We start from the raw sequence: 111,676 nt of genomic DNA on the forward strand, positions 1-111,676 counted from the left end.
GGCCCGGCATCACGATGTCCATCAGCACGGCGTCGGGCAGTTCCTGGCGGGCCAGGGCCACGCCGTCCGCGCCGTTTTCGGCTTTCAGGACCTGGTGGCCATGCTTTTCCAGCATGCCGGTCAGTTTGTACATTTCGGTCGGCGAATCGTCGACGATCAGAACACGTGCCATGGTTTTCCCCACTACATTGGTTGGCGCCGGCCCTTGTGAGGCGGCGTCAGTGTGCTTGTTCTACTGCGGCGAAGGCAGGCACGTAGGCCTTGATCGCGCCCAGCAGTTCTTCCTTGCTGAAAGGCTTGGTCAAAAACTGATCGACACCCACGATGCGCCCCTTGGCCTTGTCGAACAGGCCGTCCTTGGAGGACAGCATGATCACCGGGATCGACTTGAACGCCGGGTTGTTCTTCACCAGCGCGCAGGTCTGGTAGCCATCCAGGCGCGGCATCATGATGTCGACAAAAATAATGTGCGGGTGATGATCAACAATCCGGGCCAGGGCATCGAAACCGTCGATGGCCGTGATGACGTCGCACCCTGCGTTCTTCAACAGTGTTTCAGCGGTGCGACGGATCGTTTTCGAATCGTCGATCACCATCACTCTCAAGGCGTTGGAATGCTGTTCCATATCTGCTCTACCATCGCCACAGCGAATCGGTTTTCGGTGTGTACTGCCTGATGTCTCACAGGATGGGCGCCGCAAGCCTTGGAATCCAAGGGCTGCTGCACCGTGGCAGTCTTTTTAGCACAGTCTTGGGGTGCAATCTATCGAGCGGCCTGCCCGGTGGTTTTTCCTTGACCCACAACAGCCGCAGCGCCACTCTGACGCCACTTTTATGCGCCCTAATTTGCTAGAGGAAATCCCCCATGAGCGTTCGCGTCGGCATTGTCATGGACCCTATCGCCAGCATTTCCTATAAAAAGGACAGTTCGCTGGCCATGCTCCTGGCCGCCCAGGCCCGCGGCTGGACCCTGTTCTACATGGAGCAGCGCGACCTTTACCAGGGCGACGGCGAGGCCCGCGCACGCATGCGCCCGCTGCAGGTGTTCGCCAACCCGGAGAAGTGGTTCGAGCTGGCCGACGAAATCGACAGCCCGCTGAGCGATCTGGACGTGATCCTGATGCGCAAGGACCCGCCGTTCGACATGGAGTTCGTCTACTCCACCTACCTGCTGGAGCAGGCCGAACGTGCCGGCGTGTTGATCGTCAACAAGCCGCAGAGCCTGCGCGACTGCAATGAAAAGCTGTTTGCCACCCTGTTCCCGCAGTGCACGCCGCCGACCGTGGTCAGCCGCCGCGCCGACGTGCTGCGTGAATTCGCCGCCAAGCACGGTGATGTAATCCTCAAGCCGCTGGACGGCATGGGCGGCACCTCGATTTTCCGTCACCGCGCCGGTGACCCGAACCTGTCGGTGATCCTGGAAACCCTGACCGCGCTGGGCACCCAGCAGATCATGGGCCAGGCGTACCTGCCGGCGATCAAGGACGGCGACAAGCGCATCCTGATGATCGACGGCGAGCCCGTGGATTACTGCCTGGCCCGCATCCCGGCAGCCGGTGAAACCCGCGGCAACCTGGCGGCCGGTGGCCGTGGCGAAGCACGCCCGCTGTCGGACAAGGACCGTTGGATCGCCTCCCAGGTCGGCCCGACCCTGCGCGAAAAAGGCTTGCTGTTTGTAGGCCTGGACGTGATTGGTGAAAACCTCACCGAAATCAACGTGACCAGCCCGACCTGCATCCGCGAGATCGACAACGCCTTTGGTACCAACATCGGCGAAATGTTGATGGCCGCCATCGAGCGCAAGCTACAAGCCAAGTGACATAGAACAGCCGGACACGCACCAACATTGCGCTATCATGCCCCACCTGTGAAACGCGCGATGTTGGTTTTTTTGTCATGACACTCCCGTCCGACCTGCCCCCCGAACTCTCCCACAGCGGCGTGCGCCCGGCTGATCGGCTCGGATTTACCCTGTTCCTGGCCGCATTGATTCACCTGGCCCTGATCCTCGGCGTGGGGTTCACCATGGTCGAGCCCAAGCAGATCACCAAGACCCTGGAAATCACCCTCGCCACGTTCAAAAGCGAGAAAAAGCCGGAAAAAGCTGACTTTCTCGCCCAGGAGAACCAGCAAGGCAGTGGCACCCTCGACAAGAAGGCCGTGCCCAAGACCACCGAAGTGGCGCCGTTCCAGGACAACAAGGTCAATAAAGTCACCCCGCCTCCGGCCCCCAAGCCCGAGGTCAAGCAGGCCGCACCCAAGGCCGCCGTGACCACCGTCGCGCCCAAGCCGCAAAAAGCCCCGACCCAGCGCGAAAAAACCAAGACCGAACCGACACCTGAGCCAGTAAAACCGGCGCCAACCTTCGACAGCTCGCAGCTTTCCGACCAGATCTCCAGCCTGGAAGCCGAACTGGCCAACGAACAGCAGCTGTACGCCAAGCGCCCGCGTATCTACCGATTGAACGCCGCCTCGACCATGCGCGACAAAGGCGCCTGGTATAAGGACGAATGGCGCAAGAAGGTCGAGCGCATCGGCAACCTCAACTACCCGGATGAGGCACGTCGCCAGCAGATTTACGGCAATTTGCGCTTGCTGGTGTCGATCAACCGCGACGGCACGCTCTATGAAGTGCAGGTGCTGGAATCGTCCGGCCAACCGCTGCTGGACCAGGCCGCCCAGCGCATCGTGCGCCTGGCCGCGCCCTTTGCCCCATTTACCGGGGACCTGAACGACGTCGACCGCCTGGAAATCATCCGCACCTGGAAGTTCGCCAAGGGCGACCGCCTGTCCAGCAACTGACGCAGATCCCCTGTAGGAGCCGGCTTGCCGGCGATGCGGCCCTCAGGTCTTGCGATGCCCATGCGGACGCTATCGCCGGCAAGCCGGCGCCTACAGGGTTCGCGTTTGACATGAAAGGTGGGCATGCCATGCATCCCCGGCTTGTCAGTTCGCCCCTCCACCGCCACACTAGCGGACATGAAAAATGTCAGCCCGACCTACCTCAAGCACCAATTCCTGATCGCCATGCCCCACATGGCTGACCCGAACTTTGCGCAGACCTTGACCTACATCGTCGAGCACACGGCCAATGGTGCCATGGGGCTGGTGATCAACCGCCCGCAAGAGCTGAACCTGGCGGATATCCTTGAGCAACTGCGCCCGGAAATCGATCCGCCAGCCCGTTGCCAACATGTACCCATCTACATCGGCGGGCCGGTGCAGACCGATCGCGGTTTCGTGCTGCACCCCACCGGGCCGAAGTTCCAGGCCACGGTCGACCTTGAAGGGGTTTCGCTGTCCACGTCCCAGGACGTGCTGTTTGCCATCGCCGACGGCATAGGCCCCGAGCAGAGCGTGATCACCCTGGGTTACGCCGGTTGGGAAGCTGGCCAGCTGGAGGCCGAACTGGCCAGCAATGCCTGGCTGACCTGCCCGTTCGATGCCGAAATCCTGTTCAACACCCCCAGCGAACTGCGCCTGGAAGCAGCGGCGGCCAAGCTGCGTGTCAACCTCAGCCTGCTGACCAGCCAGGCAGGGCACGCCTGATGGCTTTGCGTCTGATTCTGGGGTTTGACTACGGCACCAAACAGATCGGCGTGGCGGTCGGCCAGGTTATTACCGGCCAGGCCCGCGAGCTGTGCACCTTGAAAGCCCAGAACGGCGTGCCGGACTGGAACCAGGTTGAAGCCCTCATTAAAGAGTGGAAGCCCGACGCCGTGGTGGTCGGCCTGCCCTTGAACATGGATGGCACGCCCAGCGACATGTGCCTGCGCGCCGAGAAATTCGCCCGCCGCCTCAACGGCCGCTACAACCTGCCCTTCTATACCCACGACGAACGCCTGACCACCTTTGAAGCCAAGGGTGAGCGCCGTGACCGTGGCGGGCAAAAGGGCAGCTACCGCGACAACCCCGTGGACGCCATCGCCGCCGCCTTGTTGTTGCAGGGCTGGCTGGATGAAAACACCGCTTTATTTGAATCCTGACTGACGCGGCTTGCCGCGTCTTTTTACGTTTGAGCCCGGACCCTGCCTGCGGCAAGGTCCTGAAGGAGCCTGCATGAGCCTGCCGAACCCCGCCGAACTGATCAGCCAGATGGCCACAAGCCTCACGGCCCATCTGCAACACCGCAACATCAGCGAGCCGCGCTTCATCGGCATTCGCACCGGCGGTGTGTGGGTGGCCCAGGCGCTGCTGGAAGCGCTGGGCAGCGATTCGCCATTGGGCACCCTCGATGTGTCCTTCTACCGCGACGACTTCAGCCAGAACGGCCTGCACCCGCAAGTGCGCCCTTCTGCCCTGCCGTTCGAAATCGAAGGCCAGCACCTGGTGCTGATCGACGACGTACTGATGAGCGGCCGCACCATCCGTGCCGCCATGAACGAACTGTTCGACTACGGCCGCCCGGCCAGCGTGACCCTGGTGTGCCTGCTCGACCTCGACGCTGGCGAACTGCCGATCAGCCCGGATGTGGTCGGCGCTACACTGTCGCTGGAAGCCCACCAGCGGGTAAAATTGTCCGGTCCTACGCCGCTCGAACTCGAACTGCAAGACCTCGCCCTTTAAACCGCCTTGTAAAGAGTCCCCGCGATGACGCCTCTAGATGCCAAGCGCCCGCTGCAGCTCAATGCTCAGGGCCAGTTGCAACACTTCTTGTCCCTCGACGGTTTGCCCCGCGAACTGCTCACCGAAATCCTCGACACCGCCGACTCGTTCCTTGAAGTCGGTGGCCGGGCGGTGAAGAAGGTCCCGCTGCTGCGCGGCAAGACCATCTGCAACGTGTTCTTCGAGAACTCGACCCGCACCCGTACCACCTTTGAACTGGCCGCCCAGCGGTTGTCGGCCGACGTGATCACGCTGAACGTGTCCACCTCGTCGGCGAGCAAGGGCGAGACCCTGCTCGACACCCTGCGCAACCTGGAAGCCATGGCCGCCGACATGTTCGTGGTACGCCACGGCGACTCCGGCGCCGCGCACTTCATCGCCGAGCATGTATGCCCGCAGGTGGCGATCATCAACGGCGGCGATGGCCGCCATGCCCACCCGACCCAGGGCATGCTCGACATGCTCACCATCCGTCGGCACAAGGGCAGCTTTGAAAACCTCTCGGTGGCTATCGTCGGCGACATCCTGCACTCGCGGGTGGCACGTTCGAACATGCTGGCCCTGAAGGCCCTGGGTTGCCCGGATATCCGCGTGATCGCACCCAAAACCCTGCTGCCGATCGGCATCGAGCAATACGGCGTGAAGGTCTACACCGACATGGCCGAAGGCCTCAAGGATGTGGACGTGGTGATCATGCTGCGCCTGCAGCGCGAGCGCATGGCCGGTGGCCTGCTGCCGAGCGAAGGCGAGTTCTACCGCCTGTTCGGCCTGACCACTGCGCGCCTGGCCGGCGCCAAGCCGGATGCCATCGTGATGCACCCGGGCCCGATCAACCGTGGGGTAGAGATTGAGTCGGCAGTGGCCGACGGCCCACAGTCGGTGATCCTCAACCAAGTCACCTACGGCATCGCCGTGCGCATGGCCGTGCTGTCCATGGCCATGAGCGGGCAAACCGCGCAACGTCAATTCGAGCAGGAGAACGCCCAGTGAAGCTCAGCATTCTCGGCGCCCGAGTCATCGATCCGGCCAGCGGCCTGGATCACGTTACCGATCTGCACCTGGAAGCCGGCAAGATCATCGCCATCGGCGCGACGCCTGCGGGTTTCAGCGCAGTTGAAAGCATCGACGCCAAAGGCCTGGTGGCTGCACCTGGCCTGGTGGACTTGAACGTCGCCCTGCGCGAGCCGGGCTACAGCCGCAAAGGCAACATCACCAGCGAAACCCGCGCCGCTGCGGCCGGTGGCGTGACCAGCCTGTGCTGCCCGCCGCATACCAAGCCGATCCTCGACACCTCGGCCGTGACCGAGCTGATCCTCGACCGCGCCCGTGAAGCCGGCAATTGCAAGGTGTTCCCTATCGGCGCCCTGAGCAAAGGCCTGGAAGGCGAACAGCTCGCCGAGCTGATCGCACTGCGCGACGCCGGTTGCGTGGCCTTCGGCAATGGCCTGGAAAGCTTTCGCAGCACCCGCACGCTGTTGCGCGCCCTGGAATACGCGGCCACCTTCGACCTGACGGTGATCTTCCACTCCCAGGACCGCGACCTGGCCGAAGGCGGCCTGGCCCATGAAGGCGCTGTGGCCAGCTTCCTCGGCCTGCCGGGCATTCCGGAAACCGCCGAGACCGTGGCCCTGGCCCGCGACCTGCTGCTGGTGGAACAAAGCGGCGTACGCGCGCACTTCAGCCAGTTGACCAGCGCACGCGGTGTCGCCCTGATCGCCCAGGCCCAGGCCCGTGGCCTGCCGGTAACGGCGGACGTGGCGCTGTACCAGCTGATCCTGACGGACGAGGCGCTGATCGATTTCTCCAGCCTGTACCACGTGCAGCCGCCGCTGCGCACCCTGGCCGACCGCGAAGGTTTGCGCGCGGCGGTCAAATCCGGTGTGGTTTCGGCGATTTCCAGCCATCACCAACCCCACGAGCGGGATGCCAAGCTGGCGCCGTTTGGTGCGACCGAGCCGGGCATCAGCAGTGTCGAACTGTTGCTGCCGCTGGCAATGACGCTGGTGGAGGATGGTTTGCTGGATTTGCCGACCCTGTTGGCCCGCCTGAGCGCAGGCCCGGCCCAGGCACTGCGCCTGCCAGCGGGCAAATTGGCCGTGGGTTCGGCGGCCGACCTGGTGCTGTTTGATCCGGCCAGCTCAACGGTTGCCGGGGAGCAGTGGTTGTCCAAGGGTGAAAACTGCCCGTTCATCGGCCATAGCTTGCCGGCGACGGTGCGTTACACGCTGGTAGACGGACGCATCAGCTACCAGGCCTAAAGCGGGCATGGTAAAAATGTGGGAGCGGGCTTGCTCGCGAATGCGGTGGTTCAGTCAGTAAATTCGGTGACTGACACTCCGCATTCGCGAGCAAGCCCGCTCCCACATTTGGATCTCCACAAATCTTATCGCCCGGCGTTGCGCTCGGCATTGCGGACCGAAATCTGCGTATTCAGCGTCCAGAAGTCGTACAGCACCCCCACCAGGAACAAACCGCCGGTCAGCAGGTAGATCAGACCGGTAATCCATTTGCCCTGGTACATGCGGTGCACGCCGAACACGCCAAGAAACGCCAACAGAATCCAGGCCACGTTGTATTCGATCGGTCCGGCGGTAAAACGCAGGTCCGCTTCACGGTCCATGGCCGGGATAAGGAACAGGTCAATCAGCCAACCGATGCCCAACAGGCCGAAGGTGAAAAACCAGATCGTGCCGGTGACCGGTTTGCCGTAATAGAAGCGATGTGCACCGGTAAAACCGAAAATCCACAGCAGGTAGCCAATCACCTTGCTGTGGGTGTCTGGCTGGGAATAATCCTGTCGATAGGTGTTCATGAAGGACCTCTTTTGCCTCGATAGATAAATTTTTTCATTTTCTTTGTGACTTTTTTACGGGCGCCCGACGTACGGCAAATGGTATCTTCCCTCCCCTGAAAGCCTTATGCCACCTGACTTGTGTAGGACAATTGCGGCGATTCGTCGCGTATTTCCTGATTTTGACGTCAAGGTTCAGTCGACAAACGGCCTGAGAACGACACAAAAAGCTGTTATAAAGTTGCGCGCAAACCTAAAAGAGCCACGCCTAATGCGACCATTTTTCAAGACATGGCTAACCATCTGCCTATTAATGCCACTGGCCGCCCACGCCACCAATCGTGAGCAACGACTTCCGAACGTTAATGGTTTCACCCCTAAAGTCCACAGCACACCGAGCACCGCCAAGTCGGTAAAGCTGACCGTCAACCGCCCGACTCAAGTGAGCAAGGTTCACGGTAAAGCTGTTCACACCGCACTGGCTGCCAGCAACACCAAGCAAAGCAGCAACGTCCTCAGCCGCGCCGTCAACGTGCTCGGTACTCCTTATCGTTGGGGCGGCAGCAGCCCAAGTAAAGGGTTCGACTGCAGTGGTTTGGTGAAATATGCGTTTAACGACGTAAAAGCCGTGGATTTGCCGCGCACTTCCAACGCCATGGCCGCCGGCCACGGGCTGAAGGTTGATCGCAAGGACCTGAAACCCGGTGACCTGTTGTTCTTCAAATTGAAGAGCCGCCAGGTCAACCACGTTGCCATCTACCTGGGCAATGATCGTTTCATCCACGCACCGCGTCGCGGCAAGGCCGTCAGCATCGACACGCTGAAAAAGCCGTTCTGGGACAAGAACTACGTGATTGCCAAGCGGGTGTTGCCTAAAGAGCAGAACAACCTGCGCGTCGTTCAGCGCTGATTACTGGCTGAACGCGTTACAAAATGTGGGAGCGGGCTTGCTGTGGCGAGGGAGCTTGCTCCCTCGCCACAAAACCTGCTCCTACATTGATCTAACCGCTTGCTAGATATCTGCAGGCACCCTCGCCTTCTCCCGCGCGTGCTCGCGACTGATCACCCCCTCGCTCACCAGCGCCTTCAAGCTCATATCCAAGGTCTTCATCCCCAACGCCCCGCCTGTCTGGATCGCCGAGACCATCTGCGCCACCTTGTCCTCACGGATCAAATTCCGGATTGCCGGCGTGCCCAGCATGATTTCATGGGCCGCCACCCGCCCGCCGCCGATCTTCTTCACCAGCACCTGAGACACCACCGCCTGCAGCGACTCGGACAGCATCGAGCGCACCATGGCCTTTTCACCGGCCGGGAACACGTCGACCAGCCTGTCCACGGTCTTCGCCGCCGACGTGGTATGCAGGGTGCCAAACACCAAGTGCCCAGTCTCGGCCGCCGTCAGCGCCAGGCGGATGGTTTCCAAGTCACGCAACTCGCCCACCAGGATCACGTCCGGATCTTCGCGCAACGCCGAGCGCAAGGCCGCCGAGAAGCTGTGGGTATCCCGGTGCACCTGGCGCTGGTTGATCAGTGCTGTTTTCGGCCGGTGGATAAATTCGATGGGGTCTTCGAGGGTGAGGATGTGCTGGCGCCGATGCCCATTGAGGTAATCGATCATCGCCGCCAGCGTCGTGGACTTGCCGGACCCGGTGGGCCCTGTGACCAACACCAGCCCACGCGGCAACTGGGCGATACGCTGGAACACCTCGCCCAGCCCGAGACTCTCCAGGCTCTGGACCTCGGCGGGAATCGTACGGAATACGGCCCCCATGCCACGGTCCTGCTGGAACACATTCACGCGGAACCGCCCCACGCCCGGCAGCGCGAAGGCAAAATCCGTTTCAAGAGATGTTTCGAAATCCTTTTGCTGATAATTGTTCAGCAACGGGCTCAATAAGTCCGCCACCTGCGGAGGTGAAAGCACCGGCCCGTCCAAAGGCCACACCTCCCCATCCACACGCAGCATGGGCGCCAGGCCAGCCGACAAATGCAGGTCGGAGGCGCCTCGGCGCACGCTAGCCGTCAGCAATTCAGTGATATCCATAGGGCTTTCCATTTCCAGTAGAATGCCGCGGACTCCATATCCACGGGCGCATCTTGAATGTCGACGATAGCAGACAACATTGGCCAGGTTAGCCAGCGCATCCGCGCCGCAGCCGACGCCGTGCAACGTGACGCAAGCAGCATCCACCTGCTGGCCGTGAGCAAGACCAAACCCGCGCAAGCCGTGCGTGAAGCCTATGCCGCCGGGATGCGCGACTTTGGCGAGAACTACCTGCAGGAAGCCTTGGGCAAACAGGCCGAATTAACCGACCTGCCCTTGAGTTGGCACTTCATCGGCCCCATTCAATCGAACAAGACGCGCGCTATCGCCGAGAACTTCGCTTGGGTGCATTCCGTGGACCGCCTCAAAATCGCACAACGCCTGTCCGAACAACGCCCGGCCGACCTGCCGCCGCTGAACATCTGCATCCAGGTCAACGTCAGTGGCGAAGCCAGCAAGTCCGGCTGTACGCCCGCCGACCTGCCGGCCCTGGCCGAGGCAATCAGCGCACTGCCGCGCTTGCAGCTGCGGGGCTTGATGGCAATCCCTGAGCCGACTGAAGACCGTGCCGCGCAAGATGCAGCCTTCGCCACGGTGCGTGAGCTGCAAGCCCGTCTGAACCTGCCGCTGGACACACTTTCCATGGGCATGAGCCACGACCTTGAGTCGGCCATTGCCCAAGGTGCCACCTGGGTGCGGATCGGTACCGCCCTGTTTGGCGCCCGCGACTACGGCCAGCCTTGAAATGGCTGACTTCCCTCTGAGTAAGGACCTGTCATGAGTAACACGCGTATTGCCTTTATCGGCGCCGGTAACATGGCGGCCAGCCTGATCGGTGGCCTGCGGGCCAAGGGCTTGCAAGCCCAGCAGATCCGCGCCAGCGACCCGGGCGCCGAGACCCGCGCCCGCGTCAGCGCCGAGCACGGCATTGAAACCTTTGCCGACAACGCCGAGGCCATCCAGGGCGTCGACGTGATCGTATTGGCAGTCAAGCCACAAGCCATGAAGGCCGTGTGCGAAAGCCTGCGCCCGAACTTGCAACCGCACCAGTTGGTGGTCTCGATTGCCGCCGGCATCACGTGCGCCAGCATGACCAATTGGCTTGGCGCACAGCCCATCGTGCGTTGCATGCCCAACACGCCTTCGTTGTTGCGCCAGGGTGTGAGCGGCCTGTACGCCACCTCCGAAGTCAGCGCCGAACAGCGCGGCCAGGCCCAGGAACTGCTGTCTGCCGTGGGCATCGCCCTGTGGCTGGAACAGGAGCAGCAGTTGGACGCGGTCACCGCCGTATCCGGCAGCGGCCCGGCGTATTTCTTCCTGCTGATCGAAGCCATGACCGCCGCCGGCGTGAAACTGGGCCTGCCGCAGGAAATCGCCAAGCAACTGGCCGAACAAACGGCCCTTGGCGCCGCGAAGATGGCGGTGACCAGCGACGTGGACGCCGCCGAACTGCGCCGCCGCGTGACCTCCCCAGGCGGTACCACGCAGGCTGCCATCGAATCGTTCCAGGCCGGGGGCTTTGAAGCCCTGGTGGAAAAAGCACTGGGTGCCGCAGCACATCGTTCAGCCGAAATGGCCGAGCAGCTGGGCAAATAGTCGTCCCCTACAAGGAATCAAACATGCTTGGAATCAATGACGCTGCCGTTTTCATCATCCAGACCCTGGGCAGCCTGTACCTGCTGATCGTGCTGATGCGCTTTATCCTGCAACTGGTGCGGGCGAACTTCTACAACCCGCTGTGCCAGTTCGTGGTGAAGGCTACCCAGCCGCTGCTCAAGCCACTGCGCCGGGTGGTCCCGAGCATGTTTGGCCTGGACATGTCATCGCTGGTGCTGGCGCTGCTGCTGCAGATCCTGCTGTTTGCAGTGATCCTGCTGCTCAATGGCTACCAGGCCAACACCGTGCTGCTGTTGCCGTGGGGCCTGATTGGCATTTTCTCGCTGTTTTTGAAGATCATCTTCTGGTCGATGATCATCAGCGTGATCCTCTCGTGGGTCGCTCCCGGCAGCCGCAGCCCGGGCGCCGAGCTGGTGTATCAGATCACCGAGCCGGTGCTGGCGCCGTTCCGTCGCTTGATCCCCAACCTGGGCGGCCTGGATATCTCGCCGATCTTCGCGTTTATCGCGATCCAGCTGCTGCAAAGCTGGGTGATCCCGCGCCTGGCCTATTACGCGTTCATGCCTAAGGAATTGTTCGGCCTGATCTGATATGCCTCCTGTGCAAGCTGGCTTGTGTGGGAGCTGGCTTGCCTGCGATAGCATCACCGCGGTGTCACTGACACACCGAGGTGCCTGCATCGCGGGCAAGCCCGACTCCCACACAGGCCAACTGCCATATTTTGTATCTGCGCCTTTGCTTGCCGCTGGCCCCCCCGCTCTTTAGACTTACGCCTCATTTAAACGAGAGCAGGGTCGATGCCAGCTGCCTTCCCCCCCGATTCTGTTGGACTGGTCGTGCCCCAAGTGGCGCACTTCGGCGAACCGCTGGCCCTGGCCTGCGGCCGGTCGCTGCCAGCCTACGACCTGATCTACGAAACCTACGGCCAATTGAACGCCACGGCGAGCAATGCCGTGCTGATCTGCCACGCCTTGTCCGGCCATCATCACGCCGCCGGTTTCCACTCGGCCGACGAGCGCAAGCCCGGCTGGTGGGACAGCTGCATCGGCCCCGGCAAACCCATCGACACCAACAAGTTCTTTGTGGTCAGCCTGAACAACCTCGGCGGCTGCAACGGTTCCACCGGCCCGAGCAGCCTCAACCCGGAAACCGGCAAGCCATTCGGTGCGGACTTCCCGGTGCTCACCGTGGAAGACTGGGTACACAGCCAGGCACGCCTGGCCGACCTGCTGGGCATCAGCCAGTGGGCCGCCGTGATCGGTGGCAGCCTGGGCGGCATGCAGGCCCTGCAATGGACCATCACCTACCCGGATCGCGTACGCCACTGCCTGGCCATCGCCTCGGCCCCCAAATTGTCGGCGCAGAACATCGCCTTCAACGAAGTGGCGCGCCAGGCCATCCTCACCGACCCCGAGTTCCACGGCGGTTCGTTCCAGGAAGCCGGCGTGATCCCCAAGCGCGGCCTGATGCTGGCGCGGATGGTCGGGCATATCACCTACCTGTCCGATGACTCCATGGGCGAGAAATTCGGCCGGGGCCTCAAGAGCGAAAAGCTCAACTACGACTTCCACAGCGTCGAGTTCCAGGTAGAAAGCTACCTGCGATATCAGGGCGAGGAGTTCTCCGGACGTTTCGACGCCAACACCTACCTGTTGATGACCAAGGCCCTGGACTACTTCGACCCTGCGGCCAATCACGACGATGACCTGGCGAAAACCTTCGAGGGCGCCAAGGCCAAGTTCTGCGTGATGTCGTTCACCACCGACTGGCGCTTCTCGCCGGCGCGCTCCCGCGAGCTGGTGGATGCCTTGATGGCGGCGCGCAAAGACGTCTGCTACCTGGAGATCGACGCGCCGCAGGGCCACGACGCCTTCCTGATTCCGATCCCGCGCTACCTGCAGGCGTTCGGCAATTACATGAACCGGATTACTGTGTGAGAACGCCATGAGAGCCGACCTGGAAATCATCCAAGACTGGATCCCCGCCGGCAGCCGCGTGCTCGACCTGGGCTGCGGCGATGGCGAACTGCTGAGCTGGCTGCGCGACAACAAGCAAGTCACCGGCTACGGCCTGGAAAACGACCCGGACAACATCGCCCAATGCGTGGCCAAGGGTATCAACGTGATCGAGCAGGACCTGGACAAGGGCCTGGGCAACTTTGCCAGCAACAGCTTCGACATCGTGGTGATGACACAGGCCCTGCAGGCGGTGCACTACCCAGACCGCATCCTCGACGAAATGCTGCGCGTAGGCCGCCAGTGCATCATCACCTTCCCCAACTTCGGCCACTGGCGCTGCCGTTGGTACCTGGCCACCAAGGGCCGCATGCCCGTGTCGGACTTCCTGCCGTACACGTGGTACAACACGCCGAACATCCACTTCTGCACCTTCGAAGACTTCGAAGCCTTGTGTGGCGAGCGTGAAGCCAAGGTGATCAACCGCCTTGCCGTCGATCAACAGCACCGCCATGGCTGGGCGAGTAAGCTGTGGCCTAATCTGTTGGGAGAAATCGGCATTTACCGGGTCAGCAGCCCTGGCCTGACCGACCACAAGATTGCCGTCTAATCATTTTCAAGAGGGACGCTCATGAGTCGTTTGGCTGTTTTTCTATTGACCGCACTGCTTGGCGCCAACGCCATGGCCGCCGACGTTATCGACCCTAACCGCACGAAGGAATTCGGCGATATCACCGTGCGCTACAACACCTTCACCTCCAGCTTCCTGCAGCCGGAAACCGCCCAGGCCGTTGGCGTGGTGCGCAGCAAGAACAAGGGCCTGATCAACGTGTCCGTGTTCAAGGGCGTGACCCCGGTGGTGGCGCAAGTGACCGGCACCATCAAGGACTCGCTTGGCAAAAGCGAAGTGCTGACCTTCAAGCAGATCACCGAAAAAGGCGTGACCAACTACCTCGCGCCCTACTCGGTGCCGCAGCAGGAATTCAAGACTTTCACCATCAATGTTGAAACCGGCGGCAAAGCCCACGGTTTCAGTTTTGTTCAAGAACTCTTCCCGGCCGAATGATGAAACTCACCCAACTCGTACTGGCCAGCCATAACGCCGGCAAACTCAAAGAACTGCAAGCCATGCTCGGCGACTCCGTGCAACTGCGCTCGATTGGCGAGTTCAGCCAGGTGGAGCCGGAAGAGACTGGCCTGTCGTTCGTCGAAAACGCCATCCTCAAGGCACGCAATGCTGCACGCATTTCCGGCCTGCCGGCGCTGGCGGATGACTCGGGCCTGGCGGTGGACTTCCTCGGCGGCGCACCGGGCATCTATTCGGCGCGTTATGCCGATGGCAAAGGCGATGCAGCCAACAACGCCAAGCTGCTGGACGCCCTCAAGGACGTGCCGGACGCCGAGCGCGGCGCGCAGTTCGTCTGCGTGCTGGCCCTGGTGCGCCACGCCGACGACCCGTTGCCGATCCTGTGTGAAGGACTGTGGCACGGGCGCATCCTGCATGCGGCCAGCGGTGAACACGGTTTTGGCTATGACCCGCTGTTCTGGGTGCCAGAGCGCAATGCCTCCAGCGCCGAACTGAGCCCGGCCGACAAGAACCAGATCAGCCACCGTGCTCGCGCAATGGATTTGCTGCGCCAACGCCTGAGCCTGAAATGACCCAGAACACCTCTGCGCAGCCGCTGATCCACGGCGGCGCGCAAACTCCACGGGCGGCCCTGCCCCTGCTGCCGCCCTTGGCGCTGTATATCCACATCCCGTGGTGCGTGCGCAAATGCCCTTATTGCGACTTCAACTCCCACACCGCCAGCAAGGTGCTGCCGGAAGAAGCGTATGTGGACGCGTTGCTGGCCGATCTCGACCAGGACCTGCACGCGGTGTATGGCCGCGAGCTGAGTTCGATCTTCTTTGGTGGCGGCACCCCGAGCCTGTTCAGCGCTGCGGCGCTGGGCCGTTTGCTCAAGGGCGTGGAAGCACGCATCCCGTTTGCCAGCGATATCGAGATCACCCTGGAAGCCAACCCCGGCACCTTCGAGCAAGAGAAGTTCGTGGCGTACCGCAAGCTGGGGATCAATCGGCTGTCCATTGGCATCCAGAGTTTCCAGCAGCAGAAGCTTGAAGCCCTGGGACGCATCCACAACGGCGACGAAGCCGTGCGTGCTGCCGGCATGGCGCGCCAGGCCGGGTTCGATAACTTCAACCTGGACTTGATGCATGGCTTGCCCGATCAGTCCCTGGACGACGCCCTGAGCGACCTGCGCCAAGCGATTGCGCTCAAGCCGACACATCTGTCGTGGTATCAACTGACCCTGGAACCCAACACGGTGTTCTGGAACCAGCCACCGGCGCTGCCGGAAGACGACACCTTATGGGATATCCAGGAAGCGGGTCAGGCGTTGCTGGCTGAGCACGGCTACGCGCAATACGAAGTGTCAGCCTATGCCCAACCGGGCCGTCCGGCGCGGCACAACCTGAACTACTGGAGTTTTGGCGACTTCATCGGCATCGGCGCGGGCGCCCATGGCAAGCTCAGCCACCCAGACGGGCGCATCGTGCGCACCTGGAAGACACGCGCACCAAAGGACTACCTCAACCCGGCCAAAAGCTTTCAGGCCGGCGCGAAAGAGCTGACAAACGAGGAGCTGCCGTTCGAGTTCCTGATGAATGCCTTGCGCCTCACCGACGGCGTCGACGCCAAGCTATACACCGAGCGCACCGGGCTCGACCTGGCGAGCCTGGATGAAGGCCGTCGCGAGGCCGAACAAAGTGGCTTGATGCAGGTCGAACCGTCACGCCTGGCGGCGACCGACCGCGGGCAACTCTTTCTCAATGACCTGCTGCAGAAGTTTTTGAGCTGACGCTCTTAAGGAAATCACATGGATTTGGTACTCGACCTGCTCGCCACCGTATCCCGCTGGAGCCGTAGCAATCTGTCGGAAATCTCCCTGGCCCTGGTGGGCTGCTTGCTGGTGCTGTTTGGCGCCGACATCAAGGGCTGGGTGGAAGCCCGCCTGGGCAGCGTTGCCGGTGCGTTGCGCGTGCCGCTGATGGCGTTGCTGTGCATGATCGGCAGCGGCGCCGCGTTGATCTACGCCACGCCGTGGATTGTGCGGGGCTTGAGCCAGTTCAATAACTACAGCCTGGCGCCGGTGCTGGTGGTCGTATTGGTACTAATTGGCGTAGTTGCAGACCGCCGCTGATCCAAAACCAACACACCCCCTGTAGGAGTCCGGCTTGCCGGCGATGGGGCCCTCAAGGTGTACCGTGATGAATCGCCTGCCATCGCCGGCAAGCCGGGCTCCTACAAGTTCAGAGTGCGGGGCAGGTCGGCGCTGATTTCATCCAGACAAAGCCAAGGACATCTCATGAGCAAAACGCTTCTGGACGACACCAGTAAATTTCTTAGCTATGTACTGCGTCACGAGCCTCAGGCAATTGGTCTTTCCTTGGACTCAGAGGGCTGGGCAAGCGTTGCCGAACTGATCGAGACCGCTGCCAGCAACGGGCGCAGCCTTACCCGGGAATTGCTTGAGCAGGTGGTGTCCGGCAACGACAAAAAACGCTTTGCGTTCTCTGAGGACAACGGACGAATCCGGGCCGTGCAAGGCCACTCCAACAAGAACGTCCAGCTGCAACTCGACGAAAAACAACCGCCCGCGGTGCTTTTCCATGGCACCGCGACCCGCTTCATGGAGTCAATCAGCCAGCAGGGCCTGATTCCAGGCTCGCGTCATCACGTACACCTCAGTGAACAACTTGAGACGGCCAGAGAAGTCGGGCAACGCTATGGGAAAGTGGCGATTCTGCAGATAGACACCCCGAAGATGCTCGCCGAGGGCTACAGGTTTTTTCAGGCTGAGAATGGGGTTTGGCTGACAGAGCGGGTGCCTGCGCGGTTCCTCAAAGTGCTTTGACTAGACAGACATCGTAGGAGCTGGCTTGCCGGCGATGGCGGTGTGTCAGGCAGTTCATTGGCCGCCTATAGACCGCTATCGCTGGCAAGCCAGCTCCTACAAGGGTGCGTTATGGGCTGGCCGATTTTTGAATTTCAGCGACACATGTCGCTGACCAGCGTTAGACGAAGCAGCCCTATTTGGACGCCTGCCCTCCAAACGCTTTCTCGTAATACTCTTTAAGCGTCATCGGGTCTTTGCAGCCCAACGCCAGCGCTTGGTTCAGATAGGTCAGGTTGAGGCTGTCGGGCATGCCTTTTTCGTTCATTCGAGTTGCAGCCAATATGTAGTAGGCGTCGGCTCGGTACTGGTCATAGGTCAGCATTCGCGCACTGGCCTGCGCCTGCTGGTTGGCTACGGTCCACTCCTCCTTGATCTCAGCCAGACGATCTTTCTCGAAACAGAGCGAGCGTTGTGTGTACAAAGGGTAGTAGCCCTGAAATCCATCAGCGCGCAGGAGCATCTGCTTAAGATCCTCCAGATACTTCACATGGCCTGGGTCAAGAAAATTAAGGCGCATGTAAGTCTGGTCGCATTGGTAGTAATAACCTACCGCGGCTGCCAACAGGCCTTGATCCATTGCCCTGTGCATCGGCTCGCAGACCTGTTTGCGCTCGGCGTCCGACATCCCGAACCGACTTTGCATATTGGCCAGCATGTAAGTCGCTACCGTATGCCCACCGTCGGAAGCCATCTTCAGGTCGCTTTGCAACGCAGCTATCTTATCCTTACCTTCTTTGGCCAACTCAGCCGAGACCTTGGGATCCAGTTTGCCACTGGCTTCCAGAGGCAGGTTTTCCTCAATCAACACGCGCAGTTGTTCCGCTTTCTTTTGAGCACGCTCAAAGTAGTCGTCCGGAGAAATCACTGGAAGGGAGGCGGTCGTGGTGGCGAATACTGCCGCAGACAGCAGACTCAGCAGCAACAAGCAGGGGAACGTAAATTTCAAACCCTTGTATTCCTTTACAAGTAGAAACGAAAACGGCGGTGAAGCAAACCTGCTTCACCGCCGCTGATGCGTAGCCGTTTAAGCCAGCTTCTCGAACTTCAAATCCCACACACCATGCCCGAGTCGCTCACCACGACGTTCGAACTTGGTGATCGGGCGCTCCGCCGGGCGCGGCACGCATTTGCCGTCTTCGGCGATGTTGCGATAGCCAGGGGCGACGTTCATCACTTCCAACATGTATTCGGCATACGGTTCCCAGTCGGTGGCCATGTGCAGGATGCCGCCCACTTTCAGCTTGCTGCGCACCAGTTCCGCGAAGGAGGCCTGGACGATGCGGCGCTTGTGGTGACGGGCCTTGTGCCATGGGTCTGGGAAGAACAGCATCAGGCGGTCGAGGCTGTTGTCGGCGATGCAGCGGTTGAGCACTTCGATCGCGTCGCAGTCATACACCCGCAGGTTGGTCAGGCCTTGGGTCAGCACGCCATTGAGCAGCGCGCCGACACCCGGGCGGTGAACTTCCACACCGATGAAATCCTGTTCCGGCGAGGCGGCGGCCATTTCCAGCAGGGAGTGGCCCATGCCAAAGCCGATTTCCAGGGAACGCGGCGCCGAACGGCCGAACACCTGGTCGTAGTCCACCGGCGCATCCGCCAATGGCAGCACGAACAGCGGCGTACCTTGCTCCAGGCCCTTTTGCTGGCCTTCGGTCATGCGACCGGCGCGCATCACAAAACTCTTGATGCGGCGGTGCTTGGACTCGTCGCCTTCTTCCACGGTGTTCGGCGTTTCGTTTGATTCAGTCATCAATGGCTCTTACTTGATCAGACCATCCAGCGGCGAAGAGGCGCTGGCGTAGAGTTTTTTCGGCATGCGACCGGCGAGGTACGCCAGGCGGCCTGCGACGATTGCGTGTTGCATGGCTTGGGCCATCATGACCGGTTGCTGGGCATGGGCGATGGCCGAGTTCATCAGCACCGCGTCGCAGCCCAGCTCCATGGCGATGGTCGCGTCGGAGGCCGTGCCTACGCCCGCGTCTACCAGCACCGGGATCTTGGCTTCTTCGAGGATGATCTGCAGGTTGTACGGGTTGCAGATACCCAGGCCGGAACCGATCAGGCCGGCCAGCGGCATCACCGCGATACAGCCGATTTCCGCCAATTGGCGGGCGATGATCGGGTCATCGCTGGTGTAGACCATCACGTCGAAGCCTTCCTTGACCAAGGTTTCGGCGGCCTTGAGGGTTTCGATCACGTTGGGGAACAGGGTTTTCTGGTCGGCCAGCACTTCCAGCTTCACCAGGTTGTGGCCGTCGAGCAGCTCACGGGCCAGGCGGCAGGTACGCACGGCTTCGATGGCGTCATAGCAGCCGGCAGTGTTCGGCAGGAAGGTGTAGCGATCTGGCGACAGCACTTCGAGCAGGTTCGGCTCGCCTTCGATCTGGCCCAGGTTGGTGCGGCGCACGGCGAAGGTGACGATCTCGGCGCCGGAGGCCTCGATGGCCAGGCGGGTTTCTTCCATGTCGCGGTACTTGCCGGTGCCGACCAGCAAACGGGACTGGTAGGTACGACCGGCCAGGACGAAGGGCTTGTCGCTACGAACGATGCTCATGGGAAATCCTCGAAATGGGGTGAGGTTCTGCAGAATTCAGAAAGCTGCGCGACTAACCGCCGCCGATGGCGTGGACCACTTCGACCTGATCACCGTCGGTGAGCGCGGTCTCGGCGTGCTGGCTACGCGGGACGATATCCAGGTTGAGTTCCACTGCGACGCGACGCCCGGTCAGGTCCAGACGGGTCAGCAGGGCCGCAACGGTTTCACCGTCGGGCAGTTCAAAGGATTCGCCGTTCAACTGAATGCGCATGCCACGGGCCGCCATCGTTTTTAGGGGCCCGCATTCTAGCCCGATTGGGGTTGCTGGCCCAAGTCCCTTGGTCAGGCCGCTTGCAGGCGCCACGCCGCCAAGCCGAGGAAGAACCAGCCCAGCAGGAACGCCAAGCCACCAAACGGCGTGATGATCCCCAGCTTGCTGAAACCTGTCAGCGTCAGCACATACAGGCTACCGGAGAACAGCAGGATGCCGACGGTAAACGAGATACCCGCCCAGCTGACCAATCGGCCAGGAATATGCGCCGCCAGCAACGCCACACCGAACAATGCCAAGGTGTGTATCAGTTGATAGGTCACGCCGGTATGGAAGATCGCCAGGTACTCGGCGCTCAGGCGGTTTTTCAGGCCGTGGGCGGCGAAGGCGCCAAGGGCGACACCGGTGAAGCCGAAAAAGGCAGCCAACATCAGAAAGCCACGCAACATGAGGAACTCCAGTCAGACGCAAAGGGCCGGGTCTGTATAATGGCCCGCTCAACGGGTTCGGCCAAGCCATCTCTATGCTGCGTCTCCTCTTCAAACGTTTTCTCAAAGTCGTGAAATGGTTTGCCATCGGCAGTGTGCTGCTGGTGCTGCTGTTCCGTGTCGTCCCGCCGCCCGGCACTGCGCTGATGGTGGAGCGCAAGGTGGAGTCCTGGGTCGACGGCGAGCCGATTGACCTGCAGCGCACCTGGGTGCCGTGGGACGAGATCTCCGACGACCTCAAAGTGGCGGTGATGGCCGGTGAAGACCAGCGCTTCCCGCAGCACTGGGGTTTCGACTTTGGCGCGATCCAGGCGGCGATCCTGCACAACGAGCGCGGTGGCTCGATCCGTGGCGCCAGTACCTTGAGCCAGCAAGTGTCGAAAAACCTGTTCCTGTGGGCCGGTCGCAGTTATCTGCGCAAGGGCCTGGAGGCGTGGTTTACCGGGCTGATCGAGGTGTTGTGGCCCAAGCAGCGGATTCTTGAGGTGTACCTCAACAGCGTGGAATGGGATGAAGGGGTGTTTGGCGCAGAAGCGGCCGCCCGGCATCACTTTGGGGTGAGTGCCAAGGCGCTTTCGCGGCAGCAGGCCAGTTATCTGGCGGCGGTGTTGCCTAATCCGAGGGTGTGGAGTGCCAGCCATCCGACGGCGTATGTGGCAAGGCGGGCGGCGTGGATTCGGCAGCAGATGAGCCAGTTGGGTGGGGACGGCTATTTGGTCGAGCTGAACAATTCCCGAAAAGCGCCCTGGTCTGACTGACACACTGCCCCCCCTGTGGGAGCTGGCTTGCCTGCGATAGCGGTGTATCACCTTGCCCATAAGTTGGCTGACAGGGCCCCGTCGCAGGCAAGCCAGCTCCCACAGAGACCGCGTAGATTCTGAAGACAAACAAAAATGCCCCGATCTTTCGATCAGGGCATTTTTTTGTTTTATCGCTGCGTGTTAGGCGGCGATCGACAATTTAAGCTTGTTCATCGCGCTCTTCTCAAGCTGACGAATCCGCTCGGCCGACACGTTGTACTTCTGCGCCAGGTCGTGCAGCGTGGCTTTGTCTTCTGCCAGCCAACGCTGGTAGAGGATGTCACGGCTGCGGTCGTCCAGCACTTCCAGCGCTTCGTGCAGGTTGTGGTTGGAGTTGTCGCTCCAGTCCGCATCCTCCAGCTGACGCGCCGGGTCGTACCGGTGGTCTTCCAGATAGTTGGCCGGCGATTGGAAGGCGCTGTCGTCGTCTGCTTCAGCAGCAGGGTCGAAGGCCATGTCATGGCCGGTCAGGCGACTTTCCATCTCGCGCACTTCACGCGGTTCCACACCGAGGCTTTCGGCCACGCGGTGGACTTCCTCGTTGTTCAGCCACGCCAGGCGCTTCTTCTGGCTGCGCAGGTTGAAGAACAGCTTGCGCTGGGCCTTGGTGGTCGCGACTTTCACAATGCGCCAGTTGCGCAGGATGAACTCGTGGATTTCCGCCTTGATCCAGTGCACGGCGAACGACACCAGGCGCACACCCATTTCAGGGTTGAAGCGTTTCACAGCCTTCATCAGGCCGACGTTGCCTTCCTGGATCAGGTCAGCCTGGGCCAGGCCGTAGCCGCTGTAGCTACGGGCGATATGTACGACAAAACGCAGGTGGGCGAGCACCATCTGCCGAGCCGCCCCCAAATCCTGCTCATAGTAGAGACTCTCGGCCAGTTCACGCTCCTGCTCGGGCGTCAGCAATGGAATGCTGTTGACCGTGTGCACATAGGCTTCCAGGTTCGCACCCGGGACCAAGGCATAAGCAGGTTGCAAAGAAGTGGTCATACGAAAAAACCTCCGACTCACATAACTCGTGCAGTGAAGCACTGCGAAAATTGACCGGGAACCGTAGGACAAGTTCCCTAAACCACCAATACGGTCAATACAAACGAAACCACATTAATCTGACATTAACTACTTCGGTGCCAACTCACGTAAGTGACGGGCGACCGCAATCCAAGCACCGATATACCCCAACAAGACCGCGCCAAGCAAGAGACTCAGACCATCGGCTACCGGCACGCCCGCCAGGGCGAAATCACTGCCGTACAAGCCAGCCAGCCCGATCACCGCGTCGTTCAGCCAGTCAAGGCCAAACGCCAGCACTCCCCAGGACAAAATCCCGGCACCAAAGCCATAAAGCGCGCCCATGTACAGAAAAGGACGACGCACATAGCTGTCTGTGCCGCCGACCAGTTTAATCACTTCTATCTCGGTGCGACGGTTTTCAATATGAAGACGAATGGTATTACCTATCACCAAAAGTAATGCAGACACCAACAACACCGTCAGGCCGAACACAAAGCGGTCGCCCAGCTTGAGAATCGCCGCCAGGCGCTCCACCCAGACTAGATCAAGCTGCGCCTGCTGTACCTTGGGCATCTCTGCGAGTTTTTGTCGCAGGGCTTCCAGCGCGGGCTTATCCACTTCATTTGGCGTGACCAGCACCACGCCCGGCAGCGGGTTCTGCGGCAGCTCTTTCAGCGCTTCGCCCAGGCCGGACTGTTGCTGGAACTCTTCCAGGGCCTGGTCGCGGCTGATGTACTCGGCGTCTGCCACACCCGACAGATTTTTGATGTCGTCGCGCAGGGCCTCGCCCTCTTTGGCGCTGGCATCGATATTCAGGTACAGGGAAATCTGCGCGGCGCGCTGCCAGGAACCGCCCAGGCGCTCCACATTATTAAGCAGCAACGACAAACCCATTGGCAGGCTCAAGGCCACAGCCATCACCAGGCAGGTAAAGAAGCTGCCGATCGGTTGCTTGCCCAGACGACGCAGGCTGTCCAGCAGGCTGGCGCGATGGCTTTCGATCCAGGCGCGCAGCAGCGTGCCGAAGTCCGGGCCGTCGTCATCGTCGTGTTTTTTCTTTTTCTGCGGTTGCGGGTCGGCGGCTTTGGGCGCCACGCGCTCGGAAACCTTGGGGCTACGGGTCGCACTCATACGCCAGCCTCCCCGTCACCGATCAAGCGGCCGCGTTGCAGGGTCAGCATGCGATGGCGCATGCGGGCGATCAGCGCCAGGTCGTGGCTGGCGATCAGCACGCTGGTGCCCAGGCGGTTGATGTCTTCGAACACGCCCATGATCTCGGCCGCCAGGCGCGGGTCGAGGTTACCGGTGGGTTCGTCCGCCAGCAGCAGGGCTGGGCGATGAACGATAGCACGGGCGATGCCGACGCGTTGTTGCTGGCCGGTGGACAGGTCGCCCGGGTAGAGATCGGTCTTGTCCGACAGCGCCACACGCTCCAGGGCCGAATCCACGCGCTTGACGATCTCGGCCTTGGACAGCCCGAGAATCTGCAGCGGCAGCGCCACGTTATTGAACACGGTGCGATCGAACAGCAATTGGTGGTTCTGGAACACCACGCCGATCTGGCGGCGCAGGAACGGAATCTGCGCATTGCTGATGGTGGCCAGGTCCTGACCAGCTAGCAGCAGCTTGCCGGTGGTCGGGCGCTCCATGGCCAGCAGCAGGCGCAGCAATGTACTTTTGCCGGCACCGGAGTGGCCGGTTACAAACAGAAACTCGCCGCGACGCACTCGAAAGCTCAGCTCATGCAAGCCCACATGCCCGTTGGCATAGCGTTTACCGACCTGTTCGAATCGAATCATGAACGCTCCCGCTCGGCAAAGAGTGCCTGTACAAAGGGTTCGGCTTCAAAGGTGCGCAGGTCGTCGATGCCTTCACCGACGCCGATATAACGAATCGGTAACCCGAACTGTTTGGCCAGGGCGAAAATCACGCCGCCCTTGGCCGTGCCGTCGAGCTTAGTCAATGCCAGGCCGGTCAGTTGCACCGTCTGGTTGAATTGCTTGGCCTGGCTGATGGCGTTCTGGCCAGTGCCGGCGTCAAGTACCAGCAACACTTCGTGGGGAGCGTCTGCGTCGAGCTTGCCGATCACGCGGCGCACCTTCTTCAACTCTTCCATCAAATTGTCTTTGGTGTGCAGGCGGCCTGCGGTGTCGGCGATCAGCACATCGATGTTACGGGCCTTGGCGGCCTGCACGGCATCGAAGATCACCGAAGCAGAATCGGCGCCAGTGTGCTGGGCAATCACCGGGATCTTGTTGCGGTCACCCCAGACTTGCAGCTGCTCTACGGCGGCGGCACGGAAGGTGTCACCGGCCGCCAGCATGACTTTCTTGCCCTCGGACTGCAGCTTCTTGGCCAGCTTGCCGATCGTGGTGGTCTTGCCCGCACCGTTCACGCCCACGACGAGGATCACGAACGGCTTGTTCGGCTTGATCACCAGCGGTGCTTCCACGGGCTTGAGCATCGCGGCCAGCTCGGCCTGCAAGGACTTGTAGAGGGCGTCGGCGTCGGTCAACTGCTTGCGCGCGACCTTCTGGGTCAGGCTCTGGATGATCACGGCGGTGGCTTCGACACCCACGTCGGCGGTGAGCAGGCGGGTCTCGATGTCTTCGAGCAGCTCGTCATCAATGACTTTCTTGCCCAGGAACAGGCTGGCCATGCCTTCGCCGATGCTGGCGCTGGTCTTGCTCAGGCCTTGCTTGAGGCGGGCAAAGAAGCCGGTTTTGCTGGTTTCGGGCGCTGCAACGACAGGTTCCGGTTCGACGACGGCTGGCGCAGCCGCTTCGACGACGACGGCAACCGGCTCGACCACCGCGGGAATCGGCGGCGTGATGTGTTCGGCCTGCACGTCTACTACCAGGGCCACCGGTTCTTCAGCGACCGGCAGTTCCAGCCACGGCTTGGGCTCTGGCTCTGGTTCTGGCTCCGGTGCAGCTTCAACCACGGGCTGCAACACCGGTTCAGCCATCGGCAGTACCACTGGCGCCGGGGTTTCTACGGCCGGTTGGGCTTCTACGATTGGCTCAGGGGTAGGTTCAGGCTGAACCTGCGGCTGTTCGTCGACGGTTTCCTGCGGCTTTTTGCGCAGCCATCCGAACAGGCCTTTTTTCTCGCCAGCCGCAGCTGGGGTCTTCTTGTCGTCGTTGGAACCAAACATGGAGACGGCTATCTCAAGGTAGCGACGCGCCAGCAGGCGCGTCGGTAAATAAAATTCGATGCGTAACAGACTGTTTTTTAGCCAGCTCGTTCATGCGCAACATTTTGTAAGGCCTAAATAGAGCCTTAACGGGACAGCCGCAGTGGCCGTCACTCAGTCGGATCAGTATCCTAGCACCTCCTCGCCCGCCGACGCTAAGACCAAGCGGGCAGCCCAACAGGTTTAAAAACGAATGAATGCTCTAGCCCGCCATGCCGCAGGCCTGCTGTTCAGCACAGTTTGTCTGCCTCTCTCAGCCTTGGCTGCCGACCCACAACCCACCCACGAATTCACCCTGGATAACGGCCTCAAGGTGGTCGTGCGCGAAGACCATCGCGCGCCGGTGGTGGTTTCCCAGGTCTGGTACAAAGTCGGTTCGAGCTACGAAACTCCGGGCCAGACCGGTTTGTCCCACGCCCTGGAGCACATGATGTTCAAGGGCAGCGCCAAGATCGGCCCTGGCGAAGCCTCGCTGATCCTGCGCGACCTGGGCGCCGAAGAAAACGCCTTTACCAGCGACGACTACACCGCCTACTACCAGGTACTGGCCCGTGACCGCCTGGGTGTCGCCTTCGAACTGGAAGCCGACCGCATGGCCAGCCTGCGCCTGCCGGCCGACGAGTTCAGCCGCGAGATCGAGGTGATCAAGGAAGAACGCCGCCTGCGCACCGACGACAACCCCATGTCCAAGGCTTACGAGCGCTTCAAGGCCATGGCGTACCCGGCCAGTGGCTATCACACGCCGACCATCGGTTGGATGGCTGACCTGGAACGCATGAAGGTCGAAGAACTGCGCCACTGGTACCAATCCTGGTACGTGCCGAACAATGCCACCCTGGTGGTCGTGGGCGATGTCACCCCGGATGAGGTCAAGAAACTGGCCCAGCGCTACTTCGGCCCGATCCCCAAGCGCGACGTGCCACCGGCCAAGGTCCCGCTGGAGCTGGCTGAACCCGGCGAGCGCCTGCTGACCATGCACGTGCAGACCCAACTGCCGAGCGTCATCCTCGGCTTTAATGTGCCCGGACTGGCCACCGCCGAGGACAAACGTTCGGTGCAAGCCTTGCGCCTGCTCTCGGCCCTGTTGGATGGCGGCTACAGCGCACGCATTTCGGAACAACTGGAGCGTGGTGAAGAGCTGGTCTCGGCCGCGTCCACCAGCTACGACGCCTACACCCGTGGCGACAGTCTGTTCACCTTGACCGCCACGCCGAACCAGCAGAAGAACAAGACCATCGCCCAAGCCGAAGCCGGCCTGTGGCGCCTGCTGGATGAATTGAAAGCCAAACCGCCGACCACCGAAGAACTGGAGCGCATCCGCGCCCAGGTCATTGCCGGCGTGGTTTACCAGCGCGATTCCATCACCAGCCAGGCCACGGCCATCGGCTCCCTTGAAACCGTCGGCCTGTCCTGGAAACTCATGGACACCGAACTGGCTGACCTGCAAAGCGTGACCCCGGAAGACATCCAGAAAGCTGCGCGCACCTATTTCACCCGCGAACGCCTCAGCGTCGCCCATGTCCTGCCTGAGGAGACCGCTCATGAGTGATCGCAAAAGCAGCCGCTTGATCTTCCCCGGCCTGATCGTGGTCACCCTGATCGCGGCGAGCGCCGTGTATTTCCTGCGCCCGAGCGAATCCGTGGCCAGCCCGGCGCTGGAAAAAGCCCAATCGGCCAACAAACTGCAATCCCTGGCAGAGCTGGACGGCAAGGCGCCGACCAACCGCAAGCTCGACGTGCAGACCTGGACCACCGCCGAGGGCGCCAAGGTGCTGTTCGTCGAGGCCCACGAACTGCCGATGTTCGACATGCGCATCCTGTTCGCGGCCGGCAGCAGCCAGGACGGCAACGTCCCGGGCCTGGCGCTGATGACCAACGCCATGCTCAACGAAGGTGTGCCGGGCAAGGATGTGAGCCAGATCGCCAGTGGCTTTGAGGGCCTGGGTGCCGATTTTGGCAATGGCGCCTACCGCGACATGGCACTGGTGTCCCTGCGCAGCCTGAGCGACAGCGACAAGCGCGAGGCCGCGCTGGCGCTGTTTGACCAGGTGATCGGCAAACCGACGTTCCCGGCCGACTCCCTGGCGCGGATCAAGAACCAGATCCTGGCGGGTTTCGAGTACCAGAAACAGAACCCTGGCAAGCTGGCGAGCCTGGAGCTGTTCAAGCGCCTGTATGGCGACCACCCTTACGCTCACCCGAGCGAAGGCACGCCCCAGAGCGTTCCCGCCATTAGCCTGGCGCAGTTGCAGGCGTTCCACGCCAAGGCCTATGCCGCCGGCAACGCCGTGATCGCCGTGGTTGGCGACCTCACCCGCGCCGAAGCCGAAGCCATGACCGCCAAGGTCTCCGCCTCGCTGCCCAAAGGCCCGGCCCTGGCGAAGATTGCCCAGCCTGCCGAGCCCAAGGCCGGCCTGAGCCATATCGAGTTCCCGTCCAAGCAGACTCACCTGCTGTTCGCCCAACTGGGCATCGACCGCGCCGACCCGGATTACGCCGCGTTGTCCCTGGGCAACCAGATCCTCGGTGGCGGCGGCTTCGGCACCCGCTTGATGAGCGAAGTGCGCGAAAAACGCGGCCTGACCTACGGCGTGTACTCCGGCTTCTCGCCGATGCAGGTACGCGGCCCGTTCATGATCCAGCTGCAGACCCGCGCCGAAATGAGCGGCGGCACCCTGCGCCTGGTGGAGGACGTGCTGGCCGACTACCTCAAGAACGGCCCGACCCAGAAGGAACTGGACGACGCCAAACGCGAGCTGGCAGGTAGCTTCCCGCTGTCCACCGCCAGCAATGCCGACATCGTCGGGCAGTTGGGCGCCATGGGTTTCTATAACCTGCCGCTGAGCTATCTTGAGGATTTCATGAAACAATCCCAGGCCCTGACCGTAGAGCAGGTCAAGGCTGCAATGAATAAACACTTGAGCGCCGACAAGATGGTCATCGTGACCGCCGGCCCGACGATTGAGCAAAAGCCACTACCGCCCCCCACTGATAAACCCGCCGAGCAGCCGCTCGGGGTTCCGGAGCATTAATGGCCAGTTCATCTCGCCCGAAAAAACCCGTCCACAACGTGCATAACGGTGTGGGTCAGCTGCGCATCATCGGCGGCGAATGGCGCAGCCGCAAGCTGAGCTTCCCCGACGTGGTGGGCCTGCGCCCCACGCCGGACCGCGTGCGCGAAACCCTGTTCAACTGGCTCGCGCCGTACATTGCGGGCGCCAAAGTGCTGGACCCGTTCGCGGGCAGCGGCGCGCTGTTCCTGGAGGCGCTGTCCCGTGGCGCCGCCCTGGGCCAGGCGCTGGATGCCAGCAACGTGGCGGTTTCCAGCCTCAAGGAACACCTGGGCACCCTGCGCTGCACCACCGGCCAGGTACAAACTGCCGACGCCCTGCGCTACCTGGAAACCCAGCCGGCCAGCGAGTTCGACGTGGTGTTCCTCGACCCGCCGTTCAACCAGAACCTGCTGCCGACCGTGTGCGCGCTGCTGGAAGAACGCCAATGGCTGGCGCCGGATTCGTGGATCTACACTGAAAGCGAGGCGGCGCCTTCGACCCTGGGCTTGCCCGGAACCTGGCGTTTGCACCGCGAGCAGAAGTCCGGCCGCGTCTACTACGCGTTGTGGCAACGCAGCGTATAAATCTGTAATGACGGGCTTGTTGTGGCGAGGGAGCTTGCTCCCGCTGGGCTGCGAAGCGGCCCCTAAACCTGCAATCGTGTTCTGACTGACCAAGCGCGGCGTTTTAAATGGGGCTGCTACGCGCCCAGCGCGAGCAAGCTCGCTCGCCACAGAGAGTTTCATGACAGCCTCTTTCGACCTGTTCAAACCCGCCTTTGGCCTCGGCAACCCTCACCTGCAAACCTTGTGGGGACCGTTGTGGCGCCCCACCACCCACATTGAACGCCTGCGCGAACGCCTGTGGCTGGACGACGGCGACTTCCTTGACCTCGACTGGCACGGCCCCCACGACGCGCAAGCGCCGTTGGTGCTGGTGTTGCACGGTCTGACCGGCTCGTCCAATTCGCCCTACGTGGCCGGGCTGCAAAAAGCCTTGGCCACTCAAGGCTGGGCCAGTGCCGCGTTGAACTGGCGCGGTTGCTCGGGTGAGCCCAACCTGTTGGCGCGCAGCTATCACTCGGGCGCCAGCGAAGACCTGGCCGCTGCGATTGCCCATCTGCGCGCCAACCGGCCATTGGCGCCGTTGTATGCCGTCGGCTATTCCCTGGGCGGCAACGTGCTGCTCAAGCATCTGGGGGAGACGGGCGAAGCGTCCGGGTTGCAAGGCGCGGCGGCGGTGTCGGTGCCGTTTCGCCTGGACCAGTGCGCCGATCGCATCGGGCTGGGCTTTTCGCGGGTGTACCAGAAGCACTTCATGCGCGAAATGCTGGCGTACATCCGCGTCAAGCAGAGCCGCTTTCAGCAGGATGGCCGGGCGGACGGGCTCAAGACCCTGGAAGACCTTGGCTCACTGGAGAAGATGCGCACGTTCTGGGATTTCGATGGCCGGGTCACCGCGCCGCTGCACGGTTTCCTGAGTGCCGAGGACTATTACCGCCGCGCGTCAAGCCGTTATTACCTGGGGGCGATTCGTACGCCGACGCTGATTATCCAGGCAGCAGATGACCCGTTCGTGTTTGCCCACAGCTTGCCCGAGGCGAGCGAATTGTCGGCGTGCACCGAGTTTGAGCTGCTGGCCAAGGGTGGGCATGTGGGGTTTGTCGACGGTTCGCTCAAACGCCCCGGCTATTACCTGGAACGCCGTATTCCTGCCTGGCTACTGACGCAACACGGTTAAAACATGTGGGAGCTGGCTTGCCTGCGATAGCGGTGTGCCAGCCAATAATAAGATTGCTGACACGCCGTCATCGCAGGCAAGCCAGCTCCCACAGTTGATCGGGTTTACACCTCCGTCGATTTAGTCACCCGTAGCAATTTCACGCTGCGGGTCGGTAATCCACTCGCTCCATGACCCCGCATACAACTTGCCCAACGGGTAACCCGCCAGGCTCAGGGCGAACAGGTTGTGACAGGCCGTGACGCCCGATCCGCAATAGGCCACCAGCTCATCCGGCGAGCGCTCCTGCAGTTGCGCAGCAAAGCGCCGCTTGAGTTGTTCAGCCGGCAGGAAACGCCCATCGCTGCCCAGGTTTTCAGTGAACGCCGCACACTGCGCGCCCGGAATATGCCCGGCGACTGGGTCGATCGGTTCCACATCACCACGAAACCGCGCCTGGGCACGGGCATCGATCAGGGTCAGGCCCGGTTGGCCCAGGCGCTTTTGCAGGTGTTCGGCATCCAGCACCAGGCGAGAATCAGGCGTGCCGGCAAATGTACCGGGCTCGACCACCGGCGCATCCAGGCTCAGGGGAAACCCTGCGCTGTGCCAGGCCTTGAGGCCACCGTCCAGCACAAACACGCCCTCGCGCTTGCCCAGCCAGGCCAGCAACCACCAGGCGCGGGCGGCATAGGCGCCGGGGCCGTCGTCATACAGCACGATGTCGGTATCGGCGCTGATGCCCCAGGCCCGCAACTGACGCACCAGGGCATCGGCCCCCGGCAGCGGGTGACGACCGGTCACCCCCTTGGTCACCGGGCCACTCAGGTGGCGCTCCAAGTCAGCATACTGCGCGCCGTCGATATGCCCTTCGGCATAGCTGCACAGCCCGTAGTCCGGGTCTTCCAGGGCAAAGCGGCAGTCGAGGATCACCAATCCGCCGGCCTTCTGGCGCTCGGCCAGTTGCTGGGGGCTGATCAATTGGGCAAGCGGCATGACGGACTCCTGTGAACAGATTCGGGAAAGGTCCTACTTCACTTCTTCCAGTGCCTGGTTCAACGGCACGTAAAACTCTTTGAACAGCGCATCCACCGCCTCTTTCGCCTGGGGCGTGACGAAACCTGCTTCCAATACCAGCACCTGATACACCCCGCGCTTGATCGCCTCAGCGCTCAACTGGGTGGAATTTTCGTTGGTGGTGCACAAGAAACGCACCCAGGAGGTGAGGATGATCCAGGCATTGAGGGTCAAGGCCTCGGTTTGCACCGGGTCCATATTGAGGATGCCCGCGTCGACAAACCCTTGATAGATAGCACCGCCTTGGGTCAGGCAGCGCTGGGAAAAACGCCGGTAGCCGGTGGCCAGTTCCGGGTCGCTCTCCAGCAGGTGTTCGAGATCACGGTGCAGGAAACGGTAGCGCCACATGCCGGCCAATACGGCTTGCAGGTAGAAACGCTTGTCTTCGACGGTGACGGCACGGCCCTGGGGCGGGCGCAGGAAACTGTCCACCAAGGCTTCGTATTCACGAAACAGCACGGCGATGATCGCCTGCTTGTTGGGGAAGTGGTAGTACAGGTTGCCCGGGGAAATTTCCATATGGGCGGCGATGTGGTTGGTGCTGACACTGCGCTCGCCCTGCTGGTTAAAAAGCTCCAGGCTGGTTTGCACAATGCGCTCGCTGGTCTTTACTCGTGGTGCCATAGGGAATCAGCTTCTGTACACGTGAAGGGGCATCTTACGGCCTATCCTTGCCAGGATAAATCCACATGTTGCTGCAATGTTATTTGACAATTTAGAGCAATTACTCTAATAAATGAACCATTCAAATAACAATCGGGAACTGTGCCATGTCTGCCAACGTTGCCTACCTGCAAGATTCCCAGGCGCTGGATCAACTCCAGGACCTGTTCGACGCCCAACGTCGTGCCTACGCGGCCAACCCGATGCCGCCCGCCGCGCAACGCCAGCAATGGCTCAAGGCCCTGCGCGACCTGCTCAGTGACGAGCGCCAGGCACTGATCAACGCGATCAGCCAGGACTTCAGCCATCGCAGCGCCGACGAGACCCTGTTCGCCGAGCTGATGCCGAGCCTGCATGGCATTCACTACGCCAGCAAACACCTCAAGCGCTGGATGAAACCTTCCCGCCGCGCCGTGGGCATTGCCTTTCAACCGGCGTCAGCCAAAGTCATTTATCAGCCACTGGGGGTGGTTGGGGTGATCGTGCCCTGGAACTACCCGCTGTACCTGGCCATCGGGCCGCTGGTGGGCGCGTTGGCCGCCGGCAACCGGGTGATGCTCAAGCTCAGTGAATCCACCCCCGCCACCGGCGAATTGCTCAAGGCTTTATTGGCGAAAATATTCCCCGAGGACCTGGTGTGCGTGGTGCTGGGTGAAGCCGAGGTCGGCATGGCGTTCTCCAAGCTGCCCTTCGATCACCTGCTGTTCACCGGCGCTACCAGCATCGGCAAACACGTGATGCGCGCTGCCGCCGAACACCTGACCCCGGTCACTCTGGAGCTGGGCGGCAAATCCCCTGCCATCGTGTCCGCCGATGTACCGCTAAAAGATGCCGCCGAACGTATTGCCTTCGGCAAAGCCCTGAACGCCGGGCAAACCTGTGTGGCCCCCGACTACGTGCTGGTTCCAGAGGATCGGGTAGACGGCTTCGTCGAGGCCTACACCCAGGCCATTCGCGGGTTTTATCCGACGCTGGCTGACAACCCGGACTACACCGCCATCATCAACGAACGGCAACTGGCTCGGCTCAATGCCTACGTCAAGGACGCCACCGACAAGGGCGCGACCCTCATCCCTCTTTATGACCAAGGCCAGGCCCGGCGCATGGCTCACAGCCTGCTACTGAATGTCAGCGACGAGATGACGGTGATGCAGGATGAAATCTTCGGTCCGGTGCTACCGATCGTGCCGTATCGCGGCCTCGACCAGGCATTTGCCTACATCAATGGGCGCCCTCGCCCACTGGCCCTGTATTACTTCGGCTACAACAAAGCCGAGCAAAACCGCGTGCTCCACGAAACCCACTCCGGCGGCGTGTGCCTGAACGACACCCTGCTGCATGTGGCCCAGGACGACATGCCGTTTGGCGGCATCGGCCCTTCCGGCATGGGCCATTACCACGGCCATGAGGGCTTCCTCACGTTCAGCAAGGCCAAGGGTGTGCTGGTGAAACAGCGCTTGAACGCGGCGAAGCTGATCTACCCGCCGTATGGCAAATCGATCCAGAAGTTGATCCAGAAACTGTTCGTGCGCTGAAACCACCACCTTCGGGATAACAATAACAATGAACCCAAGCCTGACTGAAACCCCCGCGCTGTCGCGGCGCGGCGTCCTGAAAATCGGCCTGTGCGCCAGCGCCTTCCTGGCCACGGCCGGGCTGGGTGCCAGCCTCAGCGGCTGCTCCAGCAGCACCCCGGCCAGCGGCTTTGCCATGTTGCGCAGCAGTGACCTGCCGTTCCTGCGGGCGGTCATTCCGGTGCTGCTGGAAGGTGCCGCCAGCGCCGAGCAAGTGCTCGCTGGTATCGAAGACACCCTGAAAAAGCTTGATTACAGCCTGCAGCACCTGTCGCCGGAGATGTTCAAGCTCACCCAGCAACTGTTCGACGTGCTGGGCATGAGCATCACCCGTGGCCCGCTGACCGGCATCTGGGGCAGCTGGGAAAACGCCAGTGCCGAACAGATCCGCAATTTCCTGCATCGCTGGGAAAACAGCTACCTGAACCTGCTGCGCATGGGCCAGGGCTCGTTGCTCAAGCTGGTGATCATGGCCTGGTATTTCCGACCGGCGTCCTGGGCCCATTGCGGCTACCCCGGCCCGCCGAAGATCTGACACCCCCCGTAGGAGCCGGCTTACCCGCGATAGCGGTGCGCCTGACGCACCGCATCGACCGGATCGCCGGCAAGCCGGCTCCTACAAAGGTTCACTACAACAATAAGAGTGCATGTTTATGCCCGTACCCGATCTGTTCCGCGAGGGCCTGGCCCGTGGCTGGAAAACCCACAATGGCGCCGCCCTTGAAAGCGACCTGACCTTGGAAGCCGACGTGGCCATCATCGGCAGCGGCGCCGGTGGCGGCACCACCGCCGAGATCCTCAGCGCTGCCGGCTACAAAGTGTTGCTGATCGAAGAAGGCCCGCTCAAGACCAGCAGCGACTTCAAGCTGCTTGAGGACGAGGCCTACGCCAGCCTGTACCAGGAAGGCATTGGCCGCATGAGCAAGGATGGCGCGATCACCATCCTGCAAGGCCGGGCCGTCGGCGGCACCACCTTGATCAACTGGACCTCGAGCTTTCGCACCCCGGACGCCACCCTCGCCCACTGGGCCAGTGAATACGCGGTCAAGGGCCACAGCAGCGCCGAGATGGCGCCCTGGTTCGAAAAAATGGAGCAGCGCCTGGGCATTGCGCCCTGGGCCATCCCGCCGAACGCCAACAATGATGTGATCCGCAAAGGCTGCGAACAGCTCGGCTACAGCTGGCACGTGATCCCGCGCAATGTGCGCGGCTGCTTCAACCTGGGTTACTGCGGCATGGGCTGTCCGGTCAACGCCAAGCAATCGATGTTGGTGACCACCATCCCATCCACCCTGGAAAAAGGCGGTGAGCTGCTGTACCTGGCCCGGGCCGAACGCCTCAAGTACAGCGGCGACAGCATCAGCAGCCTGGAATGCGTTGCCATGGATGAGCGCTGCGTGGCGCCCACCGGGCGCAAGATCACGGTGAAGGCCAGGCATTACGTGCTGTCCGGTGGCGGTATCAACAGCCCGGCATTGCTGATGCGCTCGGACGCCCCCGACCCGCATTCGCGGCTCGGCAAGCGCACCTTCCTGCACCTGGTGAATTTCTCTGCGGGGCTGTTCGACGAGGTGATCAACCCGTTCTACGGCGCGCCACAGTCCATTTACTCCGACCATTTCCAATGGCAGGACGGCACCACCGGCAAAATGTCCTACAAGCTGGAAGCTCCACCCTTACATCCAGGATTGGCCAGCACCTTGTTCGGCGGCTACGGCGGGCAGAATGCCCTGGAAATGAGCCAACTGCCCCACACCCACGCGATGCTGGCGCTGCTGCGCGACGGCTTCCACCCTGACAGCCAGGGCGGCACGGTGGATTTGCGCGGCGACGGCACGCCCGTGCTCGACTATCAGGTCTCGCCCTACGCCTGGGACGGCCTGCGCCGGGCTTTCCACAGCATGGCCGAGATCCAGTTCGCGGCCGGTGCCAAGTCGGTCAAACCGTTGCACCACGACGCGCGTTACGTGACGACCTTGGCCGAGGCACGCAGTGTGATTGACGGGTTGAACCTTGAATTGCACCGCACAACCCTGGGCAGTGCTCACGTGATGGGCGGCTGTGCGATGGGCGAAGACCCTAAAAATGCCGTGGCCGACAGCCTGGGTCGGCATCACCAACTGCGCAACCTGTCGATCCATGACGGCTCGCTGTTCCCTACCAGCATTGGGGCCAACCCCCAATTGTCGGTGTATGGATTGACCGCCCAACTGGCGACAGCATTGGCCGAACGTCTGAAAACGGCGTGAAAAAACACGGTCTATCGGGCTTTCTTCTACATAAGTTGACTTGGCCGACCGGGATGGCTGCGATACCATCCGGTTCCCCAACGGACTCCGCCAGGACGACGCGATGAACCGAGTGTTGTACCCAGGTACCTTCGACCCGATTACCAAAGGCCATGGCGATCTGGTCGAACGTGCCTCTCGCCTGTTCGACCATGTGATCATCGCGGTCGCGGCCAGCCCCAAGAAAAACCCGCTGTTTCCCCTGGAACAGCGCGTGGAGCTGGCGCGTGAGGTCACCAAGCACCTGCCCAACGTGGAAGTGGTGGGCTTTTCCACCTTGCTGGCGCATTTCGCCAAAGAGCAGAACGCCAATGTGTTCCTGCGTGGCCTGCGTGCAGTGTCGGACTTCGAATACGAATTCCAGCTGGCCAACATGAACCGCCAACTGGCGCCGGACGTGGAAAGCCTGTTCCTCACGCCGTCGGAACGTTATTCGTTCATTTCCTCGACGTTGGTCCGTGAAATCGCGGCGTTGGGCGGTGATATCACCAAGTTCGTCCACCCCGCCGTGGCCGACGCGCTGACCCTGCGCTTCAAGAAGTAAGGCTCTCTGTGGCGAGGGAGCTTGCTCCCGCTGGGGCGCGAAGCGGCCCCGCTCTGCTTGAAAAGATTGGGACTGCTGCGCAGTCCAGCGGGAGCAAGCTCCCTCGCCACAGGTAGTAGTGCTTGCCACAGGCTCGCACTGCGGGCGCCAATGCGGCACAATTGCGCGCATTAGTTTTTCAGATGCCTTGGCTGACGGCCCAGGCAGGAGTTTCCATGTCCCTGATCATCACCGACGATTGCATCAATTGCGACGTCTGCGAACCCGAGTGCCCGAACGCTGCGATTTCCCAAGGCGAAGAGATCTACGTGATCGACCCGAACCTGTGCACCCAGTGTGTCGGCCACTACGACGAACCTCAGTGCCAGCAGGTGTGCCCGGTGGATTGCATTCCATTGGATGAAGCCCATCCGGAGACGGAAGAGCAGTTGATGGCCAAGTATCGGTTGATTACCGGTAAGGCGTGAGGCTCAACAGCGCCTGCCAGGGCCTCTTCGCGAGCAAGCCCGCTCCCACATTCGACCGCATTCTCATGTTGGAACCCGGTTAACTGTGGGAGCGGGCTTGCTCGCGAAGGCGGCTTCAGCCATCACACCGAATCAGCGCTGACACTTAGGGCAAAACACACTCGCCCGCTGCCCCAGCACCACATTGCGCAGTTCCGTCCCGCACACCTTGCACGCCTCGCCGCCTCGGCCATAGACGAACAGTTCCTGCTGGAAATACCCCGGCTGCCCGTCACCACCGATAAAATCGCGTAACGTCGTGCCGCCGCGCTCGATAGCAGCCGCCAGCACGCGTTTGATCTCGATGGCCAGCTTCAAATACCGCGCCCGCGAAATGCCGCCCGCCTCACGACGTGGATCAATGCCCGCCGCGAACAGCGCTTCCGTCGCATAGATATTGCCCACACCCACCACCACCGCGTTGTCCATGATGAACGGCTTCACCGCCATCGAACGCCCACGGGACAGCTGGAACAGGCGATCACCGTCAAACAGGTCGGTCAACGGCTCCGGCCCCAGGCGAATCAGCAGCTCATGGTTGTGCGGGTCCTGGCTCCACAGCATCGCGCCAAAACGCCGAGGGTCGGTGTAGCGCAGGGCCAGGCCCGACTCCAGTTCGATGTCCACATGCTCATGCTTGGCCGCCGGCATCCCCACTTCCACCAGCCGCAGGTTGCCCGACATGCCCAAGTGGCTGATCAAAGTGCCCACTTCGGCGTTGATCAGCAGGTACTTGGCCCGTCGCTCCACCAGCACGATGCGCTGCCCAGACAGGCGCACATCGAGGTCTTCCGGGATCGGCCAGCGCAACCGGCGCTCACGCACCACCACGCGGCTGACCCGCTGGCCTTCCAGGTGCGGTGCGATGCCGCGCCGGGTGGTTTCGACTTCTGGTAACTCGGGCATGCGTACCTCGTGAAGAACGGTTTAGTGGGCGCCCAGCTCGCGGATCGACAGCTTCATGCTTTCGAAGTCGTAGTCCGACAGCCCCACGTAGTCGAGCACCAGGTGGCCGATGGCATTCCATTCATGGTCCACCGACTGGTTGCCCAGCACGCGGTAGGACGAGCCGATGTGCTCGGCCATCTTGAGGATCGCCAGCAGGTTTTTCAGTTGGGAGTTGCGCGAGGACTCATCGCTGAAGATCGCCAGGGCGTTGTGGTGGTTGGCGATGGCGTCGGTCACATGCTGGGGCAGGCGCCAGGATTTGGCGGTGTAGTAGCCGACCACGGCGTGGTTGGTGTTGAACGCGTTGTTCTCGGTGTCGACCACGCGGCAATCCGGGCCGGCGTTGGCGTAGGCCTCTTCCAGCACGGTCATGTAATTGGGGAAGCGCTTGAGCATCAGCGGCACGCCACAATCGTGGAACAGGCCCAGGGCGTAGGCTTCGTCCACCGCCTGGGCGCCGGTGCGCTTGGCCAGGGTGAGGCAGGTCATGGCCACGTCCTGGGCGGTGTCCCAGAAACGGTTGAGGGTGACGATGGTGTCGTCGCTCATCTCGCCCCTGATCGACAGCGCGTTGATCAGGTTGATGATCGAGCGGCTGCCCAGCAGGTTCACCGCACGCTGGATCGAGGCGATCTTGTTGCTCAGGCCGAAATACGACGAGTTGACGATTTTCAGCAGTGCGCCGGACAAGCCTGGGTCCTGGGAGATCAACCGTGCAATCACTTCCAGGTCCGGATCGGGCATGTACTGCTCCATCTGCAAATCCACCATGATTTGCGGTTGGGGCGGCACGCTGATGCCTTGCAGGGCCTGTTGGATCTGTTCGGCGGAAAGCTCTTGGGACATAAGTACTTACTCTGGGCTAGGCGGGGATTCTAACCTCTATGGGAACCTGACTGACACCTCAATAACCTGAATGCAAACCCAATCAAATGTGGGAGCTGGCTTGCCTGCGATGGCCTCACCGCCGTACGTCAGATACACCGCGCCGTCCGCATCGCAGGCAAGCCAGCGACCACATGAGTCGCGCCGCAACAGGTATACTCCCGCTCTTTTTTCCGGAGCGACGTCATGTCCCTGCCAAGCCTGCGTCTCAAAGCCAACGCCGATCGTCGTTTGCGCAACGGCCACCTGTGGGTCTACAGCAACGAAATCGACGTGGCCGCCACCCCACTCCACGGCTTCCAGGCAGGCGACCAGGCTATCCTGGAAGCGGCCGGCGGCAAGACCCTGGGCATCGTGGCCATGAGTCCGAACAACCTGATCTGCGCCCGCCTGCTGTCGCGCGACATCAAGTTGCCTTTGGACAAGTCGCTGCTGGTGCACCGCCTGAACGTCGCCCTGTCGCTGCGTGACCGCCTGTTCGACAAGCCGTTCTACCGCCTGGTGTACGGCGATTCCGACCTGTTGCCAGGCCTGGTGGTCGACCGTTTCGGCGACATCCTGGTGGTGCAGATCGCCTCGGCGACCATGGAAGCGCATAAAGAAGACGTGATCGCTGCACTGACCCAAGTGCTCAAGCCAAGCGGCATCCTGTTCAAGAACGACTCCGCCGCGCGCGACGCCGAAGGCCTCAACCGCTACGTCGAGACCGTGTTTGGCCTGGTGCCGGAGTGGGTGGCGCTGGAAGAAAACGGCGTGAAATTCGAAGCCCCGGTGATCCAGGGCCAGAAGACCGGGTGGTTCTACGACCACCGCATGAACCGCGCACGCCTGGCCCCGTATGCCAAAGGCAAGCGCGTACTCGACCTGTACAGCTACATCGGCGGTTGGGGCGTGCAGGCTGCGGCCTTCGGCGCCAGCGAAGTGTTCTGCGTCGACGCCTCCGCCTTCGCCCTCGACGGCGTGGAGCGCAATGCCGCGCTGAACGGCTTTGCCGAGAAGATGACCTGCATCGAAGGCGACGTGTTCGAAGCCCTGAAAGAGCTGAAAGCCAGTGAAGAGCGCTTCGACGTGATCGTCGCCGACCCACCGGCCTTCATCAAACGCAAGAAAGACATGAAGAACGGTGAAGGCGCCTACCGCCGCCTGAACGAGCAAGCCATGCGCCTGCTCAGCAAGGACGGCATCCTGGTCAGCGCCTCGTGCTCCATGCACTTGCCGGAAGACGACCTGCAAAACATCCTGCTGACCAGCGCCCGCCACCTGGACCGCAACATCCAGATGCTCGAACGCGGCGGCCAGGGCCCAGACCATCCGGTGCACCCGGCGATTGCCGAGACGCGCTACATCAAGAGCATCACGTGCCGGTTGTTGCCTAACAGCTAAACCCTAGCGCGAATCAAAATGTGGGAGCGGGCTTGCCCGCGAAGGCGTCGTGTCAGTCGAAGCAAATGCTGACTGATTCACCGCCATCGCAGGCAAGCCAGCTCCCACATTGTTTTGCGTTGTGTCATAGCCATTCCCTAAGCCTCTGAGCATTGACTTTCCCCCTCATCAAATCAATTCTGCGTCCTCGCTCAAGGACTGAGTTTTGACCCGATGACCACCCTCGCCACCCCCGCTCGCAAAACCGCCGCCATCTTCCTGCTGATGACGATGACGGTCCTCGGCGTGTTCCCCCTCGATGTAATCCTCCCCTCTTTCCCGTCCATGGCGACACACTTCGGCACGTCGGTGGCCGACATCGCGCTCTCCGTCAGTCTGTTTTCCATCGGTCTTTCCTTGTCGCTGCTGCTGGTCGGCCCACTGTCCGACAACCTGGGGCGTAAACGGCTGCTGATGATCGGCATGACCGTTGCCGTCATAGGCTCAGCAGGCTGCGCGATGGCAGACGACTTCACTACGTTTCTGGTGTTCAGGGTGGTGCAGGCAGTCGGGTGCGGCAGCTTTGTGCTGTCACAGGCGCTGGTTCAGGATCTGTTTGTGGGCAAGGAGCAGGAGCGGCTGCGGATCGCGATTGTCACTGCGGGCGGGATCTGCATTTCAGTCTCGCCCTTGTTCGGCAGTTGGCTGCAAACCTGGCTGGACTGGCGCGGCAGTTTCCAGGTGTTTGGAGTCATTGGCCTGGTATTGGTCTTCAAGGCCTGGTTACTGCTGGAAAGCCCAAGCACCGCGCCATCAGTCCGCATTCCCATTCTGAAAGCCTATCGTCAGGTGTTGTCCGACCGGCGTTTTGTCGGCTACTGGCTGATCTCGGCGCTGGCCTTCACCTGCCACTTCGCCTTTATCGTGGTGTCGCCGATCATCCTGATGGAACAACTGGCCCTCACGCCTTACCAATTCTCCCTGGCGCTGCTGCTCTATGGTGCGGCGTATGTGCTGGGTGGCATGGGCGCGGGCTGGATGAACCGACGAATGGAAGGCCACACTCAAATCGTCACCGGCCTACGGCTGATCGCGTTGGCGGGCGTGCTGATGCTGGTGCTTCATAACGTGTGGGGCCTGAGCGTGATAACGGTGATGCTGCCGATGATCCTGTGCACCGCCGGCACCACCATCACCCGGCCGATAGCCACATCCCGGGCCATGGGGCTGTTTCCACACAGCGCCGGGACGTCAGCATCGGCCGGCAACGTGATCATTTTCGTCAGCGGCGGCTTGATCAGCGGGCTGGTCAGCCAGGCCGGCACGCAGGTCATGACCGTACTGCCAATGACCTTCCTGATCCTGAGCGCAATCGGTATGGGCCTCAATGCCCTGGTGCAAAGGCCGGCGCACGTCTCGTAAGCGCTAACTTCACACTGGCGGCCATTCCCTCCCGCCGCCAGCGGTGTAGAATCGACGCTATTCATCGCCAGTCATCCCCCGGCGGGTTTATGAGCTCGAGGCCCAAGCAAGCGGCGATCCCGCGACGCGAGTGGCAACTTTTGGACACACGGCCATTTTCTGAGTGTTCCAGACGTCAATAGAAGCTCACTCCCCTTTGCACCTGATTAGTAAGTGATTAGCCGCCCGGAGTGCTCCATGCCAGATTACCGCTCGAAAACATCCACCCACGGCCGCAACATGGCCGGCGCGCGCGCACTGTGGCGTGCCACGGGGATGAAAGATGACGACTTCAAAAAGCCGATCATCGCGATTGCCAACTCGTTCACCCAGTTCGTACCGGGCCACGTCCACCTCAAGGACCTGGGCCAACTGGTCGCCCGCGAGATTGAACGCGCCGGCGGTGTAGCGAAAGAATTCAACACCATCGCCGTGGATGACGGCATCGCCATGGGCCATGACGGCATGCTGTATTCCCTGCCGAGCCGCGAGATCATTGCCGACTCCGTGGAATACATGGTCAACGCCCACTGCGCCGACGCCATTGTGTGCATCTCCAACTGCGACAAGATCACCCCCGGCATGCTGATGGCCGCCCTGCGCCTGAACATCCCGGTGATCTTCGTCTCCGGCGGCCCGATGGAAGCCGGCAAGACCAAGCTCGCCTCCCACGGCCTGGACCTGGTCGACGCCATGGTCATCGCCGCCGATTCCAGCGCTTCTGACGAGAAGGTCGCGGAATACGAGCGCAGCGCCTGCCCGACCTGCGGTTCGTGCTCCGGCATGTTCACCGCCAACTCGATGAACTGCCTGGTGGAAGCCCTGGGCCTGGCCTTGCCGGGCAACGGCTCCACCCTGGCCACCCACAGCGACCGTGAGCAGCTGTTCCTGCAGGCCGGCCGCACCATCGTCGAGCTGTGCAAGCGCTACTACGGCGAGAACGATGAGTCGGTGTTGCCGCGCAACATCGCCAACTTCAAGGCGTTCGAAAACGCCATGACCCTGGACATCGCCATGGGCGGTTCCACCAACACCATCCTGCACCTGCTGGCCGCGGCCCAGGAAGCCGAGATCGATTTCGACCTGCGCGACATCGACCGCCTGTCCCGTCACGTGCCGCAACTGTGCAAGGTCGCGCCGAACATCCAGAAGTACCACATGGAAGACGTGCACCGCGCCGGCGGGATCTTCTCGATCCTCGGTTCGCTGGCCCGTGGCGGCCTGCTGCACACCGACCTGCCGACCGTGCACAGCACGTCCATTGCCGAAGGCATCGCCAAATGGGACATCACCCAGACGGACGACGAAGCCGTGCACACCTTTTTCAAGGCAGGCCCGGCCGGCATCCCGACGCAAACCGCGTTCAGCCAGTCGACCCGTTGGGAGACCCTGGACGACGACCGTGAAAACGGCTGCATCCGCAGTGTCGAGCACGCCTACTCCAAAGAAGGCGGCCTGGCCGTGCTGTACGGCAACATCGCCCTGGACGGCTGTGTGGTGAAAACCGCCGGCGTGGATGAGTCCATCCATGTGTTCGAAGGCAACGCCAAGATCTTCGAAAGCCAGGACAGCGCCGTGCGCGGCATCCTCGCCGACGAAGTAAAAGAAGGCGACATCGTGATCATCCGCTACGAAGGCCCCAAAGGCGGCCCGGGTATGCAGGAGATGCTCTACCCGACGTCCTACCTGAAATCCAAGGGCCTGGGCAAAGCCTGCGCCTTGCTCACCGACGGCCGTTTCTCTGGCGGCACTTCGGGCCTGTCCATCGGCCACGCTTCGCCAGAAGCCGCAGCCGGTGGCGCGATTGGCCTGGTGCAGGATGGCGACAAGGTGCTGATCGACATTCCGAACCGTTCGATCAACCTGTTGATCAGTGATGAAGCACTGGCCGCGCGCCGCGTCGAGCAGGACAAGAAAGGCTGGAAGCCAGTGGAGAAGCGTCCGCGTAAAGTCACCACCGCGCTGAAGGCTTACGCCCTGCTGGCCACCAGTGCCGACAAGGGTGCTGTGCGTAACAAGGCGATGCTTGACGGTCTGTAAGCTGCACCCCTAGAAAATGCCCCGCCAGGTGCGGGGCATTTTTTTGCCTGGCCAACCCCCTCCAGGACACTGGAGATCATACTGTGGGAGCGGGCTTGCTCGCGAAGGCGGAGTGTCAGTCAACACATGCATGACTGATGTCCCGCATTCGCGAGCAAGCCCGCTCCCACAGGGGTTATATGTAGGGCTTAAAACTGCGGGGTGTAGGTCATGGTGAACATCACATTGCGCGGATCACCGTAGTAGTTGCTGCCCCAGTTCGCGTTGTACGCCGGGATGTAGTATTTCTTGTCGAACATATTGTTCAGGTTCGCCGCAACGGTGAATTCCTGGTTGATCTTGTAGGCCACCCGCGAATCCCATAACGCATTGCCCGGCACACTGAAGGTGCGGTCATAGGCAACAGTGCTGCTTTGCGCCGTCACACCGGCACCGACGCTGAACTTCTGCCAATCCCCCGGCAACTGGTAATCACCCCAGACCTTGAGCAAGTGCTTGGGCGTCCAGGTGCTGAAAACCTTGCCTTCGTAAGTGTCGTCCTTGAGGAATTGGGTGGTGTTGTAGGTGTAGCTGGAGGCCAGTTGCAGGCCAGGCAGCACTTCACCGCCCAAGGTCGCTTCAAAACCCTGGCTGCGGACTTTGCCCGAGGCCACCGAGCAGTACCAGCCATTGCAGTTCATCGGTCCTTGCAGGTCCTGGACGCCACGGTTTTCCTGGTCGTAGCGGAAGATCGCAAACGAGGTGTTGAGTCGGCCATCGGCCAGTTCTCCCTTGATGCCCAGCTCATAGTTCTTGCCCTCAATGGGCTTGAGCAATGAACCGGAGGTGGTCAGGTTGGTTTGCGGTTCGAATGCATCGGCGTAGCTGGCATAGGCCGACCACTCATCGTTCAGGGCGTATACCAGGCCGGCATACGGCGTGACCTTGCCAGAGGTTTGCGTGGTGCTTTCTTCCGGCGCGCTGTACACACCCTGGCGACCGCTCTGGCCGATGTACGAATACTCATACCAACTGGTGCGTGCGCCGAGGATCAGGGTCAGGGGGTCCAGCACCTTGACGCGCCAGGTGCCATAGAGGCCTTTCTGGCGAATGTCATACCAGCTCTTGGAGGCGTTACCCGCCTGGAACAGCTGGTATTTGTCGCGTTGCACACGGTTGTGGTCGATGTTGAAAATATCCGCGCCATTCGTTGCCGCGCGTGCCCACTGGTCGTCGGTAGTGAGTTTGGAATAGTTGGCGCCCAGCACCACTTCCTGTTGGAAGCCCAGCCCATCGAACTTGCCGTTGACATACACATCCGCACCGCGGCTTTTGGTATTGAAGTCGGTGACCCAGTCGATGTAGCGCACATTGCCCGTGTCGCCAGGGTTGGGAACGGTATCCCACGTCGCCTGGTAGGTTGCGTCGTTATGCTCGTCCATGGCCACCAGCGCAGCCTTCACTTTCCAGTCATCGTTGAAACGATGCTCCAGGTCGGCGAACACCTGGGTCTGGTTGTTGACGGCGCGGTTCCAGCTGGCGCCGACAAAGGTCGAACGCGGCAGGCCGATATCACTGCCATTGGCGTAGCGGGGCAACGACATGAAGTTGGGGCGTGAGTGGCCTTTCTGGTTGCTGATGCCGACACCGACGGTAGTGTCGGGCGTGAAATCGTAGTCCACTGCCCCATAGACCGTCTGATTCCAGCCGCCGACATAATCGACAAAGGAATTGGTCGTGTCGTAATCCGCCACAAACCGCCCCCGCAGCGTGCCTTCAGGATTGAGCGGGCCACCCGCGTCCACTTGAGTGCCGTAATGGTCCCAGGAGCCGGCCTTGGCGGTGACGGTTACCGTGGGCGCCTGCTGGCCGCGTTTGCGCACCAGGTTCATGGTACCGCCAGGGCTGTTGGCGCCTTGCAACAGGGCAGCCGGGCCGCGCAGGGTTTCGACGCGGTCGTAGATCGCCATGTTTTCGGTGAGGTAGCTGCCCAGCGTGTAGGTGTTGCGCGCAATGCCCACACCGTCGTATTGCAGCGTGCCGACTTCGAAACCACGGGAGAAGATGAACATGCCAGGGCCAGGAGATTTGGTCGCCGTCAGGCCAGGCGTGCGCTTGACCACTTCGGACAGTTTGGTGGTGTTCTGGTCATCCATTTGCTTGCGGGTCATGACGCTGACCGACTGCGGAATGTCCTTGAGCTTCTGCTCGCCCTTGCCCAGGGTTACGGCACCCGTGGTGTAGGAACCCGTACCTTCGGTGGTGACCCCAAGGCGTTCGGCGCTGATGGTGGTGGCGCCGACTTCAAGGGCGGTGCCTGTGCCCACGCGCTTTTCCAGGGTGACCGTATCGGCGTTGATAAACGCTGCGCTCAACCCTGTGCCGCCCAACAATTGGCCCAGGGCTTCGCGTTGCCCCAGGTTGCCCTTGACGCCCGGCGACACCACCCCTTGGGTCAATTCCCCGGAAACCAGCACCTGAACCCGCGTCACTGCCGAAAACGCCGCCAGCGCACCGTCCAGGCTTTGCCCCGGAATATCAAAACGATAGGTCTGGGCCTGGGTGGTCTCGGCGGCCTGCAAGTACAGCGGTGCAGTGCCGCAGGCCAAGGAAATGGCCAGTGCCAGCAAGGGCCGTGCGGCGTGTCGGTGTGCCATGGATGGTGCTCCCCGGTGCAAAAAGTCAGTGATCGGCGCCGCACTACTTGAGAGTGCTTACTATTTGCGCCTCAGTGATCAAGGACGATGCCTTGCGGAGAAACCCTGAAAGTTTTTGAAAAAAAGTGCCGGCTAGGACGCTTTGCCTTCGCGCAGCACCAGCAAATACGGGGTGTAGTGCTCGGCGTGCAGGTTGAGGGTGTATTCCAGTGCCTTGATCACGGCGTCGGGTTTGTCGATCTCGAACACCCCGGACACCACGCGATTACGCAGCGCATCCCCTAGCACCAGGGTCTTGCCGGGCCAGTAGCGGTTCAACTCGCTGACCACGTCCGCCAACGGTTGCTGACGAAATACCAGTTGCCGCTGGCGCCAGGCGAAGCCACTGGCCGGGTCGAAACCATGGGCGTCATTGAGTTGCTGGCCCTGATACTCCACGGCCCGCCCCGGCTCCAGATAAACCGGCGCCCCCTTGCCCGCACTGACCTGCACCTTGCCTTGCGCCACCTGTACCCGTGTCTGCGCATCACGCCGGGCCACGCTGAACTGGGTGCCCACCACCTTCACCCAGCCATCGCCGGACTGCACCACGAAAGGCCGCGCCGGGTCTTTGGTCACGCTGAAAAACCCTTCACCGCGCAGCAAGCGTACCTGGCGCTCACCGCCGCTCATGCGCACTTGCACCGCGCTGTCGGTGTTGAGTTGCAACTGAGAGCCGTCCGCCAACTCGACGGTGCGCGATTCGCCGGTGCGAGTGGCGTAATCGGCCCGCAGGCGGTCCAGCCAAGGGGTGTTCTGCACGGTCAGCCCCACCGCCAGCAATACCGCGGCGGCATAGGCCCAGCGCCGGGCGGGTTTGCGCCAGGCCGCCTGTTCGGCGCGACGGATGAACCGCGCCGGTTCGCGCAAGCCGCCCAGCATCGCCTGGACTTCCTGCCACGCATCGTCCTGGGCCTGGCCCTGTCCGAGCCAGGCGGCAAAGGCCTCCATTTCGGCCGGGGTCACGTCCTCGGCCTGCAGGCGAAAATACCAGCCTGAAGCTTGCTCGAACAACGCATCGGCAGTGTGTGCAGCGGTCATGGCCGACGTCCTTGTGTGTCGCAGGCGAGCCGCGTCTTGATGTAGGCACGGCATTCGATCAGGGCACGGCGCAGTTGGTATTCCACGCTGCGCGGGGTGATCGACAGGCGTTCGCCAATCTCGCGGTAGGAAAGTTCGTCGACATGATAAAGCAGGAAGATCTGCCGAGTCGCTTCGGGCAACGCCAGGATCGCGTCCTGCATCAGTTGTTCCTGCTGGTAGGCGGCCAATTGCTCATCGGCGCCCGGGTTGCTGCAAGGCAATTCTTCACTGGGTTCGCCGGCGTCCAGGCGCTCACGGCGGATGGCCTGGCGCTGGTGATCGCGCACCAGGTTGCTGGCGATGGTGAAGAGAAAGGCCGGGAGGTTGTCGATCTTCTCGCCGCAGTCCATGCGGGCCAGGCGTAGGAACGATTCCTGGGTCAGGTCGGCGGCCACCTGGGCGCTGCCGGTGCGGCGGGTGACGAAGGCTTCGAGGGCTTTCTTCTGCTCCGCGAACAGGCGCGCGATCTGCGAATTCCAGGAGGGCACAGCACTACCTTGAGAAGAACGAGGGGTTCAGGGAGTGCGCACGCTAGCAGAAGATGAGATTGGTTCGCAATTGATATCTATTTTTGCTGCAAGGGCCGTGGTGTTCTTGGGATCGCTATCGCAGGCAAGCCAGCTCCCACAGGTTGACCGCATTCTCCTGTTGGAACTCGGTCAACTGTGGGAGCTGGCTTGCCTGCGATGCAGACGACTCGGTCTTACTGGATTTCGTCCGGCTTGACGATCACCCAGTTCTTGTCCGCCGTCACCGGCAGCCCTTCTTTGGCCTGGGCTGCTGCATGCTTGGCCATCATGCCGTTCAGCTGGGTCATGTATTTGTCTTTGCGGTTGACCCACAGGTGAATGCCGCCCTTGGCCACGTCCACATCGTGGAACAGCATGTAGCCGTCACTGCTGGGCGTGTCGCCGCCCACGATCACTGGTTTTTTCCATTCGTCGATGTAGGTGAGGATCGCCGCATGCTTACCCGCCATCCAGGTGGCCGGGGTCCACAGGTACGGGGTGAGTTCGAGGCCAAGGTTGGCCTTCTCGTCATACTTGCCGGCCGCAATCTGCTTGCGTGCGGTGGTCAGCTCGCCAGTCTTGCGGTCCTTGAGCAAGGTGCTCACGCCGATGACGTTCTCGGGTTTGACGTTATAGCCATACTTGGGATCGGCCGCGACCATGCGCACCAGCTCTTCCGAGGCGGCGGTCATCACGTACACCTCGATGCCGTTTTCCATCAGCTTGTTGTACAGCTCAGCCTGGCCGGTGAAGACTTTCGGGGGCTGCACTTCGGAGTTCTTCACCACGTCGCCTTCGTAATAGGTCACGGGCACCGGCTTGCCGGAAGCCATCAGCTCATCCACATAGCCCTTGAGTTCCTTGAGGGTGAAGCCAGAGAAGATTTGCGCAACCCACGGGTAGCAGACCATGTCGTCCACTTCGCACAGGCGGTAGTAGTAACTGAACAGGCTTTCCTTGTGGTCGGCGGTGTCCTTGAACGGGATCAGTTTCAGGGACGGGTCCATGGTGTCGCGGGTGATCAGGCCCTTGTTTTCCAGGTAAGGCAGCAAGGACTCTTCGAGGTCGTAGCGGTAGCTGGTGTTGTCCATGTCGAATACCGCGAAGTTACCTTTGTTGGCATTCGCAGCGATCATTTCGTTCAGTTGCTTGGCCGCCGGCGCTGGCCAATGCTTCAACTCGGTGGCGGCAAAGGCCTGGCTGGCGAGGCCAAGGCAGAAGGCGGCAGAGACCAGTAGTTTCGGCGCAAGCTTCATAAGCGTTTTCTCCCTGGGTGAAAGACATCGACGCTAACAAATCTGTATGACAGTTATCGCCCGAGCACGACCGCTTGCATCGTGATTGCGCCAACGGCATGTGCCTGAGCGTCAAACGCTTATTCCAAAAACGACAGTCAACATTCCATATCGGTATTAAATCAATATATTTCAAGCTGTTAGGCTTTCCGGTTCGCAATCGCAGGCTCACGCGATTGGCTGCCTTCTCAACGGAGCTTCAATGAATCTGCCCCTGATTCTCAACTTACTGGTGTTCGTGGTCCTGTTGCTGGGCCTGGCACAAACCCGTCGCACAAACTGGAGCCTCGCCAAGAAGGTGCTGTTCGCCCTCACCCTCGGCGTGGTGTTCGGGACGGCCCTGCACACGATCTACGGTGACGGCAATCCAGTGCTCAAGGCCTCCATCGGCTGGTTCGACCTGGTCGGCAACGGCTACGTGCAACTGCTGCAGATGATCGTGATTCCATTGGTGTTCGCCTCGATCCTCAGCGCCGTGGCGCGCCTGCACAACGCCTCGTCCCTGGGCAAGATCAGCTTCCTGACCATCGGCACGCTGCTGTTCACCACCGCCATTGCGGCGCTGATCGGTATCGGCCTGACCAACCTGTTCGGCCTCACCGCCGAAGGCCTGGTGGCCGGCACCCAGGAAATGGCGCGCCTGCAAGTGATCCAGAGTGATTACGCGGGCAAGGTCGCCGACCTGAATATCCCGCAACTGCTGCTGTCCTTCGTGCCCGCCAACCCGTTCGCCGACCTGGCCCGGGCCAAGCCCACGTCGATCATCAGCGTGGTGATCTTTGCCGCGTTCCTGGGGGTTGCCGCGCTGCAACTGCTCAAGGATGACGTGGAAAAAGGCCAGAAAGTGCTCAACGCCATCGACACCCTGCAAGCCTGGGTGATGCGCCTGGTGCGCCTGGTGATGAAGCTCACGCCGTACGGCGTATTGGCGTTGATGACCAAGGTGGTCGCCGGCTCCAACCTGCAAGACATCATCAAGCTCGGCAGTTTCGTGGTGGTGTCGTACCTGGCCCTGGGCCTGATGTTCGTGGTGCACGGCCTGCTGCTGTCCCTGGCTGGGATCAACCCGCTGCGCTTCTTCCGCAAAGTGTGGCCGGTGCTGACCTTTGCCTTTACCAGCCGCTCCAGTGCCGCCGCGATTCCGCTGAGCATCGAGGCGCAAACCCGCCGCCTGGGCATCCCGCAGTCCATCGCCGGTTTCGCCGCCTCGTTCGGTGCGACCATCGGCCAGAACGGTTGCGCCGGTCTCTATCCGGCGATGTTGGCAGTGATGGTGGCGCCAACCGTGGGCATCAACCCGCTGGACCCGCTGTGGATCGCGACCCTGGTGGCGATTGTGACCTTGAGTTCGGCAGGCGTTGCCGGCGTGGGCGGTGGTGCAACCTTTGCCGCGCTGATCGTGCTGCCGGCCATGGGCTTGCCGGTGTCACTGGTGGCGCTGCTGATTTCCGTAGAGCCGCTGATCGACATGGGCCGTACGGCGTTGAACGTGAACGGTTCGATGACGGCCGGCGCGATTACCAGCCAGGTGATGGGGCAGACAGACAAAGCGCTGTTGAATGCCGATGAGCATGCCGAGTTAGCGCAAGCCTGATAGACCGCTATCGCGGGCAAGCCCGCTCCCACATTTGACCGAGTTTTCCTGAAGACACCGGATCAAACTGTGGAAGCTGGCTTGCCTGGGATGCTTTTAGGCTTTTTCCCAGACTTCGAAGTTGTACGCAGGCTTGTCGCCTTCCGGCGCATTCTTCACGTTCGACACCAGCTTCCACTGGCCCGCATCAAATTCCGGAAACCACGCATCCCCTTCCGGGCTCAATGCCACCCGCGTCAGATACAGGCGATCCGCCTGCTCCAGCCCTTGCGCATACAACTGCGCACCGCCGATCAGCATCAGCTCATCCGCGCCTTGCTCCAGCGCCCACGCCTCGGCACGTTCCACGGCGGCGTCCAGCGACGGAAAAACTTCCGCACCTTCCAGCGCCAGATCGGTCTGACGGCTGACCACAAGGTTCAAGCGCCCCGGCAACGGTCGGCCCAGGGAGTCCCAGGTCTTGCGCCCCATAATGATCGGCTTGCCGAGCGTGGTGGCCTTGAAATATTTGAAATCCCCCGGCAAATGCCAGGGCATGCTGTTGTCGACGCCGATCACACGGTTTTCACCGAGGGCTGCGATCAGGCTTAAAGGGAGAGTTTTTTTCATGGCGACGAGAATACCAGAGGTACGAGCCAGCGGTTATGCTCAGACCTCACTGGCTCAACAGGATGGCGCGTGACTGCACTGAACCCGCTGCACACACTCTGGCTGACAGAAACCGTGCGCCTGCGCGAAGAACACGCAGGCCCACTGGAAGACCTGGAAGCCAACCGCCTGGCCCGCACGGCCGGTGGCGACCTGCCGACGCGCATCCAGCACCGCGCCCTGCACCTGGCCGAGCGCGACGGCCTGGCCACTGCCCTTACCCGCTGGCTGCAAGGGGCACGCCTGGCGCTGGTGTTGCTGGCTATCGTCGCCGTCATCAGCGGCGCCGGCTTGGCCTTTGCCGCATTGGGTAACGGCCTGACCCCGGTGAACGTGTTCTGGGCGCTGGGCAGTTTGCTCGGCTTGAACCTGATCCTGCTGATCAGTTGGGCCCTAGGCCTGCTGTTTGCCGGTGAACACAGCGCCAGCCTGGGGCGATTGTGGTTGTGGCTCAGCGAAAAACTCGCCCGGGATGCCAAGGCCGCGCAATTGGCGCCCGCGCTGTTGCTGTTGCTGCAACGGCAGAAACTCAATCGCTGGGCCGTGGGCGTGCTGGTCAACAGTTTATGGCTGCTGGCGTTGCTCAGTGCCCTGGTGATTCTTCTTACGCTGCTCGCCACCCGTCGCTACGGCTTCGTGTGGGAAACCACCATCCTCGGTGCCGACACCTTTGTCGCCGTCACCCAAGCCCTGGGCAGCCTGCCCGCCCTGCTGGGCTTCAACGTGCCCACCGTCGACATGATCCGCGCCAGCGGCGATGCCGCCCTGAATATCGAAAGCGCCCGCCAGGCCTGGGCCGCGTGGCTGGTGGGTGTACTGCTGGCGTACGGCCTGCTGCCAAGGTTGATCCTCGCCCTGCTGTGCCTGTGGCGTTGGAAACGCGGGCGTGCGGCCCTGCGCCTGGACCTCAACCTGCCCGGCTACAGCCAACTGCGCGAACGCCTGATGCCCAGCAGCGAACGCCTCGGCGTCAACGATGCCGCGCCCGAGCAACTGCACCACGTCAGCGGGGGCGTCAGTGAAGTGGAAAGCGACGGCGCCCTGCTGGTGGCCATCGAACTGGACGACCAGCATCCCTGGCCACCCAAACTGCCCGCCAGCGTGAAGAACGCCGGCATCCTCGACAGCCGCGAGTCGCGCCACACACTGCTGGAGCAACTCACCCGCTTCCCGCCTGCCCGACTGGCCATCGCCTGCGATCCACGCCGCTCGCCCGACCGTGGCAGCCTGGCGCTGATCGCCGAACTCGCCCGCAGCGCCGCCGCCACCCGCGTCTGGCTGCTGCAAGCGCCGCCCGGCCAGGCCCTGGACGCCGAGCGTCTGGGCGACTGGCATGCCGCGTTGCAGCAACTTGATGTGCCGTTCGCCGACTGTGCACCGCTGAACTGGCTGGAGACCGGTCATGACTAAACCGCTGAAACTCGCCGTGGTCGGCCACACCAACGTCGGCAAGACCTCACTGCTGCGCACGTTGACCCGCGACGTGGGCTTCGGCGAAGTGTCCCATCGCCCCAGCACCACGCGGCATGTCGAAGGCGCGCGCCTGTCGGTGGAGGGCGAGGCGCTGCTGGAACTCTACGACACCCCCGGCCTTGAAGACGCCATCGCCCTGCTCGACTACCTGGAGCGTCTGGATCGTCCCGGCGAACGCCTCGATGGCCCGGCCCGCCTGGCACGGTTCCTGGAAGGCAGCGAAGCGCGCCAGCGTTTCGAGCAGGAAGCCAAGGTGCTGCGCCAACTGCTGGCCTCGGACGCCGGGCTGTATGTGATTGATGCCCGCGAACCGGTGCTGGCCAAGTACCGCGACGAGCTGCAGGTACTGGCCAGTTGTGGCAAGCCGTTGTTGCCGGTGCTCAACTTTGTCAGCAGCAGCGACCACCGCGAGCCGGACTGGCGCGAAGCGCTGGCCCGCCTCGGCCTGCACGCACTGGTGCGCTTCGACAGCGTGGCGCCGCCGGAAGACGGCGAGCGACGCTTGTACGAAAGCCTCGCCCTGCTGTTGGAAAACGCCCGGCCGCAATTGGAACGCCTGATCCTGGATCAGGAGGCCCAGCGCCAGGCCCGCCAGCAAAGCGCGGCACGCTTGATCGCCGAGTTGCTGATCGACTGCGCCGCCTGCCGTCGCAGTGTGGTCACTGAAGATGAACCGCAAGCCATCGGCGACCTGCGCAAAGCTGTGCGCCAGCGCGAGCAAAAATGTGTAGAGGCTCTGCTCAAACTCTTCGGCTTCCGCCCGCAGGATGCCGCCGCCAGCGACCTGCCGTTGCTCGACGGCCGCTGGGGCGATGACCTATTCAACCCCGAAACCCTCAAGCAACTCGGCGTACGCGTGGGGGGAGGGATCGCCGCCGGTGCAGCCGCCGGTGCGGGTGTGGATTTGTTGGTCGGAGGATTAACCCTGGGCGCCGCCGCCCTGGCCGGGGCGATTGCCGGTGGCGCGCTGCAAACCGCACGCAGCTACGGCAGCCGTTTGCTGGGCAAGATCAAGGGTCAGCGCGAACTGACCGTGGACGACAGCGTGCTGCGCCTGCTCGCCCTGCGCCAGCGCCAACTGCTCAAGGCCTTGAACCTGCGCGGCCATGCCGCGATGCACAGCATCAAGGTCGACACGCCCCAGGACAAAACCTGGCGCGAAGGCAAGTTGCCAGACGCCCTGCACAAGGCCCGCGCCCACCCGCAATGGTCGTCCCTCAACCCCCACGCCAAACTCAGCCAGGCCGAGCGCCAGGAACAGATCGAAGCACTGGCTACCCGGCTCGACGAGGCGTAAACCGCTTACACCTCATACCAGTTCAAGGCCAGGAAGGTCGTGCATAGCGAGCGGATCAGTTCCTTGTCCGCCTTGTCAGCCGCGCCATTGCGGTCAACGTCACTGTGGGTGAACGACTCCAGTACGCCGTCGCTGTCGCCGTCATAGGCCGCCACCTTGTAGATCAGCGCAGCGCCAGCCCCAGAGGCACCAGGTTCGTGGAAGTCCAGCTTGACTGCGTTCGGCTGACCGGTTTTGCCGAAATGGTCGACGTACATGATCAATGTACGCTGCCACTGTCTAGCCGAATTGAACCAATTCAGCTTCAAGAAGCTGTCAGCGAAACTCACCAACTGAGGTTTGTCCACAACCAGACAGTCAGGCAGAGGTTCTCCCGCCAGTTGCAGATCGACCTTGCCATCCACTGTCATATCCAAGCCGACGGTTTCGTAGATCAGCGCGTCGGGGGCACCCGGTTGCTGTTGATAAAAATGCAGAATCACCGCATCGGCGCGACCATTCCCGCACAAGTCCTGGGCGGTGGCTTTCAAATAACGCATCGCATTGCTCCTTTAACTAAAGAAGCAAGCACCTTAGTAACGTGCCGATAGTGACTCTAGGCGGCGTGTCTGCGTTATGCGTAAGGCCACTCTACACAGCGAGTAGCCGTATAGCCTTGGCCTTGAGCAACTGCAGATCCATCACCGGCACATGCATTTCCTTGGCCTGTTCGTCCCAATGACGCATGCGCAGGCTGACCGCGCACAGCGGGTCCTGCTCGAACGCCCGAGCTTCCTCGGCACTCATCACACCGCCCTGGTAACCCAGGGTGCGGCGGCTGGCTTCGCTCAGGCGGGCGTAGTAGTCCGGTTGGCTGAACGTCAGGTAACGCTTGGCCTGCACGTGGTATTCCACCAGTTTGGCCATGCGCTCGCTGAACCCTGCACGGCGCAGGTAATCGGCCCCCAGCCGTTCATGGCTGACCACGCCATAACCGCCCATGTTCTCGCCACCTTGGCCGCAAATGTGCCCGATGTCGTGGAAAAACGCCGCCAGCACCACTTCATCGTCAAAGCCCTCGGCCATCGCCAGCTGCGCGGCCTGGGACATGTGTTCGATCTGCGACACCGGCTCGCCGATGTAATCCGCCGCGCCGTGCGTTTCGTACAAGCCGAAGACGTCGGCAATTACCTGTTCCGGGTTCATCACGCCGCTCCCCACAAGGTTGTGATATTTCGCTCGGCCATCGCCGGCCCCACGCTCATGCCCACACCGGTGTGCATCAGCGCCGCACTCACCCCCGGCGCCGCACGCACGAATGAAAACGGCCCCGGCCCGCGCGAGCCGTACACGCCCTGCCACCGCTCCACCACCTGGATCTTGCACCCCAGGGTTTGCTCGGCCAGCTCGATCATCCAGTCGTCCACTTGCTCGGCGTTGAACGGCGAGGCATCGCTGCCGTAATCGTGGGAGTCGCCGATGATCAGTTCGCCATGGGGCGTCGGGCTGATCAGCAGGTGAATCCCGTGCTCGTGCAAATGCGGTTCGTCACGCAGGATCTGCGCCTGCACCGGCGCCGCTTCCGGCAGGTCGGCAAAGGCGCCGTAGTGCACGCAACTCAAGCCCGTGAGCAACGCGTGTTGCAGGTTCAGGTTCACCGTTGGCCGGGCACGCAGCATTTGCAGGCGGCAGATACTCGGGTTGAGCTCGGCCATCGCCTCGGCCAGCAGGGTTTGGTAGTCATGGCCGGAACACACGATGATCTGCTCACCGCGAAAGCTGCCCGCCGTGCTGTGCAACTGGCCCGGCTCGACGTCGCGCACCAGGGTGGAGAAGTAGAACTCCACGTTCAGCGCCTGCGCCAGGTAGTTGATCAGCGCCGGGATCGCTTCGCGCGAATACAGCTGCTGGTCGTCCTTGCCGTGCAGTGCGGCGCGGTGATGGCGGAACTGGCCGCCGTACAGGTCCTTCATGGCCGAGCCTTGCAGCAGCTCGACGTTGTAGCCGTGTTCCCGCGCGCGGCCGGCGCAGAAGGCTTCCAGCAGGTGTTCTTCGGCTTCGGTGCGGGCGAACAGGTACGCGCCGTTGCGTTTGAGTTGCAGGCCGGCGACTTGAGCCCAATGGCCCCAGATGTCGCGGCTTTGCCGCGCCAGGTCGAGCATCGGGCCGGGCGGCTGGCCGGTGACCAGGGCTTGGCCGAAGTTGCGCACCGAGGCGCCCAGTGGCGTGGCGCTGCGTTCGAAGACCTTGACCTTGAGGCCGCGCTTGGCGGCGGCGTAGGCGTGGGACAGGCCGAGGATGCCGGCGCCCACGATCAGCAGATCCGTGTGGTGTGTCATGGAGTGATGTCCTGAATTTGAAGCCGCCTTCGCAGGCAAGCCAGCTCCCACATTTTTGATTTGTGAACACATTCAAATGTGGGAGCTGGCTTGCCTGCGAAGAGGCCATCAGCCCTAACGAAAATTCTTACTGACCGGCTACCTTCTCCGACTTGCCGTCATAGCGCTTGCGCCACTCAGTCAGGATGCTGTCGCGGTTCTTCGACGCCCAGGCAAAGTCGTTCTTGATCAAACGCTGCTCGTAGTCAGCCGGCAATTCGGTCTGCGGCTTGGCAATGCCCGGTTGGGCGAGCACGGCGAAGTTGTCTTTGTACAGGTCCATAGCCGCGCTGCTGGCAGAGAAGTCCGCGAGCTTTTTGGCGGCGTCCGCATGGGCGGTGCCCTTGATCACGGCGGTGGCTTCAATGTCCCAGCCCAGGCCTTCTTTCGGCAGGATGATGTCCAGCGGCGCACCCTGGCGTTTGAGCTGCACGGCCGGGTATTCGAAGGAGATTCCGATCGGGAACTCACCCGAAGCCGCCAGCTTGCACGGCTTGGAACCGGAGTGAACGTATTGGCCGATGTTCTGGTGCAGGTCGTCCATGTACTGCCAGCCCTGCTTCTCGCCGAAGGTCTGCAACCAGGCGCTGACGTCCAGGAAACCGGTGCCGGAAGACGCAGGGTTCGGCATCACGATCTTGCCCTTGTACTCAGGCTTGGTCAGGTCTTGCCAGCTCACCGGCTTGGTCAGGCCCTGTTTCTCGGCTTCTACAGTGTTGAAGCAGATGGTTGCCGCCCAGACGTCCATGCCCACCCAGGCCGGTGGGTTGGCCGGGTCACGGTAGTGTTTGCCGATCTTGTCCAGGTCCTTTGGCGCGTAGTTGTCCAGCATGCCCTGCTGGTCGAGGATCGCCAGGCTCGACGCGGCCAGGCCCCACACCACGTCGGCTTGCGGACGGTCTTTCTCGGCCAGCAGCTTGGCAGTGATGATGCCGGTGGAGTCACGTACCCACTTGATCTCGACGTCAGGGTTGGCCTTTTCGAACGCCTGCTTGTAGGTCTTCAACTGCTCGGCTTCGAGGGCCGTGTACACGGTGAGCTCGGTCTTGGCGAAGGCATTCAGGCTGAATGCAGTGAGTACGGCAGCGACCAGCGCCAGGGGCTTGAACATGCAACACCTCCTATCGGGATTATTGGCCGGGCGCGGTCTGGCGCCAGGCTTGGGAGCGACGCAGTGCGCCACGTGAAGCCCACGCCAGCAGCAGCGAGACGCCGGCTGAAGTGAACAGGATCAGGGTCGACATGGCCGCCGCACCGCCCACGTTGCCGGCATCGTCCATGTTCAACACGGCGACGGCGGCGAGGATGGTGTCGGGGCTGTAGAGGAAGATCGCAGCCGACACAGTGGTCATGGCCGATACAAACAGGTAGCGCACGATGTCCAGCAACGCCGGCAGGCAGATCGGCACGGTCACGCGCAGGTAGTGGCGGTACAGCGGCGCCTTGAGGGACAGCGCGGCGGCTTCGAACTCGGCGTCCAGTTGGCGCAGGGCCGTAGTGGCAGTCATCTGTGCAGTGGTCAGATAATGCGCAATGGTGCACACCACCAACAGCGTCATGGTCCCGTAGAACACATGCAGCGGGTTGCCATTGAGGTTGAAAAAGAACACGTAGCCCAGGCCCAGCACCAGGCCCGGCACAGCCATCGGCACGAAGCTGAGCATGCGCAGCGCCAGGTTGAGGCCTTTCTGGCCCTTGGTCTTTTCCATCAGGTAAGCACCGGTGAAGATCAGCACGCTGCCGATCAACGCCGTGCACAGCGCCAGGGTCAAGCTGTTGCGATAGGCCAGCCAACCGCCGCCCGCGGTGTCTTCGAACTGGTAGTGGTTGAGGGACAGCGACAGGTTGTACGGCCAGAACTTCACCAGCGAGGAATACACCGCCATGCCGAACACCAGCAGCAACACCGCGCAAATCAACAACACGATGGCCAGGTAGCAGCCGTCGCGCAGCCGCGAGGGCGCCGGCTGGAACACCTGGGCACGGCCGCTCATCGAGTCGCCATGACGGCGGCGCAGCCAGGCGTCCACCCCAAAGCTGAACAGCGCCGGCAACAGCAACACCATGCCGATCAGCGCACCACGCCCGAACTGTTGCTGGCCGACCACCGCCTTGTAGGCTTCCAGCGCCAGCACTTGATAATCTCCGCCGACGACAACGGGCACGCCAAAATCGGTGATGGTCAGGGTGAACACCAGGCAGAACGCAGCGAACACCGCCTGGCGCGTCGCCGGCCACGTGATGCTGCGAAACGCCCGCGCCGGACTGGCGCCCATGCTGGAGGCAGCGTCGAACAGGCGCGCATCCGCCAGGGACAGCGCCGACAGCAGGATCATCAAGGCGTGTGGGAAGGTGTAGATCACTTCGCCGAGAACAATGCCCCAGAAGCCGTAGATATTGTCCGAGAGCAAGCCACGCAGCATGCCCTGGTTACCGAACAGGTAGACCAGCGCAATGCCTGGCAACATCGACGGCGCCATCAGTGGCAGCAGCGACATGCCACGCCAGATCGCCTTGCCGGGAATCAGCGTGCGTTGCAGGGCGTAGGCAAACAGGTAGGCCAGCGGTACGACAATCGCCGCCACGCTGAGGGAGACTTTCAGGCTATTGCCCAGCAGCCAGTGGAAGTTGTCGCTGGTCACCAGTTCCCGCGCCGCCACCAAGCCACCGCCCTGCCCGGCTTCACTGCTGAAACCGCGCCAGAAGATCGCCAGCAAGGGCAGCAACACGGCGATGCCCAGCAGCACCAGCCACAGCAGTTTGCCGCCGACCACGAAAATACGGTCGCCGGTTTCGGCACGGGTCACCTGTCGTGGCTGCGTCATGACAGTGGCCATCTCAGGCAAACACCTGCAGGCTGCGTGGCGGCAAGGCCACCCAGATATCCTGCGCACCCAGGCGCGGCATGGCTTCCGGCGCCAACTCGGCCAGCAATGGGTGGCCGGGCAACTGCTCCAGCTCAAAGCTCATGCGGCAACGATTGCCGAGGAAGGTGATCTCGCGGACCTTGGCCGGGAACAGGTTCTCTTCATGCACCGGCGGGTTGACGCTGATCGCTTCCGGGCGGCAGAACAGGCGGCCGGACTTGGCCACGCCGGCGTCGTCGGCCAAGCGCATGTTCATCCCACCCACCTGGGCGTGGCTGGCACTGTTGCGGCTGAACGGCAGCCAGTTGCCCTGGCCCACAAACTCCGCCACGAACGGCGTGGCCGGGCGGTCGTAGATTTCCTGGGGCGTGGCGTACTGCTCGACCTTGCCGTTGTTCATCACGGCAATGCGGTCGGCCATCAGCATGGCCTCGTCCTGGTTGTGGGTGACCATCAACGTGGTGATGCCCAGGCGGCGCTGCAGTTGGCGCAATTCGGTGCACAAATGCTCGCGGACGCGGGCGTCGAGGGCCGACATCGGTTCATCCAGCAACAACAACGAAGGGGCCGGCGCCAACGCACGGGCCAGGGCCACGCGTTGCTGCTGGCCGCCAGAGAGTTGGCCGGGGTATTTCTTTTCACTGCCGACCAGGCCGACCAGCTCCAGCATCTGCCCGACGCGCTTGCGCACTTCATCGCGGCCGCTGCCAGTGAGGCCGTAGCCGATATTCGCTTCGACGGTGAGGTTGGGAAACAGCGCGTAAGACTGGAACAGAATGCCGTAGTCCCGCGCCTGGGGCGGCAGCAGGGACACGTCGCGGTTGCCCAGGCGCAGCTCACCGCCGTCCTGGCGCTCCAGGCCGGCAATGCAGCGCAGCAAGGTGGTCTTGCCACAGCCGGACGGGCCCAGTAGGCACACCAGTTCGCCCGCAGCGACGTCCAGAGAAACGTTGTCCAGGGCGGTGAAGGCGCCGAAACGCTTCTGGATACCGCGCACCGTCATCGGCGCGCCGGGGTTAGTCAGGGCTGTGTTCATGGTGGCACCTCATCAAACGGATGAAGGCCATGCTAGGAGGGCAATGCGTCCCTGATGTGGCAGGAAGGCAAAATGGGGCGATAGTGGTATTGGTAGATTTGGGTAGGCGATATTTCTTCAGAGAGACCTGAGTAACGCAACACCTGTAAGATCACGAAACAGAAGCAGCATCACAGGACACGACCTACCCCTGTTTACTTACACCTAAACCGGCTACGATCCCGCATCAATCGCTTTTGAAGTGGACTCAAAAATGATAAAAAATGTTGACAGGGTAGTCTCATTGATCAGTTTACTTATCGGTTTATCCAGCATTGCCATCAGTATATATCTGACATCTCCAGAGAGTAACGCCAATATTGTTTCACTCTCAGGATGGATCGTGTCTGCAGTTATTACCCTAGCTCTAAGCATTACAGCATTTAGAGCTTTAGAAAAATTTGAGACCGATTTAATTTTTGCTAAAGACGAGTCAATAAAATTCAAAAATGAATCTATAAAATATCAGAACGACCTAATATCCCAACAAAACGATCTTGTTTCGTATAGGAACATTTCCAATTCTCTTTCCTCAATGATAAATCCAGAGCCTCTAAAAGACACGATCAGAAATAAACTTGCAGCCCACTTAGAGAGCCAAGCAGAACGGAGGGATGAGCGATGAACATTAACTTTAAAGATTTTAAGTATTACCCGATAATTCGTACGCGACAAGCTGAGCTCAGCGGTTATTCACATCTTGACGAAAAATCAAAAGACAGCCTTACACCGGTGATAATTCTGGGAAAATGGCGTAACTCTGACGGATGTGAAAAAGCAATTGCGAAAATCACCGAATGTGTAGGTCAACGAAACTATATTCTTGATCTCACGAGAGAGCTTCAACATCAAAACCAAGCTGTAAGAGACCTAATGAACCCTGAGGAAAACTTTAAAAACTGGGTTGATTTTGTTGAAAAAAACGAGAATATAATTCCTACTGTACAATTCACACCAGGAGCAAAGGGGCGTGAAATTGTCAGGCAGGCACTTAGCTTAGAGCGTCTACAGCGCCCTCCCGTATTTCGTATTAAAGACTTTAAAACGGACTTGGAACACACTCTAAACTCTTTATACGCCCTTGAGCACCCCGAAAAATCCTTGATTATTATAGATGCTGGATTCATTAGAGACATCTCAACTAAAAACATTAAACCAGGCGTACTGGAAAGCATACTAAAAACAATCAATACAATAGTTGAAGAGGTACCAGAGGTCCCACGAGTGCTAGCTGGCACTAGTTTCCCAAGATCGGTAACACCTTTCTTAAATGAAAAAAGCGAAACATCAGGAAAAGTAGATATCTTAGAAAATCTATTATTCGAAGAAATTGGTTCAGACATAGTAATTTATGGAGATCACGCGTCCATACATTCAGTAGTTTACGATGACCTTGGAGGAGTATTTCTGCCTCGTTTAGATATACCTAGCGACGGCTTTTGGTTTTTCGAGCGGCGCCCCCGGACTAAAGGTGAAGGGTTCATAGATGCAGCAGCGGTGTTATTAAAAGAACATCCCGAGATTGCTGAAAGCGAAAGCTGGGGGGCACAGATGTTAAAGAATACGGTTAGCCGAGTTGGTGATACCATAAATGCGCCGGTGACAGCCATTTCCGTACGAGTAAATCTACATATAAACTACCAACTGGAGCGCCTCAAAGTTGGCATTCCAGAAAACGAAGATGATTGGATACTTTAATATTAGGATGGAACCAAAACAAACCGGGGGATATTTTCAGGAATATCCCCTTTCGGAAAAAACTTAGACAAGTTTATTTCTCGCCGTTCAATATTCACACCCAGTGTTCTTGGGCATTTGAATAGCTTCTCCATCTCTTTTCGTCGAACCTTTGAACGACTAAGATTATCCATTTCGTGAGGAAACACTACACCATCAGAGCATGTAGCGAAAAATAACGAGCTCGTTTTTTCATACCTCACCTTTATTGCCCTGAGTACAAAACCTCTAATTATTGAAATTGGTATATCTGAAGCTAATTCAGTCAAACTTTCGCGAGAAAGCCTTGAAAGATTCGTATACCCCATGTGAGCCCTTATCAGCTCTATCAACTCGGACTTCAAAAGAAAATCGCACAAGAAACTAATATTTCGTACCCGCTCAATTCTTCCTGGGCGAATCACTCGAAGCTGGACCTTTCCATTACTATTCAACGACGCCTTCCAAACACCTATTTTCTCGTTACTTTGCAATGCATGTTCGACAAACTTTCCAGAGACAACCAAAATTAGCTTGTCGAACCTCGAAGAATAATCTGAAACCTGTCCATCTAATCTACGAAGCGTATCCAAGTCACTTTTAATCTCGAAAGCATGGAGATTTTCATTAACCACCGCCAAGTCAGCGCGTCGAGTACCATGAGAAAAAACCATCTCATTTATAAGTACCGCATCACCACTACTGACCTTGTTCTGAATTTTCGCGATGACTGCAGCTTTAATCATCTGCTCATTCAACATATATAAACCATAATAAAGTCAAAAAAATATAAAATTAGTATTCACGTACCAAAATAACACAGCCCGGCACCTTGGTAACGACAGAAAATCTATACACCTTGAGAACGTAATTGACTCCTAAACCTCAGCAGACCTCCATAAATCTGAGCATATAGCTGAGAGGTTTACATCTTCAACAGCCAGCGATTTCCTGCGCCAACCCCAGAAACGCCGCCGGCAACCGTGCGCCTTTGCGCTCCTTGAGGCAGTACAGATACTCCGGAATCTGCGGCGCATGCTCGATGGTCAGCACCCGCAACTGCGGGTCATGGGGCACTTCCTGGCGTGCAATGATGCTGATGCCGATATTGCGCAGCACCGCCTCGCGGATCGACTCGCGGCTGCCGATCTCCAGCAGCGGCCCATAACTCACACCGGCGCCCTGCAACATTTCTTCGGTCAGTCGTCGCGTGGTGGAGCCGGCTTCGCGCATCAACAAGGTGTGCCCGGCCAACGCACTGAGCGGCACATGGTCGAGCTTGGCCAGCGGGTGGTTGCGATGCACCGCCAGCACCAGCGGGTCGGTGCCGAGCACGCGGCGGATCAGACGCGGGTCTTCGAGCAATTGTGACGAGGCGGCGACGTCGACGCGGTAATCGTCCAGTGCTTCGAGGACCTGCTGTGAGTTGCCGATCTCCACCGATACCTCCACGTGGGGCAGGCGTTCGCGGAAGGCTTTGACCAGGTCGAGGATGTAATACGGCGCCGTCGCGGCAATCCTCAATGCGCCCTGCACCTGGCCGGTGTTGCGCAGGAAAAACTCGATATCCGCTTCCTGCTGCAACAACGTCTTGACCATCGGCAGCAGCCGCGCGCCGTCGTCACTGACGGTGAGGCGGCGCCCGCCACGGTAGAACAGCTCAACGCCGTATTGGCTTTCCAGGTTGCGGATCTGGGTGGTGACCGTGGGCTGGCTCAAGCCGAGTTTTTTCGCCGCCTGGGTGATGCTGCCCAGGCGGGCGACCATGAAAAAAGCCTTCAGCTCGGCACTCAGCACACCACCCTCTCATCGTTTATTTGCGCAACAGGCGCAGGCCATTGAACACCACCAGCAGGCTCACGCCCATGTCGGCGAACACCGCCATCCACATAGTGGCCATGCCCAGGAAGGTGACCGCCAGGAAGATCGCCTTGATCACCAGCGCCAGGGCGATGTTCTGCTTGAGGATACTCGACGTTTGCCGCGAGAGCCGAATGAAAGCCGGAATCTTGCGCAAATCATCGTCCATCAACGCCACGTCGGCGGTCTCGATGGCGGTGTCGGTGCCCGCTGCGGCCATGGCAAAGCCGATCTCGGCACGGGCCAGGGCCGGCGCGTCGTTGATGCCGTCGCCGACCATGCCCACGCGGTGGCCTTGGCCGTAGAGGGTTTCAATGGCTTGCAGTTTGTCGGTGGGCAACAGATCGCCCTGGGCCTGATCGATGCCGACCTGGGCGCCAATCGCCTGAGCAGTGTGGGTGTTGTCGCCAGTGAGCATCAGGGTCTTGATCCCCAACGCATGCAACTGCTGGATGGCTTCGCGGCTGCTGTCTTTGACGGTGTCGGCCACGGCGAACAGCGCCAGCGGGCCGGACTTGTCGAGCAGCAACACCACGGACTTGCCTTGTTTTTCCAGGGCGAAGAGTTTTTCTTCCAGGGCCGGCGAGCACAGGCCTAGGTCTTCCACCAGGCGATGGTTGCCCAGGTGGTAGGTCTGGCCATTGATATCGCCGCGCACACCCCGCCCGGCCAGGGCCTCGAAGTTATCCACAACGTGCGTCGGCAGGTTTTTATCCACAGCCGCGTTGGCGATGGCCAGGGACACCGGGTGGTCGGACCGCCCGGCCAAACTGGCGGCCAGGGCCGGCGCGCTGCCCTCGACGTTGGGGAACAGAGGCAAGTAGTCGGTTTGCACCGGCTTGCCGTGGGTGATGGTGCCGGTCTTGTCGAGGGCCAGATAATCAAGCTTGTAACCGCCCTCCAGGTACACGCCGCCCTTGATCAGAATGCCTTTGCGCGCCGCTGCCGCCAGGCCGCTGACGATGGTCACCGGGGTGGAAATCACCAGTGCACAAGGGCACGCGACCACCAGCAGCACGAGGGCGCGGTAGATCCAGTCAAACCAGGCGCCGGCCATGAACAGCGGCGGGATCACTGCCACGCCCAGGGCAAACAGGAACACGGCCGGGGTGTAGACCTTCGAGAAGCTGTCGACAAAGCGCTGGGTCGGCGCCCTTGCGCCTTGGGCCTGCTCCACGGCGTGGATGATGCGCGCCAGGGTGGAGTTGTTGGCCGCAGCCGTCACCTTGTATTCCAGGGAGCCGGCCTGGTTGATGGTGCCGGCGAAGACTTTATCGCCCACGGTCTTTTCAATCGGCAGGCTTTCGCCGGTGATCGGCGCCTGGTCGATGGTGGACTGGCCGGCGGTGACTTCACCGTCCAGGCCAATGCGTTCGCCGGGCTTTACCCTCACGATCGCGCCAATCTCAATACTTTTGACGTCCTGTTCAGCCCACGAACCGTCCGCCTGCCGAACTGTGGCCTGCTCGGGTGTCATCTGCATCAAGCCGCTGATGGCGTTGCGTGCACGGTCCAGGGACTTGGCTTCGATCAGCTCGGCCACGGTAAACAGGAACATCACCATGGCCGCTTCCGGCCACTGGCCAATCAGCACGGCGCCGGTGACGGCGATGCTCATCAGGGCATTGATGTTCAGGTTGAGGTTTTTCAGGGCGATCCAGCCCTTTTTGTAGGTGGTGAGACCGCCGCTGAGGATCGACACCAGCGCCACCACTGCAATCACCCATGTCGGCGCGGCGTTGGTGAAGTGCAGCACTTCGGCGCCCAATGCGCCGACGCCAGACACCGCCAGCGGCCACCCGTGTTTCTTGGCAGGCGGCTCGGCGGCCGGGGTGCCTTCCTCGATAGGGTCAGCCTGCATGCCGAGGGATTTGATCGCGTCGATGATCGGCGCTGTAGTCGGCAGGTCATGGGTGACGCCGAGGATGCGGTTGATCAGGTTGAATTCCAGTTGCTGCACGCCGGCCAGCTTGCCCAGTTTGTTCTGGATCAGCGTCTGCTCGGTGGGGCAGTCCATGGCTTCGATGCGGAAGGTGCTCAGGCGCGAGCCAGCGGTGGAGGCTTCGCTCAGCTGCACCACCGCAGGGGCTGGCGTGCCGGAACAGCAGGAGCCACCGTGGCCGTGGTTGTGCACAGGCGTGAGTTTCTTCGGGGCATGATCGTGATCATGGTCATGACCGTGGTCGTGCTTGTGTGGGGTGTGGAGGGAATCGCTCATTCTGTCGCGTCCGTAAAGGTGCCTGTTGCCAAGTAAAGACCCTGTAGCCACTATAGGGTCAAGCACCCATTTGGAGATTGCTGCGATGAAGATCGGCGAACTGGCCAAACTGACCGACTGTCAGGTGGAAACCATCCGGTATTACGAGAAAGAAGGCCTGCTGCCACCGCCAGCCCGCACAGACGCCAACTACCGCGTGTACACCCAGGCGCACACCGAGCGGCTGATCTTTATCCGCAACTGCCGCAGCCTCGACATGACCCTGGAAGAAATCCGCAGCCTGCTGGGCCTGCGCGACAGCCCCCAGGACCAGTGCGAAAGCGTGAATGCGTTGATTGACGAGCACATCCACCACGTGAAAGCGCGGATTGATGGGCTGCTGGCGTTGCAGGAACAATTGCTCGACCTGCGCCAACGCTGTGGCGGCGGGCCGGAATGCGGGATTTTGCAGCGTCTGGAAGTCAGCGGGAGTGTCGCGGCCAGCGAGGCCGAGCACTCACATGTGGGCCGCAGTCATGGGCACTAACCCAGATGGATGGCGCCCCACAGGGGACTTGTGCAGCGACGAAGATCCACTGTAGGAGCTGGCTTGCCTGCGATGGCGACGGCACAGCCAATAGAGAGGTCGCCTGACCCACCGCTATTGCCGGCAAGCCAGCTCCCACAGTGATTAGTGTTGCTGCAAGTCTTCGGGCAATAGAGCCTCGGGGATGTTCTGGTAACTCACCGGCCGCAGGAACCGGCGGATCGCCATCGTGCCCACCGACGTCGCGCCAAAGTTGGTCGACGCCGGATACGGCCCGCCATGCACCATGGCCTCGCTCACTTCCACACCGGTCGGGAAGCCATTGGCAAGAATGCGCCCGGCCTTGCGCTCCAGAATCGGCAGCAAGCGGCTGACCTCGGCGCTGTCCTCTGCATCCAGATGAACCGTGCAAGTCAGCTGGCCTTCCAGGGAACGCGCAACCTCCAGCATCTCCTCGCCATCCTTGACCGTTACCACCAGCCCCAACGGGCCGAACACTTCATGACCCAATGACGCATTGGCCAGCCATTCGCGGCCCGTGGTGGCGAACAGATACGGCATCGCCTGGCGCGGCTCGCAGGTGTTGGACAGCACTTCACGCACACCCACGGCATTGGCCACACGTTCACGGCCATCGCGATACGCGGCGGCAATGCCTTCGGTCAGCATCACCTGGGCGCCGACCGGCGCCAACGCGGTGACCGCCGCGTCGATAAACGCATTGGCCGCCTCACCTTCAGCCAACACCGCCACGCCAGGGTTGGTGCAGAACTGCCCCGCGCCCATGGTCAATGAACCGGCCCAACCCTTGGCAATCTCCAACCCGCGCGCTGCCACCGCATGGGGCATCAGGAACATCGGGTTCACCGAACCCAACTCGCCAAAAAACGGAATCGGCTCGAATCGCTTGGCACACAGATCAAACAACGCCCTGCCCGCCCCCAGCGAACCGGTGAAACCCACCGCCTTGATCAGCGGATGCTGCACCAGCCGTTGCCCCACCGCCCGCGAACCGCCGTGCACCAGGCTGAAGACGCCCGGGTGAACGTCGCACTGCTTGATCGCCGCATGAATCGCCTCGGCCACGATCTCGCTGGTGCCAGGGTGCGCCTCGTGCCCCTTCACCACCACCGGGCAACCGGCAGCCAGCGCCGACGCCACGTCACCGCCTGCGGTGGAGAACGCCAGCGGGAAGTTCGACGCCCCAAACACCGCCACCGGCCCGATCGGGCGCTGGATCAAGCGAATGTCCGGGCGCGGCAGCGGCTGGCGATCGGGCAACGGCAAATCGCGGCGACGGTCCAGGTAATCCCCCGCCAGAATATGCGACGCAAACAATCGCAACTGCCCCACGGTGCGCCCACGCTCACCTTGCAAGCGCCCTTCCGGCAGGCCGGTTTCCAGCGCGCCCACGGTGGTGATGATCGCCGCCCGCGCCTCGATTTCATCGGCGATGGCATTCAACAATTCGGCCCGCGCCTCCCGGCTCGAATAACCGAAGCTCCAGAACGCCGCTTCCGCAGCCTCGCAGGCGCGGTTCACCAGTTCGATGCTGCCTGCCGAAAACCACTGGGCCGGGCCCTGGGTCGGTGCGTTGGAAAAGGTGCTGTCGCCGGCGACCCAAACGCCTGCGATCAGGTGCTTGCCGTGGGGTGTAAAAGACATGGGCGTTTCCCGAAGTTGAAATGGATTAACCGAAATAGCGCACGCGGATAGCGTCAATGGCCACGGCGATAAAGATCATCACGCCACCGATCATGCCGACATAAAACGACGGCACATTCACAATCGCCAGGCCGACCTGGATCACCGTCAGCAACAATACGCCGCCCAGTACGCCTTTGACGTTACCGCGCCCGCCGAACACGCTGACGCCACCGATGATCGGCGCGGCAATCGCATACAAGAGGTAGCTGGAACCCTGGCTGGAGGTGATCGCCATCTGCCAGGACGCCAGCAGAAAGCCCGCCGCCGCCGCGAGAAAACCGGAGATGGTGTAGGTGATGATCTTGACCCGGTCCACGCGGATACCCGCCGAGTTCGACGCAATCGGGTTGCCGCCCACTGCGTAGATCGAGCGACCCAGCACCGTGCGGCGCAGCACCACGCCCATTACCACCAGCGCGACCAGGAACACCACCGGCATCAGCGGCCAGCCACCGAGGGTGACTTGGCCGATCCAGATGTAGCCGTCAGCCATGTTGGTCAGCGTGGTGCCCTGGGTCAGCGCCAGCAGCGCGCCTTGCAGAATGATCATCATCGCCAGGGTTTCGATCAGCGAGACCATTTTCAGCCGGGTGATGCACAGCCCGTTGAAGAAGCCGATCGCAGTGCCCACCAGCAAGCCGATGATCACGGCCAGGTACCACGGCAACCCCCAGCTGGAATAGGCCAGTGCGCCCACCGCCGAAGAGAACCCGGCATTGGCCGGGATCGACAAATCGATCTCCGCCACCAGCAACGGCAGCGCCACCGCGAGCCCCAACATACCGAGCACCGTGGCTTGCACCATCACGTTCTGCAGGTTGAACAGGGTGAAGAAGAATTCGTTGAACAGGCCGAAGCCCGCCACCAGCGCGATCAGCCAGATCCACACCACGTTGTGCAGCACCCAGCCCAGCACGGCCGGGCCGTTGATTTTGGTTGCGGCAGGCGCTACCCCGTTGCCGGGTTTCACTAAAGTACTCATACCCGTGTCTCCACTCTTTTTCTTATTCAACTGCTGGATCCTTGTACGGATGCGCGGATGCGCTCGACGCTGATGTCCTCTCCCGTCAATGTTTCCTTGATCGTGCCCTGATCGAAGATGCACACCCGGTCCACCGCGCGCACCAGTTCATCGGTGTCGCTGGACACGATGATTACCGCCACGCCGGCATCACTGAGTTCGTCGATGATGCGCAACACGTCCTGCTTCACGCCCATGTCGATACCCCGCGTAGGCTCGTCCACCATCAACAGGCGTGGCTGGGTCGCCAGCACCCGGCCCAGGCAGACCTTTTGCTGGTTGCCGCCGCTGAGGGTGTTCACCGAGTAATCCGGATTGGGCGATTTCACGCCCATTGCCGCGAAGTAGTGATTGATCACCGAGGCTTCGGCGTCGGCGTCGATAAACCCCAATCGGCTGCGCGTGGCGAGGGACGACATGGCGATGTTGCTGCCAATCGACATCTGCCCCACGGCGCCGTCCTTGCGGCGGTCGTCGGAGAGGTAGGCAATGCCCGCCTCGAACGCCGCATTGGGGGAACGTGGCAGTGGGCGCACGTCTTCGCCGTTCATCGCCAGGGTGCCGATGGCCGGGTGCAGGCCGAAAATCGCCCGGGCCATTTCCTTCGCGCCGGCACCGGGCAACCCGGTAAACCCGACCACCTCACCTGGCGCGATGTCCAGGCTGTCGAGCGCCAACCACTTGCCACGCACACCGCGCAGGGAAATCGCCGGCGCCTTGCCGTTGTGGTCACGGCGCTTGCGCTGGAACAGCTGCACGCCGTGGCCGATCACCAGTTCGGTGAGCTGCTCGGAGGTCAGCCCGGTGATGTCCGAACGCGTACCCGCCAGGGCGCCGTCGCGCAGCACGGTGACCGCGTCGCAGATTTCGAGGATCTCGTCGTTGTAGTGGGAGATGAAGATGAAGGTCACGCCCTCGCCTTTGAGGCGCAGCATGAAGTCGAACAACTGGCGCCGGTCGACCACGGTCAGTGACGCGGTTGGCTCATCGAGGATGATGACCTTGCCTCCGGAAAACATCGCCCGCAGGATGTTCAGCTTGCGCCGCGCCACGGCGTCGAGCTGACCCGCGAGCGCCTTGGGGTCGATGCCGGAGCCGTCGAGCATGCGCGCCGCGTCCGCGTTCAACTGCTTCCAATCGACCAGGCCATTGCGCGTCGGCCAGATACCGAGCATCAGGTTTTCCGCGGCGGTGAGGTTGCCGATGATCATCGGCTCCTGGGTCACCAGGAACACCCCGGCCTGCTCCATCACCTTGACGTCCACCTGCTTGAGCGGCTGCCCGTTCATGAGGATCTGCCCGGAGGTGGGGATGACCTGCCCGGAAATAATCCCCACCAGCGTGGATTTGCCCGCACCGTTTTCCCCCAGCAGCCCATGGATCGAGCCGCGACGGATTTGCGTGGTCACCCCGCGCAAGGCGCGGACCGGGCCATAGCTTTTGGCGACATTCTCGATGCTCAGGATCGTGTCGTCGGGCGTTGGGTGTAAGGTCATTTTGTTGTTCTCACCATCACCTTGTCGGATAAACATCGCGCCAGCCGTTGCTCACGCCGCGCGACGGCCCATCACTTGGAGGCCACGCCCCACACCTTCTCCGCGACGTAGCCCCAGTGGCGTTTATCGTCGGCGTTTTCAGGGGTGATCATGAACGCCGGGATCACCAGCGCCGGGCCCGTCTTGCCCTGCACGATCTCGCCGGTTTCCCAGAAGTAATCCTTGTTCTGGTAGGTACCCAGCGGCACGGCCTGGCCGTTGAGGGCGTACTTGGTGATCATTTCCACGGCGATCTGGCCGTAGGCAACCGGGTCCTGGGACACGCAGCCGTCCATGTAGCCGTCCTTGATCCAGTCCAGCGCCACGGGTTCGCCGTCGATATTGATGAAGATGACGTGGCCTTTTTCGCCGACTTTTTTCCAGCGATCCTTCTGCTTCAGCGCGGCGGCGATCCCCCGTGACGGCGAGTCCGACGGCGCGTGCACGGCGTCCAGGTCAGGGAATTCCGAGAGGGTCGAGAGCGTGACCGACTGCATCTTGTCCAACTGGCCTTCGGTGGGCCGTGCGAGGTATTTGATCTCGGGGTATTTGGCGAATACCGAGTCCATGCCCTCTTTGCGCAGGCGCCACGCCACCGAGGCCAGGGCGCCGAAGCAGTTGAGCACGGTGCCTTTGGGGCTGCCGTATTTGGCCACCAGGCGTTTGACGATTTCTTCAGCGGCCATCACGCCGCCCTTGAAGTTGTCGAAGCTCACGGTGATCGCCACGTCGCCGCCGTCGGCCGGGGTGTCGATAATGCCCACCGGGATCTTGCGTTGGTTGTAGCGCTTGATCGCCGAAACGATGGCCTGGCTGTCGATGGGGTCGGAGATGATCGCCGACGGCTGGGACAGCATCAGGCTTTGCCATTGGCCCAGCTGGGTGGTGGTGTCGAAGCTGGCATTGGTCGCCTGGAACTTGCCGGACTGGGCCAGCACCGCACGCTTGACCGACTCTTCCTGGATCACGAAGAAGTAGTAATCCAGGCTCTTGTTCGAATAGGCCACCGACAGCGGGGTCTGCGCCATGGCCGTGCGCCCCAGCAGCGAACCCAGCCCCAGTACCACACCGCCTGCCAGGACACTGCGGCGGCTCACGCTCGAAAAATCGACTTTTTTCATGGAAGTGACTCCGACTTATTATTGTTGGTTGAGTACGTCTTTCCTTTCTTCACGCGTCGTGCGGTATAGCTCCAGACAAACCGGGAAATCAGCGCATCTGTACGTAGGACGTGCCGTCAAAACAGCCCACTACCATGCCCACCGCTTCGCGGGTGAACAGGCCGTTTTCCACCACGCCCGGGATTCGGTTCAGCTCGATTTCCAGGGGCGCCGGGTCGGTGAGCACCGGGCCGCAATGGCAATCGAGAATGAAGTTGCCGCTGTCGGTCACCACAGTCTCGCCGTTGCGTTCGCGGCGGATGATCTGCACCTCGCGGATGCCATGTTCGGCCAGCACGCGCTGGACCAGGCGCTCGGTCTGCTTCCAGCCGAACTGCACCACTTCCACCGGCAGCGGGAAGGCGCCCAGGCGGTCGACGATCTTGGTTTCGTCGGTCACGCAGATCATGCGTTTGGAGGCGTGGGCGATGATCTTTTCCCACAGCAGGCAAGCGCCGCCGCCCTTGATCATGTTGAACTGGCGGTCGATCTCGTCGGGGCCATCGACGGTCAGGTCCAGCTCGCCGATCTCGTTGGGGTCGGTGATTTCGATGCCGACTTCCCGCGCCACGTCATTGGTGGAGCGCGAGGTGGTGGTGCAGGTCAGTTTCAAGCCGTTGGCCACGTGCTTGCCCAGCTCGCGAACGAAGAAATGCGAGGTGGTCCCGGAGCCCAGGCCCAGCTTCATGCCATCGCGCACAAATTCCTCGATCACCCGGCGGGCGGCGACCTTCTTGGCTTCGTTCTGTTGATTACTCATTACCTGCTCCACGGATCGGGGTTTAAATTTTGTCGGTACGCCAGGAATCGAGAGCGGTCAGTTGATCGGGGAACTGACTGCCGCTAGCGATGGCAATCGCCGCCACCAGCATGTTGGTGACCAAATGGTGGTTGAGCCGTGATGCCAAGGGCGTCATCAGCTCGGTGTGTTCGTAGGGCTTCACGGCGATCAGCACGTCCGAGACTTTCGCCAGCGGGCTGTCATCGGCGGCAATCGACACCACCTTGGCCCCGGCTTTGCGCGCGGCAATGGCCATGTCGACCATCTGCCGGGTGTGCCCCGACTGCGAAAAGATCAGCGCGACTTCACCGCTGCGTGCGCCTTCGGCGTGCATTTCCTGGCGCTTGCCGCCGAGCAAGGCCTGGCAGCGCATGCCCAGGCGCTGGAACTTGTGCTCGGCGTCCAGCGCGTTGACCACCGAAATGCCGGTGGCGTAGATGCCTACCCAGCTCGCGGCCTGCAACAGCTGCGCGGCCTCGGCGACTTTTTCCGGTTTCAGGTCTTCTTCCAAACGCTGGATCGCGTTCAACGAATTGCGGCAGGTCTTGCGCACAATGTTGTCGATGCTGTCATCCGGGATGATCTGCTCGTAGGCAAACGGCGCCGACGGCACCAGGCTCTGCACCAGGTGCAGCTTCAATTCCTGATAGCTCTCGAAACCGAAACGCCGGCAGAAACGCATCACGGTCGGGTCGCTGACCGAACAGGTTTCCGACAACTTGGCCATGCTCATCTGCAGCACTTTGGACGGTGATGTGGAGACGAAATTGGCCACCCGGCGCTCGGCGCGGTGCATGTTCTTGCTTTCATCAATAATGCGTTGCAGCAAACTGTCGCTCATATCCGCTCCTTGGCGATTGGTGGGCTGCGTTGTAACAGATCAGCCAAACGGTTCAAGCGCTGCGCCGGGGAAATCTCCACCAGTGGGCCACCGCCCCACGGCACCACAAAAAACATGACACCAGCGGCCTGCGCGGTTTGCTGGTCAACCCGGGTATCGCCCACATAGGCCCAAGTGTGGTCGGCCAGCGCCATGGCATCGGCCACGGCAAGCAAGTGGCCGGGGTCCGGTTTGCAGGCCGGCACGGCGTCGGCGCCAATCGCGGCATCGAACAGATCCGCCAGGCCCAGTTGCTGCAGCACCTTGCCGGTGACGGCGTGGTTCTTGTTGGTGCAGATGCCCAGGCGGATACCGGCTTCGCGCAGCGCCACCAGGTCTTCGCGCACATGGGGGTAGAACCGCGTGCGCCCGGCCGGGTCGTCCATATAGGCCTGCAAGTAGCCTTCAAACGCGCGCTGCACCTGGGCCTCGGTGTAGGGAATATCCAGGTCTTCGAGGATGTCGACGATCAAGCGCCGAGGCCCGTTGCCCAGGAATGTCTCCACGTGGTCCGGGGCCAGTTCCGGCCAGCCGTTGAGCGTGAAGCCAACATTCAGGGCCTTCGCGATATCGCAGGCGCTGTCGATCAGCGTCCCGTCGAGATCAAAAATCAGCGCGTTATAGACGGCCATGAAAAGACTCCTAATCGAAAAGAGGGGCGCCGAGCTCAACAAAGGTGTCCCTGAGCGTCGGGTACAAATGGCGATAGATGCGATGGGCCTGAGCGTGAACCTCGGCCGTGGCGCCGTCTGGCGCCTGGCGGGTCATTGCACGGCAGCTGGCGGCGGCACTCGCTGCGTCGGGCCATACGTTGACCGCCAGCCCGGCCACCAGCGCCGCGCCGAATGCTGCCCCCTCGGCCGCGCCTTCGGTGGTCACCACGTCGCAGCCGAAAATATCTGCCTGCAACTGGCGCCACAGCACCGAGCGCGCACCACCACCAGACGCCTTGATCACCTGCCCGGCAATGCCCAGCGGGCGCATCAACGCGTACATATCGGCGAGGGCATAGACCGAGCCTTCCATCACGGCGCGGGCCATATCACCGCGTTGATGGCGACCGGTGAGGCCGATAAAGGCAGCCCGCAGAACCGGGTCCGGATAAGGGCAGCGTTCGCCATTGAGGTAGGGCAAAAACAGCAGGCCATGGGCGCCGGGCGGGCTGTCGGCAGCTTCGGCAGCGATCTGCTCGAAGGGCACGCCGGCGCAGAAGGTGTCGCGAAACCAGTTCATCGAGCCACCGGCGTTCAGCGACACGCCCATGCAATGCCACTTGTCGGCGGCGACGTTGCAGAAGATCTGCAGGCGGCCGTCCGGGTTGTCCTGGGGGGTGTCCAGCGCCGCCGCGAGGATGCCGGCGGTGCCGATGGTGGTTTGCAATTCGCCCGGCGCAATCACGCCGGAGCCGAGGGTTTGGATCACCGAATCACCACCGCCACCCGCCACGGGCGTGCCCACGGGCAGGCCAAACAGCTGGGCACCCTGGGCGCTGACCCGGCCGGAAATCACTTGGGATTCAAACACCGGTGGCAACAACGCGGGGTCAATCCCCAACGTCTCGACCAGCCCCGTCGCCCACTGCCGCGAGCGCACATTGAACAGGCCGGTCCCCGACGCATCGGACACTTCGCTGGCGACTTCACCGGTCAGGCGCAGGCGCAAATAGTCCTTAGGGTTGAGCACCGTGGCCAGGCGTGCGAACAGCTCGGGTTCATGGCGCTGCATCCACACGATCTTGCCGCCGGTGTAACCCACCAGCATGCGGTTGTCGGTGGCCGCCAGCAGGCCTTCAAGGCCACCGGCTGCCTGGGTGATCCACTCGCATTCGGCGGCGTTGCGCTGGTCGTTCCACAGGATCGCCGGGCGCAGGACGTTGTGTGTGGCGTCCAACGGCACCAGCCCGTGCATCTGGCCGGACAAACCCACCGCCAGCAATTCCACGCCGGGCGACTTGGCCAGTACCCCGGCAATCGCACGGCGGGCGCCATCGATCCACAGTTCAGGGTCTTGCTCGGTCCAGCCGGGCCGCGGTTGGGACAGCGGATACGTCGCCGTGTCGGCGGCAATCACCGCGCCATGGGCGTCCAGCAGCAACGCCTTGCACCCGGAGGTGCCGATGTCGATACCAATAAGGGCCTGCATGGCTCAATTCCCGACGCCGTGGTGCAGGCGCACATGCTTGAAGTTGAAGTACTCCAGCAACCCTTCGCGCCCGTGCTCGTAACCCACGCCACTCTGTTTGCGGCCACCGTAAGGTGCATTCATGATCCCGGCATCGACGTTATTGATCGCCACGTTGCCGTAGTCGAGTTGAGCCGACAGGGTGTGGATGTCCACCAGGTCCCGGGCGTACACATACGCGGCCAAGCCGTAAGGCGTGTCGTTGGCCAGGTGCACGGCTTCGGCCAGGTCATCGAAGGGCGCGACACCCACCAGTGGGCCGAAGGTTTCTTCGCTCATCACCAGCATCTGGTGGGTGCAGTCGGCGACCACGGTGGGGCGGAAGAAATGCCCGTGGGCGAACTCCTCGCCTTCGGGCGCCTTACCGCCAGCGACCAGACGTGCGCCTTTGGCCAGTGCGTCTTCAAGGTGGGCGCGGGTTTTGTTCAGGGGCTCAGCGGAGGCCATGGCGCCCAAATCGGCGCCGGGGTTTTCCAGGCCGTTGCGCACCGTCAGCGCCTCGGCGGCGGCGCCCAGTTGGGTGACGAATGTTTCGTAGATCGAACGGTGCACATAGATGCGGTTGATCGCGATGCAGATCTGCCCGCAGTTACGGAAGCTGCGGCGCGTGGCGCCTTTGACGGCCGCGGCGACATCCGCGCTGGCGGTGACCACCATCGGGCAGTTGCCACCCAGTTCCAGGGACAGGCGCTTGACCTGCGGGCAACTGCGCTGGATATGCAGGCCCACGGCACTGGAACCGGTAAACGCGACTTTGCTGACGTCCGGGTGTTCGACCAGCGCCTGGCCGACCACCGAACCCTTGCCGGTCAACACATTGACCACGCCTGCGGGGATCCCGGCTTCGATGCATTTTTGCGCAATGGCCAGCGCGGTGAACGGCGTCAGCTCGGCAGGCTTGATCACGATGGTGCAACCAGCGGCCAGGCTCGCACAGAGCTTCCAGCCGACCAGCTCGGCCGGGTAGTTCCACGGCGTAATCGCAGCGACGACGCCAATCGGCTCGCGCACCACCAGGCTCTGGAAACCCGGTTGGTCGTTGGGCACGATCTCGCCGTGCACGCGGGTGGCTTCTTCTGCATAGAAGTGGCAGGCCTCGGCGAGCTTGAGCACTTCGCCACGGGCTTCATTGACGGGCTTGCCCTGCTCGGCGGTCATCACCTGTGCCAGGGTCTGCGCATCGGCGGCGATCAAGTCGCCCAAACGATGCAAGGCGCTGGCGCGGGTTTTCGGCAGTTCGCGGGACCACAGTAGAAAGGCACGGCGTGCAGCGGCCACGGTCTCGTTGATTTCTTGCGGCGTGGCAGCGGCGATATGCCCCAGCACCTCACCGGTCGCCGGGTTCTCCACCGGCAACTGAGCGCCGGCGCCTTTGCGCAGCTGACCCTCGATAAACAAAGCGCCTTGCAGCGCGGCAATCGTGTCGCCGTGAATCTTATTGTTATGCATCGAACTGCTCCGTCACCGGTCTTGGCGGTTGAACCACTCGCTTAATTCGAAAATATAGTATTGCTAGCTTTTTGCAATAGCCTGGCGAAAATTCACTCAACTTCGTTTTGCACCAAAACTGCTCACGAACGGCTGAAACACTTAATATTCGCCTTATTTTTCAGCAAATTAGTCTTAAAACGCGTTTTTTATCGCGAAAAATGCAGTTTCTTTCATACGAGAGCGCTTGACCGTGCTTAAAATCGAAACGTAGCATTACTAGATATCAAACAATAAAGGATCACCCTCATGCTGCCCATCTCACTCAAGCACGCCAAATTGGTCGGTCGGGTCTGGCTTCCCGGCAAGGGCCCCAGCGTGGTGATCCTGCGCGAAAACGTGCTGATCGACGTCACGCCGTCCGTGGTCTCCATGGCCGATTTTCTCGACAACAACCCTGCCGAACGCTTCGACACCCTGGCCGGTGAGCCGGTGGGCGACCTCGCGGACCTGATCCTTGAACCTTCCGAGATGGGCTATCACTCGGACCGCCCTTGCCTGCTGGCACCGTGCGATTTCCAGGCGCTCAAGGCCTGCGGCGTGACCTTTGCCAGAAGTATGGTCGAACGCGTGATTGATGAGCGCACGGCGGGCGATCCCGGCCGGGCCAATGAACTGCGCGCGCTGATCGGTTCGTTGATCGGCGACAGCCTGTCCAATGTGCAGGCCGGTTCCGCCAAGGCGGCCGAGATCAAGGCTGCGCTGATAGCCGAAGGCCTGTGGTCGCAATACCTGGAAGTGGGCATCGGCCCGGACGCCGAGGTGTTCACCAAATCCCAGCCCATGGCGGCAGTCGGTTACGGCGCGCAGGTGGGCATCAACCGTATTTCCGAGTGGAACAACCCCGAGCCCGAAGTGGTGCTGGCGGTGGACAGCCAGGGCAATATCCGTGGCGCCACCCTGGGCAATGACGTGAACCTGCGCGACGTGGAAGGCCGCTCGGCGCTGCTGCTGGGCAAGGCCAAGGACAACAACGCCTCGTGCTCCATCGGGCCGTTTATTCGCCTGTTCGACGAGCACTTCACCCTGACCGACATTGAAAACGCGACCCTCACCCTGTCGGTCAGCGGCCTCGACGGTTTTGAAATGTCCGGCGGTTCGAACATGGCCGAGATCAGCCGCAAGCCGGCGAACCTGGTCGAGCAGACCCGCAACAATTCGCACCAGTACCCGGACGGCTTCATGCTGTTCCTCGGCACCATGTTTGCGCCGACCCAGGACCGCGAGAAAAAGGGCTCGGGCTTTACCCATAAGGCCGGCGACCTGGTGGAAATTTCCACGCCGCTGCTGGGCACCTTGCGCAATACCGTCGTGTACTCCGACGAAGCCGCGCCCTGGACCTTCGGCACCCGCGCACTCATGCGCAACCTGGCAAAACGGGGGCTGCTATGAGCCAGAAGTTGGTCGTGACTGACCAGGCGTTTGGCAACACACGCCATGAACAGGCCGCCGCCGCACTGGTCGGCGCGCAGTTTTCCGAGCACCAATGCCGCAGCGAAGACGAAACCCTGGAAGCGGTGCGCGGCGCCCATGCGGTGATCAACAACTTCGCGCCGATGACCCATCGCGTGATGGCGGCCATGGCGCCGGGCGCGGTGGTGGTGCGCTACGGCGTCGGCGTAGATAACGTCGACCTCGCGGCGGCCAAGGAACTGGGGATTCGCGTGTGCAACGTGCCGGACTACGGCGTCGAAGAGGTGGCCGACCATGCTGCCGCGATGACCCTGGCCCTGGCGCGCAAGCTCGATCATTACGGCACCGGTATTCGCAACGGCGAGTGGAAGATCGCGCAGATGGTCGACGGTGTGCGCTCCCTGCGTGACACCACGGTTGGCCTTATTGGCTTGGGCCGCATTGCCCGCGCTTTTGCGTCACGCATGACGGCGTTTGGCTGCACGATTGTGGGTTATGACCCGTACGTGACCAACCAGCAGGCGCGGGAGTCGGGGATCGAGCCGATGTCGCGGGCCGAGGTGATTGCTTGCGCCAACGTGCTGTCGCTGCATGTGCCGCTGACGCCCGAGACGCGCCATGTGATCGATGCCGATGCCATCGCGCGGATGCCCAGGGGGGCTATTCTGATCAACTGCTCCCGGGGTGGTTTGATCGATGAAACAGCCCTGGCCCAGGCGCTGGTCAGCGGGCAGTTGTCGGGGGCGGGGTTGGATGTGTTCGAGAAGGAGCCGTTGCCGGCGGATTCGCCGTTGCGCAGTGCGCCGCATTTATTGGTGTCGCCGCATGCGGCGTTTTTTTCTGATGCGTCGGTGGATGCGTTGCAGCGGTTGGCCAGTGAGGAAGCCTTGCGCGGCTTGCGCGGAGAAGCGTTGCGCTGTGCGTTGACTTGAGCTGAATCAGGGCAGGCAGCTGGCTCGGATTGGATTGGATTGGATTGGATTGGATTAGCTTGGCTCACCGCATTCTAAATGTGGGAGCTGGCTTGCCTGCGATGGCGGTTTGTCTGGGTACATATCCGTTATTGGGATTACGGCGTCTATTGGTTCCGCTCTTACAGCGGGTCACTTTTGAACAGCCGGAATGCCGGCCCAGCCAAAAGTAACCAAAAGGCTCTTGCCCCACCACTCGGCACCTCGCTTAGGCTCGGTGTGCCCGTAATCCGACATTGATTTGGGGGGCCGCCGCCACGCGCCATCCATGGCGCGGGGCGGCTAAACCGGCATCCCTGCCGGTTTACCCCCCAAATCAATATCGAATTCCGGCCAGCGTGGTTAACGGGGCGCCTAGGATCAAGATCAAAATCAACAGCAGAGCAAAAGCGGGTGTTTGGCTGGCTTCCATTTGTGGTGAGGGACGCGGGATGAATTATTCGGAAAAACAGGCGCTGAACGGCAAGCTGGCGTTGGTGACGGGGGCCGGTCAGGGTATTGGGGCGGCGATTGCCGAGGCTTTGGCGGCGACTGGGGCTGAGGTGATTTGCACCGATGTCTTGCAGGCTCGGGCCTTGGCGACGGCGCAACAGTTGGTTGAGAAGGGCTATGCCTCGCGGGCGGAAGTGCTGGATGTGACGAACAGCGCCGCGATCAATGCGTTGGCGACGTCGCTGCCGCCGCTGGATGTGCTGGTGTGCAACGCTGGCATTGTCACCAACACGCCGGCCGAGGAGATGACTGACGAGGAGTGGGACAAGGTCATCACCGTCAACCTGACCGGCGTGTTTCGTACCTGTCGGGGTTTTGGCCGGCGCATGCTGGAGGCCGGGCGCGGTTCGGTGATCAATATCGGGTCGATGTCGGGGCAGGTGGTCAACGTGCCGCAGCCGCAATGCCACTACAACGCGTCAAAGGCGGGTGTGCATCAACTGACCAAGTCATTGGCGGTGGAGTGGGCAACGCGCGGGGTGCGGGTGAACGCGGTGGCGCCGACGTATATCGAAACACCGCTGCTGCATGGGCTGGAAAGCCAGCCGGGGTTGATCCAGCGCTGGCTGGACATGACCCCCGCCGGGCGCATGGGGCAGCCTCATGAGGTCGCGTCGCTGGTGCAGTTCCTGGCTTCCGATGCGTCGAGCCTGCTGACAGGCTCGATCATCAATGCGGATGCGGGCTACACCTGCATCTAGCCATCAGATAGCGACGTCGGCCTTGATGCTTGGGTCGGCGTCGTAGCCCACGATTTCGAAGTCTTCGAACTTGTAGTCGTAGATCGACGCCGGTTTGCGTTTGATCACCAGCTCCGGCAACTTCTTCGGCGTACGCGCCAGTTGGGTGCGGATCTGTTCCATGTGGTTGCTGTAGGCATGGGTATCGCCGGTGGTGACGATGATCTCGTGAGGGATCAGGTCGCACTGCTGGGCCAGCATGTGGGTAAGCAACGCCAGGGCGGCGGTGTTGTACGGCAGGCCGAGGAAGACGTCAGAGCTGCGGATATACAACTGCATCGACAGGTGGCCGTCGTGCACAAACGCCTGGTACAGCAGGTGGCACGGCGGCAGGGCTTGCTTGCCGTCAAGCGCGTTTTGCTGCGGGCTCTTGGTTTCGTCGGGCAGATACTCGACGTTCCAGCCGTGGAACAGGATGCGCCGGCTGTTGGGGTTGTTCTTCAACGTGTCGACCATGTAGTCGATCTGGTTGATCGTGCCGCCGTCCTTGGTCGGCCAGGCAGTCCACTGCTCGCCGTACACCGGGCCGAGGTCGCCGTCTTCGGTGGCCCATTCGTCCCAGATACGCACGCCGTTTTCGTTGAGCCACTTGATGTTGGTGTTGCCGCTCAACATCCAGATCAATTCGTTGGCGATGCTTTTGAAGTGAAGCTTCTTGGTGGTCAGCAGCGGGAAGCCGTCGGCCAAGTTATGCCGATACTGACGGGCAAACACGGCCTTGGTGCCGGTGCCGGTGCGATCGCCCTTGGTCAATCCATTGGTCACGACGTCGTTCAGTAGTTCGAGATATTGCTTCATGTGTGTACCTGTATCAAAGAAGCCGGGGCTCGCAAGCCCCGGCATTCGAATTTAAAGCGCGGCGTTCTTCAACGGCTGTGGGCGATTGTACGCCCACCACAGCAGGCCCAGACCACCCAGGATCATCGGCAGGCTGAGGATCTGCCCCATGGTCACCCAACCCCACGCCAGGTAGCCCAGCTGTGCATCCGGCACGCGGACGAACTCGACGATGAAGCGGAAGATCCCGTAGAACAGCGCGAACATGCCGGACACGGCCATGGTCGGGCGCGGCTTGCGCGAGAAGATGTAGAGGATAAGGAACAGCGCCACGCCTTCCAACGCGAATTGGTAAAGCTGCGACGGGTGGCGCGGCAGTTGCGCCGGGTCGCTGAACGGCGGGAACACCATCGCCCACGGCACGTCGCTAGGCTTGCCCCACAGCTCGGCGTTGATGAAGTTGCCGATACGCCCGGCACCCAGGCCGATCGGCACGAACGGCGCGACGAAGTCCATCAGTTGGAAGAACGACTTGCCGTTGCGACGGCCGAACCACCAGGCGGCGATCATCACGCCGATAAACCCGCCGTGGAACGCCATGCCGCCCTTCCACACCTCGAAGATCAGCGTCGGGTTGGCGATGTAGGCCGACAAATCGTAAAACAGCACATACCCCAGGCGTCCGCCGACGATCACCCCCATCGACATCCAGAACACCATGTCGGAGAGTTTCTCCTTGGTCCAGGTCGGGTCGAAGCGGTTCAGGCGCCGGGAGGCCAGCACCCAGGCACCACCGATGCCGATCAGGTACATCAACCCGTACCAGTGGATTTTCAGCGGACCGATGGCCAAGGCCACCGGGTCGATCTGCGGGTAAGGCAGCATTGCAACTCCTCGTTAAATCATTAGTCATGACGCACCGGACCATGCCGGTGTGCGATTAAGCCTGCGTTACAGCCGCTATTTCAAATTAAGAAGTTCACACGCACCGAATCGCTTGGCATGTTAACGGATGGAAGGCACGCGACCCAACTGGATACGATGGAACGCCTCCGCCCGAGTGGGTAGAGTGGCAAGAAACACAAAAGGGATCGCCTGATGTGCCTGATTGTTTTCGCCTGGCGGCCGGGCCACGCCCAGCCGCTGATCGTCGCGGCCAACCGTGATGAGTTCTACGCCCGCCCCAGCCTGCCCCTGGCCCAGTGGCCGGATGCGCCCGAGGTCTATGCCGGCCGCGACCAGGAAGCGGGCGGCACCTGGCTGGGGGTGAACGCCGACGGGCGTTTTGCTGCCCTGACCAACATCCGCAACCCGCACCAGCCGCCGGCACGCAAGTCCCGAGGGGAGCTGGTGGCGCGTTTTCTCAGCGGTTCGCTGCCCATTGATGAGTATTTGGCCGACGTTAACGGACGTTCCATTGAATATGCCGGGTTCAACCTGCTGGTGGGCACGCGGGATGAGCTGTGGCATTACAACGCCAATCACTCCGAGCCCACACGGTTGAAGGCCGGGGTTTATGGGCTGTCGAATGCGGGGTTGGATACGCCGTGGCCCAAGTTGCTCAAGGCCAAGGCGGCGTTGAACGCCGTGCTGGATGATCCGCAGCCGGAGGCTTTGCTGGATATTTTGAGTGACCCGCAGACGGCGCCGTTTGCTGACTTGCCGGATACCGGGGTGGGGTTGGCGACGGAGAGTCTGTTGTCGAGTGTGTTTATTGCCAGCCCCAGTTATGGGACGCGGGCGAGTACGGCGTTGATTGTGAATGCCGACGGGACGCGGCGGATGGTGGAGCACAGTTTCGGGCCGCATGGCGGGCGGCTTGGCGAGGTGGAACTGCATATTTGACGGCGCTTGGACCGGCCTCATCGCAGGCAAGCCAGCTCCCACAGTTCGAATGCATTTCAACTGTGGGAGCTGGCTTGCCTGCGATGGCCGCGCCTCGGTCTAAAGGGTTTTCGCAGAAGCCGGGTTGATCATGCGCGTCAGCCCCAGGTTTTTCAGCGCCAACTGCAGCGAGCTGTGGATAACTTGCGGGTTGTCGATGGTCATCAACTCCTCCAGCAGCTCCTTGGCCATGCCCAGTTCAACCTGGCGCAGCATCCACTTCACCTTCGGCAAGTTGGTGGCGTTCATCGACAGGCTGTCAAAGCCCATCGCCATCAACAGCACCGCCGCCGCCGGGTCACCGGCCATTTCACCGCAGATACTCACCGGCTTGCCTTCGGCATGGGCGTCGCGCACCACATGTTGCAGGGCTTGCAGCACCGCCGGGTGCAGGTAGTCGTAGAGATCGGCCACCCGTGGATTGTTGCGGTCCACGGCCAGCAGGTATTGGGTCAAGTCGTTGGAGCCCACCGACAGGAAGTCCACCTGCCGCGCCAGTTCCTTGGCCTGGTACACCGCTGCCGGGATTTCGATCATCACGCCAATCGGCGGCATCGGTACGTCGGCGCCTTCGTCGCGCACTTCGCCCCAGGCGCGGTGGATCAGGTGCAGCGCCTCTTCCAGCTCATGGGTGCCGGAGATCATCGGCAACAGGATGCGCAGGTTGTTCAGGCCTTCGCTGGCCTTGAGCATGGCGCGGGTCTGGACGAGGAAGATTTCAGGGTGGTCGAGGGTGACACGAATGCCGCGCCAGCCGAGGAAGGGGTTGTCTTCCTTGATCGGGAAATACGACAGTGACTTGTCGCCGCCGATGTCCAGGCTGCGCATGGTCACCGGCAACGGGTGGAAGGCCTGCAGTTGCTCGCGATAAATCGCCAGTTGCTCCTTCTCACTCGGGAAACGCTGGTTGATCATGAACGGCACTTCGGTGCGGTACAGGCCCACTCCTTCGGCGCCGCGCTGTTGCGCGCGAGCCACGTCGGCCAGCAGGCCGGTGTTGACCAACAGCGGCACACGGTGGCCGTCGAGGGTCACGCACGGCAGTTCGCGCAAGGAATCCAGGCCCAGGGCCAGTTGTTTCTCTTCCTCGACCACTTCGCCATATTGCTTGCGCAGCACGTCGCTGGGGTTGGTGAACACTTCGCCGCGATGGCCATCGACGATCATGTCGATGCCGTCGACCTTGGCATACGGCAGGTCGACCAGGCCCATCACCGTCGGAATGCCCATGGCGCGTGCCAGGATCGCGACGTGGGAGTTGCCCGAACCGAGTACCGAAACCAGGCCTACCAGCTTGCCTTCCGGCACTTCGCCGAGCTGGGTGGCCGTCAGTTCTTCACTGACCAGAATGGTGTTGTCGGGGAACACCATGTTGGTGCTCCGGTCTTCCTGCAGGTAGGCCAGCAGGCGGCGACCCAGGTCGCGCACGTCCGAGGCCCGCTCGCGCAGGTAGTCGTCGTCCATCATTTCAAAGCGGTTGACGTGATCGGTGACCACCTGGCGCAGCGCGCCCTGGGCCCACTGGCCGGTCTTGATCACGGTCTTGACTTCATTCCCCAGGGACGCGTCGTCGAGCATCATCTGGTACACGTCGAACAGCGCGCGCTCTTCGGGGCGCAGTTGAGTGGCCAGCTTGTTCGACAGGTTGCGCATGTCGGCGCGCACGCCTTCCAGGGCCGTCTTGAACAGTTTGATTTCGGCGTCGATGTCGGTGACGGTCTTGTCCGGCACCACGTCCAGGTCTGCCGGTGGCAACATGACCACCGCCGTACCGACGGCAGCGCCCGGCGAACCCGGCACGCCGACGAACTTGGCTTCCTGGATGCCCTTGCCTTCACGGCCCAGGCCGCGAATCGAGCCGGTGGCCTCGGCGTGGGCGATAACCCCGGCGAGTTGCGCGCTCATGGTCACGAGGAAGGCTTCTTCACCTTCGTCGAACTGGCGGCGTTCTTTCTGCTGGATGACCAACACGCCGACGACGCGGCGGTGGTGAATGATCGGTGCGCCGAGGAACGAGGCGTAGCGCTCTTCGCCGGTTTCGGCAAAGTAGCGATAACGCGGGTGATCAGCCGCGTTTTCAAGGTTCAGGGGTTCTTCACGCGTCCCCACCAGGCCCACCAGACCTTCATTGGGCGCCATGCTGACCTTGCCGATGGAGCGCTTGTTCAAGCCCTCGGTGGCCATCAGGACAAAACGGTTGGTCTCGGGGTCCAGCAGGTAAACCGAGCAGACCTGGCTGCCCATGGCTTCCTTGACGCGCAACACAATAATCCCCAACGCCGCCTTGAGATCCTTGGCGGAGTTAACTTCCTGGACGATCTTGCGCAGCGTATTGAGCATGGCTCGGGGTCGAACTCCGTCGTCAGTCGCGCGCTAAAAGGCGCGGGGCAAGCTCTTTGAGAGCGCGACGATAAACTTCGCGCTTGAATGTCACCACCTGGCCCAACGGGTACCAATAGCTGACCCAGCGCCAGCCATCGAACTCCGGTTTACCGGTCAAATCCATCCGCACCCGCTGCTCGTTGGAGATCAGGCGCAGGAGAAACCATTTCTGCTTCTGGCCGATGCACAGCGGCTGGCTGTGGGTACGCACCAGGCGTTGCGGCAAACGATAGCGCAACCAGCCTCGGGTGCAGGCCAGAATTTGCACATCTTCGCGCTCCAGGCCGACTTCTTCATTCAACTCACGGTACAAGGCGTCTTCAGGGGTTTCGTCGGGGTTGATTCCGCCTTGAGGAAACTGCCAGGCATCTTGGTTGATTCGGCGAGCCCATAGCACCTGTCCGGCATCATTCGTAAGAATAATCCCGACATTAGGACGGAAACCATCGGGGTCGATCACGGCAACAACCTCGCAAACGCATGTCGCCGCATTGTTCCACAAAGGTTGATCAAGCGGCAACGAGGCTTCTTACCTTATGTGCACTCTTGTGAAAAGACCGTATTCTGGACGCCTTTTTACAGACTTTTCAGCGAGTAACTGCAATGCGCCTGGCTTTATTCGACTTGGACAACACCCTCCTCGGCGGTGACAGCGATCACGCCTGGGGCGATTACCTCTGTGAACGCGGGATTCTCGACCCGGTGGCCTACAAGGCCCGCAACGACGAGTTCTACCAGGATTACCTGGCCGGCAAGCTGGACAATGCCGCCTACCTGAACTTCAGCCTGGAGATCCTCGGGCGCACCGAGATGGCCCAACTTGACGAGTGGCACAACGATTTCATGCGCGATTGCATCGACGCGCTGATGCTGCCCCTGGCTGCAGAGCTGCTGGCCAAGCACCGCGCCGCCGGCGACAAGCTGGTGATCATCACCGCCACCAACCGCTTCGTCACCGCACCGATTGCCGCACGCCTGGGCGTGGACACCCTGATCGCCACCGAGTGCGAGATGGAAAACGGCCGCTACACCGGGCGCAGCACCGACGTGCCGTGCTTTCGCGAAGGCAAGGTGACGCGTTTGAACCGTTGGCTGGAAGAGACTGGGTACAGCCTGGAAGACAGCTACTTCTATAGCGATTCGATGAATGACCTGCCACTGCTGGAACAGGTGACCCATGCAGTGGCGGTGGATCCGGACCCGAATCTGCGGGCTGAGGCCGAGAAACGTGGCTGGCCGGTGATTACCCTGCGTAACTGAGGGCCCCTTCGCGAGCAAGCCCGCTCCCACATTTTGACCGCATGCTCATGTTGGTACTCGGTCGAGTGTGGGAGCGGGCTTGCTCGCGAATGCAGACGACTCGGTCTCAAGCCTTAAACCGGCTTGGCCCCCATCAGCCCGGCAATCGCCACAAACCCCACCAGGCTGACCACCGCCAGCACCAGCGTGAAGTTGAGGCTACCGCCTTCGCCCTTGCGCAGGCGGTTGAGCCGCGCCACCAGCCAGAACCAGGCCAGCGCCGCCACGGTGTAAAGGATGCTGGAACCCAGGATCCAGGTCTGCCCCAACGGCCAGCCGATCAGGTGCACCAGCCACCAGCCGGTAAACGGCATGCTGACCACGCACACGCCCATCAACAGCCACACGAACGCCCACGGCCGCTGTACGGTCGCCGCCGCGCCGGCACTGCGTTTGCGCCAGGCCAGCAGCGCCAGGCCGAGGCCGCTGAGCAGCAGCAACGCCGTGGCCGCGATGTGAATAACTTTCAGGGTGGTCAGGGTTTCCATGTCTCGTCTTCCTTATAGGCCGCCCCAATCAGCGTAGTCGCTCAACCGAGGAACAGTGTGTAGGCCGGGTTATCGCTTTCATCCCAGTACGGGTAGCCGATGGCCTCCAGGGCTGCCGGTACCAGGTGACGCTCGTCCGCCGGCACTTGCAGGCCGGCGACCACACGGCCGTCGGCTGCGCCGTGGTTGCGATAGTGGAACATCGAGATGTTCCAGCGCCCGCCCAATTTGTTAAGAAAGTTGAACAAGGCGCCCGGGCGCTCGGGGAACTCGAAACGCAACACCACTTCATCGCTGACTTTGGCCGCGTGCCCACCGACCATATGACGAATGTGCAGCTTGGCCAGTTCGTTTTCGGTCAGGTCCAGCACCGGGAAACCCTGGCTGGTCAGGCTGGCGATCAGCGCGCTGCGCGGGTCGTTTTCCGGGTGGGTCTGCACGCCAACAAAGATGTGTGCCTCGCTGCCGGAGTGGTAGCGGTAGTTGAATTCGGTGATCTGGCGCTTGCCCACGGCTTCGCAGAACGCCTTGAAGCTGCCCGGCTTCTCGGGAATGGTCACGGCGATGATGGCTTCGCGGCCCTCACCCAGCTCGGCCCGCTCGGCCACGTGGCGCAGGCGGTCGAAATTGACGTTGGCACCCGAGTCGATGGCCACCAGGGTTTGCCCGGTCACGCCGCGGGTTTCGACGTACTTCTTGATCCCGGCCACGCCCAGGGCGCCCGCAGGCTCGGTGATGGAGCGGGTGTCGTCGTAGATGTCCTTGATCGCCGCACAGATTTCATCGGTGCTCACGGTGATCACTTCATCCACATAGTCCTTGCAGATGTCGAAGGTGTGCTGGCCGATCTGCGCCACCGCCACGCCGTCGGCGAAAATACCGACGGTCGGCAATACCACGCGCTCACCCGCCGCCATCGCGGCTTGCAGGCAGTTGGAGTCGTCGGGCTCGACGCCGATGATCTTGATGTCCGGGCGCAGGTATTTCACGTACGCCGCAATACCGGCGATCAGCCCGCCGCCGCCCACCGGTACGAAAATCGCGTCCAGCGGCCCCGGGTGCTGGCGCAGGATCTCCATCGCCACGGTGCCCTGCCCGGCAATGGTGTGCGGATCATCGTAGGGGTGAATGTAGACGTAGCCTTTTTCGTCGACCAGTTTCAGCGAGTAGGCCAGGGCTTCCGGGAAGGAATCCCCATGCAGCACCACTTTGCCGCCACGGGAGCGTACACCTTCAACCTTGATCTCCGGGGTGGTCTTGGGCATCACGATGGTGGCTTTGACCCCCAGCACCTTGGCCGCCAGGGCCAGGCCCTGGGCATGGTTGCCCGCCGAGGCCGTGACCACGCCGCGCGCGCGCTCTTCGCTGCTCAGTTGGGTCAACTTGTTGTAGGCACCGCGAATCTTGAACGAGAACACCGGCTGCAAGTCTTCGCGCTTGAGCCAGACCGTGTTGCCCAGCCGCTCGGAGAGCTGGCGAGCGGTCTGCAGCGGGGTTTCTACGGCAACGTCGTAGACGCGCGAGGTGAGGATCTTTTTGACGTACTGTTCAAGCATCGGCGGGCTTCTACTTTCACGGTTTGGCAGGGCCAAGGAGTCTAACCCGGCTTTTGGCCGGGCGACCACACGAATCCCGAGGTTTTGTTGGGTTATACTCGCCGCCCTCGATAACTCCCCGCCCGTTCCGGAGCCCGCATGACCCAGGATCAACTCAAACAGGCAGTGGCCCAGGCCGCCGTCGATTTAATCCTTCCTAAACTCGACGACAAGAGCATCGTCGGTGTCGGCACCGGCTCCACCGCCAACTGCTTCATCGATGCACTGGCCCAGCACAAGGGCGCCTTCGACGGCGCCGTGGCCAGCTCCGAAGCCACCGCCGCGCGCCTCAAGGGGCACGGTATTCCGGTGTACGAGCTCAACACCGTGAGCGACCTGGAGTTCTACGTCGACGGCGCCGATGAAAGCGACGCGCACCTGAACCTGATCAAAGGCGGCGGCGCGGCCCTGACCCGCGAGAAGATCGTCGCGGCCGTGGCCAAGACGTTCATCTGCATCGCCGACGCCAGCAAGCTGGTGCCGGTACTCGGCGCATTCCCGCTGCCGGTGGAAGTGATCCCGATGGCCCGCAGCCACGTGGCCCGCGAACTGGTGAAACTGGGCGGCGACCCGGTGTACCGCGAAGGCGTGTTGACCGATAACGGCAACATTATCCTCGACGTGTTCAATATGCAGATCACCAACCCTGTGGAGCTGGAGACCCAGATCAACGCGATCGTGGGCGTGGTGACCAATGGCTTGTTCGCGGCGCGCCCTGCCGACGTGCTGCTGCTGGGGACTTCCGAAGGCGTGAAAACCCTCAAGGCCTGACACAAAACCTAATGTGGGAACGGGCTTGTGTGGGAGCGGGCTTGCCCGCGAATGCGATGCATCAGTTGATACATCTGTAGCTGAACCACCGTATTCGCGAGCAAGCCCGCTCCCACATAAGCCGGTTCCTACAGGGTGATTCAGCGTTTTCAGGGATTGGGTTTCTTGAAGACGTAGAACAGGTTCGGCTCACTGGTCAGGTACAGCGTGCCATCGTCGTCCATCGCGATCCCTTCCGCCTGCGGCACACGCTTTTTCAGGCCATGGCGCCCAGCGAGCAAAGACAGGCTGCTCAACGGGCGACCGTCAATATCCAGTTCCAACACCAGGAACGACTCATCCGACAGCGCCAGCAAGTGGCCACTGCGCTCGTCGTACTGCAGGCTCGACAGGTCCCGCACAAACAGCCCGGCGTCGCGCCTGGGGTTGTTGATCACGTGGACTGAGTAGGTTTTTTCCGGCTTGAAATGGGGAAACCCGTGCACCTCGTAGATCAGCATCGGGTCGCGCTCCTTGGCGACAAACAGCCGCTTGCCCACCGAGTCATACGCCAGGCCTTCAAAGCCCTTGTTGCCCCCAATATGCACACCCAGGGTCATTTGCTCTGCATCGGCGGCGTCGAGGAACTGGGTGTCGTCGTCCACATGCACCTTGATCAAGCGCTGCTGGCGCTCGTCGCTGATCACATAAATGTTGTCGCTGATGAACTCCACCGCCTCGGCATCGCCAAAACCCACCAACGCAATACGCCGCAGGATCTTGCCCTCCAGGGACAGCTCGATCAGCTCGGCATTTTTATTGGTGACGGTAAACAGGCTCTTGCGCACCGGGTCGTAGGTGAGCGCCGAGACATCATTATCGAGGCCCTCGATCACCCGCGCTTCGACCGCGACGCGGTAATCCGCCAGGCCGATGGAACGCTCATTGGCAGGCTGGCGCCAGGCCTGCCAGTTGAACCATGCACGCTCGAACAAGCGAAAGTGCTGCGCAAAGGCCCCGGCGCTGATCAGGGCAATCAGCACCAGCATGAATAGAAGGGGTTTGGGGCGGGCAAATCGACGCATCGGACGGGCTCAAAGTCAAAAGTGGCGAAGGAATATCACGCCCGTCTGAATTTAAACTTAAACGCTGCGGAGTGTCTGGCGAATGCCGCTAATAGAGACTTATCCGACGTAATCGTCGGATTACTTCTGCTTTTCGAAGCGGTAGAACAAGTTGGGCTCACTGACCATGTACAGGGTGCCGTCTTCATCCATGGTCACGCCTTCGGCGCGGGGGATGGTGTTCTTGAGGCCGTTGAAACCGCCAAGCAAGGTCATGAAACTGACTTGCTCGCCCTTTTCATCCAGCTCCATCAGCAAGTGGGAGTCGGCCGACAGTGCCAGCAAGTGGCCCGTGCGCGGGTCGACGGCCAGGGCAGAGAGGTTGCGCATGTCCAGCTCGGTCGTGGCGACTTTTTGCTTGTCGCCGGTCAGCGTGCTGCCATCGCTTTTCCAGGTGAACAGCGCGGGCGGGCGCTCTTCACCGAGCACAATGTGCTGGTTACGCTTGTCCCAGGTGACGCCTTCAAAGGCTTTGTTCTGGTCCTTGGAAGGGCCCAGGTCGTAGCTTTTGAAGTCAGCGATGTTCAGTTGCTGGGTGCTGGCGTCGACCTTGACCACCGTCAGGGTGTGCATGCGCTCATCGACGATGGCCATCTGGCCGTTTTCCATCACCGTGACGCCTTCCGGGTTGTTCCAGCCATTGAGCGGCATCTTGCGCAGCACATCGCCTTGCAGGCTCAACTCAACAAGAAAAGGGTTCTTGCCCATGACGGAAAACAGGGTTTTGGTCTGCGGGTTATAGGACACATCCGAAGCTTCGTCCTTCTCCATGCCGGGCAGCAACTTGCCATCGATGACCGCGTGGTAGTCCGGCAGCCACACACTTTCCTGGCGCTCTGCCTGGGTTTCGAAGCGCTCCATCACCCACAACACGCCGCGATCGTCCCAATGCATCGCCCACGAAACGCCATAGACGATGGCCCCCGCCAGGAACAGCCAGGAATACCAACGCAGGGCAAAACGGGAGCGGGGCTGGGGTGTGGCGGAAGGCAGAGGCACGGCCATTGAGCGCTTTTCCAGAAAGTCAGCTTAAGGTGATAGCACAGGATCAACGGGCCCGCGTGCTGAAGGCTAAGGATTATCCGGATGGCGTGTGAAAAAAATGCAAAGAACGATGCTTGAGGATGAACACAAACCCCTCTGGGAGCTGGCTTGCCTGCGATGCGGGCAGCTCGGTCTGTCAGTTACACCGAGGTGATGCTATCGCCGGCAAGCCGGTTCCTACGAAGGGAGAGGGGTTTAGCGAACGTGGCTTTCGAAGCGGCTGACGCCTGGCAGTTCCAGCACCAGCTCGTCGCCGACATTCAGCGGGCCCACGCCCACCGGGGTGCCGGTGAGGATCACGTCGCCGGCCTGCAGCGAGAAGCAACCGGCCATGTACTGGATCATCGGAATGATCGGGTTGAGCATGATCGCGCTGTTGCCGTCCTGGCGAACCTCACCGTTGATGGTCAGGCGGATGCCGATATCGGTCACGTCCGGGAAGGTGCTGCCCACCACGAAGGGTGCAATCACCGCCGCGCCGTCAAAGGACTTGGCGATTTCCCACGGCAGGCCCTTGGCTTTCAGCTCGGCCTGCTTGTCGCGCAGGGTCAGGTCCAGGGCCGGGGCGAAACCGGAGATGGCGTCCAGCACTTCTTCACGGCTCGGCTTGGTCGACAACGGCTTGCCGATCAATACCGCGATTTCCGCCTCGTAGTGCACCGAACCGCGCTCGGTCGGGATGGCGAAGCCGCCTTCCAGCGCGACCACGCAACTGCCAGGCTTGATGAACAGCAGCGGCTCGGTCGGTACCGGGTTGTCCAGTTCCTTGGCATGTTCGGCGTAGTTACGCCCGATGCACACCACTTTACCCAGGGGAAAGTGGATGTTGGTGCCGTCGACATACTTGTGCTGGTAGCTCATGGAACGACTCCTTCAGGGGCGATTAAACAGCGAAGATCTTGCCAGGGTTCATGATCCCGTTCGGGTCGAACACGGCTTTCACGGCTTTCATGTACTCGATTTCCACCGGCGAACGGCTGTAGGTCAGGTAATCACGCTTGGTCATGCCCACGCCGTGCTCCGCGGAGATCGAGCCGTTGTACTTCTCGACGGTTTCGAACACCCACTTGTTCACGGTGGCGCACTTGGCGAAGAACTCATCCTTGCTCAGGTTTTCCGGCTTGAGGATGTTCAGGTGCAGGTTGCCGTCGCCAATGTGGCCGAACCAGACGATTTCGAAATCCGGGTAGTGTTCGCCGACGATCGCGTCGATTTCCTGCAAGAACGCTGGGACTTTGGAGACAGTGACCGAAATATCGTTCTTGTACGGGGTCCAGTGGGAAATGGTCTCGGAGATGTACTCGCGCAGTTTCCACAGGTTGTGCAGTTGGGTTTCGCTCTGGCTCATCACGCCGTCCAGCACCCAGCCCTGCTCCACGCAGTGTTCGAAGGTTTCCAGGGCGTGGTTGGCGACTTCTTCGGTAGTGGCTTCGAATTCCAGCAGGGCGTAGAACGGGCATTCGGTCTCGAACGGCGCCGGCACGTCACCACGACCGAGGACCTTGGCCAGGGCCTTGTCGGAGAAGAATTCAAAAGCGGTCAGGTCCAGCTTGCTCTGGAACGCGTGCAATACCGGCATGATCGAGTCGAAGTCGGTGGTACCCAGCACCATGGCAGTGAGGTTTTTCGGTGCACGGTCCAGGCGCATGGTGGCTTCCACCACGAAGCCCAGGGTGCCTTCGGCGCCGATGAACAGCTGGCGCATGTCATAGCCGGTGGCGTTCTTGATCAGGTCGCGGTTCAGCTCCAGCACATCACCCTTGCCGGTGACGACCTTCATGCCAGCCACCCAGTTGCGGGTCATGCCGTAGCGAATAACCTTGATCCCGCCGGCATTGGTGCCGATATTGCCGCCAATCTGGCTCGAACCGGACGACGCGAAGTCCACCGGGTAGTACAAGCCTTTTTCTTCGGCGACGTTCTGCAACTGCTTGGTGACCACGCCCGGCTGGCACACGGCGGTGCGGTCGGTGAGGTTCACGTCGAGGATCTGGTTCATGTAGTCGAACGACACCACCACCTCGCCATTGGCCGCCACAGCGGCTGCCGACAGGCCGGTACGCCCACCGGATGGCACCAGCGCCACCTTGTGTTCATTGGCCCAACGGACGATGGCCTGCACCTGCTCGATGGTCTTGGGGAAGACGATGGCCGTGGGTGCGGGGGCGAAATGCTTGGTCCAATCCTTGCCGTAAGCCTCCAGGGAGTCTGCATCGGTCAGCACTTTGCCAGGCTCAACCAGGGTCTTTAGCTCATCAATCAGGGCAGGATGGGTCATCGACAGAACTCTCGAACAATTCATGGTCATCCTGAGAACGCTTCACGTCGCAGGAATGAGTGTTTAGCGGGGCGCGTATGCTAGCATACCGCCCCCGCAGGACAGAGCCCAAGGGCGTTTCTGCGGTGACGGCTTTCCTGCCGTCCGGGTCAGCTTAAGCGATCCGATTCCCTGCCATTTTTCTCCGGGATACAGGTTTACGCAGATGAGCAAGACTTCTCTCGATAAGAGCAAGATCAAGTTCCTTCTTCTGGAAGGCGTCCACCCATCGGCTGTCGACGTTCTGAAAGCCGCCGGGTACACCAGCATTGAGTACATCACCAGTTCTCTGCCGGAAGCCCAGTTAAAGGAAAAGATCGCCGACGCGCACTTTATCGGCATTCGCTCCCGCACTCAGCTGACCGAAGAGATCTTCGATCACGCCAAGAAACTCGTGGCGGTTGGCTGTTTCTGCATCGGCACCAACCAGGTCGACCTCAACGCAGCGCGCGAGCGCGGCATCGCGGTGTTCAACGCACCGTACTCCAACACCCGTTCCGTTGCGGAGCTGGTGCTGGCCGAGGCCATCCTGCTGCTGCGCGGCATCCCTGAGAAGAACGCTTCCTGCCACCGTGGCGGCTGGATCAAGAGCGCGGCCAACTCCTTCGAAATCCGTGGCAAGAAGCTGGGTATCGTCGGTTACGGTTCGATCGGTACTCAACTGTCGGTCCTGGCTGAGGGCCTGGGCATGCAGGTGTTCTTCTACGACACCCTGACCAAGCTGCCATTGGGCAACGCCACCCAAGTGGCCAGCCTGACCGAACTGCTGGGCATGTCCGACATCGTCACCCTGCACGTTCCGGAAACCGCTGAGACCCAGTGGATGATCGGCGAGAAGGAAATCCGCGCCATCAAGAAAGGCGGCATCCTGATCAACGCAGCACGTGGCACCGTGGTCGAGCTGGACGCCCTGGCCGACGCGATCAAGGACAAGCACCTGATCGGCGCCGCCATCGACGTGTTCCCGGTGGAGCCACGCTCCAACGACGACATCTTCGAAAGCCCGCTGCGCGGCCTGGACAACGTGATCCTGACCCCGCACATCGGCGGCTCCACCGCTGAAGCCCAGGCCAACATCGGCCTGGAAGTGTCGGAGAAGCTGGTCAAGTACAGCGACAACGGTACTTCCGTATCGTCCGTGAACTTCCCGGAAGTGGCCCTGCCGGCTCACCCTGGCAAGCACCGCCTGCTGCACATCCACCAGAACATTCCTGGCGTGATGATGGAGATCAACAAGGTCTTCGCGGAAAACGGCATCAACATCTCTGGTCAGTTCCTGCAGACCAACGAGAAGGTTGGCTACGTGGTAATCGACGTCGACGCCGAGTACTCGGACCTGGCGCAAGAGAAGCTGCAGCACATCAACGGCACGATTCGTAGCCGCGTGTTGTTCTAAGGTTTCACCTGCACCATAAAAAAGGGAGCCCTCAGGGGCTCCCTTTTTTTCATCTGAACAAATCTTACTTAACGTTAACCGTGATCACTTTGGACGCTACAGTCGGGTTGAACTGCATGTGCAGTTTGTCGCCCGCCACCAGTTGCAAGGTGTGCTTGCCTGGGGTGAGGGTCAGTTCGGTTTCGGTCTGGGCCTTGCCGTAGTGGATCACGGTGTCGGTGGCCGGGATTGGCACGCTGGCGTCAGGCAGTTCTTTCTGGTCGACCAGCAAGTGGTGGTGGCCGGTGCCTGGGGTCTGGTCAGTGGCCGGAGCCAGTTTCAAGCCTTCCATGCCGAATTTGACGGTGAAGGTCTTGTCGACGGTGGCGCCGTCTTTTGGCGAAACGATAAACACCTTGGCGCCTTCAGGTGGAGCACTGCGCGGGATACCGTCGGCGGCGGTGGCCAACATTGAAGCACCCAGCAGCAGGCTGGCAATCGTTGCTCGGGACAAAAGGGCTTTCATTCGCTTCTCCAGTTTTTCCAGGAAATCTGTTGGGTTATGACAACTTCGCGGCAAATTGCTGTCCAAGGCACTCAACACACCATAGCAAAGCGATGCTGAACGGCGCCTCGCACAGATGAATACTTTAGGAGTGACCATGCGCCTTTCGCCTGACCTTGTACTTTTGCTTTCCTTCCTGAGCCCTCTGGCTCATGCCGAGTTGATCGACGATGTGTTCGATCGCGGCGAACTGCGTATCGCCCTCGAAGCCAACACCCCACCCTTTAACTTCAAGGACGGCGACAAACTCACCGGCTTTGAAGTGGAGCTGGGTGAACAACTGGCCAAGGAAATGGACGTGCGCCCCTCATTCATCACCACCGACGACAGCGACCTGCTACCCGGCGTGGAAACCGGCAAGTACGACGTGGCCATCAACCATATCGCTATGACTGCCGAGCTGCGGGATCGGTTCGATTTCAGTGAGGCTTATAAGGAAACACCTGAACTGGCGATTCCATTCCATAAAGGCAACCCGGCCTTCAAAAATAGCCTGGACAAGGCGCTGCAGCACATCAAGGCCGATGGCCGCTTGAAGGCGCTGACGCAAAAGTGGTTTGAAAACGAGCCCGTCGCCAAGACCCAATAACACGCTGTAGGAGCCGGCTTGCCGGCGATAGCGGCCTCAAGTTGTTCGCAAACCTTAAGGGCCTCATCGCCGGCAAGCCGGCGCCTACAGGTTGTTGAGTGCCTGGGCGGCTTGGGGGAGTTCCAACTCGCTGAAGACGTGCACGCCATGGCGCTTGAGCAGCGCCGCCGTCACCCCCTCGCCGCTCACCTTCACCCCCGAGAATGTGCCGTCATAGGTCAGCAGGTTGCCGCACGACGGGCTATTGGCCTTGAGAATGGCGATACGGATATTGTGTTGCTGCACCAGCGCCAGGGCCTGGCGGGCACCGTCGAGAAACGCCTCGCTGAAATCCTCGCCGTCGGCGGTCAGCACCCGGGCACGGCCTTCCCACACATCCAGCCCTTGCCCGCCCGGGATTTCGGCCGCAGGCCTGGGGGTGGGCAACCCACCCGCCACTTCCGGACAGATCGCGACCACCCGCCCCTCGGCCTGCCATGCGGCCAACTGATCGAACGGCCCGCTGCCAGCGCCGTCGTAGCGCACCTTGTGCCCGAGCAGGCAGCGGCTGACGAGGATCTTTTCCATGGTTAAAACGGCTCGTTGCCACGCCGACGGAACCAGCCCGTGAGGGACAGCCGCTCACGCGTCGCCGGCAAGACTTCGTGGGGCACCTCGCCCGACAGGAACACCACGAGGCAACCGCCGTTGGGGTCTACGTCGTACTCTGCGCCGTCCTTGAGGTACATGCGCAACTGGCCGCCGTGTTCGGGCAGCCAGGCATCATTCAAATAGACCACTGCCGACACCATGCGCCGGTCATCGTCGCGAAAGCGGTCCACATGTTTTAGGTAGAACGCTCCTGGCGGGTACATCGCAAAGTGGCTTTCGAAATCCTCAAGGCCCAGGAACAGGTCGCGATTCATCGCCTGGCGCAGGCCGTCCATCAAGCCCATGTAGGTGCCGCAGACAGCAGCATCGCCCTCTTCCAGCCACTGGATATGGTCACCGCGAATCCCCTCGCGGATCTCCTGGGCCGGGCCGCGCCCGACCGCAGCCGGTGCCAACTCACCTTCGGCTTTACGTTTACGGCACTCAGCCGCCAATTCCAGGGTCAGAGCCTGGGGCAGGAAGCCGTCCTGCCGGGACCAGCCTTTTTCGGCGAGGTCGTCGACAATACGTTGCAACAGCGAGTGATCGAGGGGAATTTGCATGGCGCGCATAGTATCCATACGCCTGTGAATCCGACAGAGCCGCCGAGCGTCTGAATACACTTTAGTCAGGTGACCTATAGGATTTCTCGACAAATCCTACGCCCGACACGGACAATAGTGGCCGACTGACAGGAGTCCATATGCGTCGTTTGTTTTTTTCCGTGCTGATGTTCTGCGTTTTGCCCGCTTGGGCAGACGGCCATGACCAGTTGTACAAGGTCGCCGGCTGGGCCGAACAACGTGCGCATTTCAATGACGCCCTGAGTGCCGCCCAGCAACGCTATCGCAATAGTCTGCCGCCAGCGGTGTACCAGGCACTGGTGGACAACAGCAATAAACGCTTCGCCGCCCAGGCCGTGGACCAGCGCGCCGAGGCGCAACTGCGCAAGAACCTGGCGGACCCCAAGCCCGCCCTGGCGTTTTTCCAGTCGCCCCTGGGCCGCAAGATTGTCGCCGCCGAGCTGCTCGCCACCCGCCGTGACCAACTGGCAAAGAACGCCCAAGGCCTGCCGAAAATTGAAGCCGACGCCACCCGTAGCCTGATCATCGGCCACCTGGCCCAGGCGCTGCCGGCACGCGAAGCGGGCGCCGAGGTCAGCCTGGCGATTGCCGGTGTGGCCGCCGACAGCCTGAGCCAGATGATCCCCGGCCTGCTGGGGGGCGGTCAGGCCCAAGGCATGCTGAACGGTCAGCGCGAGCGGTTGATGCAGCAGATCGGCAATGACCTGAACAACACGCTGCTGTACGTCTATCGGGATTTGTCCGACCCGGAGCTGGAAGAATTCGCCACGTTTGCCGAGTCGCCGGAAGGCAAGGCGTATTACCAGGCAGCGTTGGCGGCCATTCGCGCCGGCCTGGCGGTCGGCCAAAGCACCTCAAGCCTGTCGCAATAACCCGCCTTGTAGGCGCTGGCTTGCCGGCTCCTACACAGGGGCGGTGTTATTTCAGGTGGGCTGTTAGATACCGGAAATACTCTTCACGAATCTCGGGAATCTCATTGGCCAGGTGATGCCTGCCACGCGGCAGCATCAGCACCTCAGGCTGGTTGAACTTGCCCCGCAGCACCTGCAGGTTGTGCTGCCAGTCCACCGTCATGTCCTCCTCCCCCTGGATAATCACCGGCCGCCGTGGGCTGCGCGGTGCGGCTTCGATGCGCTTGATCCAGCGGGCGAGCGCGCCCACCCAGGCGGTGGGCAGTTGGCGCGGCTGCAGCGGGTCGGCTTCCAGGAACGGCTTGAACGCGGGGTCGTTGGTGTTCTCGCTGAACCGCCGCGCAATGCCTTTTACAAACGGGCGCAGCAGGTAATAGCTGACCTGCGACCAGCCCCACGCACGCGGCCGTACCAGCGGTGACAGCAGGAAGGTCTTGCCCTGGGCCGGGCTGTCGACGCCATGGTTGAGCAGGTGATCCACCACCACCGCCCCGCCGGTGCTTTGCCCGAACAGGTGCCAGGGTTGGGGCAATTGCAGGGCCGATGCCTGGGCAAACAGCGCCTGGACCACGTCCTGATACACCGAAAAATCATTGATGCTGGCCCGCGCGCCACTGGACAGGCCATGGCCCGGCAGGTCGCAGGCGATCACCACGAAGCCCTGGTCCAACGCCCAGCCCACCACGTTGCGGTACAGCCCCATGTGGTCGTAGAAACCATGGAACAGGAACATCGTCGCCACCGGCGCCTTTGGCCACCAGACCTGCGCCACCACCTCGAAACCGTCGACCTCGAAGCGCCCCAGGCGGCTCACCGCAGGCACCGTGCGCTTGGCCAGGTCGAGCCCGTAGAAACGCTGGTAGACCCGCGCCTCGGCACTGAGCGGTTGCGCATCCACCAGGGGGCGCAAGCTGTCGCGCAGATGATCGGGGTCAAAGGTGACGGGCATAAAGGGTTCCAGACTGACGGCGAAGATGAATATCGAGCTGCGATATTCATCTGTCAGGACAAGCATGGCAAGCTACGCGACCTTCGAGGATTGATCTGAATGCGACAGCCTTACCGTACTGCCTTGTTCGCCAGCCTGATCCTGATCATCTGCGCCGGCGTGCTGTGGGCGGCCTACGACTGGTTCCAGGGCCGCTACCTGCGGGCCTTCAGCGAGCACACGGCGGTGTTTTCCGGTGATGCCCTGCGCCTGCCCGCCGGGCTGAGCGGCCCGGGTCCGATTCGCCTGGTGCATTTCTGGGACCCGGCTTGCCCGTGCAATGTCGGCAACCAGCAACACCTGGGCGAGCTGATCGAGCAATACGCGCCCCACGGCGTCCAGTTCTATGCGCTGCAAAAAGCCGGCAGCCACGGCAAGCTGCCCGACAACCTGCGCCAGATGAAAACCCTCACCGTCCTGTCCGGCGCCGACCAGGTGCCCGCCAGCCCCGCCGTGGGTATCTGGGACCGCAGCGGCAAGCTCGCGTATTTCGGGCCCTACAGCGAAGGGCTGACGTGCAATTCCAGCAACAGTTTTATCGAGCCGATCCTCAAAGCCCTTGAAGCCGGACGCGAGGTGAATGCCACGCACACCCTGGCGGTGGGCTGCTATTGTTCGTGGCCTAAGGATCTGTAGCCGTTACCCTCACTCTTGGTAAGGAATGTTCATGAAGCGCGTCTTGCAGGTTTTCGCGGTTCTGGTGGTGCTGCTCGCCTTCGCGGGCGGTTGGTACGTGTACAGCAAGCAACCCACCCGCCAGGGCACGGTCACGCTGGCCGGCCTGCAAGGCTCGGTTACGGTGCGCTACGACGACCGGGGCGTGCCGCATATCCGCGCCGAGAACGAGACCGACCTGTACCGTGCCCTGGGCTATGTGCACGCCCAGGACCGCCTGTTCCAGATGGAAATCATGCGGCGCCTGGCCCGGGGCGAACTGGCCGAAGTGCTCGGCCCCAAGCTGCTGGACACCGACAAGCTGTTTCGCAGCCTGCGCATTCGCGAACGCGCCTTGAGTTACGTGGAACAGCTGGACCACGACTCGCCTGCGTGGAAGGCACTGCAAGCCTACCTGGACGGGATCAACCAGTATCAGGACAGCCACGCCAGCCCCATGGAATTCGACGTGCTGGGTATCCCCAAGCGGCCGTTTACCGCTGAAGACACCATCAGCGTCGCCGGCTACATGGCCTACAGCTTTGCCGCCGCGTTTCGCACCGAACCCCTGCTGACTTACGTACGCGACCAACTGGGCAGCGACTACCTGAAAGTCTTCGACCTGGACTGGCAACCCAAGGGCGCGCTGAACCTGGCTGCCAGCGACTGGCAAAACCTCGGCGCCCTGGCCTCTCTCAGCGAGCAGGCCCTGGCCGAAAATGGCTTGCCGCAGTTCGAAGGCAGCAACGCCTGGGCCATCAGCGGCAGCCGCACCAAGAGCGGCAAGCCGTTGCTGGCGGGCGACCCGCACATTCGCTTTTCGGTGCCGTCGGTGTGGTACGAGGCGCAACTGTCGGCGCCGGGGTTTGAGTTGTACGGCTATCACAACGCGCTGGTGCCGGTGGCGTTCCTGGGGCACAACCTAGACTTCGGTTGGAGCCTGACCATGTTCCAGAACGATGACCTCGACCTGATCGCCGAGAAGGTCAACCCGGACAACCCCAACCAGGTCTGGTACCACGACCAATGGGTGAACATGACCACCAGCGAGCAGCAGATTGCCGTGAAAGGCCAGGCGCCGGTGACCATCACCCTACGTCAGTCGCCCCACGGCCCGATCGTCAATGACGTGCTGGGTGAGAACGCCGGCAAGACGCCGATTGCCATGTGGTGGGCCTTCCTCGATACCCAAAACCCGATCCTCGAAGGGTTCTACCAGCTCAACCGTGCCGACACCCTGGCCAAGGCCCGGGCGGCAGCGGCCAAGGTGTCCGCGCCGGGCCTGAACATCGTGTGGGCGAACGCCAAGGGCGATATCGGCTGGTGGGCGGCAGCGCAGTTGCCGATCCGCCCGGCGGGTGCCAATGCCGGGTTCATCCTCGACGGCAGCACCGCCCAGGCCGACAAGCTGGGCTTCTACCCCTTCAGCGCCAACCCCCAGGAAGAAAACCCGGCGCGCGGTTATGTGGTGTCGGCCAATGCCCAGCCGGTCTCGCCCACGGGCATGGAGATTCCGGGCTATTACAACCTGCCCGATCGTGGCCAACAGTTGAACGAGCAGTTGAGCGACAAGAGCGTGAAGTGGGACGTGAACAACAGCCAGGCACTGCAGCTAGGCACCACCACCGCCTACGGCCCTCGGTTGCTGGCGCCGCTGTTGCCGGTATTGCGCGACGTGGTCAAGGACCCGGCGCAGCTCAAGCTGGTGGAGCAACTGGCCGCCTGGAAAGGCGACTACCCGCTGGACTCCACCAGTGCCACGCTGTTCAACCAGTTCCTGTTCAACCTCACCGACGCCGCCTTCCACCCCAAGCTGGGCGACGCCCTGTTCAAGACCCTGCTCGGCACCCGCGTGATCGACGCCGCCCTGCCACGCCTGGCAGCCACGCCGGATTCGCCGTGGTGGGATGGCAAGCGCGCCGACACCGTCAAGCTCGCCTGGGACAACAGCCTGGCGCACCTCAAAGCCACCTTCGGCGATGACTCCAGCCAATGGCAATGGGGCAAGGCGCACACCCTGACCCACGGCCACCCGCTGGGCACGCAGAAGCCATTGGACAAGGTGTTCAACGTCGGCCCGTTCCCTGCGCCGGGCACCCACGAAGTGCCCAACAACCAATCCGCCATGATCGGCCCGGCGCCGTGGCCCGTGACCTACGGCCCGTCGACCCGCCGCCTGATCGACTTCGCCGACCCGGCCCACGCCCTCACCATCAACCCGGTGGGGCAAAGCGGGGTGCCGTTTGATGCGCATTATGGGGATCAGGCGGAGACGTACATCGAGGGCGGGTATGAGCAGGCGCATTTCAGTGACGAGGAAGTGACGGCGAATACGCGCGGCACCCTGAAATTGCTGCCCGCCCGATAGCAACTTGAAATAGGGTCAAAATGTGGGAGCGGGCTTGCTCGCGAATACGGTGGAGCAGTCGATATTTCTGGTGACTGATACCCCGCATTCGCGAGCAAGCCCGCTCCCACATTTAATTTGTGTTGTGGCGACTATCGTGCCCGCAACCGCCCCGGCGCCTCGCCGTAGGTCTCCTTGAATTTCTTGCTGAACGCCGCCTGGGACTGGTAACCCACCTGGGCGGCGATATCCAGCAGGCTCAGGCGCGATTGGCGCAGCAGGTTGTACGCCAGCTCCATGCGCAACTGCGTCAACAACAGCCACGGCGAGACACCCGCGACTTTCACAAAAGCCCGCATGAAGGTCGCCCGCGACATCGTTGCCACCGCCGCCAGATTGTCGATGGTCCATTCGTGCCCAGGCTCGGCCAACATTGCTTGCCAGGCCTTGCTCAGGCGTTTGTCAGCCAACAGCGCGAACGTGCCGGCGACCGGCGCCTGGCGGTTCAGCCAGGTGCGCAGGATGAGGGTGAAGAACGCCGATGACAGCGCATCGATAAAAGTCCGTGCGCCCAGCTGCTGCCCGTCCGCTTCACTGCGCATCAGGGCGATCAACGCCGCCAGTTGCCCATCGCCCTGCCACTCGCGGCTGGACACCACCAGGTATTCCGGCAGCGCACCGAACAGCAACGACTGGCGGTTGTAGTGAAAGGAGCCACACAGCATATCGATGTCCGGCTGGTTGCCGCCCAGGCGATGCACCTTGAGCAGCCCGCCGTCGATCACCTGTGGTCGCTTCGGCGCAATCCGTGCGCCCTGGCTGCGCAGCAAGTGGGTGGCGCCACCGGGCATCAACAGAATATCCCCGGGTTCCAGGGTCACCTGCTGGCCGCCCGACAACTCGGCCCGGCAGGTGCCGCTGAGCACGATGTGGTATGGCGCCACGCCAAATGCTTCCGGCGCGTGGTCCATGGCCCAGTCGCCCTGGAACTGGCACCGCAGGTCCAGGCTGCCGCGCAGGTTGGCCAGCGCGATAAGGGTGTCGATCGAATTCATTTGCGAACATCGGTCAAAAAGATGAGCGGATTGAACAATAACGCCAACCCCGAACGGCACACACTGGCTTCACACCCAACCCGTTCAGGAGTTACCGCAATGTTCAATAACTGGTCCGACTTGCTGCCTACCGTGAAGAAAGCCTTTGGCGCGCTGGGCAAGAGCAATCCGAAGATGGTCAAAGCCTACATGGCGCTGGGCGAAGCTGCCGAGGAAAACAACGTCCTCGACGCCAAGACCCGTGAGCTGATCTCCATCGCCGTGGCCATCACCACCCGCTGCGACGGTTGCATCGGTGTGCATGCGGATGCGGCAATCAAGGCCGGCGCCACCCGCGAAGAAGTCGCCGCGACCCTGGCGACCGCCATCTCGCTGAACGCCGGCGCTGCGTACATCTACTCGCTGCGCGCCCTGGAAGCCTACGACACCCTCAAACCGGCGCCGCAAAGTTGAGCCGAAACTGTTGCGGCGTCACGCCCAGCCGGCGGTTGAACACACTGCGCATGTGCTGGGCGTCGCGAAAGCCGCACTGATAGGCCACGGTCTTGAGCGGTGCGGGGCTGCTTTCGAGCATCACCCGCGCCGCATCCACCCTCGCCCGCTCGACGAACTCGGCCGGGGTTATCCGCGCTTCCCGGGCGAACACCCGGGAGAAGTTGCGCGCACTCATGTTGGCCGCCTTGGCCAAGTCCGCAATGGTCAGGTCTCCCGTCAGGTTCGCCAGCACGTACAACTGCACCAGTGCCACCGCCGAGGTGGTTTCGGCGTGAGGCGTGAGGAACGGGCTGAACTGCGACTGCCCGCCCGAACGCTGGGTGAACACCACCAGGCGCTTAGCCACGCTCAGCGCGACTTCCGGGCCGTGGTCCTGGGCCAGCAAATACAGCGACAAGTCGATGCCCGCCGTGACCCCCGCCGAGGTGTAGAGGTTGCCGTCCTGCACATACAGGCGATCGGCCTCGACCTGGGCCGTGGGGCACAGGCGCGCCAGGTCAGCGGCGTCGTTCCAGTGGGTGGTCACAGTCTTGCCGTCGAGCAGCCCGGCGCGGGCGAGCATGAAGGCGCCGTTGCAGATCGAGCCGAAGCGTTGCGCTCGGGCGGTGGCGCCGCGCAGCCAATCATCGAATTCGGCACCGAAATCTTCGAACGGCAATTGCGGGCCGCCCGCCACCAGCAATAGGTCGTAGGCCTGCAGGGCTTCGCTGTAGTGCCGGTGGGCCTGCAACGACAAACCATTGGACGCGGCCAGGCTGCCGTGGCCGAAGCCGATCACTTCCAGCCGGTAGTGATCCTGGGGCGGCAAAAAGCGGTTGGCTTCGCAGAACACATCCAGGGGGCCGGTCACGTCCAGTGACTGGACGCCGGGGAAGATCAGGATGCCGACGGTTTTGCCCATGAACAACACACCTTATCTAGCTGGATAAACACAAATCCCCTGTGGGAGCGGGCTTGCTCGCGAATGCGATTTTTCAGTCACCACAGGTATTAACTGACATACCGCATTCGCGAGCAAGCCCGCTCCCACATTTGATCTGCTCAAGCCTCAAGAGATGATTAAGGCTGGCGCGATATGACGGCAGGTTGGCCGGGATCGCGCCCTCGCGGCGATAGCCCCTTCGCGGGCGCGCGACCAGACTGGACTCATCGGCGCCACCCCCGGCGCTTTCTTGAGGAGAACGACCATGAGCACCACCATCGCCGGCATCCAGATCCCGGACAGCGCCCTGGCCAAGGCCACCACCGAATACATCCGCGACGTCGAATCGGACCTGCTGTACCACCACTCCCGCCGTGTATTCCTGTTCGGCGCCTTGAGCGGTGAGCGCAAACAACTGGCCTACAACCCGGAGCTGCTGTACGTCGGCGCGATGTTCCACGACCTGGGCCTGGTCGAAGGCCATCGCAGTGACAACGAGCGTTTCGAAGTGGACGGCGCCAACGCCGCGGCGGCGTTCCTCAAGCCTTACGGGCTGAGCGATGACGATATCGAACAGGTGTGGTTGTCCATCGCCCTGCACACCACACCGGGGGTGCCGCAGCATTTGCGCCCCACCGTGGCACTGGTGACGGCGGGCGTGGAAATGGACGTGCTGGGCATGGACTACGCGGCATTTTCCAGCGTGCAGCGCGAAGCGGTGGTGCATGCGCATCCACGGGGTGAAGGGTTCAAGGAGTGCATCATCTGCGCATTCGCCGACGGCTTGCGCCATCGCCCGCAGACCACGTTTGGTAACGTGAAGACGGATGTGCTGGTGGATCAGGAGCCAGGGTTCAAGCCGATGAACTTTGTGGAGGTGATCCGCAAGTCGCCGTGGGTTGCCTGAAACACAACCCTATAAACACCACAAAACCACTGTGGGAGCTGGCTTGCCTGCGATAGCGATGTATCAGTAAACCAATCAATCACTGATAGATTGCTATCGCAGGCAAGCCAGCTCCCACATTTTTTACCGCGTTGCGCCAGTTAGACCGGTGCAGGCGCGCGGCGCTTGTCAGGCTGTTGCCAGCCGTCCGCCGCCGCTTCTTCGATGGCTTGCTGAATGGCTTTCTTGCGGTGTTCTTCGGCACGACGGCTGAAGAACCACACCAGGAAGGTCACCAGCGACACCGCCAGCAGGATGAGGCTGGCCACGGCGTTGATCTCGGGTTTAACCCCCAGGCGCACCGCCGAGAACACTTCCATCGGCAAGGTGGTCGAGCCCGGGCCCGACACGAAGCTGGCCAGTACCAGGTCATCGAGGGACAGCGCGAACGACATCATGCCGCCCGCCGCCAACGATGGCGCGATCATCGGGATGGTGATCAGGAAGAACACCTTCCACGGCCGCGCACCCAGGTCCATCGCCGCTTCTTCGATCGACAGGTCCAGCTCACGCAAGCGTGCCGACACCACCACCGCCACATACGCCGCGCAGAACGTAGTGTGGGCGATCCAGATAGTCACGATGCCGCGTTCCTGGGGCCAACCGATCATCTGCGCCATGGCCACGAACAGCAGCAGCAGCGACAGACCGGTGATCACTTCTGGCATGACCAGCGGCGCCGTCACCAGGCCGCCGAACAGCGTGCGGCCCTTGAAGTGGCTGATACGCGTCAGCACGAAGGCCGCCAACGTACCCAGCGCCACCGCGGCCACCGCCGTGTAGCAGGCGATTTCCAGGGAGCGGGCCACCGAGCCCATCAACTGGGTGTTGTCCAGCAGGCCCACGTACCACTTCACCGACCAACCGCCCCACACGGTCACCAGCTTGGATTCGTTGAACGAGTAGATCACCAGGATCAGCATCGGCAGGTAGATGAACAACAACCCCGCCACCAGCATGAAGCTTGAGAAACTGACGCGCTTCATATCTTGCCCTCCATCTCTTTGGCTTGGCTGCGGTTGAACAGGATGATCGGCACGATCAGGATCGCCAGCATCACCACCGCCAGGGCAGACGCCACCGGCCAGTCACGGTTGTTGAAGAATTCTTGCCACAGCACTTTACCGATCATCAGGGTTTCCGGGCCGCCGAGCAGCTCGGGAATCACGAACTCACCCACGACCGGGATGAACACCAGCATGCAGCCGGCGATGATGCCGTTCTTGGACAGCGGCACGGTGATTTTCCAGAAGCTGTTGAAGGTGCTCGAACCCAGGTCGGATGCGGCTTCCAGCAGACTCTGGTCGTGTTTCACCAGGTTGGCGTACAGCGGCAGGATCATGAACGGCAGGTACGAATAGACCACGCCGATATACACCGCGATGTTGGTGTTGAGGATCTGCAGCGGCTCGTTGATCAGCCCCATGGACATCAGGAAACCGTTGAGCAAACCGTTGTTGCTGAGGATGCCCATCCACGCATACACACGGATCAGGATCGCGGTCCAGGTCGGCATCATGATCAGCAGCACCAGCACGGTCTGCATCTCTTTGCGCGCACTGGCAATGGCGTAGGCCATCGGATAGCCGATCAGCAGGCACAGCAGCGTGCTGAAAAACGCCATCTTCAGCGAGCCCAGGTAGGCGGCGATGTACAACTCGTCGTCGCCCAGCATCGCGTAGTTGGCCAGGTTGAGCACCAACTGCAGCTTCTGCTCAACGAAGGTGTAGATCTCGGTGTAAGGCGGGATCGCGACGTCGGCTTCGGCAAAGCTGATCTTCAAGACGATGAAGAACGGCAGCATGAAGAACAGGAATAGCCAGAGGAAAGGGATCCCGATGACCACATGCCGGCCACCGGGTGTTATTCGTTGCAGCTGGCGCTTGAGCTTCTTCATGTTCATGAGCGAAGTACCACGCCGCTGTCGTCTTCCCACCACACGTACACCTGGTCACCCCAGGTTGGGCGTTGGCCACGGCGCTCGGCGTTGGCCACGAACGACTGCACCAGCTTGCCGCTGGGCAGTTCCACGTAGAACACCGAGTGGCCACCCAGATAGGCAATGTCGTGCACCTTGCCGCTGGACCAGTTGTGCTCGCAGGTCGGCATTTCGGTGGTCACCAGCAGCTTTTCAGGGCGGATGGCGTAAGTCACCGACTTGTCTTCCACGGCGGTGGCGATGCCATAGCCCACGTAGATGTCGCGGTCCAGGTCCGGGCACTTGAGCACCGCGTGGCCTTCGGCGTCGTCCACCACCTGGGTGTCGAAGATGTTGACGTTGCCGATGAACTCGCACACCAGGCGGCTGGTGGGGGTTTCATAGATGTCAATCGGGCTGCCGATCTGGGCGATCCAGCCCAGGTGCATGATCGCGATGCGCTCGGCCATGGTCATGGCCTCTTCCTGGTCGTGGGTCACCATCACGCAGGTCACGCCCACGCGCTCGATGATCTCAACCAGCTCCAGCTGCATCTGCGAACGCAGCTTCTTGTCCAGCGCGCCCATGGGCTCATCGAGCAGCAGCAGTTTCGGGCGTTTGGCCAGGGAACGCGCCAGGGCCACACGCTGACGCTGGCCACCGGACAACTGGTGCGGCTTGCGCTTGGCGAACTGGCTCATCTGCACCAGCTTGAGCATCTCGGCCACACGGGCGTCGATCTCGGCCTTAGGGATCTTGTCCTGTTGCAGGCCGAAGGCGATGTTTTGCGCCACGGTCATGTGCGGGAACAGGGCGTAGGACTGGAACATCATGTTGATCGGCCGCTCGTAGGGCGGCATGTCGGTGATGTCCACACCGTCGAGGTAGATGCGACCTTCCGTTGGGCGCTCGAAGCCTGCGAGCATGCGCAGCAAGGTGGATTTGCCCGAACCCGAACCGCCGAGCAAGGCGAAGATCTCGCCTTTCTTGATTTCCAGGGACACATCGTCCACGGCAATCGTCTCGTCGAACTTCTTCGTGACCCGGTCGATTTTGACCAACACCTTTTTCGGTGTCTGGTCGCCCTCGAGGGCTTTCTTATAGGCGCCGGAGGCAACTGCCATTTACGAAACTCCCAACAAAAAATTCTGTGCGCCCGAGGCGGGCGAACCTTGGATAGTTTGAGCCTTACTTGCCCGTCTTGACCTTGGTCCAGCTACGGGTCATTAAACGTTGCACTTTCGGGGGTAACTCGAAGTTGACGAATGTCCGATCGAGAACCGCCTGCGGTGGGTAAACCGCTGCGTCGGTGCGTATCGATTGCTCCATCAGTTTGTCCGCCCCTGGGTTAGGGTTGGCGTAACCGACTTGATCACTGACCTGAGCGATCACCTCAGGTTTCAGCAAATAGTTGATGAAGGCGTGGGCCTCTTTGACGTTGGCTGCGTCCGCGGGGATCGCCAGCACGTCAAACCACAGGTTGCCGCCCTCTTTCGGAATCACGTAGGCGATGTTCACGCCTTTGCCCGCCTCAGCCGCACGGGCCTTGGCCTGGAACACATCACCGGAAAACCCTGCCGCCACGCAAATGTTGCCGTTGGCCAGGTCCGAGATGTATTTGGACGAATGGAAGTAGGTCACGTAGGGCCGCACTTTGAGCAGCTTCTCTTCGGCCTTCTTGTAGTCTTCGGGGTTGGTGCTGTTGGGGTTCAGGCCCATGTAGTTGAGCACTGCCGGCAGCATTTCATCGGCCGAGTCCATGAACGACACGCCGCAACTGGCCAGCTTCTTCATGTTCTCCGGCTCGAACAGCACGGCCCAGGAGTCGATATGGTCGACGCCCAGCACTTCCTTCACTTTATCGACGTTGTAACCAATGCCGTTGGTGCCCCACAGGTACGGCACGGCGTATTGATTACCCGGGTCGTTCTTTTCCAGGCGCTTGAGCAGCACCGGGTCCAGGTTGGAATAATTGGTCAGCAATGAACGGTCGAGCTTCTGGAACGCCCCGGCCTTGATCTGCTTGCCGAGGAAGTGGTTGGACGGCACGACCACGTCGTAACCGGTACGACCGGCCAGCAACTTGCCTTCCAGGGTTTCGTTGGAATCAAACACGTCATACACAGGCTTGATGCCGGTGGCCTTTTCGAAGTTGGCCAGGGTGTCGGGGCCAATGTAGTCCGACCAGTTATAAATATGCACAGTCGGTGCGGCCTGCACGCTCAACGCCAGCGTGATACCTGCGCCCACCAGCAAGGCTTTGCGAAATAAAGAAATTGGCAAGTGGAGGTCCTCTTAAATAGTTGGGCCCAAAGTTGTTGCCCGGCAACAAAACCGGCGCGCAACTTACCCTCGATAAACCGATCCGGCAAAACTTTCTGTCATTTAATGTGTAAGAAGGGCAGTCAACCTGCCCCTCCTACTGTTTTAAGGCTTACTTGCCCGATTTGATCTTGGTCCAGCTGCGTGTCATTTCACGCTGGGTTGCAGCCGGCAAGTCAGCAATGGCGTAGAGCTTGGCTTGCACGTCAGCTGGCGGGTAGATGCCCGGGTCGCTGGTGATGTCCTTGTCCACCAGTGCAGTGGCTTTCTCGTTACCGTTCGGGAAACGTACGCTGTTGGTGATCCCGGCCATCACTTTAGGCTCGAGCAGGTAGTTCATGAACTTGTAGGCGGCGTCGACGTTTTCGGCATCTTTAGGGATGGCGACCATGTCATAGAAGCTGCCAGCGCCTTCTTTCGGAATGTCGTAGGCCACCTTGACCTTGCCACCGGCTTCAGCCGCGCGGGACTTGGCTTGCTGCACGTCACCCGAGTAACCCACGGCCACGCAGATGTTGCCGTTGGCGAGGTCCGAGATGTACTTGGACGAGTGGAAGTAGCCGATCGATGGGCGCAGCTTGAGGAACAGGTCCTCGGCTTGCTTGAGGTCAGCCTTCTTCTGGGTGTCGGTCGGCAGGCCCAGGTAATGCAGCGCGACTGGCAGCATTTCGGTTGGCGAGTCGAGGAAGCTCACGCCGCAGCTTTTGAGCTTGGCGAGGTTTTCCGGCTTGAGGATCACGTCCCACGAGTC

Annotated in this window: 111 protein-coding genes (2 of these 111 cut by a window edge); 50 read left to right on the plus strand and 61 right to left on the minus strand. The window is 61.5% G+C overall.

Features of this window, described 5'->3' with window-relative positions:
* Positions 1–172: the 5' portion of a twitching motility response regulator PilH gene (gene pilH, locus M2394_RS08860; protein WP_016976047.1), read on the minus strand. Its footprint begins 194 nt before the window's first position; only the first 172 of its 366 coding nucleotides appear in the window; the start codon lies at positions 170–172; its stop codon lies off the left edge, out of view.
* Between the two features lie 46 nt (positions 173–218).
* Entirely contained in the window at positions 219–626 is a 408-nt protein-coding gene (pilG, locus tag M2394_RS08865) for a twitching motility response regulator PilG (protein WP_016972942.1), read from the minus strand.
* A 239-nt stretch (positions 627–865) separates the two neighbouring features.
* Between pilG and gshB the strand changes: the two genes are divergently transcribed.
* The 7 genes from gshB to M2394_RS08900 all read left to right on the plus strand — a co-directional run bounded on the left by gshB (position 866) and on the right by M2394_RS08900 (position 6,863).
* Complete coding sequence (gene gshB, locus M2394_RS08870; protein WP_159960633.1) at positions 866–1,819, plus strand: glutathione synthase; 954 nt, start codon at positions 866–868, stop codon at positions 1,817–1,819.
* A 77-nt stretch (positions 1,820–1,896) separates the two neighbouring features.
* Entirely contained in the window at positions 1,897–2,802 is a 906-nt protein-coding gene (locus tag M2394_RS08875) for an energy transducer TonB (RefSeq protein WP_259172194.1), read from the plus strand.
* 177 nt (positions 2,803–2,979) lie between these two features.
* Positions 2,980–3,549, plus strand: coding sequence for a YqgE/AlgH family protein (locus M2394_RS08880; protein WP_178920046.1), 570 nt, complete (start codon positions 2,980–2,982; stop codon positions 3,547–3,549).
* Positions 3,549–3,986, plus strand: coding sequence for a Holliday junction resolvase RuvX (gene ruvX, locus M2394_RS08885; RefSeq protein WP_003195067.1), 438 nt, complete (start codon positions 3,549–3,551; stop codon positions 3,984–3,986). Before M2394_RS08880 ends, ruvX begins: the two co-directional genes overlap by 1 nt.
* 73 nt (positions 3,987–4,059) lie before the next feature.
* Positions 4,060–4,566 (plus strand): bifunctional pyr operon transcriptional regulator/uracil phosphoribosyltransferase PyrR, encoded by a 507-nt coding sequence (gene pyrR, locus M2394_RS08890; protein ID WP_178920045.1) that lies wholly within the window; start codon positions 4,060–4,062, stop codon positions 4,564–4,566.
* Positions 4,567–4,590: 24 nt separating this feature from the next.
* Positions 4,591–5,595, plus strand: coding sequence for an aspartate carbamoyltransferase catalytic subunit (locus tag M2394_RS08895; RefSeq protein WP_010207224.1), 1,005 nt, complete (start codon positions 4,591–4,593; stop codon positions 5,593–5,595).
* Positions 5,592–6,863: a dihydroorotase gene (locus tag M2394_RS08900; protein WP_178920044.1), complete on the plus strand. Its 1,272-nt coding sequence runs from the start codon at positions 5,592–5,594 to the stop codon at positions 6,861–6,863. Before M2394_RS08895 ends, M2394_RS08900 begins: the two co-directional genes overlap by 4 nt.
* 125 nt (positions 6,864–6,988) lie before the next feature.
* On the opposite strand, the gene M2394_RS08905 is transcribed toward M2394_RS08900, so the two are convergent.
* A complete protein-coding gene (locus tag M2394_RS08905) occupies positions 6,989–7,417 on the minus strand; it encodes a TM2 domain-containing protein (RefSeq protein WP_178920043.1) in 429 nt (142 codons plus the stop codon).
* Positions 7,418–7,667: 250 nt separating this feature from the next.
* Here M2394_RS08905 and M2394_RS08910 point away from each other — a divergent pair, with 250 nt between their 5' ends.
* Positions 7,668–8,306: a C40 family peptidase gene (locus M2394_RS08910; RefSeq protein ID WP_259172546.1), complete on the plus strand. Its 639-nt coding sequence runs from the start codon at positions 7,668–7,670 to the stop codon at positions 8,304–8,306.
* A 102-nt stretch (positions 8,307–8,408) separates the two neighbouring features.
* On the opposite strand, the gene M2394_RS08915 is transcribed toward M2394_RS08910, so the two are convergent.
* Positions 8,409–9,443 (minus strand): type IV pilus twitching motility protein PilT, encoded by a 1,035-nt coding sequence (locus tag M2394_RS08915; RefSeq protein WP_259172196.1) that lies wholly within the window; start codon positions 9,441–9,443, stop codon positions 8,409–8,411.
* 57 nt (positions 9,444–9,500) lie between these two features.
* On the opposite strand from M2394_RS08915, the gene M2394_RS08920 reads away from it, so the two are divergent.
* The 10 genes from M2394_RS08920 (at position 9,501) to M2394_RS08965 (ending at position 16,929) form a co-directional block, all read left to right on the plus strand.
* Positions 9,501–10,187, plus strand: a complete 687-nt coding sequence (locus M2394_RS08920; RefSeq protein WP_178920041.1) for a YggS family pyridoxal phosphate-dependent enzyme — start codon at positions 9,501–9,503, stop codon at positions 10,185–10,187.
* A gap of 33 nt (positions 10,188–10,220) precedes the next feature.
* Positions 10,221–11,039, plus strand: coding sequence for a pyrroline-5-carboxylate reductase (gene proC, locus M2394_RS08925; protein WP_178920040.1), 819 nt, complete (start codon positions 10,221–10,223; stop codon positions 11,037–11,039).
* Positions 11,040–11,062: 23 nt separating this feature from the next.
* Positions 11,063–11,650 carry a YggT family protein gene (locus M2394_RS08930; protein ID WP_176996769.1) on the plus strand — a complete coding sequence of 196 codons (588 nt, stop codon included), beginning with the start codon at positions 11,063–11,065 and terminating at the stop codon, positions 11,648–11,650.
* 207 nt (positions 11,651–11,857) lie between these two features.
* The gene (locus M2394_RS08935) at positions 11,858–12,997 is read left to right on the plus strand and encodes a homoserine O-acetyltransferase (RefSeq protein ID WP_259172200.1); all 1,140 of its coding nucleotides are present in this window, start codon (positions 11,858–11,860) and stop codon (positions 12,995–12,997) included.
* A gap of 7 nt (positions 12,998–13,004) precedes the next feature.
* Positions 13,005–13,625 (plus strand): methionine biosynthesis protein MetW, encoded by a 621-nt coding sequence (metW, locus tag M2394_RS08940; protein ID WP_016972957.1) that lies wholly within the window; start codon positions 13,005–13,007, stop codon positions 13,623–13,625.
* 21 nt (positions 13,626–13,646) lie between these two features.
* A complete protein-coding gene (locus M2394_RS08945; RefSeq protein WP_159960660.1) occupies positions 13,647–14,081 on the plus strand; it encodes a DUF4426 domain-containing protein in 435 nt (144 codons plus the stop codon).
* Positions 14,078–14,674, plus strand: coding sequence for an RdgB/HAM1 family non-canonical purine NTP pyrophosphatase (gene rdgB, locus M2394_RS08950; protein ID WP_178920038.1), 597 nt, complete (start codon positions 14,078–14,080; stop codon positions 14,672–14,674). The genes M2394_RS08945 and rdgB overlap by 4 nt, the downstream gene beginning before the upstream one ends.
* Positions 14,671–15,873 carry a radical SAM family heme chaperone HemW gene (hemW, locus tag M2394_RS08955; protein ID WP_259172203.1) on the plus strand — a complete coding sequence of 401 codons (1,203 nt, stop codon included), beginning with the start codon at positions 14,671–14,673 and terminating at the stop codon, positions 15,871–15,873. The genes rdgB and hemW overlap by 4 nt, the downstream gene beginning before the upstream one ends.
* A gap of 18 nt (positions 15,874–15,891) precedes the next feature.
* Positions 15,892–16,215 (plus strand): DUF3392 domain-containing protein, encoded by a 324-nt coding sequence (locus M2394_RS08960; RefSeq protein WP_010207241.1) that lies wholly within the window; start codon positions 15,892–15,894, stop codon positions 16,213–16,215.
* Positions 16,216–16,380: 165 nt separating this feature from the next.
* Positions 16,381–16,929, plus strand: a complete 549-nt coding sequence (locus M2394_RS08965) for an RNA 2'-phosphotransferase (RefSeq protein WP_178920037.1) — start codon at positions 16,381–16,383, stop codon at positions 16,927–16,929.
* 175 nt (positions 16,930–17,104) lie between these two features.
* Here M2394_RS08965 and M2394_RS08970 read toward each other — a convergent pair whose 3' ends face one another.
* From M2394_RS08970 to M2394_RS08990, 5 genes are all read right to left on the minus strand, one after another.
* Complete coding sequence (locus tag M2394_RS08970; protein WP_178920036.1) at positions 17,105–17,917, minus strand: hypothetical protein; 813 nt, start codon at positions 17,915–17,917, stop codon at positions 17,105–17,107.
* A gap of 78 nt (positions 17,918–17,995) precedes the next feature.
* On the minus strand, positions 17,996–18,721 hold the full coding sequence (gene trmB / locus M2394_RS08975; protein WP_178920035.1) for a tRNA (guanosine(46)-N7)-methyltransferase TrmB: 726 nt from the start codon (positions 18,719–18,721) through the stop codon (positions 17,996–17,998).
* Between the two features lie 9 nt (positions 18,722–18,730).
* Complete coding sequence (locus M2394_RS08980; RefSeq protein ID WP_105521099.1) at positions 18,731–19,525, minus strand: thiazole synthase; 795 nt, start codon at positions 19,523–19,525, stop codon at positions 18,731–18,733.
* Between the two features lie 52 nt (positions 19,526–19,577).
* Complete coding sequence (gene thiS, locus M2394_RS08985) at positions 19,578–19,778, minus strand: sulfur carrier protein ThiS (protein WP_025859525.1); 201 nt, start codon at positions 19,776–19,778, stop codon at positions 19,578–19,580.
* A 71-nt stretch (positions 19,779–19,849) separates the two neighbouring features.
* The gene (locus M2394_RS08990) at positions 19,850–20,227 is read right to left on the minus strand and encodes a DUF423 domain-containing protein (protein ID WP_178920034.1); all 378 of its coding nucleotides are present in this window, start codon (positions 20,225–20,227) and stop codon (positions 19,850–19,852) included.
* 74 nt (positions 20,228–20,301) lie between these two features.
* Between M2394_RS08990 and mtgA the strand changes: the two genes are divergently transcribed.
* Entirely contained in the window at positions 20,302–21,024 is a 723-nt protein-coding gene (mtgA, locus tag M2394_RS08995; RefSeq protein WP_176996775.1) for a monofunctional biosynthetic peptidoglycan transglycosylase, read from the plus strand.
* Between the two features lie 183 nt (positions 21,025–21,207).
* Here the strand turns inward: mtgA and rpoH are convergent, their stop codons facing one another.
* From rpoH to ftsY, 4 genes are all read right to left on the minus strand, one after another.
* Positions 21,208–22,062, minus strand: coding sequence for an RNA polymerase sigma factor RpoH (gene rpoH, locus M2394_RS09000; protein ID WP_016972967.1), 855 nt, complete (start codon positions 22,060–22,062; stop codon positions 21,208–21,210).
* 129 nt (positions 22,063–22,191) lie between these two features.
* Complete coding sequence (gene ftsX / locus M2394_RS09005; RefSeq protein WP_259172209.1) at positions 22,192–23,217, minus strand: permease-like cell division protein FtsX; 1,026 nt, start codon at positions 23,215–23,217, stop codon at positions 22,192–22,194.
* Positions 23,214–23,885 carry a cell division ATP-binding protein FtsE gene (ftsE, locus tag M2394_RS09010; protein WP_003234627.1) on the minus strand — a complete coding sequence of 224 codons (672 nt, stop codon included), beginning with the start codon at positions 23,883–23,885 and terminating at the stop codon, positions 23,214–23,216. Before ftsE ends, ftsX begins: the two co-directional genes overlap by 4 nt.
* A complete protein-coding gene (ftsY, locus tag M2394_RS09015) occupies positions 23,882–25,243 on the minus strand; it encodes a signal recognition particle-docking protein FtsY (protein ID WP_259172211.1) in 1,362 nt (453 codons plus the stop codon). The genes ftsE and ftsY overlap by 4 nt, the downstream gene beginning before the upstream one ends.
* A gap of 232 nt (positions 25,244–25,475) precedes the next feature.
* On the opposite strand from ftsY, the gene M2394_RS09020 reads away from it, so the two are divergent.
* The 4 genes from M2394_RS09020 (at position 25,476) to M2394_RS09035 (ending at position 30,075) form a co-directional block, all read left to right on the plus strand.
* The gene (locus M2394_RS09020) at positions 25,476–26,831 is read left to right on the plus strand and encodes a pitrilysin family protein (protein ID WP_259172212.1); all 1,356 of its coding nucleotides are present in this window, start codon (positions 25,476–25,478) and stop codon (positions 26,829–26,831) included.
* Positions 26,824–28,314, plus strand: a complete 1,491-nt coding sequence (locus M2394_RS09025; RefSeq protein ID WP_259172214.1) for a pitrilysin family protein — start codon at positions 26,824–26,826, stop codon at positions 28,312–28,314. Before M2394_RS09020 ends, M2394_RS09025 begins: the two co-directional genes overlap by 8 nt.
* Positions 28,314–28,919 (plus strand): 16S rRNA (guanine(966)-N(2))-methyltransferase RsmD, encoded by a 606-nt coding sequence (gene rsmD, locus M2394_RS09030; RefSeq protein ID WP_178920029.1) that lies wholly within the window; start codon positions 28,314–28,316, stop codon positions 28,917–28,919. The genes M2394_RS09025 and rsmD overlap by 1 nt, the downstream gene beginning before the upstream one ends.
* Before the next feature lie 160 nt (positions 28,920–29,079).
* Positions 29,080–30,075: a hydrolase gene (locus tag M2394_RS09035; protein WP_259172218.1), complete on the plus strand. Its 996-nt coding sequence runs from the start codon at positions 29,080–29,082 to the stop codon at positions 30,073–30,075.
* A gap of 120 nt (positions 30,076–30,195) precedes the next feature.
* Here the strand turns inward: M2394_RS09035 and M2394_RS09040 are convergent, their stop codons facing one another.
* Together M2394_RS09040 and M2394_RS09045 are read right to left on the minus strand one after the other, a co-directional pair.
* Positions 30,196–31,050 carry a sulfurtransferase gene (locus M2394_RS09040; RefSeq protein ID WP_259172219.1) on the minus strand — a complete coding sequence of 285 codons (855 nt, stop codon included), beginning with the start codon at positions 31,048–31,050 and terminating at the stop codon, positions 30,196–30,198.
* A gap of 33 nt (positions 31,051–31,083) precedes the next feature.
* Positions 31,084–31,755 carry a TetR/AcrR family transcriptional regulator gene (locus M2394_RS09045; RefSeq protein ID WP_178920026.1) on the minus strand — a complete coding sequence of 224 codons (672 nt, stop codon included), beginning with the start codon at positions 31,753–31,755 and terminating at the stop codon, positions 31,084–31,086.
* Between the two features lie 146 nt (positions 31,756–31,901).
* Here M2394_RS09045 and M2394_RS09050 point away from each other — a divergent pair, with 146 nt between their 5' ends.
* From M2394_RS09050 to M2394_RS09070, 5 genes are all read left to right on the plus strand, one after another.
* On the plus strand, positions 31,902–33,329 hold the full coding sequence (locus M2394_RS09050; protein ID WP_178920025.1) for a coniferyl aldehyde dehydrogenase: 1,428 nt from the start codon (positions 31,902–31,904) through the stop codon (positions 33,327–33,329).
* A gap of 28 nt (positions 33,330–33,357) precedes the next feature.
* A complete protein-coding gene (locus M2394_RS09055) occupies positions 33,358–33,903 on the plus strand; it encodes a twin-arginine translocation pathway signal protein (RefSeq protein WP_259172221.1) in 546 nt (181 codons plus the stop codon).
* A gap of 118 nt (positions 33,904–34,021) precedes the next feature.
* Positions 34,022–35,617, plus strand: a complete 1,596-nt coding sequence (locus M2394_RS09060; protein WP_259172223.1) for a GMC family oxidoreductase — start codon at positions 34,022–34,024, stop codon at positions 35,615–35,617.
* A 103-nt stretch (positions 35,618–35,720) separates the two neighbouring features.
* Positions 35,721–36,200, plus strand: coding sequence for a pantetheine-phosphate adenylyltransferase (gene coaD / locus M2394_RS09065; RefSeq protein WP_003176711.1), 480 nt, complete (start codon positions 35,721–35,723; stop codon positions 36,198–36,200).
* A 215-nt stretch (positions 36,201–36,415) separates the two neighbouring features.
* Positions 36,416–36,667 carry a YfhL family 4Fe-4S dicluster ferredoxin gene (locus M2394_RS09070; protein WP_017139475.1) on the plus strand — a complete coding sequence of 84 codons (252 nt, stop codon included), beginning with the start codon at positions 36,416–36,418 and terminating at the stop codon, positions 36,665–36,667.
* Between the two features lie 132 nt (positions 36,668–36,799).
* Here M2394_RS09070 and mutM read toward each other — a convergent pair whose 3' ends face one another.
* Together mutM and M2394_RS09080 are read right to left on the minus strand one after the other, a co-directional pair.
* The gene (mutM, locus tag M2394_RS09075; protein WP_178920022.1) at positions 36,800–37,612 is read right to left on the minus strand and encodes a bifunctional DNA-formamidopyrimidine glycosylase/DNA-(apurinic or apyrimidinic site) lyase; all 813 of its coding nucleotides are present in this window, start codon (positions 37,610–37,612) and stop codon (positions 36,800–36,802) included.
* A 21-nt stretch (positions 37,613–37,633) separates the two neighbouring features.
* Positions 37,634–38,446: an HDOD domain-containing protein gene (locus tag M2394_RS09080; RefSeq protein ID WP_178920099.1), complete on the minus strand. Its 813-nt coding sequence runs from the start codon at positions 38,444–38,446 to the stop codon at positions 37,634–37,636.
* A 279-nt stretch (positions 38,447–38,725) separates the two neighbouring features.
* Between M2394_RS09080 and M2394_RS09085 the strand changes: the two genes are divergently transcribed.
* From M2394_RS09085 to ilvD, 3 genes are all read left to right on the plus strand, one after another.
* Entirely contained in the window at positions 38,726–39,922 is a 1,197-nt protein-coding gene (locus M2394_RS09085; RefSeq protein WP_003195152.1) for a class I SAM-dependent rRNA methyltransferase, read from the plus strand.
* A 213-nt stretch (positions 39,923–40,135) separates the two neighbouring features.
* The gene (locus tag M2394_RS09090) at positions 40,136–41,323 is read left to right on the plus strand and encodes a Bcr/CflA family efflux MFS transporter (protein WP_259172242.1); all 1,188 of its coding nucleotides are present in this window, start codon (positions 40,136–40,138) and stop codon (positions 41,321–41,323) included.
* Between the two features lie 237 nt (positions 41,324–41,560).
* Complete coding sequence (ilvD, locus tag M2394_RS09095) at positions 41,561–43,402, plus strand: dihydroxy-acid dehydratase (RefSeq protein ID WP_259172244.1); 1,842 nt, start codon at positions 41,561–41,563, stop codon at positions 43,400–43,402.
* A 188-nt stretch (positions 43,403–43,590) separates the two neighbouring features.
* Here ilvD and M2394_RS09100 read toward each other — a convergent pair whose 3' ends face one another.
* The 4 genes from M2394_RS09100 to M2394_RS09115 form a co-directional block, all read right to left on the minus strand.
* Complete coding sequence (locus tag M2394_RS09100; protein ID WP_259172247.1) at positions 43,591–46,038, minus strand: TonB-dependent siderophore receptor; 2,448 nt, start codon at positions 46,036–46,038, stop codon at positions 43,591–43,593.
* Between the two features lie 132 nt (positions 46,039–46,170).
* Positions 46,171–47,118: a FecR family protein gene (locus M2394_RS09105; protein ID WP_259172249.1), complete on the minus strand. Its 948-nt coding sequence runs from the start codon at positions 47,116–47,118 to the stop codon at positions 46,171–46,173.
* Positions 47,115–47,648, minus strand: coding sequence for an RNA polymerase sigma factor (locus M2394_RS09110; RefSeq protein WP_178920017.1), 534 nt, complete (start codon positions 47,646–47,648; stop codon positions 47,115–47,117). The genes M2394_RS09105 and M2394_RS09110 overlap by 4 nt, the downstream gene beginning before the upstream one ends.
* 215 nt (positions 47,649–47,863) lie before the next feature.
* Positions 47,864–48,925 (minus strand): haloacid dehalogenase-like hydrolase, encoded by a 1,062-nt coding sequence (locus M2394_RS09115; protein ID WP_256349846.1) that lies wholly within the window; start codon positions 48,923–48,925, stop codon positions 47,864–47,866.
* 241 nt (positions 48,926–49,166) lie between these two features.
* Here M2394_RS09115 and M2394_RS09120 point away from each other — a divergent pair, with 241 nt between their 5' ends.
* Positions 49,167–50,558 (plus strand): L-cystine transporter, encoded by a 1,392-nt coding sequence (locus M2394_RS09120; RefSeq protein WP_259172251.1) that lies wholly within the window; start codon positions 49,167–49,169, stop codon positions 50,556–50,558.
* Between the two features lie 96 nt (positions 50,559–50,654).
* On the opposite strand, the gene M2394_RS09125 is transcribed toward M2394_RS09120, so the two are convergent.
* Positions 50,655–51,167, minus strand: a complete 513-nt coding sequence (locus tag M2394_RS09125; RefSeq protein WP_259172260.1) for a dihydrofolate reductase — start codon at positions 51,165–51,167, stop codon at positions 50,655–50,657.
* Positions 51,168–51,236: 69 nt separating this feature from the next.
* Here M2394_RS09125 and M2394_RS09130 point away from each other — a divergent pair, with 69 nt between their 5' ends.
* Both M2394_RS09130 and M2394_RS09135 read left to right on the plus strand, forming a co-directional pair.
* Positions 51,237–52,616 carry a DUF2868 domain-containing protein gene (locus tag M2394_RS09130; RefSeq protein ID WP_259172261.1) on the plus strand — a complete coding sequence of 460 codons (1,380 nt, stop codon included), beginning with the start codon at positions 51,237–51,239 and terminating at the stop codon, positions 52,614–52,616.
* Positions 52,609–53,976, plus strand: a complete 1,368-nt coding sequence (locus tag M2394_RS09135; protein WP_259172270.1) for a DUF3482 domain-containing protein — start codon at positions 52,609–52,611, stop codon at positions 53,974–53,976. Before M2394_RS09130 ends, M2394_RS09135 begins: the two co-directional genes overlap by 8 nt.
* Positions 53,977–53,981: 5 nt before the next feature.
* On the opposite strand, the gene M2394_RS09140 is transcribed toward M2394_RS09135, so the two are convergent.
* From M2394_RS09140 to M2394_RS09165, 6 genes are all read right to left on the minus strand, one after another.
* The gene (locus tag M2394_RS09140) at positions 53,982–54,515 is read right to left on the minus strand and encodes a hypothetical protein (RefSeq protein ID WP_259172274.1); all 534 of its coding nucleotides are present in this window, start codon (positions 54,513–54,515) and stop codon (positions 53,982–53,984) included.
* Positions 54,516–54,606: 91 nt separating this feature from the next.
* Positions 54,607–55,161: a phosphonate degradation HD-domain oxygenase gene (locus M2394_RS09145; protein WP_259172275.1), complete on the minus strand. Its 555-nt coding sequence runs from the start codon at positions 55,159–55,161 to the stop codon at positions 54,607–54,609.
* Positions 55,161–56,294: a TIGR03364 family FAD-dependent oxidoreductase gene (locus M2394_RS09150; protein ID WP_259172276.1), complete on the minus strand. Its 1,134-nt coding sequence runs from the start codon at positions 56,292–56,294 to the stop codon at positions 55,161–55,163. Before M2394_RS09150 ends, M2394_RS09145 begins: the two co-directional genes overlap by 1 nt.
* A 127-nt stretch (positions 56,295–56,421) precedes the next feature.
* Positions 56,422–57,444, minus strand: coding sequence for a putative 2-aminoethylphosphonate ABC transporter substrate-binding protein (locus M2394_RS09155; protein WP_178920009.1), 1,023 nt, complete (start codon positions 57,442–57,444; stop codon positions 56,422–56,424).
* 19 nt (positions 57,445–57,463) lie between these two features.
* Positions 57,464–59,170 (minus strand): putative 2-aminoethylphosphonate ABC transporter permease subunit, encoded by a 1,707-nt coding sequence (locus M2394_RS09160; RefSeq protein WP_259172278.1) that lies wholly within the window; start codon positions 59,168–59,170, stop codon positions 57,464–57,466.
* Position 59,171: 1 nt separating this feature from the next.
* A complete protein-coding gene (locus tag M2394_RS09165) occupies positions 59,172–60,236 on the minus strand; it encodes a putative 2-aminoethylphosphonate ABC transporter ATP-binding protein (protein WP_259172280.1) in 1,065 nt (354 codons plus the stop codon).
* Between the two features lie 382 nt (positions 60,237–60,618).
* On the opposite strand from M2394_RS09165, the gene M2394_RS09170 reads away from it, so the two are divergent.
* Both M2394_RS09170 and M2394_RS09175 read left to right on the plus strand, forming a co-directional pair.
* Complete coding sequence (locus M2394_RS09170; protein WP_259172281.1) at positions 60,619–60,900, plus strand: hypothetical protein; 282 nt, start codon at positions 60,619–60,621, stop codon at positions 60,898–60,900.
* Positions 60,897–61,973: a beta family protein gene (locus M2394_RS09175; protein ID WP_259172283.1), complete on the plus strand. Its 1,077-nt coding sequence runs from the start codon at positions 60,897–60,899 to the stop codon at positions 61,971–61,973. The genes M2394_RS09170 and M2394_RS09175 overlap by 4 nt, the downstream gene beginning before the upstream one ends.
* A gap of 2 nt (positions 61,974–61,975) precedes the next feature.
* On the opposite strand, the gene M2394_RS09180 is transcribed toward M2394_RS09175, so the two are convergent.
* From M2394_RS09180 to M2394_RS09190, 3 genes are all read right to left on the minus strand, one after another.
* A complete protein-coding gene (locus M2394_RS09180; RefSeq protein ID WP_259172284.1) occupies positions 61,976–62,752 on the minus strand; it encodes a sce7726 family protein in 777 nt (258 codons plus the stop codon).
* Positions 62,753–62,924: 172 nt separating this feature from the next.
* Positions 62,925–63,788, minus strand: coding sequence for a LysR family transcriptional regulator (locus tag M2394_RS09185; protein ID WP_259172285.1), 864 nt, complete (start codon positions 63,786–63,788; stop codon positions 62,925–62,927).
* Between the two features lie 16 nt (positions 63,789–63,804).
* Positions 63,805–66,069, minus strand: coding sequence for a heavy metal translocating P-type ATPase (locus tag M2394_RS09190; protein ID WP_259172287.1), 2,265 nt, complete (start codon positions 66,067–66,069; stop codon positions 63,805–63,807).
* An 85-nt stretch (positions 66,070–66,154) separates the two neighbouring features.
* On the opposite strand from M2394_RS09190, the gene cadR reads away from it, so the two are divergent.
* Positions 66,155–66,595 (plus strand): Cd(II)/Pb(II)-responsive transcriptional regulator, encoded by a 441-nt coding sequence (gene cadR / locus M2394_RS09195; RefSeq protein ID WP_178920004.1) that lies wholly within the window; start codon positions 66,155–66,157, stop codon positions 66,593–66,595.
* A 144-nt stretch (positions 66,596–66,739) separates the two neighbouring features.
* Here the strand turns inward: cadR and M2394_RS09200 are convergent, their stop codons facing one another.
* The 9 genes from M2394_RS09200 to M2394_RS09240 form a co-directional block, all read right to left on the minus strand.
* Positions 66,740–68,260, minus strand: coding sequence for an aldehyde dehydrogenase (NADP(+)) (locus M2394_RS09200; RefSeq protein ID WP_259172289.1), 1,521 nt, complete (start codon positions 68,258–68,260; stop codon positions 66,740–66,742).
* A 25-nt stretch (positions 68,261–68,285) separates the two neighbouring features.
* On the minus strand, positions 68,286–69,284 hold the full coding sequence (locus M2394_RS09205) for an ABC transporter permease (RefSeq protein ID WP_178920002.1): 999 nt from the start codon (positions 69,282–69,284) through the stop codon (positions 68,286–68,288).
* 26 nt (positions 69,285–69,310) lie between these two features.
* Entirely contained in the window at positions 69,311–70,819 is a 1,509-nt protein-coding gene (locus M2394_RS09210) for a sugar ABC transporter ATP-binding protein (protein ID WP_256732829.1), read from the minus strand.
* A gap of 71 nt (positions 70,820–70,890) precedes the next feature.
* A complete protein-coding gene (locus tag M2394_RS09215) occupies positions 70,891–71,979 on the minus strand; it encodes a sugar ABC transporter substrate-binding protein (RefSeq protein WP_016972997.1) in 1,089 nt (362 codons plus the stop codon).
* Positions 71,980–72,067: 88 nt separating this feature from the next.
* Entirely contained in the window at positions 72,068–72,778 is a 711-nt protein-coding gene (rpiA, locus tag M2394_RS09220) for a ribose 5-phosphate isomerase A (protein ID WP_259172293.1), read from the minus strand.
* A 22-nt stretch (positions 72,779–72,800) separates the two neighbouring features.
* Positions 72,801–73,640, minus strand: coding sequence for a MurR/RpiR family transcriptional regulator (locus M2394_RS09225; RefSeq protein WP_178919999.1), 840 nt, complete (start codon positions 73,638–73,640; stop codon positions 72,801–72,803).
* Positions 73,637–74,311 (minus strand): HAD family hydrolase, encoded by a 675-nt coding sequence (locus tag M2394_RS09230; protein ID WP_178919998.1) that lies wholly within the window; start codon positions 74,309–74,311, stop codon positions 73,637–73,639. Before M2394_RS09230 ends, M2394_RS09225 begins: the two co-directional genes overlap by 4 nt.
* Before the next feature lie 10 nt (positions 74,312–74,321).
* On the minus strand, positions 74,322–75,821 hold the full coding sequence (gene xylB, locus M2394_RS09235; protein ID WP_259172295.1) for a xylulokinase: 1,500 nt from the start codon (positions 75,819–75,821) through the stop codon (positions 74,322–74,324).
* A gap of 3 nt (positions 75,822–75,824) precedes the next feature.
* Positions 75,825–77,309, minus strand: a complete 1,485-nt coding sequence (locus tag M2394_RS09240; protein ID WP_259172296.1) for an aldehyde dehydrogenase — start codon at positions 77,307–77,309, stop codon at positions 75,825–75,827.
* Between the two features lie 288 nt (positions 77,310–77,597).
* Between M2394_RS09240 and M2394_RS09245 the strand changes: the two genes are divergently transcribed.
* The 3 genes from M2394_RS09245 to M2394_RS09255 all read left to right on the plus strand — a co-directional run bounded on the left by M2394_RS09245 (position 77,598) and on the right by M2394_RS09255 (position 80,925).
* The gene (locus M2394_RS09245; RefSeq protein ID WP_178919995.1) at positions 77,598–78,740 is read left to right on the plus strand and encodes a fumarylacetoacetate hydrolase family protein; all 1,143 of its coding nucleotides are present in this window, start codon (positions 77,598–77,600) and stop codon (positions 78,738–78,740) included.
* Positions 78,737–79,693, plus strand: coding sequence for a C-terminal binding protein (locus tag M2394_RS09250; protein ID WP_259172297.1), 957 nt, complete (start codon positions 78,737–78,739; stop codon positions 79,691–79,693). Before M2394_RS09245 ends, M2394_RS09250 begins: the two co-directional genes overlap by 4 nt.
* A gap of 470 nt (positions 79,694–80,163) precedes the next feature.
* Complete coding sequence (locus M2394_RS09255) at positions 80,164–80,925, plus strand: SDR family NAD(P)-dependent oxidoreductase (protein ID WP_259172298.1); 762 nt, start codon at positions 80,164–80,166, stop codon at positions 80,923–80,925.
* Between the two features lie 3 nt (positions 80,926–80,928).
* Here M2394_RS09255 and M2394_RS09260 read toward each other — a convergent pair whose 3' ends face one another.
* Together M2394_RS09260 and lgt are read right to left on the minus strand one after the other, a co-directional pair.
* Positions 80,929–81,762 carry a thymidylate synthase gene (locus M2394_RS09260; protein ID WP_176996808.1) on the minus strand — a complete coding sequence of 278 codons (834 nt, stop codon included), beginning with the start codon at positions 81,760–81,762 and terminating at the stop codon, positions 80,929–80,931.
* A 51-nt stretch (positions 81,763–81,813) separates the two neighbouring features.
* Entirely contained in the window at positions 81,814–82,626 is an 813-nt protein-coding gene (lgt, locus tag M2394_RS09265; RefSeq protein ID WP_176996809.1) for a prolipoprotein diacylglyceryl transferase, read from the minus strand.
* Positions 82,627–82,839: 213 nt separating this feature from the next.
* Between lgt and M2394_RS09270 the strand changes: the two genes are divergently transcribed.
* Positions 82,840–83,586, plus strand: coding sequence for an NRDE family protein (locus M2394_RS09270; RefSeq protein ID WP_259172300.1), 747 nt, complete (start codon positions 82,840–82,842; stop codon positions 83,584–83,586).
* 99 nt (positions 83,587–83,685) lie between these two features.
* Here the strand turns inward: M2394_RS09270 and ptsP are convergent, their stop codons facing one another.
* Positions 83,686–85,965: a phosphoenolpyruvate--protein phosphotransferase gene (gene ptsP, locus M2394_RS09275; RefSeq protein WP_178919991.1), complete on the minus strand. Its 2,280-nt coding sequence runs from the start codon at positions 85,963–85,965 to the stop codon at positions 83,686–83,688.
* 22 nt (positions 85,966–85,987) lie between these two features.
* On the minus strand, positions 85,988–86,467 hold the full coding sequence (locus tag M2394_RS09280; protein WP_003176750.1) for an RNA pyrophosphohydrolase: 480 nt from the start codon (positions 86,465–86,467) through the stop codon (positions 85,988–85,990).
* 143 nt (positions 86,468–86,610) lie between these two features.
* Here M2394_RS09280 and M2394_RS09285 point away from each other — a divergent pair, with 143 nt between their 5' ends.
* Entirely contained in the window at positions 86,611–87,267 is a 657-nt protein-coding gene (locus tag M2394_RS09285) for an HAD family phosphatase (RefSeq protein WP_259172315.1), read from the plus strand.
* A 113-nt stretch (positions 87,268–87,380) separates the two neighbouring features.
* Here the strand turns inward: M2394_RS09285 and M2394_RS09290 are convergent, their stop codons facing one another.
* Both M2394_RS09290 and ilvA read right to left on the minus strand, forming a co-directional pair.
* Positions 87,381–87,794, minus strand: coding sequence for a DUF2269 family protein (locus tag M2394_RS09290; RefSeq protein WP_178919989.1), 414 nt, complete (start codon positions 87,792–87,794; stop codon positions 87,381–87,383).
* A 41-nt stretch (positions 87,795–87,835) separates the two neighbouring features.
* On the minus strand, positions 87,836–89,380 hold the full coding sequence (ilvA, locus tag M2394_RS09295; RefSeq protein WP_256732832.1) for a threonine ammonia-lyase, biosynthetic: 1,545 nt from the start codon (positions 89,378–89,380) through the stop codon (positions 87,836–87,838).
* 108 nt (positions 89,381–89,488) lie between these two features.
* Here ilvA and rpiA (M2394_RS09300) point away from each other — a divergent pair, with 108 nt between their 5' ends.
* Positions 89,489–90,160 (plus strand): ribose-5-phosphate isomerase RpiA, encoded by a 672-nt coding sequence (gene rpiA, locus M2394_RS09300; RefSeq protein WP_017253881.1) that lies wholly within the window; start codon positions 89,489–89,491, stop codon positions 90,158–90,160.
* 149 nt (positions 90,161–90,309) lie between these two features.
* Here the strand turns inward: rpiA (M2394_RS09300) and M2394_RS09305 are convergent, their stop codons facing one another.
* From M2394_RS09305 to M2394_RS09320, 4 genes are all read right to left on the minus strand, one after another.
* Positions 90,310–91,224, minus strand: a complete 915-nt coding sequence (locus M2394_RS09305; RefSeq protein WP_178919987.1) for an SdiA-regulated domain-containing protein — start codon at positions 91,222–91,224, stop codon at positions 90,310–90,312.
* Between the two features lie 120 nt (positions 91,225–91,344).
* The gene (locus M2394_RS09310) at positions 91,345–92,268 is read right to left on the minus strand and encodes an SdiA-regulated domain-containing protein (RefSeq protein ID WP_259172323.1); all 924 of its coding nucleotides are present in this window, start codon (positions 92,266–92,268) and stop codon (positions 91,345–91,347) included.
* Between the two features lie 234 nt (positions 92,269–92,502).
* The gene (locus M2394_RS09315; protein WP_176996819.1) at positions 92,503–93,168 is read right to left on the minus strand and encodes a fumarylacetoacetate hydrolase family protein; all 666 of its coding nucleotides are present in this window, start codon (positions 93,166–93,168) and stop codon (positions 92,503–92,505) included.
* A 22-nt stretch (positions 93,169–93,190) separates the two neighbouring features.
* Positions 93,191–94,585 (minus strand): FAD-binding oxidoreductase, encoded by a 1,395-nt coding sequence (locus tag M2394_RS09320; RefSeq protein WP_176996820.1) that lies wholly within the window; start codon positions 94,583–94,585, stop codon positions 93,191–93,193.
* Positions 94,586–94,790: 205 nt separating this feature from the next.
* On the opposite strand from M2394_RS09320, the gene serA reads away from it, so the two are divergent.
* Positions 94,791–96,020: a phosphoglycerate dehydrogenase gene (serA, locus tag M2394_RS09325; protein WP_003195214.1), complete on the plus strand. Its 1,230-nt coding sequence runs from the start codon at positions 94,791–94,793 to the stop codon at positions 96,018–96,020.
* Between the two features lie 64 nt (positions 96,021–96,084).
* Here serA and M2394_RS09330 read toward each other — a convergent pair whose 3' ends face one another.
* A complete protein-coding gene (locus M2394_RS09330; RefSeq protein ID WP_176996821.1) occupies positions 96,085–96,525 on the minus strand; it encodes a DUF4399 domain-containing protein in 441 nt (146 codons plus the stop codon).
* Between the two features lie 136 nt (positions 96,526–96,661).
* Between M2394_RS09330 and M2394_RS09335 the strand changes: the two genes are divergently transcribed.
* Entirely contained in the window at positions 96,662–97,153 is a 492-nt protein-coding gene (locus M2394_RS09335) for a transporter substrate-binding domain-containing protein (RefSeq protein ID WP_259172328.1), read from the plus strand.
* An 84-nt stretch (positions 97,154–97,237) separates the two neighbouring features.
* On the opposite strand, the gene M2394_RS09340 is transcribed toward M2394_RS09335, so the two are convergent.
* Positions 97,238–97,720 (minus strand): DUF523 domain-containing protein, encoded by a 483-nt coding sequence (locus tag M2394_RS09340; RefSeq protein WP_178919984.1) that lies wholly within the window; start codon positions 97,718–97,720, stop codon positions 97,238–97,240.
* Between the two features lie 2 nt (positions 97,721–97,722).
* Positions 97,723–98,355 carry a 2OG-Fe(II) oxygenase gene (locus M2394_RS09345; RefSeq protein ID WP_176996903.1) on the minus strand — a complete coding sequence of 211 codons (633 nt, stop codon included), beginning with the start codon at positions 98,353–98,355 and terminating at the stop codon, positions 97,723–97,725.
* Positions 98,356–98,486: 131 nt separating this feature from the next.
* Between M2394_RS09345 and M2394_RS09350 the strand changes: the two genes are divergently transcribed.
* A complete protein-coding gene (locus M2394_RS09350; protein ID WP_178919983.1) occupies positions 98,487–99,239 on the plus strand; it encodes a DUF2059 domain-containing protein in 753 nt (250 codons plus the stop codon).
* Between the two features lie 46 nt (positions 99,240–99,285).
* On the opposite strand, the gene M2394_RS09355 is transcribed toward M2394_RS09350, so the two are convergent.
* On the minus strand, positions 99,286–100,227 hold the full coding sequence (locus M2394_RS09355; protein ID WP_259172329.1) for an alpha/beta hydrolase: 942 nt from the start codon (positions 100,225–100,227) through the stop codon (positions 99,286–99,288).
* Positions 100,228–100,326: 99 nt separating this feature from the next.
* Between M2394_RS09355 and M2394_RS09360 the strand changes: the two genes are divergently transcribed.
* Positions 100,327–100,902, plus strand: a complete 576-nt coding sequence (locus tag M2394_RS09360; protein ID WP_259172330.1) for a DUF6436 domain-containing protein — start codon at positions 100,327–100,329, stop codon at positions 100,900–100,902.
* A gap of 31 nt (positions 100,903–100,933) precedes the next feature.
* Entirely contained in the window at positions 100,934–103,288 is a 2,355-nt protein-coding gene (locus M2394_RS09365) for a penicillin acylase family protein (RefSeq protein ID WP_259172331.1), read from the plus strand.
* A gap of 131 nt (positions 103,289–103,419) precedes the next feature.
* Here the strand turns inward: M2394_RS09365 and M2394_RS09370 are convergent, their stop codons facing one another.
* Positions 103,420–104,322 (minus strand): AraC family transcriptional regulator, encoded by a 903-nt coding sequence (locus M2394_RS09370; protein WP_259172332.1) that lies wholly within the window; start codon positions 104,320–104,322, stop codon positions 103,420–103,422.
* Between the two features lie 99 nt (positions 104,323–104,421).
* Between M2394_RS09370 and M2394_RS09375 the strand changes: the two genes are divergently transcribed.
* Positions 104,422–104,775: a carboxymuconolactone decarboxylase family protein gene (locus M2394_RS09375; protein WP_016973032.1), complete on the plus strand. Its 354-nt coding sequence runs from the start codon at positions 104,422–104,424 to the stop codon at positions 104,773–104,775.
* Here M2394_RS09375 and M2394_RS09380 read toward each other — a convergent pair.
* On the minus strand, positions 104,753–105,718 hold the full coding sequence (locus tag M2394_RS09380) for a GlxA family transcriptional regulator (RefSeq protein WP_178919978.1): 966 nt from the start codon (positions 105,716–105,718) through the stop codon (positions 104,753–104,755). The genes M2394_RS09375 and M2394_RS09380 overlap by 23 nt on opposite strands.
* A 286-nt stretch (positions 105,719–106,004) precedes the next feature.
* On the opposite strand from M2394_RS09380, the gene M2394_RS09385 reads away from it, so the two are divergent.
* Positions 106,005–106,646, plus strand: a complete 642-nt coding sequence (locus M2394_RS09385; protein ID WP_058426491.1) for an HD domain-containing protein — start codon at positions 106,005–106,007, stop codon at positions 106,644–106,646.
* A gap of 140 nt (positions 106,647–106,786) precedes the next feature.
* On the opposite strand, the gene M2394_RS09390 is transcribed toward M2394_RS09385, so the two are convergent.
* The 5 genes from M2394_RS09390 to M2394_RS09410 all read right to left on the minus strand — a co-directional run.
* A complete protein-coding gene (locus M2394_RS09390) occupies positions 106,787–107,671 on the minus strand; it encodes an ABC transporter permease subunit (protein WP_178919977.1) in 885 nt (294 codons plus the stop codon).
* Positions 107,668–108,588 carry an ABC transporter permease subunit gene (locus M2394_RS09395; RefSeq protein ID WP_176996832.1) on the minus strand — a complete coding sequence of 307 codons (921 nt, stop codon included), beginning with the start codon at positions 108,586–108,588 and terminating at the stop codon, positions 107,668–107,670. The genes M2394_RS09390 and M2394_RS09395 overlap by 4 nt, the downstream gene beginning before the upstream one ends.
* Positions 108,585–109,727 (minus strand): ABC transporter ATP-binding protein, encoded by a 1,143-nt coding sequence (locus tag M2394_RS09400; protein ID WP_176996833.1) that lies wholly within the window; start codon positions 109,725–109,727, stop codon positions 108,585–108,587. Before M2394_RS09400 ends, M2394_RS09395 begins: the two co-directional genes overlap by 4 nt.
* Positions 109,728–109,791: 64 nt before the next feature.
* Positions 109,792–110,886, minus strand: a complete 1,095-nt coding sequence (locus M2394_RS09405; RefSeq protein ID WP_176996834.1) for a polyamine ABC transporter substrate-binding protein — start codon at positions 110,884–110,886, stop codon at positions 109,792–109,794.
* A 151-nt stretch (positions 110,887–111,037) separates the two neighbouring features.
* Positions 111,038–111,676, minus strand: the 3' portion of a protein-coding gene (locus M2394_RS09410) for a polyamine ABC transporter substrate-binding protein (protein ID WP_176996904.1). 456 nt of this gene lie beyond the right edge of the window; only the last 639 of its 1,095 coding nucleotides appear in the window; its start codon lies off the right edge, out of view — the gene reads right to left on this strand; the stop codon is at positions 111,038–111,040.

This window comes from Pseudomonas sp. BIGb0164, assembly GCF_024810135.1.
GTDB lineage: Bacteria > Pseudomonadota > Gammaproteobacteria > Pseudomonadales > Pseudomonadaceae > Aquipseudomonas.

What these genes read in the sequence shown, in the direction of transcription:
- pilG (WP_016972942.1), bottom strand. Translation starts at nt 626, where the DNA reads ATGGAACAGCATTCCAACGCCTTGAGAGTGATGGTGATCGACGATTCG.
- gshB (WP_159960633.1), top strand. Translation starts at nt 866, where the DNA reads ATGAGCGTTCGCGTCGGCATTGTCATGGACCCTATCGCCAGCATTTCC.
- M2394_RS08875 (WP_259172194.1), top strand. Translation starts at nt 1,897, where the DNA reads ATGACACTCCCGTCCGACCTGCCCCCCGAACTCTCCCACAGCGGCGTG.
- M2394_RS08880 (WP_178920046.1), top strand. Translation starts at nt 2,980, where the DNA reads ATGAAAAATGTCAGCCCGACCTACCTCAAGCACCAATTCCTGATCGCC.
- ruvX (WP_003195067.1), top strand. Translation starts at nt 3,549, where the DNA reads ATGGCTTTGCGTCTGATTCTGGGGTTTGACTACGGCACCAAACAGATC.
- pyrR (WP_178920045.1), top strand. Translation starts at nt 4,060, where the DNA reads ATGAGCCTGCCGAACCCCGCCGAACTGATCAGCCAGATGGCCACAAGC.
- M2394_RS08895 (WP_010207224.1), top strand. Translation starts at nt 4,591, where the DNA reads ATGACGCCTCTAGATGCCAAGCGCCCGCTGCAGCTCAATGCTCAGGGC.
- M2394_RS08905 (WP_178920043.1), bottom strand. Translation starts at nt 7,417, where the DNA reads ATGAACACCTATCGACAGGATTATTCCCAGCCAGACACCCACAGCAAG.
- M2394_RS08910 (WP_259172546.1), top strand. Translation starts at nt 7,668, where the DNA reads ATGCGACCATTTTTCAAGACATGGCTAACCATCTGCCTATTAATGCCA.
- M2394_RS08915 (WP_259172196.1), bottom strand. Translation starts at nt 9,443, where the DNA reads ATGGATATCACTGAATTGCTGACGGCTAGCGTGCGCCGAGGCGCCTCC.
- M2394_RS08920 (WP_178920041.1), top strand. Translation starts at nt 9,501, where the DNA reads ATGTCGACGATAGCAGACAACATTGGCCAGGTTAGCCAGCGCATCCGC.
- proC (WP_178920040.1), top strand. Translation starts at nt 10,221, where the DNA reads ATGAGTAACACGCGTATTGCCTTTATCGGCGCCGGTAACATGGCGGCC.
- M2394_RS08930 (WP_176996769.1), top strand. Translation starts at nt 11,063, where the DNA reads ATGCTTGGAATCAATGACGCTGCCGTTTTCATCATCCAGACCCTGGGC.
- M2394_RS08935 (WP_259172200.1), top strand. Translation starts at nt 11,858, where the DNA reads ATGCCAGCTGCCTTCCCCCCCGATTCTGTTGGACTGGTCGTGCCCCAA.
- metW (WP_016972957.1), top strand. Translation starts at nt 13,005, where the DNA reads ATGAGAGCCGACCTGGAAATCATCCAAGACTGGATCCCCGCCGGCAGC.
- M2394_RS08945 (WP_159960660.1), top strand. Translation starts at nt 13,647, where the DNA reads ATGAGTCGTTTGGCTGTTTTTCTATTGACCGCACTGCTTGGCGCCAAC.
- rdgB (WP_178920038.1), top strand. Translation starts at nt 14,078, where the DNA reads ATGATGAAACTCACCCAACTCGTACTGGCCAGCCATAACGCCGGCAAA.
- hemW (WP_259172203.1), top strand. Translation starts at nt 14,671, where the DNA reads ATGACCCAGAACACCTCTGCGCAGCCGCTGATCCACGGCGGCGCGCAA.
- M2394_RS08960 (WP_010207241.1), top strand. Translation starts at nt 15,892, where the DNA reads ATGGATTTGGTACTCGACCTGCTCGCCACCGTATCCCGCTGGAGCCGT.
- M2394_RS08965 (WP_178920037.1), top strand. Translation starts at nt 16,381, where the DNA reads ATGAGCAAAACGCTTCTGGACGACACCAGTAAATTTCTTAGCTATGTA.
- trmB (WP_178920035.1), bottom strand. Translation starts at nt 18,721, where the DNA reads ATGACTGAATCAAACGAAACGCCGAACACCGTGGAAGAAGGCGACGAG.
- M2394_RS08980 (WP_105521099.1), bottom strand. Translation starts at nt 19,525, where the DNA reads ATGAGCATCGTTCGTAGCGACAAGCCCTTCGTCCTGGCCGGTCGTACC.
- thiS (WP_025859525.1), bottom strand. Translation starts at nt 19,778, where the DNA reads ATGCGCATTCAGTTGAACGGCGAATCCTTTGAACTGCCCGACGGTGAA.
- M2394_RS08990 (WP_178920034.1), bottom strand. Translation starts at nt 20,227, where the DNA reads ATGTTGCGTGGCTTTCTGATGTTGGCTGCCTTTTTCGGCTTCACCGGT.
- mtgA (WP_176996775.1), top strand. Translation starts at nt 20,302, where the DNA reads ATGCTGCGTCTCCTCTTCAAACGTTTTCTCAAAGTCGTGAAATGGTTT.
- rpoH (WP_016972967.1), bottom strand. Translation starts at nt 22,062, where the DNA reads ATGACCACTTCTTTGCAACCTGCTTATGCCTTGGTCCCGGGTGCGAAC.
- ftsX (WP_259172209.1), bottom strand. Translation starts at nt 23,217, where the DNA reads ATGAGTGCGACCCGTAGCCCCAAGGTTTCCGAGCGCGTGGCGCCCAAA.
- ftsE (WP_003234627.1), bottom strand. Translation starts at nt 23,885, where the DNA reads ATGATTCGATTCGAACAGGTCGGTAAACGCTATGCCAACGGGCATGTG.
- ftsY (WP_259172211.1), bottom strand. Translation starts at nt 25,243, where the DNA reads ATGTTTGGTTCCAACGACGACAAGAAGACCCCAGCTGCGGCTGGCGAG.
- M2394_RS09020 (WP_259172212.1), top strand. Translation starts at nt 25,476, where the DNA reads ATGAATGCTCTAGCCCGCCATGCCGCAGGCCTGCTGTTCAGCACAGTT.
- M2394_RS09025 (WP_259172214.1), top strand. Translation starts at nt 26,824, where the DNA reads ATGAGTGATCGCAAAAGCAGCCGCTTGATCTTCCCCGGCCTGATCGTG.
- rsmD (WP_178920029.1), top strand. Translation starts at nt 28,314, where the DNA reads ATGGCCAGTTCATCTCGCCCGAAAAAACCCGTCCACAACGTGCATAAC.
- M2394_RS09035 (WP_259172218.1), top strand. Translation starts at nt 29,080, where the DNA reads ATGACAGCCTCTTTCGACCTGTTCAAACCCGCCTTTGGCCTCGGCAAC.
- M2394_RS09040 (WP_259172219.1), bottom strand. Translation starts at nt 31,050, where the DNA reads ATGCCGCTTGCCCAATTGATCAGCCCCCAGCAACTGGCCGAGCGCCAG.
- M2394_RS09045 (WP_178920026.1), bottom strand. Translation starts at nt 31,755, where the DNA reads ATGGCACCACGAGTAAAGACCAGCGAGCGCATTGTGCAAACCAGCCTG.
- M2394_RS09050 (WP_178920025.1), top strand. Translation starts at nt 31,902, where the DNA reads ATGTCTGCCAACGTTGCCTACCTGCAAGATTCCCAGGCGCTGGATCAA.
- M2394_RS09055 (WP_259172221.1), top strand. Translation starts at nt 33,358, where the DNA reads ATGAACCCAAGCCTGACTGAAACCCCCGCGCTGTCGCGGCGCGGCGTC.
- M2394_RS09060 (WP_259172223.1), top strand. Translation starts at nt 34,022, where the DNA reads ATGCCCGTACCCGATCTGTTCCGCGAGGGCCTGGCCCGTGGCTGGAAA.
- coaD (WP_003176711.1), top strand. Translation starts at nt 35,721, where the DNA reads ATGAACCGAGTGTTGTACCCAGGTACCTTCGACCCGATTACCAAAGGC.
- M2394_RS09070 (WP_017139475.1), top strand. Translation starts at nt 36,416, where the DNA reads ATGTCCCTGATCATCACCGACGATTGCATCAATTGCGACGTCTGCGAA.
- mutM (WP_178920022.1), bottom strand. Translation starts at nt 37,612, where the DNA reads ATGCCCGAGTTACCAGAAGTCGAAACCACCCGGCGCGGCATCGCACCG.
- M2394_RS09085 (WP_003195152.1), top strand. Translation starts at nt 38,726, where the DNA reads ATGTCCCTGCCAAGCCTGCGTCTCAAAGCCAACGCCGATCGTCGTTTG.
- M2394_RS09090 (WP_259172242.1), top strand. Translation starts at nt 40,136, where the DNA reads ATGACCACCCTCGCCACCCCCGCTCGCAAAACCGCCGCCATCTTCCTG.
- ilvD (WP_259172244.1), top strand. Translation starts at nt 41,561, where the DNA reads ATGCCAGATTACCGCTCGAAAACATCCACCCACGGCCGCAACATGGCC.
- M2394_RS09100 (WP_259172247.1), bottom strand. Translation starts at nt 46,038, where the DNA reads ATGGCACACCGACACGCCGCACGGCCCTTGCTGGCACTGGCCATTTCC.
- M2394_RS09105 (WP_259172249.1), bottom strand. Translation starts at nt 47,118, where the DNA reads ATGACCGCTGCACACACTGCCGATGCGTTGTTCGAGCAAGCTTCAGGC.
- M2394_RS09115 (WP_256349846.1), bottom strand. Translation starts at nt 48,925, where the DNA reads ATGAAGCTTGCGCCGAAACTACTGGTCTCTGCCGCCTTCTGCCTTGGC.
- M2394_RS09120 (WP_259172251.1), top strand. Translation starts at nt 49,167, where the DNA reads ATGAATCTGCCCCTGATTCTCAACTTACTGGTGTTCGTGGTCCTGTTG.
- M2394_RS09125 (WP_259172260.1), bottom strand. Translation starts at nt 51,167, where the DNA reads ATGAAAAAAACTCTCCCTTTAAGCCTGATCGCAGCCCTCGGTGAAAAC.
- M2394_RS09135 (WP_259172270.1), top strand. Translation starts at nt 52,609, where the DNA reads ATGACTAAACCGCTGAAACTCGCCGTGGTCGGCCACACCAACGTCGGC.
- M2394_RS09140 (WP_259172274.1), bottom strand. Translation starts at nt 54,515, where the DNA reads ATGCGTTATTTGAAAGCCACCGCCCAGGACTTGTGCGGGAATGGTCGC.
- M2394_RS09145 (WP_259172275.1), bottom strand. Translation starts at nt 55,161, where the DNA reads ATGAACCCGGAACAGGTAATTGCCGACGTCTTCGGCTTGTACGAAACG.
- M2394_RS09150 (WP_259172276.1), bottom strand. Translation starts at nt 56,294, where the DNA reads ATGACACACCACACGGATCTGCTGATCGTGGGCGCCGGCATCCTCGGC.
- M2394_RS09155 (WP_178920009.1), bottom strand. Translation starts at nt 57,444, where the DNA reads ATGTTCAAGCCCCTGGCGCTGGTCGCTGCCGTACTCACTGCATTCAGC.
- M2394_RS09160 (WP_259172278.1), bottom strand. Translation starts at nt 59,170, where the DNA reads ATGGCCACTGTCATGACGCAGCCACGACAGGTGACCCGTGCCGAAACC.
- M2394_RS09165 (WP_259172280.1), bottom strand. Translation starts at nt 60,236, where the DNA reads ATGAACACAGCCCTGACTAACCCCGGCGCGCCGATGACGGTGCGCGGT.
- M2394_RS09175 (WP_259172283.1), top strand. Translation starts at nt 60,897, where the DNA reads ATGAACATTAACTTTAAAGATTTTAAGTATTACCCGATAATTCGTACG.
- M2394_RS09180 (WP_259172284.1), bottom strand. Translation starts at nt 62,752, where the DNA reads ATGTTGAATGAGCAGATGATTAAAGCTGCAGTCATCGCGAAAATTCAG.
- M2394_RS09190 (WP_259172287.1), bottom strand. Translation starts at nt 66,069, where the DNA reads ATGAGCGATTCCCTCCACACCCCACACAAGCACGACCACGGTCATGAC.
- cadR (WP_178920004.1), top strand. Translation starts at nt 66,155, where the DNA reads ATGAAGATCGGCGAACTGGCCAAACTGACCGACTGTCAGGTGGAAACC.
- M2394_RS09200 (WP_259172289.1), bottom strand. Translation starts at nt 68,260, where the DNA reads ATGTCTTTTACACCCCACGGCAAGCACCTGATCGCAGGCGTTTGGGTC.
- M2394_RS09205 (WP_178920002.1), bottom strand. Translation starts at nt 69,284, where the DNA reads ATGAGTACTTTAGTGAAACCCGGCAACGGGGTAGCGCCTGCCGCAACC.
- M2394_RS09210 (WP_256732829.1), bottom strand. Translation starts at nt 70,819, where the DNA reads ATGACCTTACACCCAACGCCCGACGACACGATCCTGAGCATCGAGAAT.
- M2394_RS09215 (WP_016972997.1), bottom strand. Translation starts at nt 71,979, where the DNA reads ATGAAAAAAGTCGATTTTTCGAGCGTGAGCCGCCGCAGTGTCCTGGCA.
- rpiA (WP_259172293.1), bottom strand. Translation starts at nt 72,778, where the DNA reads ATGAGTAATCAACAGAACGAAGCCAAGAAGGTCGCCGCCCGCCGGGTG.
- M2394_RS09225 (WP_178919999.1), bottom strand. Translation starts at nt 73,640, where the DNA reads ATGAGCGACAGTTTGCTGCAACGCATTATTGATGAAAGCAAGAACATG.
- M2394_RS09230 (WP_178919998.1), bottom strand. Translation starts at nt 74,311, where the DNA reads ATGGCCGTCTATAACGCGCTGATTTTTGATCTCGACGGGACGCTGATC.
- xylB (WP_259172295.1), bottom strand. Translation starts at nt 75,821, where the DNA reads ATGCAGGCCCTTATTGGTATCGACATCGGCACCTCCGGGTGCAAGGCG.
- M2394_RS09240 (WP_259172296.1), bottom strand. Translation starts at nt 77,309, where the DNA reads ATGCATAACAATAAGATTCACGGCGACACGATTGCCGCGCTGCAAGGC.
- M2394_RS09245 (WP_178919995.1), top strand. Translation starts at nt 77,598, where the DNA reads ATGCTGCCCATCTCACTCAAGCACGCCAAATTGGTCGGTCGGGTCTGG.
- M2394_RS09250 (WP_259172297.1), top strand. Translation starts at nt 78,737, where the DNA reads ATGAGCCAGAAGTTGGTCGTGACTGACCAGGCGTTTGGCAACACACGC.
- M2394_RS09255 (WP_259172298.1), top strand. Translation starts at nt 80,164, where the DNA reads ATGAATTATTCGGAAAAACAGGCGCTGAACGGCAAGCTGGCGTTGGTG.
- M2394_RS09260 (WP_176996808.1), bottom strand. Translation starts at nt 81,762, where the DNA reads ATGAAGCAATATCTCGAACTACTGAACGACGTCGTGACCAATGGATTG.
- lgt (WP_176996809.1), bottom strand. Translation starts at nt 82,626, where the DNA reads ATGCTGCCTTACCCGCAGATCGACCCGGTGGCCTTGGCCATCGGTCCG.
- M2394_RS09270 (WP_259172300.1), top strand. Translation starts at nt 82,840, where the DNA reads ATGTGCCTGATTGTTTTCGCCTGGCGGCCGGGCCACGCCCAGCCGCTG.
- ptsP (WP_178919991.1), bottom strand. Translation starts at nt 85,965, where the DNA reads ATGCTCAATACGCTGCGCAAGATCGTCCAGGAAGTTAACTCCGCCAAG.
- M2394_RS09285 (WP_259172315.1), top strand. Translation starts at nt 86,611, where the DNA reads ATGCGCCTGGCTTTATTCGACTTGGACAACACCCTCCTCGGCGGTGAC.
- M2394_RS09290 (WP_178919989.1), bottom strand. Translation starts at nt 87,794, where the DNA reads ATGGAAACCCTGACCACCCTGAAAGTTATTCACATCGCGGCCACGGCG.
- rpiA (WP_017253881.1), top strand. Translation starts at nt 89,489, where the DNA reads ATGACCCAGGATCAACTCAAACAGGCAGTGGCCCAGGCCGCCGTCGAT.
- M2394_RS09305 (WP_178919987.1), bottom strand. Translation starts at nt 91,224, where the DNA reads ATGCGTCGATTTGCCCGCCCCAAACCCCTTCTATTCATGCTGGTGCTG.
- M2394_RS09310 (WP_259172323.1), bottom strand. Translation starts at nt 92,268, where the DNA reads ATGGCCGTGCCTCTGCCTTCCGCCACACCCCAGCCCCGCTCCCGTTTT.
- M2394_RS09315 (WP_176996819.1), bottom strand. Translation starts at nt 93,168, where the DNA reads ATGAGCTACCAGCACAAGTATGTCGACGGCACCAACATCCACTTTCCC.
- M2394_RS09320 (WP_176996820.1), bottom strand. Translation starts at nt 94,585, where the DNA reads ATGACCCATCCTGCCCTGATTGATGAGCTAAAGACCCTGGTTGAGCCT.
- serA (WP_003195214.1), top strand. Translation starts at nt 94,791, where the DNA reads ATGAGCAAGACTTCTCTCGATAAGAGCAAGATCAAGTTCCTTCTTCTG.
- M2394_RS09330 (WP_176996821.1), bottom strand. Translation starts at nt 96,525, where the DNA reads ATGAAAGCCCTTTTGTCCCGAGCAACGATTGCCAGCCTGCTGCTGGGT.
- M2394_RS09335 (WP_259172328.1), top strand. Translation starts at nt 96,662, where the DNA reads ATGCGCCTTTCGCCTGACCTTGTACTTTTGCTTTCCTTCCTGAGCCCT.
- M2394_RS09340 (WP_178919984.1), bottom strand. Translation starts at nt 97,720, where the DNA reads ATGGAAAAGATCCTCGTCAGCCGCTGCCTGCTCGGGCACAAGGTGCGC.
- M2394_RS09345 (WP_176996903.1), bottom strand. Translation starts at nt 98,355, where the DNA reads ATGCGCGCCATGCAAATTCCCCTCGATCACTCGCTGTTGCAACGTATT.
- M2394_RS09350 (WP_178919983.1), top strand. Translation starts at nt 98,487, where the DNA reads ATGCGTCGTTTGTTTTTTTCCGTGCTGATGTTCTGCGTTTTGCCCGCT.
- M2394_RS09355 (WP_259172329.1), bottom strand. Translation starts at nt 100,227, where the DNA reads ATGCCCGTCACCTTTGACCCCGATCATCTGCGCGACAGCTTGCGCCCC.
- M2394_RS09360 (WP_259172330.1), top strand. Translation starts at nt 100,327, where the DNA reads ATGCGACAGCCTTACCGTACTGCCTTGTTCGCCAGCCTGATCCTGATC.
- M2394_RS09365 (WP_259172331.1), top strand. Translation starts at nt 100,934, where the DNA reads ATGAAGCGCGTCTTGCAGGTTTTCGCGGTTCTGGTGGTGCTGCTCGCC.
- M2394_RS09370 (WP_259172332.1), bottom strand. Translation starts at nt 104,322, where the DNA reads ATGAATTCGATCGACACCCTTATCGCGCTGGCCAACCTGCGCGGCAGC.
- M2394_RS09375 (WP_016973032.1), top strand. Translation starts at nt 104,422, where the DNA reads ATGTTCAATAACTGGTCCGACTTGCTGCCTACCGTGAAGAAAGCCTTT.
- M2394_RS09380 (WP_178919978.1), bottom strand. Translation starts at nt 105,718, where the DNA reads ATGGGCAAAACCGTCGGCATCCTGATCTTCCCCGGCGTCCAGTCACTG.
- M2394_RS09385 (WP_058426491.1), top strand. Translation starts at nt 106,005, where the DNA reads ATGAGCACCACCATCGCCGGCATCCAGATCCCGGACAGCGCCCTGGCC.
- M2394_RS09390 (WP_178919977.1), bottom strand. Translation starts at nt 107,671, where the DNA reads ATGAAGCGCGTCAGTTTCTCAAGCTTCATGCTGGTGGCGGGGTTGTTG.
- M2394_RS09395 (WP_176996832.1), bottom strand. Translation starts at nt 108,588, where the DNA reads ATGAACATGAAGAAGCTCAAGCGCCAGCTGCAACGAATAACACCCGGT.
- M2394_RS09400 (WP_176996833.1), bottom strand. Translation starts at nt 109,727, where the DNA reads ATGGCAGTTGCCTCCGGCGCCTATAAGAAAGCCCTCGAGGGCGACCAG.